The 109,988-nt window shown below is 71.8% G+C and carries 112 protein-coding genes (2 of these 112 cut by a window edge); 56 read left to right on the plus strand and 56 right to left on the minus strand.

The window, feature by feature from the left end; translation table 11 throughout:
* Together BLV39_RS22540 and BLV39_RS22545 are read right to left on the minus strand one after the other, a co-directional pair.
* Positions 1-70, minus strand: the 5' portion of a protein-coding gene (locus BLV39_RS22540; protein ID WP_090796183.1) for a TetR/AcrR family transcriptional regulator. The gene continues 527 nt to the left of window position 1, outside the view; 70 of the gene's 597 nt are visible here — the first part of the coding sequence; it begins with the start codon at positions 68-70; the stop codon falls past the left edge of the window.
* Positions 71-138: 68 nt separating this feature from the next.
* Entirely contained in the window at positions 139-765 is a 627-nt protein-coding gene (locus tag BLV39_RS22545) for an HhH-GDP family DNA glycosylase (RefSeq protein ID WP_090796186.1), read from the minus strand.
* Positions 766-898: 133 nt separating this feature from the next.
* Here BLV39_RS22545 and BLV39_RS22550 point away from each other — a divergent pair, with 133 nt between their 5' ends.
* Together BLV39_RS22550 and BLV39_RS22555 are read left to right on the plus strand one after the other, a co-directional pair.
* Positions 899-1,276: an SgcJ/EcaC family oxidoreductase gene (locus BLV39_RS22550; protein WP_176985017.1), complete on the plus strand. Its 378-nt coding sequence runs from the start codon at positions 899-901 to the stop codon at positions 1,274-1,276.
* Positions 1,273-2,214, plus strand: coding sequence for an RNA polymerase subunit sigma-70 (locus BLV39_RS22555; protein ID WP_090796193.1), 942 nt, complete (start codon positions 1,273-1,275; stop codon positions 2,212-2,214). Before BLV39_RS22550 ends, BLV39_RS22555 begins: the two co-directional genes overlap by 4 nt.
* 47 nt (positions 2,215-2,261) lie before the next feature.
* On the opposite strand, the gene BLV39_RS22560 is transcribed toward BLV39_RS22555, so the two are convergent.
* Positions 2,262-3,536, minus strand: a complete 1,275-nt coding sequence (locus BLV39_RS22560) for a cellulose binding domain-containing protein (RefSeq protein WP_090796197.1) — start codon at positions 3,534-3,536, stop codon at positions 2,262-2,264.
* 315 nt (positions 3,537-3,851) lie between these two features.
* On the opposite strand from BLV39_RS22560, the gene BLV39_RS22565 reads away from it, so the two are divergent.
* The gene (locus BLV39_RS22565) at positions 3,852-4,259 is read left to right on the plus strand and encodes a carboxymuconolactone decarboxylase family protein (protein WP_090796200.1); all 408 of its coding nucleotides are present in this window, start codon (positions 3,852-3,854) and stop codon (positions 4,257-4,259) included.
* On the opposite strand, the gene add is transcribed toward BLV39_RS22565, so the two are convergent.
* Positions 4,210-5,202 (minus strand): adenosine deaminase, encoded by a 993-nt coding sequence (gene add, locus BLV39_RS22570; RefSeq protein WP_090796203.1) that lies wholly within the window; start codon positions 5,200-5,202, stop codon positions 4,210-4,212. The genes BLV39_RS22565 and add overlap by 50 nt on opposite strands.
* A gap of 55 nt (positions 5,203-5,257) precedes the next feature.
* On the opposite strand from add, the gene BLV39_RS22575 reads away from it, so the two are divergent.
* Together BLV39_RS22575 and BLV39_RS22580 are read left to right on the plus strand one after the other, a co-directional pair.
* Positions 5,258-5,494: a FitA-like ribbon-helix-helix domain-containing protein gene (locus BLV39_RS22575; protein WP_090796206.1), complete on the plus strand. Its 237-nt coding sequence runs from the start codon at positions 5,258-5,260 to the stop codon at positions 5,492-5,494.
* Positions 5,491-5,910 (plus strand): type II toxin-antitoxin system VapC family toxin, encoded by a 420-nt coding sequence (locus BLV39_RS22580; protein ID WP_090796209.1) that lies wholly within the window; start codon positions 5,491-5,493, stop codon positions 5,908-5,910. The genes BLV39_RS22575 and BLV39_RS22580 overlap by 4 nt, the downstream gene beginning before the upstream one ends.
* A gap of 3 nt (positions 5,911-5,913) precedes the next feature.
* Here BLV39_RS22580 and BLV39_RS43105 read toward each other — a convergent pair whose 3' ends face one another.
* Entirely contained in the window at positions 5,914-6,054 is a 141-nt protein-coding gene (locus BLV39_RS43105) for a hypothetical protein (RefSeq protein ID WP_176984920.1), read from the minus strand.
* 100 nt (positions 6,055-6,154) lie between these two features.
* Here BLV39_RS43105 and BLV39_RS22585 point away from each other — a divergent pair, with 100 nt between their 5' ends.
* Complete coding sequence (locus BLV39_RS22585; protein WP_239083779.1) at positions 6,155-7,009, plus strand: aminoglycoside phosphotransferase family protein; 855 nt, start codon at positions 6,155-6,157, stop codon at positions 7,007-7,009.
* Here BLV39_RS22585 and BLV39_RS22590 read toward each other — a convergent pair.
* Together BLV39_RS22590 and BLV39_RS22595 are read right to left on the minus strand one after the other, a co-directional pair.
* Positions 6,986-7,444: a MarR family winged helix-turn-helix transcriptional regulator gene (locus tag BLV39_RS22590; protein ID WP_090796216.1), complete on the minus strand. Its 459-nt coding sequence runs from the start codon at positions 7,442-7,444 to the stop codon at positions 6,986-6,988. The genes BLV39_RS22585 and BLV39_RS22590 overlap by 24 nt on opposite strands.
* Positions 7,445-7,479: 35 nt before the next feature.
* Positions 7,480-8,691 (minus strand): PP2C family protein-serine/threonine phosphatase, encoded by a 1,212-nt coding sequence (locus tag BLV39_RS22595; protein ID WP_090796220.1) that lies wholly within the window; start codon positions 8,689-8,691, stop codon positions 7,480-7,482.
* A 62-nt stretch (positions 8,692-8,753) separates the two neighbouring features.
* Between BLV39_RS22595 and BLV39_RS22600 the strand changes: the two genes are divergently transcribed.
* The gene (locus tag BLV39_RS22600; protein WP_090796224.1) at positions 8,754-11,453 is read left to right on the plus strand and encodes a Tex family protein; all 2,700 of its coding nucleotides are present in this window, start codon (positions 8,754-8,756) and stop codon (positions 11,451-11,453) included.
* Positions 11,454-11,489: 36 nt separating this feature from the next.
* Here BLV39_RS22600 and BLV39_RS22605 read toward each other — a convergent pair whose 3' ends face one another.
* Together BLV39_RS22605 and BLV39_RS22610 are read right to left on the minus strand one after the other, a co-directional pair.
* Positions 11,490-12,869, minus strand: coding sequence for a serine/threonine-protein kinase (locus BLV39_RS22605; RefSeq protein ID WP_239083777.1), 1,380 nt, complete (start codon positions 12,867-12,869; stop codon positions 11,490-11,492).
* A gap of 67 nt (positions 12,870-12,936) precedes the next feature.
* Positions 12,937-13,206, minus strand: coding sequence for a DUF4235 domain-containing protein (locus BLV39_RS22610; protein ID WP_089247713.1), 270 nt, complete (start codon positions 13,204-13,206; stop codon positions 12,937-12,939).
* A gap of 201 nt (positions 13,207-13,407) precedes the next feature.
* Here BLV39_RS22610 and BLV39_RS22615 point away from each other — a divergent pair, with 201 nt between their 5' ends.
* A complete protein-coding gene (locus BLV39_RS22615; protein WP_090796232.1) occupies positions 13,408-15,009 on the plus strand; it encodes an MFS transporter in 1,602 nt (533 codons plus the stop codon).
* Between the two features lie 106 nt (positions 15,010-15,115).
* Here the strand turns inward: BLV39_RS22615 and BLV39_RS22620 are convergent, their stop codons facing one another.
* Entirely contained in the window at positions 15,116-16,264 is a 1,149-nt protein-coding gene (locus BLV39_RS22620) for a VOC family protein (protein ID WP_204082821.1), read from the minus strand.
* Between the two features lie 341 nt (positions 16,265-16,605).
* Between BLV39_RS22620 and BLV39_RS42440 the strand changes: the two genes are divergently transcribed.
* Complete coding sequence (locus BLV39_RS42440; protein WP_143049844.1) at positions 16,606-17,604, plus strand: hypothetical protein; 999 nt, start codon at positions 16,606-16,608, stop codon at positions 17,602-17,604.
* A 277-nt stretch (positions 17,605-17,881) separates the two neighbouring features.
* Here BLV39_RS42440 and BLV39_RS22625 read toward each other — a convergent pair whose 3' ends face one another.
* The 3 genes from BLV39_RS22625 to BLV39_RS22635 are packed head-to-tail and all read right to left on the minus strand — an operon-like array spanning position 17,882 to position 21,305.
* A complete protein-coding gene (locus BLV39_RS22625; protein ID WP_090796239.1) occupies positions 17,882-18,628 on the minus strand; it encodes a succinate dehydrogenase/fumarate reductase iron-sulfur subunit in 747 nt (248 codons plus the stop codon).
* Positions 18,625-20,565, minus strand: a complete 1,941-nt coding sequence (locus tag BLV39_RS22630; RefSeq protein WP_090796243.1) for a fumarate reductase/succinate dehydrogenase flavoprotein subunit — start codon at positions 20,563-20,565, stop codon at positions 18,625-18,627. Before BLV39_RS22630 ends, BLV39_RS22625 begins: the two co-directional genes overlap by 4 nt.
* Entirely contained in the window at positions 20,562-21,305 is a 744-nt protein-coding gene (locus BLV39_RS22635) for a succinate dehydrogenase cytochrome b subunit (protein ID WP_090796246.1), read from the minus strand. Before BLV39_RS22635 ends, BLV39_RS22630 begins: the two co-directional genes overlap by 4 nt.
* 72 nt (positions 21,306-21,377) lie before the next feature.
* Here BLV39_RS22635 and BLV39_RS22640 point away from each other — a divergent pair, with 72 nt between their 5' ends.
* From BLV39_RS22640 to BLV39_RS22650, 3 genes are read left to right on the plus strand one after another with little or no spacing between them, the layout of a single operon-like run.
* Positions 21,378-22,259 (plus strand): LysR family transcriptional regulator, encoded by an 882-nt coding sequence (locus BLV39_RS22640; protein ID WP_176985054.1) that lies wholly within the window; start codon positions 21,378-21,380, stop codon positions 22,257-22,259.
* A gap of 41 nt (positions 22,260-22,300) precedes the next feature.
* A complete protein-coding gene (locus BLV39_RS22645; protein WP_090796254.1) occupies positions 22,301-22,753 on the plus strand; it encodes a type II toxin-antitoxin system PemK/MazF family toxin in 453 nt (150 codons plus the stop codon).
* Positions 22,754-22,808: 55 nt separating this feature from the next.
* Positions 22,809-23,522, plus strand: coding sequence for a carbonic anhydrase (locus tag BLV39_RS22650; protein WP_239083775.1), 714 nt, complete (start codon positions 22,809-22,811; stop codon positions 23,520-23,522).
* Here the strand turns inward: BLV39_RS22650 and BLV39_RS22655 are convergent.
* Together BLV39_RS22655 and sigJ are read right to left on the minus strand one after the other, a co-directional pair.
* On the minus strand, positions 23,519-24,160 hold the full coding sequence (locus tag BLV39_RS22655) for a phosphotransferase (protein WP_090796262.1): 642 nt from the start codon (positions 24,158-24,160) through the stop codon (positions 23,519-23,521). The genes BLV39_RS22650 and BLV39_RS22655 overlap by 4 nt on opposite strands.
* Positions 24,160-25,041 (minus strand): RNA polymerase sigma factor SigJ, encoded by an 882-nt coding sequence (sigJ, locus tag BLV39_RS22660; protein WP_090796266.1) that lies wholly within the window; start codon positions 25,039-25,041, stop codon positions 24,160-24,162. The genes BLV39_RS22655 and sigJ overlap by 1 nt, the downstream gene beginning before the upstream one ends.
* 79 nt (positions 25,042-25,120) lie before the next feature.
* Between sigJ and BLV39_RS22665 the strand changes: the two genes are divergently transcribed.
* A complete protein-coding gene (locus BLV39_RS22665) occupies positions 25,121-25,909 on the plus strand; it encodes an SDR family oxidoreductase (protein ID WP_090796270.1) in 789 nt (262 codons plus the stop codon).
* 9 nt (positions 25,910-25,918) lie between these two features.
* A complete protein-coding gene (locus tag BLV39_RS22670) occupies positions 25,919-26,410 on the plus strand; it encodes a GNAT family N-acetyltransferase (protein WP_090796274.1) in 492 nt (163 codons plus the stop codon).
* Here BLV39_RS22670 and BLV39_RS22675 read toward each other — a convergent pair.
* From BLV39_RS22675 to BLV39_RS22685, 3 genes are all read right to left on the minus strand, one after another.
* Positions 26,407-26,892, minus strand: a complete 486-nt coding sequence (locus tag BLV39_RS22675; RefSeq protein WP_090796277.1) for a universal stress protein — start codon at positions 26,890-26,892, stop codon at positions 26,407-26,409. The genes BLV39_RS22670 and BLV39_RS22675 overlap by 4 nt on opposite strands.
* A gap of 78 nt (positions 26,893-26,970) precedes the next feature.
* Positions 26,971-30,891: an ATP-dependent RNA helicase HrpA gene (gene hrpA, locus BLV39_RS22680; RefSeq protein WP_090796281.1), complete on the minus strand. Its 3,921-nt coding sequence runs from the start codon at positions 30,889-30,891 to the stop codon at positions 26,971-26,973.
* 32 nt (positions 30,892-30,923) lie between these two features.
* Positions 30,924-32,096 carry a winged helix DNA-binding domain-containing protein gene (locus BLV39_RS22685; RefSeq protein WP_090796284.1) on the minus strand — a complete coding sequence of 391 codons (1,173 nt, stop codon included), beginning with the start codon at positions 32,094-32,096 and terminating at the stop codon, positions 30,924-30,926.
* An 88-nt stretch (positions 32,097-32,184) separates the two neighbouring features.
* Here BLV39_RS22685 and BLV39_RS22690 point away from each other — a divergent pair, with 88 nt between their 5' ends.
* The gene (locus BLV39_RS22690; RefSeq protein WP_239083774.1) at positions 32,185-34,458 is read left to right on the plus strand and encodes a HelD family protein; all 2,274 of its coding nucleotides are present in this window, start codon (positions 32,185-32,187) and stop codon (positions 34,456-34,458) included.
* Positions 34,459-34,499: 41 nt separating this feature from the next.
* Here BLV39_RS22690 and BLV39_RS22695 read toward each other — a convergent pair whose 3' ends face one another.
* From BLV39_RS22695 to BLV39_RS22710, 4 genes are read right to left on the minus strand one after another with little or no spacing between them, the layout of a single operon-like run.
* Positions 34,500-35,240, minus strand: coding sequence for an ABC transporter permease (locus BLV39_RS22695; protein WP_090796291.1), 741 nt, complete (start codon positions 35,238-35,240; stop codon positions 34,500-34,502).
* Between the two features lie 15 nt (positions 35,241-35,255).
* Positions 35,256-36,149 carry an ABC transporter ATP-binding protein gene (locus BLV39_RS22700; RefSeq protein WP_090796295.1) on the minus strand — a complete coding sequence of 298 codons (894 nt, stop codon included), beginning with the start codon at positions 36,147-36,149 and terminating at the stop codon, positions 35,256-35,258.
* Positions 36,146-36,463: a transcriptional regulator gene (locus tag BLV39_RS22705; RefSeq protein WP_090796298.1), complete on the minus strand. Its 318-nt coding sequence runs from the start codon at positions 36,461-36,463 to the stop codon at positions 36,146-36,148. The genes BLV39_RS22700 and BLV39_RS22705 overlap by 4 nt, the downstream gene beginning before the upstream one ends.
* Positions 36,460-37,113, minus strand: a complete 654-nt coding sequence (locus BLV39_RS22710; RefSeq protein ID WP_239083773.1) for a transporter — start codon at positions 37,111-37,113, stop codon at positions 36,460-36,462. Before BLV39_RS22710 ends, BLV39_RS22705 begins: the two co-directional genes overlap by 4 nt.
* 88 nt (positions 37,114-37,201) lie before the next feature.
* On the opposite strand from BLV39_RS22710, the gene BLV39_RS22715 reads away from it, so the two are divergent.
* The gene (locus BLV39_RS22715) at positions 37,202-38,230 is read left to right on the plus strand and encodes a DUF4331 family protein (protein WP_090796302.1); all 1,029 of its coding nucleotides are present in this window, start codon (positions 37,202-37,204) and stop codon (positions 38,228-38,230) included.
* A gap of 18 nt (positions 38,231-38,248) precedes the next feature.
* Entirely contained in the window at positions 38,249-39,064 is an 816-nt protein-coding gene (locus BLV39_RS22720; protein WP_090796307.1) for a DUF427 domain-containing protein, read from the plus strand.
* A gap of 16 nt (positions 39,065-39,080) precedes the next feature.
* Here the strand turns inward: BLV39_RS22720 and BLV39_RS43110 are convergent, their stop codons facing one another.
* Positions 39,081-39,245 (minus strand): hypothetical protein, encoded by a 165-nt coding sequence (locus BLV39_RS43110; RefSeq protein ID WP_176985018.1) that lies wholly within the window; start codon positions 39,243-39,245, stop codon positions 39,081-39,083.
* A gap of 32 nt (positions 39,246-39,277) precedes the next feature.
* On the opposite strand from BLV39_RS43110, the gene BLV39_RS22725 reads away from it, so the two are divergent.
* Positions 39,278-40,021 (plus strand): AfsR/SARP family transcriptional regulator, encoded by a 744-nt coding sequence (locus BLV39_RS22725; protein WP_090796311.1) that lies wholly within the window; start codon positions 39,278-39,280, stop codon positions 40,019-40,021.
* On the plus strand, positions 40,021-40,791 hold the full coding sequence (locus tag BLV39_RS22730) for a class I SAM-dependent methyltransferase (protein WP_090796315.1): 771 nt from the start codon (positions 40,021-40,023) through the stop codon (positions 40,789-40,791). The genes BLV39_RS22725 and BLV39_RS22730 overlap by 1 nt, the downstream gene beginning before the upstream one ends.
* A 33-nt stretch (positions 40,792-40,824) precedes the next feature.
* On the opposite strand, the gene BLV39_RS22735 is transcribed toward BLV39_RS22730, so the two are convergent.
* A complete protein-coding gene (locus tag BLV39_RS22735; RefSeq protein WP_090796319.1) occupies positions 40,825-41,568 on the minus strand; it encodes a GNAT family N-acetyltransferase in 744 nt (247 codons plus the stop codon).
* A 120-nt stretch (positions 41,569-41,688) separates the two neighbouring features.
* Here BLV39_RS22735 and BLV39_RS22740 point away from each other — a divergent pair, with 120 nt between their 5' ends.
* Positions 41,689-42,657, plus strand: a complete 969-nt coding sequence (locus tag BLV39_RS22740; RefSeq protein WP_143049845.1) for a hypothetical protein — start codon at positions 41,689-41,691, stop codon at positions 42,655-42,657.
* A gap of 202 nt (positions 42,658-42,859) precedes the next feature.
* Here the strand turns inward: BLV39_RS22740 and BLV39_RS22745 are convergent, their stop codons facing one another.
* From BLV39_RS22745 to trmB, 3 genes are read right to left on the minus strand one after another with little or no spacing between them, the layout of a single operon-like run.
* Positions 42,860-43,486 carry a hypothetical protein gene (locus BLV39_RS22745; RefSeq protein ID WP_176985019.1) on the minus strand — a complete coding sequence of 209 codons (627 nt, stop codon included), beginning with the start codon at positions 43,484-43,486 and terminating at the stop codon, positions 42,860-42,862.
* 58 nt (positions 43,487-43,544) lie between these two features.
* Entirely contained in the window at positions 43,545-46,061 is a 2,517-nt protein-coding gene (locus tag BLV39_RS22750) for a DEAD/DEAH box helicase (protein ID WP_090796333.1), read from the minus strand.
* Positions 46,058-46,690: a tRNA (guanosine(46)-N7)-methyltransferase TrmB gene (gene trmB / locus BLV39_RS22755; protein ID WP_239083772.1), complete on the minus strand. Its 633-nt coding sequence runs from the start codon at positions 46,688-46,690 to the stop codon at positions 46,058-46,060. The genes BLV39_RS22750 and trmB overlap by 4 nt, the downstream gene beginning before the upstream one ends.
* Before the next feature lie 127 nt (positions 46,691-46,817).
* Here trmB and BLV39_RS22760 point away from each other — a divergent pair, with 127 nt between their 5' ends.
* Together BLV39_RS22760 and BLV39_RS22765 are read left to right on the plus strand one after the other, a co-directional pair.
* Entirely contained in the window at positions 46,818-47,369 is a 552-nt protein-coding gene (locus tag BLV39_RS22760; RefSeq protein ID WP_176984921.1) for a hypothetical protein, read from the plus strand.
* A 4-nt stretch (positions 47,370-47,373) separates the two neighbouring features.
* Positions 47,374-47,973 (plus strand): class F sortase, encoded by a 600-nt coding sequence (locus BLV39_RS22765; protein WP_090796346.1) that lies wholly within the window; start codon positions 47,374-47,376, stop codon positions 47,971-47,973.
* On the opposite strand, the gene BLV39_RS22770 is transcribed toward BLV39_RS22765, so the two are convergent.
* Together BLV39_RS22770 and BLV39_RS22775 are read right to left on the minus strand one after the other, a co-directional pair.
* Positions 47,970-48,740, minus strand: a complete 771-nt coding sequence (locus BLV39_RS22770; protein WP_090796351.1) for an exodeoxyribonuclease III — start codon at positions 48,738-48,740, stop codon at positions 47,970-47,972. The two genes, BLV39_RS22765 and BLV39_RS22770, sit on opposite strands and share 4 nt — an antisense overlap.
* A 5-nt stretch (positions 48,741-48,745) precedes the next feature.
* Positions 48,746-49,663: a proteasome assembly chaperone family protein gene (locus tag BLV39_RS22775; RefSeq protein WP_090796354.1), complete on the minus strand. Its 918-nt coding sequence runs from the start codon at positions 49,661-49,663 to the stop codon at positions 48,746-48,748.
* 414 nt (positions 49,664-50,077) lie between these two features.
* On the opposite strand from BLV39_RS22775, the gene BLV39_RS22780 reads away from it, so the two are divergent.
* A complete protein-coding gene (locus tag BLV39_RS22780) occupies positions 50,078-51,157 on the plus strand; it encodes a hypothetical protein (protein WP_090796358.1) in 1,080 nt (359 codons plus the stop codon).
* Between the two features lies 1 nt (position 51,158).
* On the opposite strand, the gene BLV39_RS22785 is transcribed toward BLV39_RS22780, so the two are convergent.
* Complete coding sequence (locus tag BLV39_RS22785) at positions 51,159-52,016, minus strand: carbohydrate-binding protein (RefSeq protein WP_090796362.1); 858 nt, start codon at positions 52,014-52,016, stop codon at positions 51,159-51,161.
* 213 nt (positions 52,017-52,229) lie between these two features.
* Here BLV39_RS22785 and BLV39_RS22790 point away from each other — a divergent pair, with 213 nt between their 5' ends.
* On the plus strand, positions 52,230-52,955 hold the full coding sequence (locus tag BLV39_RS22790) for an EcsC family protein (protein ID WP_090796366.1): 726 nt from the start codon (positions 52,230-52,232) through the stop codon (positions 52,953-52,955).
* Here the strand turns inward: BLV39_RS22790 and BLV39_RS22795 are convergent.
* Both BLV39_RS22795 and BLV39_RS22800 read right to left on the minus strand, forming a co-directional pair.
* Complete coding sequence (locus BLV39_RS22795; RefSeq protein ID WP_090796370.1) at positions 52,952-53,620, minus strand: response regulator transcription factor; 669 nt, start codon at positions 53,618-53,620, stop codon at positions 52,952-52,954. The genes BLV39_RS22790 and BLV39_RS22795 overlap by 4 nt on opposite strands.
* A complete protein-coding gene (locus tag BLV39_RS22800) occupies positions 53,617-54,831 on the minus strand; it encodes a sensor histidine kinase (protein WP_090796374.1) in 1,215 nt (404 codons plus the stop codon). Before BLV39_RS22800 ends, BLV39_RS22795 begins: the two co-directional genes overlap by 4 nt.
* 199 nt (positions 54,832-55,030) lie before the next feature.
* Between BLV39_RS22800 and BLV39_RS22805 the strand changes: the two genes are divergently transcribed.
* The 8 genes from BLV39_RS22805 (at position 55,031) to BLV39_RS22840 (ending at position 62,049) form a co-directional block, all read left to right on the plus strand.
* The gene (locus BLV39_RS22805) at positions 55,031-55,540 is read left to right on the plus strand and encodes a DUF1707 SHOCT-like domain-containing protein (RefSeq protein ID WP_090796380.1); all 510 of its coding nucleotides are present in this window, start codon (positions 55,031-55,033) and stop codon (positions 55,538-55,540) included.
* A 34-nt stretch (positions 55,541-55,574) separates the two neighbouring features.
* Positions 55,575-56,825: a PQQ-dependent sugar dehydrogenase gene (locus BLV39_RS43115; RefSeq protein WP_090796383.1), complete on the plus strand. Its 1,251-nt coding sequence runs from the start codon at positions 55,575-55,577 to the stop codon at positions 56,823-56,825.
* Between the two features lie 30 nt (positions 56,826-56,855).
* Complete coding sequence (locus tag BLV39_RS22815) at positions 56,856-57,131, plus strand: DUF6343 family protein (RefSeq protein ID WP_090796389.1); 276 nt, start codon at positions 56,856-56,858, stop codon at positions 57,129-57,131.
* Positions 57,132-57,195: 64 nt separating this feature from the next.
* Positions 57,196-57,783 (plus strand): winged helix-turn-helix domain-containing protein, encoded by a 588-nt coding sequence (locus BLV39_RS22820; RefSeq protein WP_090796393.1) that lies wholly within the window; start codon positions 57,196-57,198, stop codon positions 57,781-57,783.
* Positions 57,780-59,066, plus strand: coding sequence for an MFS transporter (locus BLV39_RS22825; protein ID WP_090796396.1), 1,287 nt, complete (start codon positions 57,780-57,782; stop codon positions 59,064-59,066). The genes BLV39_RS22820 and BLV39_RS22825 overlap by 4 nt, the downstream gene beginning before the upstream one ends.
* A 138-nt stretch (positions 59,067-59,204) precedes the next feature.
* Positions 59,205-60,161 carry a TIGR03885 family FMN-dependent LLM class oxidoreductase gene (locus BLV39_RS22830; RefSeq protein WP_090796400.1) on the plus strand — a complete coding sequence of 319 codons (957 nt, stop codon included), beginning with the start codon at positions 59,205-59,207 and terminating at the stop codon, positions 60,159-60,161.
* A 38-nt stretch (positions 60,162-60,199) separates the two neighbouring features.
* Positions 60,200-61,780, plus strand: a complete 1,581-nt coding sequence (locus BLV39_RS22835) for a Na+/H+ antiporter (RefSeq protein ID WP_090796404.1) — start codon at positions 60,200-60,202, stop codon at positions 61,778-61,780.
* Positions 61,780-62,049, plus strand: a complete 270-nt coding sequence (locus BLV39_RS22840) for a UBP-type zinc finger domain-containing protein (protein ID WP_373315372.1) — start codon at positions 61,780-61,782, stop codon at positions 62,047-62,049. Before BLV39_RS22835 ends, BLV39_RS22840 begins: the two co-directional genes overlap by 1 nt.
* Before the next feature lie 45 nt (positions 62,050-62,094).
* On the opposite strand, the gene BLV39_RS22845 is transcribed toward BLV39_RS22840, so the two are convergent.
* The gene (locus BLV39_RS22845) at positions 62,095-63,291 is read right to left on the minus strand and encodes a hypothetical protein (protein WP_090796408.1); all 1,197 of its coding nucleotides are present in this window, start codon (positions 63,289-63,291) and stop codon (positions 62,095-62,097) included.
* Positions 63,292-63,425: 134 nt separating this feature from the next.
* Between BLV39_RS22845 and BLV39_RS22850 the strand changes: the two genes are divergently transcribed.
* The gene (locus BLV39_RS22850) at positions 63,426-64,853 is read left to right on the plus strand and encodes an Nramp family divalent metal transporter (RefSeq protein WP_090796412.1); all 1,428 of its coding nucleotides are present in this window, start codon (positions 63,426-63,428) and stop codon (positions 64,851-64,853) included.
* Positions 64,854-64,922: 69 nt separating this feature from the next.
* Entirely contained in the window at positions 64,923-65,480 is a 558-nt protein-coding gene (locus tag BLV39_RS22855) for a hypothetical protein (protein WP_090796417.1), read from the plus strand.
* Here the strand turns inward: BLV39_RS22855 and BLV39_RS22860 are convergent.
* Complete coding sequence (locus BLV39_RS22860) at positions 65,446-66,849, minus strand: DUF2252 domain-containing protein (protein WP_090796421.1); 1,404 nt, start codon at positions 66,847-66,849, stop codon at positions 65,446-65,448. The two genes, BLV39_RS22855 and BLV39_RS22860, sit on opposite strands and share 35 nt — an antisense overlap.
* A complete protein-coding gene (locus tag BLV39_RS22865; protein ID WP_090796424.1) occupies positions 66,846-67,451 on the minus strand; it encodes a hypothetical protein in 606 nt (201 codons plus the stop codon). Before BLV39_RS22865 ends, BLV39_RS22860 begins: the two co-directional genes overlap by 4 nt.
* Before the next feature lie 114 nt (positions 67,452-67,565).
* Between BLV39_RS22865 and BLV39_RS22870 the strand changes: the two genes are divergently transcribed.
* A complete protein-coding gene (locus BLV39_RS22870; protein ID WP_239083771.1) occupies positions 67,566-69,158 on the plus strand; it encodes an MFS transporter in 1,593 nt (530 codons plus the stop codon).
* Here the strand turns inward: BLV39_RS22870 and BLV39_RS22875 are convergent.
* Together BLV39_RS22875 and BLV39_RS22880 are read right to left on the minus strand one after the other, a co-directional pair.
* Positions 69,144-70,439 carry a hypothetical protein gene (locus BLV39_RS22875; RefSeq protein WP_090796433.1) on the minus strand — a complete coding sequence of 432 codons (1,296 nt, stop codon included), beginning with the start codon at positions 70,437-70,439 and terminating at the stop codon, positions 69,144-69,146. The genes BLV39_RS22870 and BLV39_RS22875 overlap by 15 nt on opposite strands.
* Complete coding sequence (locus BLV39_RS22880) at positions 70,436-71,164, minus strand: PP2C family protein-serine/threonine phosphatase (protein WP_090796440.1); 729 nt, start codon at positions 71,162-71,164, stop codon at positions 70,436-70,438. Before BLV39_RS22880 ends, BLV39_RS22875 begins: the two co-directional genes overlap by 4 nt.
* A 147-nt stretch (positions 71,165-71,311) precedes the next feature.
* On the opposite strand from BLV39_RS22880, the gene BLV39_RS22885 reads away from it, so the two are divergent.
* Positions 71,312-72,217 carry a zinc metalloprotease gene (locus BLV39_RS22885; RefSeq protein WP_204082820.1) on the plus strand — a complete coding sequence of 302 codons (906 nt, stop codon included), beginning with the start codon at positions 71,312-71,314 and terminating at the stop codon, positions 72,215-72,217.
* Positions 72,214-72,540: a hypothetical protein gene (locus BLV39_RS22890; RefSeq protein WP_090796443.1), complete on the plus strand. Its 327-nt coding sequence runs from the start codon at positions 72,214-72,216 to the stop codon at positions 72,538-72,540. The genes BLV39_RS22885 and BLV39_RS22890 overlap by 4 nt, the downstream gene beginning before the upstream one ends.
* Here the strand turns inward: BLV39_RS22890 and BLV39_RS22895 are convergent.
* The 4 genes from BLV39_RS22895 to BLV39_RS22910 form a co-directional block, all read right to left on the minus strand.
* The gene (locus BLV39_RS22895; RefSeq protein WP_090796447.1) at positions 72,537-73,475 is read right to left on the minus strand and encodes a TerC/Alx family metal homeostasis membrane protein; all 939 of its coding nucleotides are present in this window, start codon (positions 73,473-73,475) and stop codon (positions 72,537-72,539) included. The two genes, BLV39_RS22890 and BLV39_RS22895, sit on opposite strands and share 4 nt — an antisense overlap.
* A 48-nt stretch (positions 73,476-73,523) precedes the next feature.
* Positions 73,524-74,378 carry a DUF3459 domain-containing protein gene (locus BLV39_RS22900; protein WP_090796450.1) on the minus strand — a complete coding sequence of 285 codons (855 nt, stop codon included), beginning with the start codon at positions 74,376-74,378 and terminating at the stop codon, positions 73,524-73,526.
* A gap of 1 nt (position 74,379) precedes the next feature.
* Positions 74,380-76,494, minus strand: coding sequence for a glycogen debranching protein GlgX (gene glgX / locus BLV39_RS22905; protein ID WP_090796454.1), 2,115 nt, complete (start codon positions 76,492-76,494; stop codon positions 74,380-74,382).
* A 75-nt stretch (positions 76,495-76,569) separates the two neighbouring features.
* Positions 76,570-77,370, minus strand: a complete 801-nt coding sequence (locus tag BLV39_RS22910) for a SigB/SigF/SigG family RNA polymerase sigma factor (protein ID WP_090796458.1) — start codon at positions 77,368-77,370, stop codon at positions 76,570-76,572.
* Positions 77,371-77,556: 186 nt separating this feature from the next.
* Between BLV39_RS22910 and BLV39_RS22915 the strand changes: the two genes are divergently transcribed.
* The 11 genes from BLV39_RS22915 to sepF are packed head-to-tail and all read left to right on the plus strand — an operon-like array spanning position 77,557 to position 88,524.
* Positions 77,557-78,120: a nucleotidyltransferase family protein gene (locus BLV39_RS22915; RefSeq protein ID WP_090796462.1), complete on the plus strand. Its 564-nt coding sequence runs from the start codon at positions 77,557-77,559 to the stop codon at positions 78,118-78,120.
* On the plus strand, positions 78,117-78,989 hold the full coding sequence (uraD, locus tag BLV39_RS22920; protein WP_090796466.1) for a 2-oxo-4-hydroxy-4-carboxy-5-ureidoimidazoline decarboxylase: 873 nt from the start codon (positions 78,117-78,119) through the stop codon (positions 78,987-78,989). The genes BLV39_RS22915 and uraD overlap by 4 nt, the downstream gene beginning before the upstream one ends.
* Before the next feature lie 4 nt (positions 78,990-78,993).
* On the plus strand, positions 78,994-79,851 hold the full coding sequence (gene pucL / locus BLV39_RS22925; RefSeq protein WP_090796469.1) for a factor-independent urate hydroxylase: 858 nt from the start codon (positions 78,994-78,996) through the stop codon (positions 79,849-79,851).
* A 2-nt stretch (positions 79,852-79,853) separates the two neighbouring features.
* Entirely contained in the window at positions 79,854-80,711 is an 858-nt protein-coding gene (locus tag BLV39_RS22930; RefSeq protein ID WP_090797708.1) for an FAD binding domain-containing protein, read from the plus strand.
* A complete protein-coding gene (locus BLV39_RS22935; protein WP_090796473.1) occupies positions 80,708-81,175 on the plus strand; it encodes a (2Fe-2S)-binding protein in 468 nt (155 codons plus the stop codon). The genes BLV39_RS22930 and BLV39_RS22935 overlap by 4 nt, the downstream gene beginning before the upstream one ends.
* The gene (locus BLV39_RS22940; protein WP_090796477.1) at positions 81,172-82,524 is read left to right on the plus strand and encodes an 8-oxoguanine deaminase; all 1,353 of its coding nucleotides are present in this window, start codon (positions 81,172-81,174) and stop codon (positions 82,522-82,524) included. Before BLV39_RS22935 ends, BLV39_RS22940 begins: the two co-directional genes overlap by 4 nt.
* Positions 82,521-84,779: a xanthine dehydrogenase subunit D gene (gene pucD, locus BLV39_RS22945; protein WP_090796481.1), complete on the plus strand. Its 2,259-nt coding sequence runs from the start codon at positions 82,521-82,523 to the stop codon at positions 84,777-84,779. Before BLV39_RS22940 ends, pucD begins: the two co-directional genes overlap by 4 nt.
* A complete protein-coding gene (locus tag BLV39_RS22950) occupies positions 84,776-85,951 on the plus strand; it encodes a DUF6986 family protein (protein WP_090796485.1) in 1,176 nt (391 codons plus the stop codon). Before pucD ends, BLV39_RS22950 begins: the two co-directional genes overlap by 4 nt.
* Positions 85,939-87,261, plus strand: coding sequence for an allantoinase AllB (allB, locus tag BLV39_RS22955; RefSeq protein WP_090796487.1), 1,323 nt, complete (start codon positions 85,939-85,941; stop codon positions 87,259-87,261). The genes BLV39_RS22950 and allB overlap by 13 nt, the downstream gene beginning before the upstream one ends.
* Entirely contained in the window at positions 87,258-88,280 is a 1,023-nt protein-coding gene (gene alc / locus BLV39_RS22960) for an allantoicase (RefSeq protein WP_090796492.1), read from the plus strand. Before allB ends, alc begins: the two co-directional genes overlap by 4 nt.
* Positions 88,281-88,284: 4 nt before the next feature.
* Positions 88,285-88,524, plus strand: a complete 240-nt coding sequence (gene sepF / locus BLV39_RS22965) for a cell division protein SepF (RefSeq protein WP_090796495.1) — start codon at positions 88,285-88,287, stop codon at positions 88,522-88,524.
* Here sepF and BLV39_RS22970 read toward each other — a convergent pair.
* The 4 genes from BLV39_RS22970 to BLV39_RS22985 are packed head-to-tail and all read right to left on the minus strand — an operon-like array spanning position 88,493 to position 92,019.
* Complete coding sequence (locus tag BLV39_RS22970; protein WP_239084136.1) at positions 88,493-89,692, minus strand: ABC transporter permease; 1,200 nt, start codon at positions 89,690-89,692, stop codon at positions 88,493-88,495. The genes sepF and BLV39_RS22970 overlap by 32 nt on opposite strands.
* Positions 89,689-90,372 carry an ABC transporter ATP-binding protein gene (locus BLV39_RS22975; protein WP_090796499.1) on the minus strand — a complete coding sequence of 228 codons (684 nt, stop codon included), beginning with the start codon at positions 90,370-90,372 and terminating at the stop codon, positions 89,689-89,691. The genes BLV39_RS22970 and BLV39_RS22975 overlap by 4 nt, the downstream gene beginning before the upstream one ends.
* Positions 90,369-91,439, minus strand: coding sequence for a peptidoglycan-binding domain-containing protein (locus BLV39_RS22980; RefSeq protein WP_090796506.1), 1,071 nt, complete (start codon positions 91,437-91,439; stop codon positions 90,369-90,371). Before BLV39_RS22980 ends, BLV39_RS22975 begins: the two co-directional genes overlap by 4 nt.
* Positions 91,426-92,019 (minus strand): hypothetical protein, encoded by a 594-nt coding sequence (locus BLV39_RS22985; RefSeq protein WP_090796509.1) that lies wholly within the window; start codon positions 92,017-92,019, stop codon positions 91,426-91,428. Before BLV39_RS22985 ends, BLV39_RS22980 begins: the two co-directional genes overlap by 14 nt.
* 101 nt (positions 92,020-92,120) lie before the next feature.
* Between BLV39_RS22985 and BLV39_RS22990 the strand changes: the two genes are divergently transcribed.
* Genes BLV39_RS22990 through BLV39_RS23005 form a run of 4 tightly spaced genes read left to right on the plus strand, consistent with a single transcriptional unit; the run spans position 92,121 to position 96,663 of the window.
* Positions 92,121-92,807 carry a response regulator transcription factor gene (locus BLV39_RS22990; protein ID WP_204083055.1) on the plus strand — a complete coding sequence of 229 codons (687 nt, stop codon included), beginning with the start codon at positions 92,121-92,123 and terminating at the stop codon, positions 92,805-92,807.
* A complete protein-coding gene (locus BLV39_RS22995) occupies positions 92,797-94,599 on the plus strand; it encodes a sensor histidine kinase (RefSeq protein WP_239084135.1) in 1,803 nt (600 codons plus the stop codon). Before BLV39_RS22990 ends, BLV39_RS22995 begins: the two co-directional genes overlap by 11 nt.
* A 57-nt stretch (positions 94,600-94,656) precedes the next feature.
* On the plus strand, positions 94,657-96,012 hold the full coding sequence (locus tag BLV39_RS23000) for a glycoside hydrolase family 6 protein (RefSeq protein WP_090796516.1): 1,356 nt from the start codon (positions 94,657-94,659) through the stop codon (positions 96,010-96,012).
* Between the two features lie 60 nt (positions 96,013-96,072).
* Positions 96,073-96,663 carry a general stress protein gene (locus BLV39_RS23005; RefSeq protein WP_090796520.1) on the plus strand — a complete coding sequence of 197 codons (591 nt, stop codon included), beginning with the start codon at positions 96,073-96,075 and terminating at the stop codon, positions 96,661-96,663.
* A gap of 21 nt (positions 96,664-96,684) precedes the next feature.
* Here BLV39_RS23005 and BLV39_RS23010 read toward each other — a convergent pair whose 3' ends face one another.
* Positions 96,685-97,443, minus strand: a complete 759-nt coding sequence (locus tag BLV39_RS23010; protein WP_090796524.1) for a hypothetical protein — start codon at positions 97,441-97,443, stop codon at positions 96,685-96,687.
* A gap of 21 nt (positions 97,444-97,464) precedes the next feature.
* On the minus strand, positions 97,465-98,049 hold the full coding sequence (locus tag BLV39_RS23015) for a DUF1684 domain-containing protein (protein WP_090796529.1): 585 nt from the start codon (positions 98,047-98,049) through the stop codon (positions 97,465-97,467).
* A gap of 79 nt (positions 98,050-98,128) precedes the next feature.
* Here BLV39_RS23015 and BLV39_RS23020 point away from each other — a divergent pair, with 79 nt between their 5' ends.
* Positions 98,129-98,599 carry a MarR family winged helix-turn-helix transcriptional regulator gene (locus BLV39_RS23020; RefSeq protein WP_090796532.1) on the plus strand — a complete coding sequence of 157 codons (471 nt, stop codon included), beginning with the start codon at positions 98,129-98,131 and terminating at the stop codon, positions 98,597-98,599.
* Between the two features lie 26 nt (positions 98,600-98,625).
* Positions 98,626-99,615: a pirin family protein gene (locus BLV39_RS23025; protein ID WP_090796536.1), complete on the plus strand. Its 990-nt coding sequence runs from the start codon at positions 98,626-98,628 to the stop codon at positions 99,613-99,615.
* Positions 99,616-99,624: 9 nt separating this feature from the next.
* On the opposite strand, the gene BLV39_RS44835 is transcribed toward BLV39_RS23025, so the two are convergent.
* A complete protein-coding gene (locus BLV39_RS44835) occupies positions 99,625-99,753 on the minus strand; it encodes a hypothetical protein (RefSeq protein ID WP_275414364.1) in 129 nt (42 codons plus the stop codon).
* Positions 99,754-99,908: 155 nt separating this feature from the next.
* On the opposite strand from BLV39_RS44835, the gene BLV39_RS23030 reads away from it, so the two are divergent.
* Positions 99,909-101,486 (plus strand): phospholipase D family protein, encoded by a 1,578-nt coding sequence (locus tag BLV39_RS23030; protein ID WP_090796540.1) that lies wholly within the window; start codon positions 99,909-99,911, stop codon positions 101,484-101,486.
* 161 nt (positions 101,487-101,647) lie between these two features.
* Here BLV39_RS23030 and BLV39_RS23035 read toward each other — a convergent pair whose 3' ends face one another.
* The 3 genes from BLV39_RS23035 to BLV39_RS23045 are packed head-to-tail and all read right to left on the minus strand — an operon-like array spanning position 101,648 to position 104,376.
* Positions 101,648-102,781 (minus strand): methyltransferase domain-containing protein, encoded by a 1,134-nt coding sequence (locus BLV39_RS23035; RefSeq protein WP_090796544.1) that lies wholly within the window; start codon positions 102,779-102,781, stop codon positions 101,648-101,650.
* Complete coding sequence (locus BLV39_RS23040) at positions 102,778-103,977, minus strand: aminoglycoside phosphotransferase family protein (protein ID WP_090796548.1); 1,200 nt, start codon at positions 103,975-103,977, stop codon at positions 102,778-102,780. Before BLV39_RS23040 ends, BLV39_RS23035 begins: the two co-directional genes overlap by 4 nt.
* A gap of 42 nt (positions 103,978-104,019) precedes the next feature.
* Positions 104,020-104,376: a hypothetical protein gene (locus BLV39_RS23045; RefSeq protein WP_090796552.1), complete on the minus strand. Its 357-nt coding sequence runs from the start codon at positions 104,374-104,376 to the stop codon at positions 104,020-104,022.
* A 60-nt stretch (positions 104,377-104,436) separates the two neighbouring features.
* On the opposite strand from BLV39_RS23045, the gene BLV39_RS23050 reads away from it, so the two are divergent.
* A complete protein-coding gene (locus BLV39_RS23050) occupies positions 104,437-104,928 on the plus strand; it encodes a metallophosphoesterase family protein (protein WP_090796555.1) in 492 nt (163 codons plus the stop codon).
* Positions 104,929-104,931: 3 nt separating this feature from the next.
* Here BLV39_RS23050 and BLV39_RS23055 read toward each other — a convergent pair whose 3' ends face one another.
* The 5 genes from BLV39_RS23055 to BLV39_RS23075 form a co-directional block, all read right to left on the minus strand.
* Positions 104,932-105,945, minus strand: a complete 1,014-nt coding sequence (locus tag BLV39_RS23055) for a serine hydrolase (protein WP_090796559.1) — start codon at positions 105,943-105,945, stop codon at positions 104,932-104,934.
* Between the two features lie 66 nt (positions 105,946-106,011).
* A complete protein-coding gene (locus BLV39_RS23060) occupies positions 106,012-107,034 on the minus strand; it encodes a serine hydrolase (protein ID WP_090796562.1) in 1,023 nt (340 codons plus the stop codon).
* Positions 107,035-107,086: 52 nt separating this feature from the next.
* The gene (locus BLV39_RS23065) at positions 107,087-108,343 is read right to left on the minus strand and encodes a cation:proton antiporter (RefSeq protein ID WP_090796566.1); all 1,257 of its coding nucleotides are present in this window, start codon (positions 108,341-108,343) and stop codon (positions 107,087-107,089) included.
* Positions 108,340-109,008, minus strand: coding sequence for an HAD family hydrolase (locus tag BLV39_RS23070; RefSeq protein WP_090796569.1), 669 nt, complete (start codon positions 109,006-109,008; stop codon positions 108,340-108,342). Before BLV39_RS23070 ends, BLV39_RS23065 begins: the two co-directional genes overlap by 4 nt.
* 17 nt (positions 109,009-109,025) lie before the next feature.
* On the minus strand, positions 109,026-109,988 hold the final stretch of the coding sequence (locus BLV39_RS23075; RefSeq protein ID WP_090796572.1) for an ATP-binding SpoIIE family protein phosphatase. It continues 1,068 nt past the right edge of the window; the window shows 963 of its 2,031 coding nt (coding positions 1,069-2,031); its start codon lies off the right edge, out of view; the stop codon is at positions 109,026-109,028.

Consider the following 109,988-nt stretch of genomic DNA (forward strand, 5'->3'; position numbering starts at 1 on the left):
GCCAGAAGACCTCCAGCGCCCGGTCGAGAGCCGCCTCGCTGTCGAACGTGCGCGGCCGTCCGCCTGCCATGATCGCCTCCGTCCGGATTTATAGCCATTGCTAAAATACCCCGGATTCGGCGATCTGCCAGGGCGCCGTCAGGCGCTCACCAGCGTCTTGTCCCGCGAGCCACGCAGGACGGCGGCGGCGAGCTCCGGAAGGCGGTCCGGCGTGACCAGCCCGGCCAGCTTGGTCGGGCTGCTCGGCAGGCGGACGGCCTTCGCGGCTGCGGTGACCCGCTCGTCCAGGTACGGGCGGACGTCCGGCCAGACCGCCTGGACCTCACGCAGGTAGATGTCGGCGCCGGTCGGGCCGATCCCCGGGAACTCGGTCAGCGAGGCCCGCAACGCCGCCCGGTCGCCGCCCGCGTCGCGGTGCAGGCGGCGCAGGTCACCACCCCACCGGTCGAGGACGAGCTGGGCACCGCCGGCAAGCTGCCTGATGGCGGGGCCGCCGTAGCGGATGTAGTGGGCCCGGGCCAGGGTGTGCCACAGCGTGTGTTCGTCCGCGGCCAGCATCGCCCGGGGCGAGGTCAGGCCCGCCTTGAACAGCTCGCGGGCACCGGCCACCGCCACGTTCGCGGAGATCCGGGTGCTGAGCAGCTTCACCAGCACCAGCAGTTGATAGAGCGGCTGCGGCCGGTCGGCGAGGCGGATACCCGCCTGGTGCGCGTACGTCTCGCCGTACCGGTCCAGCAGCCGCTCCACGCGGTCGTTCTGGGTCATGCGCCCCTGGGTTTCCCAGGTGGGGCGATCTAACCCGGGTCCGCCCGCCGTGCAGGATTTTGTTCCGGAAGCGATGAGTCGCGGGCACCGGCGCGGTACATATCTCGACCGCACTTCGAGGAGGAAGATCGAGATGATGCACCCAGAGATTCGCGAGCTGCTCGACCGGGTCTACGCGGCGTGGGGCGACGCCGACGCGTTCGCCGCGCTCTACCGCCCGGACGCGACGGTCGTCATGCCCGGCGTGTTCCGGCAGGGCCGCGCGGCCGTGCGCGACTCGATGGCCGCCGCGTGGGCCGGCCCGCTGCGCGGCTCGCGCGCGGTCGACGAGCCGGTGGACGTCCGGGTGCTCGGCGACACCGCGGTGGTGGTCAGCCGGGCCGCGATCGTGCTCGCCGGCCAGGACTCACCAGCACCCGGCGCCGAGCGAATCGCGACCTGGGTTTTGACCCGGTCACCGGGCGAGGACTGGGCGGTGGCCGCGTACACGAACACCCCGGCGGCCGCGTGACCCTCTCCGTCGAGGCGCACCGGTCCGAGCTGCTCGCGCACTGCTACCGGATGCTCGGGTCGGTCGACGACGCCGAGGACGTGGTGCAGGAGACGATGCTGCGCGCCTGGCGCGCCCGGGACAGCTACGACCCCGGGCGCGCCTCACCGCGCACCTGGCTCTACCGGATCGCCACGAACGCGTGCCTGACCGCGCTGGCGGGCCGGGCCAGGCGACCATTGCCGTCCGGGCTCGGCGCGCCACCCAGCGACGACCCGGACGCGCCCCTGACGCCGTCCTTCGAGATCCCCTGGCTGCAGCCGTTCCCGGACGCCCGGCTGGCCGACGACCCGGCCGGCGTCGTGATCCGCCGGCGCAGCCTGCGGTTGGCGCTGGTCGCCGCGCTCCAACTGCTGCCTCCCAGACAGCGGGCGGTGCTGCTCCTCCGGGAAGTGCTGGAGTTCTCCGCGGCCGAGGTGGCGGACCTGCTGGACACGTCGGTGCCCGCGGTCAACAGCGCCCTGCAACGGGCGCGGGCGGCGCTGTCCGAGGTGGGGGAGAGCTCGGTGGCGGAGCCCGACGACAGCACCGTCCGCGACACGGTCGACCGCTACGTCCGGGCGTTCGAGATCGCCGACGTCGACGGCCTGGTCCGGCTGCTGACCGCCGACGCGGTCCTGGAGATGCCGCCGGTCCCGCTCTGGTACCGCGGCCGCGACGCCTACGGCGCGTTCCTCCGGCGGGTGTTCGCGATGCGCGGCGACTTCTGGCGGGTGGTCCGCCTGGAGGCCAACACCCAACCGGCCTTCGCCGCGTACGTCCGGACCGAAGCGGGCTTCGCCCTGCACACCCTGCAGGTCCTGACGGTGACGCCCGCCGGCCCGATCTCGCGCAACGTGGTCTTCCAGGACCCGGCCGTCTTCGCCGACTTCGCCCTGCCGCCCACCCTCGCCGCCTGACGGTGGCGGGCCCGGAGCCAGCCGGCTCCGGGCCCTTTTCGCACCCTCTAGGGGCTGGTGCAGGTGATGCCGCTGGGAGCGGTCGAGCCGTCGCCGGTGGCGGTGAAACCGAACGTGGTCGAGGCGTTCGGCCCGACCGTGCCGTTGTAGGGGGCGTTCCTGACCACGACCCGGCCGGTCGTGCCGGAGTTGGTGCCGTTCCAGAGGCTGCTGATGGCCTGGCCACTGGCCATGCTCAGGGAGACCGTCCAGCCGTTCAGCGCGGTGGCGGTGTTGTTGGTGACGGTCACCTCACCCTGGAAGCCGCCGGGCCAACCGTTGCCCGCGCGGTAGGTGGCGACGCAGGTGCCCGTACTGCCGGTCGGCGGCGGGGTGGTCGGAGGCGCGGTCGTGGGTGGCGCGGTCGTGGGTGGCGCGGTCGACTCGAACTGGCTGAAGAACCTCCAGATCTCGCCCGAGGTCCAGGTCCGCGAGTCGTTGGGACTCCCGGAACCGTCGACCGGGCTGGGCGTGTGGTCACCGTCGAACGCCGCCCATTGGACCGGGTAACCGGACCGGCATCCCGAGTAGGCGGTGGTGATGTGGCGAAGGCTGCCTCGGCTCGGCTCGGCCGGGCTCTGCCCGGTGCAGCCGTTGTTCCGGACGAACGTGTCGCGCAGTTGCCGGCCCTGGGAGATGTTCAGCACGCTGTCAAAGGTGCCGTGGATGCCGAAGTAGGCGACGGGCTGCGTACCCCCGTTGCACCCGCTGAGGTTCGCGCCGGACAGGACGGTCACCGCGCGGATGACGGTGGGGCGGGCGCAGGCGACCGCGTAGCTCATGGCGCCGCCGTAGCTCCAGCCGAGGGCGAAGCGCTGTGTCGTGTCGACGCAAAGGTCGTTCTCGATCTGCTGCGAGATGTCGTCGAAGAGGGTCAGGTCCCGACCGTTGCTGTTGGCCCAGCCGGCGTTCAGACCCTGAGGAGCCACGAAGATCGTGGTGTTGTTCGACAGCGGCGCCAGTCCGTAGTAGCCGGCCGAGGTCACGTTGTTGGCCGAGCCGTTCAACCAGTGAAAGGCGAAGACCAGCCGGTACGCGTGGTTCCTGTCGTACCCGTCGGGGATCCTCAGGTTGTAGCTGCGGCTCTGTCCACTGCTCGAGATGGTGCGTGTCCCGCTGGTCAGCGTGGGGGTCTTGCCGCAGCCCGCGGTCGCGGCGAACGTGTCGTTCGGCGCCGCCACCGCCGCGGTGCGGAAGTCGCCGCTCAGCACGGCGACGGCGGCGACCGCGAGGAGAGCCGCGGCGGCCGCGATGGAGGGGAGAAGGTGCCTGCGTTTCGGCATTGCGTGACTCCTTGGGCGTGTGTGCTGGTGGATCGCCAGCAACTCGCCCGCCCAGGAGCCTGGGGCGCGCCGATCGCCGAGGGCGTCCGGGCCGGGCATGCGGCTTGGCGACCGTCGGCCGGCGACAGGGTGCGGTCGCCTGGATCGACGGAGTGGCCCGGACTGTTCACCTACCGGTAAAACATCGGAAGAGCGTGCCCTTCGCTCCCGGTAAAAGATAGCAGATTATCGATAGCTGGTGACCGGGTCGGGCGCACGTGGGCGTCGACACGTTTCTTTGACCTAGAGCCCACTCCAGCTCCTAGCGTGGATCTCATGAACGATGCGAACACCACCCGGCAGGAACGGTTGGACCAGGGGATGCGGGTGCTCGAGGCGGTCAGCGGCGAGAACGGCGCGAAGGTCATCGAGTCCCTAGCCGAGATCGCGCCGGAGGTCGCGCACCAGGTGGTCGCCTGGGCGTACGGGGACATCTACGCCCGGCCCGAACTCGCCCCGCGCGACCGCCAACTCGTCACTCTCGGGATGCTCACTGCGCTCGGCGGCGCCGAGCCGCAACTCGAGGTGCACATCAACGCCGCGCTCAACGTCGGCCTGACGCCTCAGGAGATCGTCGAGACGTTCCTGCACTCGACGGTCTACTGCGGCTTCCCGAGGGCGCTCAACGCCGTGTTCACGGCCAAGAAGGTGTTCGCGGAGCGCGGGCTGCTGCCCCTGGCATGAGCCGGGCCTTCGTGCCCGGGTGGGCGAACGACGCGTCCACCGACGCCCGGGCCAGGTCGGCGAGGTCGGCGGACGTCCAGCCGAACGCCTCGGCCGCGGCGGCGAACTCGCCCCGCAGGGTGGTGTGGATCATCTCCGGGATGTCGGTGTTGAGCGTGACCGTCAGGCCTGCGGCGCGCAGTCGGGGCAGCGGATGCTCGGCGAACGACGGCACGAACCCCAGCGCGACGTTGGAGGTCGGGCAGACCTCGAGCGGGATGCCGCGCTCGCGCACCTCGGCGGTCAGGTCCGGGTCGTCGAGCACCCGGATGCCGTGGCCCAGGCGCTCGGTCAGGCCCACGTCGAGCGCCTCGCGGATGCTGGCCGGCCCGGCCGCCTCACCGGCGTGGTGCACGACGTGCAGGCCGGCCTCGCGGGCTTCGGCGAAGACGGCGGCGAACGGCGTGGCTGGGTGGTCCTCGTCACCGGCCAGCCCCACCGCGACCACGCGGTCGTGCTTGCGCGCCAGGTCGAGGGTGCGCCAGGCCCGCTCGACCGACCGGCGGCGCGAGGTGTCGAGGATGACGTTCCACTCGAGCCCGTGGCGCTCGCCGCCCTCGGCCAGCCCGTCGAGCACGGCGGCCAGGGGCATGCCGAGGTCACCGAGCCGCTCACCGTGCGCGGCGGCGGTGAACGACACCTCGACGTAGCTCACGCCCTGGGCGACCTGGTCAGCACAGAACTCGACGGCGACCCGGTGGAAGTCGGCGGGCCGCCGCAAGCACTCGCGAACGAGATGGTTTTGGTCGAAGAAGTCGGTGAACGACGTGAACCGGTGCGCCCCGCCACGCAGATGGTCGGGAAAGTCGATGCCGTTGTCCGTGGCGATCTCGGCCAGCGTCGACCAGCGCACCGCACTCTCCAGGTGCACGTGCAGGTGCGCGACGGGCGGCAACTCGGTCATGGGCTCGACCATACGGGTGCATGCATATTGCTGTCACTGCCATTAAAATGCAGGCATGACTGTCGCTATCACGATCCGCAACGTTCCGGACGAGGTCCGCGACGAGCTCGCCGCCCGTGCGGGACGGTCCGGCCGGTCGCTTCAGGAGTATCTACTACGTGAGCTGGTCGAACTCGCCGTGCGACCGACTGCCGAAGACGTGATCACAAGGGCCAGAGCGCGTTCGCGGCAAGCCGGCACCCGCCTGGACCCCGACACGATCATCGCCGCGCGTGAGGCCGATCGCAGATGACGACGCCGTCGCAAGGCCGGTTGGTCCTCGACGCCTCCGCCGCCGTCGCGCTGCTCGCCGATGGTGGACCGGCCGGTGAATGGGTCGCCGAAACGGTGACCGGCAGCCGACTCGCCGCGCCGGAACTCATGCCCTTCGAGGCTGCGAACATCTTGCGCCGTCACGCGCTGGCCGGGCTCCTCGACAACACGGCGGCAGCTCTTGCCCATGCCGATCTCGTCGACCTGCCGGTCGACCTCTTTTCTTACCGCGGGTTGGACGAGCGCGTCTGGGAGCTCCGCGCGAATCTCACCGTCTACGACGCGGCCTACGTCGCGTTGGCCGAGTTGCTGTCGGCGCCATTGGTCACGCTGGACGCCCGGATCGCGCGCGCCGCCGGGCCCAAGTGCCCGGTCGTCGCCTACGACCCGGGCTGACGGTCAGCGGCCCCGGCTGCGCAGCTTGTTGGCCAACTGCTGAAGCCGGCGCTGGTTTTCGGGCTTGTTGAGCTGGGTGCGGCCTTGTTGCACGAGCCGTTGCCCACGTGGGCTTCTGAGGAAGTCGCGAATCCGGTCTGCCATCGACGCCATGGTTCATTGTCCCCGATGCCCAGCTCTGTCGCACGTTTCGGCGCGGGCTAAACCGTTTGCACCTGCGCGCCGGCCGCAGGAGCATCGGGCGGTGATCATCGACGTCGCGCTGGTTCGTCGGCTCGTCGCGGAGCAGTTTCCGCAATGGGCCGGGCTGCCGGTGAGCCCGGTCGCGGTCGGCGGCAACGACAACCGCACCTTCCACCTCGGCGACGAGATGAGCGTGCGGCTGCCCAGTGCCGAGGGCTACGTGGCCAGCGTGGAGAAGGAACAGCGTTGGCTGCCGGTGCTCGCGCCGCACCTGCCCGTGCCGATCCCGGCTCCGCTCGCCCAGGGCCGCCCCGGCGCGGGCTATCCGTGGCCCTGGTCGGTCAACCAGTGGCTCGACGGCACGACCGCCGGCCCTGACACCGTCACCGACCAGACGGAGTTCGCTGTCGACCTCGCCGGTTTCCTGACCGCCCTCCAAGCCGTCGACACCGGCGGGGAGCCGGCCGCCGGACGGCACAGCTTCTGGCGCGGCGCCGGGCTCGCGCACTACGACGACGAGACCCGCAAGGCGATCGCGGCTCTGGACGGCCGGATCGACGCCGCCGCCGCGACCGTCGAGTGGGACGCGGCGTTGGATGCGCAGTGGCGAGCGAAGCCGGTCTGGTTCCACGGCGACGTCGCGGCGGGCAACATCCTGGTCCGCGACGGCCGGCTGGCCGCCGTCATCGACTTCGGCACCTGCGGGGTCGGCGATCCGGCCTGCGACCTGGTGATCGCCTGGACCTTCTTCGGCGGCCCCGCCCGCGAAGCCTTCCGAAAGGCGCTCAACGTCGACGACGCGACCTGGCAGCGCGGTCGCGGCTGGGCGCTGTGGAAGGCGCTGATCACGATCGAGCACCACCCGGACAGCGCACGGCAGATCGACCTAATCCTAGGCGCTACGCGGCTCCGCTGACTCGGCCTGCACCTGGGTCGACGCGTGGCCGAAGGCGAGCAATGCCACCAGCAGGTCGTGCTGCGCCCGGTGCGGCATCCGGTCGAGCACCGACCGCACCGCCTGGGCCCGCCGTTCGCGTAGCTCGCGGAGCACCGCCGCGCCGGCCGCCGTCAGCACCAGGCGGACCTCGCGCCGGTCGCGCTCGTCGGCCGCCCGGCGCAACAGGCCGACCGCTTCCAACCGGTCGCACAGGCGGCTGGCCGAGGACGGGACCACGTCGAGCAACTCGGCGAGGCGGTTGACGTTCGTGTCCGGGCGCACGTTGATGATCGAGAGGACCCGGACCTGGGTCGGAGAGACAGGCGACTCCTGACGCGTACGGGCCGCCTCCAGCACGCTGACCAGCGCCTCCGAAGCGGCCTCTATAGAACTGGCCAGGTTCGCGCGATCCATTGCGTCGCCTCTCGCCCAGTCGTGAAAACTGTGACTTACCCGGACGCCGCCTCCGCCATGCGCCTCGAACCGATTTGATCCACAGTGCCTTCCGTCCCGTCGACGGGATACTTGCGGTCCAGGCAGACCATCACCGCGTCGTCTTCGAGCTCGATGTCACCGTGGTACGCCCGAAGAGCCAGCATCACCGCGTTGACCGCCTGTGCCGGCGGGAAGAGCCGCGCCGACCGGATCGCCTTCACCAGCCGCTGTTCGCCGTAGGTCGGGCGGCCGCCCGGCGCCGCGTCGTGCACGCCGTCGCTGACCACGAACAACCGGTCCCCGGCGGCCAGGTCGAAGGTCTGCACCCCGTACCGCGTCTCCTCGAACATGCCCAACGGCAGTTGCTGGTCCAGCACCACGGGCGCCACGGTGGTCTCGCGGACCCGCCACGCCTTGGGCGAGCCCGTGTCGATCGCGCGCACGAGACCGGTGCCGCCGTCGTACTCCAGCAGCATCGCGTCGACCGGACGCGCGCCCCGATGCGCCGCGAAAACGGTGTCCGACGCGAGCTCCGCCTGCTCGACGAGCGTGCCGCCGGAGCGGCGGGCGTTGCGCATCGCGTTGACGGCCAACGAGGTCAACGCCGACGCCGCGAGCCCGGTGCCGTGACCGTTGACCACCGTGATGGTCAACCGGCCTCCGTTGACCGCCCAGTCGAAGTTGTCACCTGAGGTCCGGTACGCGGGTTCGAGCTGACCGGCGAGCACATACCCGTGATCACTCACACAGCGCCCCGGCAGCAGGTCCCACTGCATCTCCGCGGCCATGGACAGGCGCTGCCGGCGGCGGGTCAGCCGGTAGCGGTCGGTGTCCCGGTCGGCGGCGCGCAGCGCGACGGCGAGGTCGTCGGCCACCGCACAGCAGTGCCGCACCGTCCCGTCGGCCGGTGCGGTGGGAAAGTCGGCGACCAGGATGCCCAGCCGCTCACCCCAGACGGTCAACGGCACGTAGAGCCGTACACCCGGCGTCTCCGGCACGTCCTCGACGCAATGCTCCTGGCGTGCGTAGCAGCGCGCGGCGACGGTCTGCTCGGCCAGCAGGCCCTGGGTCGGGTCGTCCGGCCGCAGCACGGGCCAGAGCCCGGCGATCCGGTAGTCGGCCAGCAGCACGTCGGCGCGCAGGCCGCCGAGCTCCGACCGGACATGGTGGTCGACCACCTCGACCAGTGCGTCGGGCGCGACATTGCGCAGTCGCTCGGCCAACATGACGTACCTCCCTCGGTGTGGCTTCTACCCACTGGCCACGGGAAACGAACCGGTCCGGCAGAATGCCGGACGTGACCGACCAGATCCAGGCAGCAGCTCCGTCCGTCTCCGCCCGCATCGCCGAGGAGTTGGGGGTACGGGAGACGCAGGTCGTCTCCGCCGTCGATCTGCTCGACGGCGGCGCGACGGTGCCGTTCGTGGCCCGCTACCGCAAGGAGGCCACCGGCGGGCTCGACGACACCCAGTTGCGCACCCTCGAAGAGCGGCTGCGCTACCTCCGCGAGCTCGACGAACGCCGGGCGGCGATCCTCGAGTCGATCCGCTCGCAGGGCAAGCTGGACCCCGAGCTCGAGGCGCTGATCGTGGCGGCCGACTCGAAGGCCCGCCTGGAGGACATCTACCTGCCGTTCAAGCCCAAGCGCCGCACCAAGGCCCAGATCGCCCGCGAGGCCGGCCTGGAACCGCTGGCCGACCTGCTGTTCGGCGACCCGACGCAGGACCCGTCCGGCGCGGCGGCCGGTTACGTCGACGCGGAGAAGGGTGTCGCGGACGCGGCGGCCGCGCTGGACGGTGCCCGGTCGATCCTGGTCGAGCGGTTCGCTGAGGACGCCGACCTGATCGGCGGGCTGCGTGAGCAGGTCTGGGAGCGCGGCCGGATGCGGGGCAAGGTCAAGGCCGGCAAGGAGGAGGCGGGCGCGAAGTTCAGCGACTACTTCGACTTCGCCGAGCCGCTGACCTCACTGCCGTCGCACCGGATCCTCGCGCTGTTCCGCGGTGAGAAGGAGGAGATCCTCGACCTCATCCTGGAGCCCTCCGCGGAGGAGGCCGACGCGGTCGCGGCCGGCACACTGGCCAGCGGCCCGGTGTTCTACGAGCAGCGGATCGCGGCCCACTTCGCGATCGCGGACCAGGGCCGCGCGGCCGACCGCTGGCTGCTCGACACGGTCCGCTGGGCCTGGCGCACCCGGATCGTCGTACACCTGGACATGTCCCTGCGGATGCGGCTGTTCCAGGCGGCGGAGGACGAAGCGGTCCGCGTGTTCGCGGCCAACCTGCGCGACCTGCTGCTCGCCGCTCCGGCCGGCACCCGCGCCACGATGGGCCTCGACCCGGGCTTCCGCACCGGTGTGAAGGTCGCGGTGGTCTCCGCGACGGGCAAGGTGCTGGCCACCGACACGATCTACCCGCACGTCCCGGCCAACAAGTGGGACGCCGCGCTGGCCTCGCTGGCGAAGCTGGCCAAGGAGCACGACGTCGACCTCGTCGCGATCGGCAACGGCACGGCGTCCCGGGAGACCGACAAGCTGGCCGCCGACCTGATCGCCAAGAACCCCGAGCTGAACCTGACCAAGGTGATGGTGTCCGAGGCGGGGGCTTCGGTCTATTCGGCATCCGCGTACGCCGCCTCGGAACTGCCCGGCATGGACGTCTCGCTGCGCGGGGCGGTGTCGATCGCCCGCCGGCTCCAGGACCCGCTGGCCGAGCTCGTGAAGATCGACCCGAAGTCGATCGGCGTCGGGCAGTACCAACACGACATCTCCGAGGTCAAGCTGTCCCGCTCCCTCGACGCGGTGGTCGAGGACTGTGTCAACGGCGTCGGCGTCGACGTCAACCTGGCGTCCGCCCCACTGCTCTCGCGGGTGTCCGGCATCGGCGAGTCGCTGGCCGCCAACATCGTCGCGCACCGCGAGGCCAACGGCCCGTTCGTCAACCGGTCGGCGCTCAAGGAGGTGCCTCGGCTCGGCCCGAAGGCCTTCGAGCAGTGCGCGGGCTTCCTGCGGATCGCCGGCGGCGACGACCCGCTGGACGGGTCGTCGGTGCACCCCGAGGCGTACCCGGTGGTCCGCCGGATCCTGTCCTCGGTCAACGTCGAGCTGCCCGCGCTGATCGGCAACGGCACCCTGCTGCGGGGGCTGAAGCCGGGCGACTTCGCCGACGCGGTGTTCGGCGTGCCGACCATCACCGACATCCTGGGTGAGCTGGAGAAGCCGGGCCGCGACCCGCGCCCGGCGTTCAAGACCGCGACGTTCGCCGAGGGCGTCGAGAAGATCGGCGACCTGGTAGCCGGCATGGTGCTCGAGGGCGTCGTGACCAACGTGGCGGCGTTCGGCGCGTTCGTCGACGTCGGCGTGCACCAGGACGGGCTCGTGCACGTGTCGGCGATGTCACGGACGTTCGTCAACGACCCGCGCGAGGTCGTCAAGCCCGGCGACGTGGTCAAGGTCAAGGTGCTCGACGTCGACGTGCCGCGCAAGCGGATCTCGCTGACGCTGCGGCTGGACGAGGAGAACGCGCCTGGTGCGCCGCGCGGCGGCGGCCGGGACAGCGGCGGCGGACGCCAGCCCGGGCAGCAGCGCCAGGGTGGCGGCGGGCGTCAGGGCGGCGGTGACCGCCCGGGCGCCGGTCAGAGCGGCGGCGGCCGGCAGGGCGGCGGCGACCGGAAGGGTGCTGGCCAGGGCGGCAGCAGCGGTCAGGGCGGCAGTGGTCAGGGCGGCAGCGGTCAGGGTGCCGGCGGCCGGCAAGGCGGCGGTGGCCAGGGCACCGGCGGTCGTGAGGGCTCGGGCGGTCAGGGCTCTGGCGGTGGTCGTCAGGGCGGCGGCGGGCGTCAGGGTTCCGGTGGCCAGGGCGGCAGCGGTCGACAGGGTTCCGGCGGCGGTCGCCAGGGCGGCGGCAGCGGCGGCCGGCAGGGTGGCGGCAGTCGGTCGTCCGCGCCGGTCAACAGCGCCATGGAAGACGCGCTGCGCAAGGCCGGCCTGCTCTAAGCCGCAGTCACAGGCCCGGCGATCGACTCGCCGGGCCTAGCGGTCGACGTCGGAGCCGAACGGGATCAGCAGCCGGACAAGCTGGCGGCGGGTCAACTCGTCGACGTGCTCCTTGTTGCGGTCGCGCAGCACCTCGGAGCGCAGGTCGCGGGCCTCGTCGGCGATGTCGTCCTCGTCGCCGAACGTGATCGCCCGCTCGAGGTCGTCGGCGCGTCGCAGGATCCGTTGAACGGCCTTGTCGTCTATCTTGCCGGCGTCGGCCGCGTCCTTCAGCGCCGTCTTGAACGCGGCCAGTGCGTCGTCGGGATCGGTCGGTGCGGGCGGCTCGGTCGTCGGCGCGACCACGTCGTCGCTCGCCCGCTGTTGCGGGCTCGCACCGGCCTGCGCCACCGACCCGCCGGGCGTGCCGTCGCCGCCGGGGTTGGCCAGGATCGCCACCACGATGGCCACCACGACCAGGGCCGCGGCGGCACCCCCGATGGCCACCGCGCGCATCGGGTTGCGGGCCGGCCCCTCCGCACGAGCGGGCTCGTGGTCGGCGGCCCGGCCACGGATCAGGCTCGTCGGCGCCGCCACGACCGCGCGGCCCGGCGTCGCCGGTCGCGCCTCGACCGCGTGTGCGGTCGGCGCCGACGCGGCGAGCTCACCCAGCACGCGGGCGAGGTCGGCGGCGGACGGGCGCTCGGTGGGATCGGCGGCCAGGCTCGCCGTGCCGGCCCGGGTCAGCGCCGCCGGCACTCCGGGCAGCACCGGGAAGCGGGCTACCCCGCCGGACGACTCGGGACGCCGGCCGACCAGCGTCTCGGCGAGCAGGACCCCAAGGCTGTAGACGTCGCCGGCGGCGGTCGGGGCGGCGCCGGCCAGCCGCTCGGGCGAGCAGTAGCCGACCGTGCCGTATCGCTCGCCGTCGTCTGAGCTGCCGGCCAGGCCGGCGATGCCGAAGTCGAGGATCTTCACCCCGCCCTGGGTGAGCATCACGTTGCCGGGCTTGATGTCGCAGTGCACCACGCGGGCCGCGTGCGCTGCGGCCAGACCGGCGGCCACCTGGGCGGCGATCGCCGCGGCGGCGGGCCACGGCAACGGGCCGGCCTCCAACCGCTCGGCCAGGTCGTGGCCCTCGACGAGCTCCATCACCAGGTAGGGCGCCAGGCCGCCACTGGGCAGGGCCGCCTCGCCGTAGTCGTACACACGGGTGATGTGGGGGTGGGTGAGACCGGCGGCCGCGCGCGCCTCGCGGTGGGTGGCGAGCCGGATCGTGGTGTCGCTGCCGACCGACGGATCGAGCACCTTGACCGCGACGGGGCGGCCGAGCACGGTGTCGTCGGCCCGCCAGACCTCGGCCATGCCGCCCACGCCGATCCGCCCGACCAGCAGGAACCGGTCGTGTAGGCGAAGGCCGGGCGCGAGCGTCGACATGGCTGGTTCATCGTACGTATCGCGTACGACGGGTGCCCTGAGCATGCGCACTCATGGCACAGAACCGTTACGTCGGCCAGCGCCCGGTCAGTCGCTTGACGCCCGTCGCGCCGCCCCGGTCGACGGCCGCCTTGACCAGGGCGAAGATCGCCCCTTGGAGCGCCGCGGCCGCGAGCACCTCGCCCCAGCCACGTTCCTCGTCGGTCGCGTTGGGCGCGTCGTCGTCACCCGAGACCCGCTTCCAGACCTGCTTGAACACCAGCCCGGCCAGGCCGCCCGCCGCGATGCCGAGCAACACACCTACCGGCTTGTACGCCACTTTGCCCACAATGCCCATCGCCTTTCTTCTCCTCGGGGGGTGTCGAGGGATTGTGGGTCGGCAATGCCCGGCGGGCAGGAGCGGCAAACTCCGGGCGTGAGAGCCAGGACACTTCGATAAGTCGGCGTTGTAGCTGGTCGTGACGGAATCACGTCATAACGTGGATGACGACGCACCCATAAGAGTGATTTTTCCGGTCATTGCGGCCGAGGAAGCCATATGACGTCACAAACTGCTAAGGCACAGCGGTACGACGCAGACCGCGAGTTCGAGCACAAGCACCGCTGGACCATCCTGGTGATCGTTTCGATCGCGCAGCTCATGGTCGTACTCGACGCCACGATCGTCAATATCGCCCTCCCCGCGGCGCAGGACGCGCTGGGGTTCGCCGACGCCGACCGGCAGTGGGTGGTGACCGCCTACGCCCTGGCGTTCGGTTCGCTGCTGCTGCTCGGCGGAAAGCTCGGCGACCTGTTCGGGCGAAAACGAATGTTCATGATCGGCCTGGTCGGTTTCGCGGTCGCATCCGCGGCCGGCGGCGCGTCAACCGACTTCATGGTGCTGGTGATCTCACGGGCCGCACAGGGCGCGTTCGGCGCACTGCTCGCACCGGCGGCGCTGTCCACCATCACCAACTCGTTCTCGTCACCGGCCGAACGGGGCCGGGCGTTCGGCGTGTACGGCGCGGTGGCCGGCGGCGGCGGCGCGGTCGGGCTGCTGCTCGGCGGTGTGCTGACCGAGTACGCCTCGTGGCGCTGGTGCTTCTTCGTGAACCTGGTCTTCGCGGGCATCGCCTGGGTCGGCGGCCAGTACTACCTGCGCAACGAGACCTCGGCGACCAAACCGAAGATCGACTGGCTGGGCACCGTCTGCGCGGTGGTGGGCCTGTTCCTGCTGGTGTACGGCTTCTCCCGAGCGGCCTCAGACGGCTGGGGCGACATCATCACGGTCATCAGCCTGGTCGTGTCGGCCCTCCTGCTGGTGTCGTTTGTCCAACTGGAGCGCCGGGTGCGGCAACCGTTGCTGCCCCTGCGCATCGTGAAGGACCGCAGCCGCGGCGGCGCGTACCTGTCGGTCGGGCTCGCGGCGATCGCGATCTTCGGGGTGTTCCTGTTCCTGACGTTCTACCTGCAGCTCACCAAGGGCTACAGCCCGGTGCTGACAGGCGTCGCCTTCCTACCGATGATCGCGTTCGTGCTGATCGGCTCGACGCTGGCCAACGTGAAGCTGATGCCGATCCTGGGTGCGCGCATGCTGATCACGATCGGGATGGCGCTCTCCGCGGTCGGCATGGCCTACCTGTACTTCATCGACTCCACGTCGAACTACTGGGTGCACATCCTGCCGTCGCTGCCGGTCCTGGGATTCGGCTTCGGCCTGATCTTCGCCCCGGCGATCAACACGGCCACGGAACGCGTGAACCGCGAGGACGCGGGCGTGGCGTCGGCCCTGGTCAACACCACGCAGCAGGTCGGCGGCTCGATCGGCACGGCCCTGCTGAGCAGCATCGCAGCCAGCGTGACCACCACGTACGCGGCCACCCACGTCGGAGCGGCCGCGGCGGCCGAGGCACCGGTGGCGGGCTACAAGATCGCGTTCCTGGTGTCGGCGGGCATCTTCGCCGTCGGCGCGGTGCTGATCTTCTTCCTGATCCAGCCCCACGCACCACAACCGTCGGGCGCCCCGCCGGACGACGACGGCGGGACCGACGCCGGCTTGGGCGGGCAGCCGTCATCGGCCGGCACGACCGCCCAAGCGGCGGCGCAGGGGGCCGTCGCTCCCACCGGCCGGGACGCCGACCCCGCACCCGGCAAAGCTTGACCGGCTTCGGTCCGCACTCGGGAGGCCATCAGCTCACCTCGCATGGCGAGATCGCGGGGGCGTGCAGCGGGAAACCGCCAAGCGTGGAGCTCAGCCGAACGCGGGCTCACGCCCCGCTGACGATCACCAGTTCGTTGCCTTCGGGGTCGGCGATCCGCCGGCGATCCTCCGACTCGTCAAGGAGCCGGCCACCGGCTGCGAGGGCCGTGGCGAGGCGCGCCCGTGCGAGGTCCGACGGCACAGCGAGCTCGACGTGGATGCGGTTGCGCTGCCGGCGCCGGTCCGTGTCCGAAGCGTCGAGCTCTTGGAACACCAGCACCGGGTTCAGCCGCCGCGGATCGTGGATGTCGGTGACCCCGGCGCGCCGGTCGGGGGTGTATCCGAGTGCGGCGACCCAGAACGCGCGGACCGCGGCGACGTCAGCGGCGTCGAGGAAGAGCTGAACGAAGCGCGGCAGCCCCGGATCAGCGGTGGCTCCGAGTGCGCGGGCAGCGCGCTGGAGATTGGCGGCGAGGTCGGTGAAGTCGAGGTCGAGGCCGTGGGCGTCGTCCTCCGCCTGGTCCTTGCCGCTGTCGATGATCACGAGCCCGGGGCGCAGGTCGACCAGCAGCGGGAAGCGAGTGTCGTCGGCCAGCGTCGCCGCTGCGGCGGCCAGGTCACGCTGCTGCGCCGGTGAGGTGACGCGGTAGCACGCCATCGCGCTGAACACCGCCTGCCAGTCGGCGGTCCCGACCCGCTCGGTGAGCGCATCGCCCGGCACCAGGTCGACCTCGTTGCCGTCGGGGTCGGTGTGACAGGCCCCGTACGGTCCCGACGGCTCACCAGGACGCGCCTGCTCGACCGCCGCGGCCGGCCGCACCACGTCGAGGTGGATGCGGTTTCGCAACGGCCGTGGCTCGGTCGACTGCTGGATCCGTATCGCGGGGTCGCGCCGCAACGGATCCGCCAGACCGCCGTCCTCCCCAGGCGCGTAGTCGAGCACTGGCCGCCAGAACCCCATCACCGCGGACGGGTTCGCGGATTCGAACACGACGCTCAGGTGTTGCAACACGGCAGGGTTCGCGGCCAGCCCGAGCTCCCGCGCGGCCGCCGAAACGGCCTCGGCGTGCTCGTCGGAGTCGAGGCGCACCCGGACGCCGGTCGCGCGCAGGTCGACCACGATCTCGGCCGACAGCTCCACGACGCGCCCGGCCAGCGCAGCCCCCTCGATCAGCGAAGGCGCGTCGAACCACGCCGTAGCGACGCCATCGACCACCCGCCAATCCGCTCCGATCTCTGTCCTGCCCGACACCGTAGAGCCCATTTCGGAAGATCCCTTCCGGATAGTGAACAAGTCGCGGCGGGGGCGGTGATGGACGCCGTCGGCGGTGCCCCACGGAGCGGTGGTGCCAGTATCGCTGGTCGGGTTGACCTGGTGGCGCGCTCTTGCCGCACGGTGCGCTGGTGAACTCCAATGTCAAGGAGATGCGCGCTGACCGATGCATGCCGGCGTGGTCGATGTCAACGGCAGGCCCGGGCTGCCGTGCCGCACCGCCTTTGCCACCTGCGCACGTCACGGGTGATCGTCTGGCCAGAGGCGACAGAAGGGATCTGGAGATGACCATCACGTGGCGCGAGTGGACGGAGCGTCTTTCGGGCGGCGATGACGAGGATCTGGGGGCCGTTCTCACGAACGTTCGTCCTGGCCGCCTGCACAAAACGAGGGTGGCCTGGGCCAACAACCCCGAGACGAGGGCCTTCTGCGACCTTGGCCTTCATCTGCTCTACACGGAGCAGATCGAGGGCAAGCGCCGCGGCGACGACGGCTGGAAGCTGTTCAACTCTCTCAGCGGCCAACGTCTTCAGACGCACGCGTGGGACGTGATGGAGGACGCGACGCAGGCCGAGCGCCTGAGCGTCGATCGCTTCGGCGCGACCTGGATGAACGCGCAGGCGTACACCGAAGATCTGCTGGCCTATCTTTACCGCCCGACGCCTTACGTGCGCAGGATCCTCGACATGCGCAACACCATGGCGGCGATGACGACCACGATGACGCTGGGAAGCGTGTTGCGCGCAGCCGCCGCGGCGGAGTTGGAGGAGACGACGAACGATCCGATCATCGCGCTGCAGACGCTGGTGGAAACGGCTCGCCCGTCGGACCCCCACGTCCGAAAGCTGCATCAGCGGGAGGAGGAGCAGGCTCTTGCGCTGTGGGCCGAACTCTACGAGGAACACTTCCCGGCGTACGGACTTCAGCTGCGTCCGGACGTCGAGTGGATCGACGTTGCCCGGCTCTTCTCAACCGTGCTCGAAGGCGCGCTCGTGGGCCCGCATACGGGTTCGGGGCCGGGTCACGCATCCGACGAACGGTTTCGACGGCGCCCACCGCGGAGGTCTCCGTCTCCAGCGCCCGCATCACCTCAGCGTGTTGGTTGCCCTCGCGGAACATCGCCTCGTGGTGCCGGTCATGCTCTTGCCGCAGTCGCAGCAGCTCGGACAGGACGTGGCGCACGACTGCCGCTGTGGCGCCGGCCAGCGCACCCATGGCGCTCAGGCCGATGGCCAACGCGGTGCTATCCGGATAGACGACCACCGCGGCCGCTACAGGCATAACCCAAGCCGCTGTGAGCGAGGTTCTGTCCATCGGCACCCCTAAGGCAGCCATCTCACCGAACTGATTGGTGAAAGGCTGACGCGGCGCGCCGAGTCGGATCGATGACCGCCGCCGCCGGCCATGCCGCCGCAGCACCGCGATCGATCAGAGGTCGCGATCGCCCGGGACGACCGTCGCGAACGGCCCTTGACATCGACCGGCGCCACGAGGTGCTGCTGCAGTGAACAAGGGTCCCTTGTTATGCGGAAAGCGATAACAAGGGACCCTTCCTTCGCCTTAGCGGCCGCGGATCGCGGAGCCCAGGACGTCGTGGTTCATGGCGCCGATGACCGTCAGGGGGATGCCCTTCGGGCAGACGGCGGTGCATTCGCCGGTGTTCGTGCAGCCGCCGAAGTCGGCCTCGTCGTGTGCGTGCAGCATCGCTGCCGCGCGCGACGCGCGTTCCGGCTGGCCCTGGGGCAGGGCGCCGAGGTGGGCGACCTTCGCGGCGGTGAACAGCATCGCCGAGCCGTTCGGGCAGGCCGCTACGCAGGCGCCGCAGCCGATGCAGGCGGCCGCTTCGAACGCGGCGTCGGCGTCCGGCTTCGGGACCGGGGTGGCGTGCGCGTCGGGGGCGCTGCCCGTCGGTGCCGAGATGTAGCCGCCCGCCTGGATGATTCTGTCGAACGCGCCGCGGTCGACCACCAGGTCCTTGACCACCGGGAAGGCCCGCGCCCGCCACGGCTCGACGTCGATCGTGTCGCCGTCCTTGAAGTGTCGCATGTGGAGCTGGCAGGCCGTGGTCAGCTTCTGCGGGCCATGGGCCACGCCGTTGATGACCATGCCGCAGGCGCCGCAGATGCCTTCGCGACAGTCGTGGTCGAACGCCACGGGCTCCTCGCCCGTGGCGGTGAGCTGCTCGTTGAGCACGTCGAGCACCTCGAGGAAGGACATGTCCGTCGAGATGTCGTCGATCTTGTAGGTCACCATCTTGCCGCGGGCTTCGCGGTCCGACTGGCGCCAGATGCGCAGGGTCAGTTTCACGAGTAGCTCCGCTGGCTGGGTGTCTCGTACTCGAAGGTCAGGTGTTCCTTGTGCAGCACCGGCGGGGAGGCGAACTCCCAGGCGGCCACGTACGAGAACTCGTCGTCCGCGCGCAGCGCCTCGCCGTCCGGGGTCTGCGACTCGGCCCGGAAGTGGCCGCCGCAGGACTCGCTGCGGTGCAGCGCGTCGATGCACATCAGTTCGGCTAGCTCGAAGAAGTCGGCCACCCGGCCGGCCCGCTCCAGCGACTGGTTGAGCTCCGCGCCGGTGCCGGGCACCTTGACCCGGGTCCAGAACTCGTCACGCAGGGAACGGATCAGCTCGATCGCCTTGCGGAGACCGGCGTCCGTGCGCTCCATGCCGCAGTACTCCCACATGATCTTGCCCAGCTCGCGGTGGAACGAGTCCACCGACCGGTCGCCGTCGATCGAGAGCAGCTTCTGCACCCGGTCGCTCACCGCGCTCCGTGCCGAGACCACGTCCGGGTGCTTCGGCGTGAGCTTCTGGAACGGGCCGTCGGCGAGGTACGCGCCGATCGTGTTGGGCAGCACGAAGTAGCCGTCGGCCAGCCCCTGCATCAGCGCGGACGCGCCGAGCCGGTTCGCGCCGTGGTCGGAGAAGTTGGCCTCGCCGATCACGAACAGGCCCGGGATCGTGGAGCTCAGGTCGTAGTCGACCCACAGCCCGCCCATCGTGTAGTGCACGGCGGGATAGATCCGCATCGGCGTCACGTACGGGTCATCGCCGGTGATCCGCTCGTACATCTCGAAGAGGTTGCCGTAACGCTCCTCGATGGTTGGGCGACCCAGCCGCGTGAGCGCGTCGGCGAAGTCCAGGTAGACGCCGCGCCCGCCCGGTCCGACACCGCGCCCGTCGTCGCACACCGCCTTGGTCGCCCGGGACGCGATGTCGCGCGGCACCAGGTTCCCGTACGCCGGGTAGCGCCGCTCCAGGAAGTAGTCCCGCTCGTCCTCGGGGATGTCCGCCGGCACCCGCGTGTCACCCGCGGCGGACGGCACCCACACCCGGCCGTCGTTGCGCAGCGACTCGCTCATCAGCGTCAGCTTCGACTGGTGGTCGCCGGAGACCGGGATGCAGGTCGGGTGGATCTGGGTGAACGCCGGGTTGGCGAACAGCGCACCGCGCCGGTGCGCCCGCCAGCTCGCCGTGACGTTGCAGCCCTTGGCGTTGGTCGACAGGTGGAACACGTTGCCGTAGCCGCCGCCGGCCAGCACCACCGCGTCGGCCAGGTCGACGGTGACGGCGCCGGTCTCCAGGTCGCGCACCACGATGCCGCGCGCCCGGCCGTCGACCACGATCAGGTCGAGCATCTCGTGCCGGGTGTGCATGGCGACCGTGCCGGCACTGACCTGACGCTCCAGCGCCTGGTACGCGCCGAGCAGCAACTGCTGACCCGTCTGGCCGCGGGCGTAGAACGTGCGTGACACCTGGGCGCCGCCGAACGAGCGGGTGTCGAGCAGGCCGCCGTACTCGCGGGCGAACGGCACACCCTGCGCCACGCACTGGTCGATGATCTCGACGGAGACCTCGGCCAGGCGGTAGACGTTGGACTCGCGCGACCGGAAGTCGCCGCCCTTGATGGTGTCGTGGAAGAGTCGCTCGACCGAGTCGCCGTCGTTGCGGTAGTTCTTGGCCGCGTTGATGCCGCCCTGCGCCGCGATCGAATGGGCCCGGCGCGGGCTGTCCTGGTAGCAGTAGCAGCGCACCCGGTAGCCGAGCTCGCCGAGCGTCGCGGCGGCCGAACCGCCGGCCAGGCCGCTGCCCACCACGATCACGTCGAGCCGGCGCCGGTTGGCCGGGTTGACCAGACGGCCGGTGGAGCGGCGCTTGGTCCACCGCTCCGCGAGCGGCCCGTCCGGCGCCTTGGTGTCGGCGATCGGGTCGCCGTCGACGAAGAACTCACCTGGGTACGTCATGCGGGTCCCACCCATCCGACGAGCACGGCGAACGGCACCACGAGGAAGCCGACGCAGAGGAGGATCGCGAAGCCGAGCGCGGCCACCCGGGCCCACCGCTCGCCGTTCGCGGTGCGCTGGCCGAGAGTGCGCAGCGCGCTGAACAGCCCGTGCCGGACATGGAAGCCGACGGCGACCACGGCGAGCACGTAGAACAGGGTCACCGGCCAGCGGCTCGGCGCGAAACCGGCCACCACGTTGGCGTACGGCGTCGCCGGGTTGCCGACGGGGTTGACCGTGCCGACGGTGAGGTCGAGCAGGTGCCAGACCAGGAACAGCAGGATGATCACGCCGCCCCAGCGCATCGTCCGGGCCGCGTAGCTGCCCTGCACCTTGGGTCGGTGCGCGTAGCCGATCGGGCGGGCCCGCTTGGCGCGCAGGGCCAGAGTCGCCGCCGCCCAGACGTGCCCGACCAACGCGAGGGTCAGCACGCCCCGTTGGATCCACAGGAACCATTCGTGCGGCAGGGCGGGCGCGCCGATGTCGCGCAGCCAGTGCGCGTAGTGGTCGAACGACTCGGCGCCGAAGAAGATCTTCAGGTTGCCGGCCATGTGTAGGACGAGGAAGGTCAGGAACAGGAGGCCGGTTACCGCCATGACCACTTTGATGCCTACCGTCGACCGGTAGGCCGCGTTCCGCCGAGGCGCGGAGGATTCCTTCGCTGCCACAGCCGCGCGGTCGCGCGTACCCGATGCCACCATGCTCTGGACGCTAGGTTGAGCTGTTCTGATGCGTCCAATGCATGGCGATAGCAGTGCTGATAGCGGTAAGCTATCAGCATGCGTCTGGAGCAGCTACGGTCCTTCGTGGCGGTAGCGGAACTACGACATTTCACCCAGGCGGCCATTGCGGTCGGTGTGGCCCAGCCCTCACTCAGTAAGCAGATTCACAGCCTCGAAGCCGAGCTCGGGGCACCGCTGTTCACCCGTCTGCCGTCGGAGGTCGAGCTGACCCCGGCCGGCGAGACGCTGCTGCCCCTGGCGCAGCGGATCCTCGCCGACGCGGAGACCGCGCACCGCGAGGTCCGCAACCTGGTCGGCCTCACCCGCGGTCGGGTCCGGCTGGGCGCGACGCCGAGCCTGTGCACCTCGCTGGCGCCGCGGGTGCTGCGCCGCTTCCACACCGCCCACCCCGAGATCGAGCTGCGGGTGGCCGAGGGTGGCTCGCAGGAGCTGGTCAACGCGCTCTCCCACGGCGAGCTCGACCTGGCCCTGGTGGTGCTGCCGGAGACCGGCATCGACCCGGCGTTGGACGCCGCGCCGATCCTGGACGAGGACCTCGTCGTGACGGCCGCGGCGGGCACGCCGCTGCCCGAGCCGATGCTCATCGAGGACCTGCGTGACCGGCCGTTGGTGATGTTCCGGCCCGGCTACACGCTGCGCGACGACGTGTTGGAGGCGTGCCGGCGGGCCGGTTTCGAGCCCACCTTCGCGGTCGAGGGCGGCGAGCTCGACGCGGTGCTGCAGTTCGTCGAGGCCGGCCTCGGCCTGGCCGTCGTGCCGGAGATGGTGCTGGCCAACCGCCCAGGCCTGTGGGCCGTCCCGCTGGCGCCGCCGTTACGCCGGACCATCGCGGTCGCCCAACGCCGCGGGGTGACGTTGACCCATGCCGCGTCGGCGTTGCGGGACGTCCTGCTGGCCGAGGTCGGCCGCTAACATCTGCCAACGTGAAACCTTGGCGCGATGTAGCGGCCCGCATGCTCGGACGTCCCACCCCGGCGCGGGTGGTGCCCACCGCTTCGGTCAGTCAGCGACGCATGCCGGCGCCGCTGCGGCGGAGCTCGGACCGGATGCTCGAATACTCGCCCGAGCTGGACGGCCGCGCCGATCCCGGCGAGGTGGTCTGGACCTGGGTGCCCTTCGAGGAGGACCCGCGGCAGGGCAAGGACCGTCCGGTGGTCGTGGTCGGCCGCCGCGGCCGCACGATGCTCGGCCTGATGCTCTCCAGCAACGATCGGCGCGACGGCGAACGCACCTGGCTCGCCCTCGGCGCCGGTTCGTGGGATCGCGATTCCCGGCCGAGCTGGGTGCGCCTCGACCGCGTGCTGACCGTCGACGAGCGCGGCATCCGGCGCGAGGGGTCCATCCTGGACCGTTCGAAGTTCGACCGGATCGCCACCCGCCTGCGCAGCGACTACGGCTGGCGTTAACCGTTCTGGCGTGTCGGCGACAGTTTCGATGCGCCGGCCCGGGTTACGGTCGGGCGTGACTGAATCCACGCATGCACATGTCCTGAGTCGTCGTGGCGTGCTGACCGGCGTCGGGGTGGCCGGTGTCGCCGCCGGTCTGGCCGTCGCGTCCGGACTGCCGGCCGCCGCTTCCGCCACCCACCCGACCAGCCCGGCCGCCGCCCTGGCCAGCCTCCTTGCCGGCAACGCCCGCTTCCGTGCCGGCCGCTCGCGCCACCCGCACCAGGGCGTCGCCGACGTGCGGCGGCTCGCCGCCGGCCAGGACCCGTTCGCGATCGTGCTCGGCTGCGCCGACTCGCGCGTGTCGCCGGAGGTGCTGTTCGACCAGGGCCTGGGCGACATCTTCGACAACCGGGTCGCCGGCAACATCGTCGACGACGTCGTGACCGGCAGCATCGAGTACGCGGTGGCCGAGTTCGCGCCGCCGGTGCTGGTCGTGCTGGGCCACGAGCGTTGCGGCGCGGTCGCCGCCACGGTCGAGACCATCGAGAGCGGCGGCACGCCGCCCGGCTCCATCGGCGCGCTCGTCGAGGCCCTGCGGCCCGCGATCGAGCCGGTCCTCCACCAGCCCGGCGACACCGTCGAGAACGGGGTCCGGGCCAACGTCCGCTACCAGGTGGCCCGGCTGCTGGCCGGCAGCGCGATCGTCCGCGACGCGGTCGCCGCCCGCACGCTGCGCGTGGTGGGCGCCCGCTACGACCTCGACAGCGCCGCGGTCACGCTGCTCTAGGCGACGAGCGCCGCGGCCTGGTCGAGCTGGGCCAGCTCCGCGCTGCTCATCGTCGGGTTCGCGCGGCGCTGGTCCACCACCCAGGCCAGCGCCGCGGCCGACGGGCGCGGCAGGTGGGCGCGGAGCTCGGCGAAGCCCGCCTTGGCGACGGTCGCCAGCGCCGGCTCGTGGGTCCAGAGCGTCACCTGCGCCATGATCAGCAGCGTCATCGCCACGTCGCGGTCGGGCGGCCCCTCGGCCGCGTTCGCCCAGTCGAACAGCACCGGGCCGCGCGGGGTCAGCATCACGTTGTCCGGGTGCAGGTCGAGGTGCAGGATCCGGTCGTCCGTGCCGTTCGCCGTGCGTGCGGGCAGCGCGTGCAGTCGCCGGTGCAGGTCGGCGAGGATGGCGGCGGCATCCGATGGGCCGGCCGTGCCGTCGACCGCGGCGGCGAGCAGGGTCCGGCCTTCGAGGCGCTCCATGACCAGGTCGGCGCCCTCGGCGTCGTACACGATCGGCACCGGATAGCCGGCTGCCGCGAGGTGCGTCATCAGCTCGGCCTCCGGCGCGGCGGCGCGGCCGTGCCGGGAGCGGCGCAGGACCCGGTCGGGGCCGAGCGCGTACACGTCGCAGTCCCGTCCTGACGCGATCAACTCCATCAGCCCACCCAAGCCGCGAGGTCGAGGCCGCGCAAGCGGTGCGGGTCACCCAGGACGTGGATCTCGGTGATCCGGCCCTCGCGGACCACGAACGACATGATCGAGACGACCTCGCCGCGCGGCGCGATGACCGCGCCCGGGATGCCGTTGATCAGCGCGGGCTTGACGAACGGGGCGAGCTGGCGCGCGGTGCGGGCCTGGCCGGCCACCGCGACGCCGCCCCGGATGATCGCGGAGAAGGTGGGCCGGGACGTGCCGCCGTCGGCCCGCAGCACCACCTCCGGGTCGAGCACCGCGACCAGGGCCTCGAAGTCGCCGGCCCGCGAGGCGGCGAAGAACGCGTCGACCACCGCGCGCTGGCGGACCAGGTCGGTGTCCGGCGCCGGCGCCGCGTCCTGGACCCGGCGCCGCGCGCGGCTGGCGAGCTGCCGAGTGGCCGCGGGGGAGCGGTCGACGATCAGCGCGATCTCGTCGAAGGCCACGGCGAACATGTCGTGCAGTACGAAGGCCAGCCGCTCGGCCGGGTTCAGCGTGTCGAGCACGACCAGCAGGGCGAGCCCGACGGCGTCGGCGAGCAGCGCCTCGTCCTCCGGGTCGACCCCGTCGGCCGGGCTCACCACCGGGTCGGGCACGTGCGTGTCGAGCGAGAGCTCCGGCCGGGTGCTGCGGGACCGCAGCAGGTTGAGGCAGATCCGGCCGACGACGGTGGTCAGCCAGCCTCCGAGGTTGGTCACCTCGGCGGCATCGGTGCGGGCCAGCCGCAGCCAGGCCTCCTGCACCGCGTCGTCGGCCTCGTTGAACGAACCGAGCATCCGGTACGCGACCGCCCGCAGGTGGCCGCGGTGCTCCTCGAAATTCCGTGCCAACTCGGTTTCGTCCACCGGTCACATCCTCTCGCCACCCCGTGTCATACCTGTAGAAGAGCGAAGCTACAAATGCTCACACAGCGGGAGGAAAGTCGTGAAAACTCCGATTCTGGTCACCGGCGGTACGGGCACGCTCGGGCAGTTCGTCGTCGCCCGGCTGCGTGCGAAGGGCGCCGAGGTGCGGGTGCTCACCCGGCACCCGAAGCCGGCCGCGGACGGGGTCACCTATGTGGCCGGTGACCTGGAAACCGGCGCGGGAGCCACGGCCGCCGTCGAGGGCGTGCACACCGTCGTGCACTGCGCCGGCAGCCAGAAGGGCGACGACGTCAAGGCGCGTCACCTCATGAACGCGGCGGCGAAGGCCGGCGTCCGGCATGTGGTCTACATCTCCGTCGTCGGCGCCGACCGCACCCCCGTGACGAGCGGCGTCGACCGCGCGATGTTCGGCTACGTCGCGGCGAAGCGCGCGGCCGAGGAGATCGTGGCGAGCTCCGGCGTTCCCTACACGACGGTGCGCGCGACCCAGTTCCACGAGCTCGCGTTCCAGGCCGTGGCGGCGATGGCGAAGCTGCCGGTGGTGTTCGCGCCGGGCGGCACGAAGATGCAGCCGGTCGCCGCCGACGAGGTGGCGGAGCGGCTGGTCGAGCTCGCGCTCGGTGAGCCGCAGGGTCTCGTGGCGGACATCGGCGGTCCGCGGATCTACCCCTTCGCCGACCTGGCCCGCTCGTACCTGCGTGCGACCGGTCGCCGCCGACCCATCCTGGCGGTGCCAGCGCCCGGCGGTGCGGCCCGCGCCTTCCGCGCGGGAGCCAACCTGACGCCGGAGCACGCGGTCGGGCACGTGACGTGGGAGGAGTTCCTCACGCAACGGCTCGCGGTCTAGCGTGGACGCGTGCGCATCGAGGTCGCCGGGACGGCGGACGGACTCGCCGTGTGGCCGGTGTACGACGCGGTCTTCGGCGACCACGACTCGTACGAGAGCTGGCGCGACACCGTCTGGGACCGCCACCGGATGCGCGCCGGCTTCCGGCTCGCCCGGGCGTACGACGAGGATCTGGTCGGTTTCGCCTACGGCTACACGGGCGAGCACGGCCAGTGGTGGACCGACAACGCCCGGGCGGCCCTGCCGTCCGAGGTGGCAGACGAGCGGCTGGGCGGGCACTTCGAGCTCGTCAGCCTCGGGGTGCTGCCCGCCGCGCGGGGGAGCGGCACCGGCCGCGCCCTGCTGCGGGCCCTGCTCGACGGCATCGGCCACGATCGACTGCTGCTGATGGCCACCGCCGACGACACCGACCCGGCCCGCCGCCTCTACGCCGCCGAGGGCTGGGCGGTCATCGGTCCGGGCATCGGCGACGGCACGGTCATCATGGGCAAGCGCGGCTAGGCGAGCTCGCGGCCCAGTTCGCGCACGAGCGCGTCGACCGGTTGCCGCTGGGCCAGGGCCGGCGGGGGCACCACGACGACCGGGCAGCGGGCGTGCCGGACGCTGTAACGGGTGACCGGGCCACTGCCGAGCAGGTGTGACCCGCGTCGGTCGCCGCCGACCACCAGCAGGTCCGCGTCCTCGTCGGCGTGCTCGACCAGGCTCTGGCCGGTCAGGCCCTCCAGGACCACCGGCTCGACCCGGACATCGCCCGGTGGGCCGCCCATGGCGGCCTCGAACGCGTGCGGGATCAGCAACTCGGCCTCGGCGAGATGCACCCGGCGTTCGAACGTCGCGGTGGTGTCGCGCCAGAGCGGGCGGAACAACCACACCCGCACCGCGTGCACGGTGCCGCCGCGCGCGCGAGCCATGTTCACCGCGTAGCGCAGTGCCTGCAGGCCGGCCAGCGACGGGCTGACACCGACCACGATCCTCGATCGCATCGGCCAATAATGGACCGCGGGGACGCCCGCGTCGATGGTCTTGCCACGATCCTGACGCCGGCGGGTGAAATTTTGACGTCAGGACGCTTCGGCGGCGTCCATCGCCTTGTAGATGCGTTGCTCCGACACCGGGTACGGCGTGCCGAGCGCCTGCGCGAACACGTTGACCCGCAGTTCCTCGATCATCCAGCGGATCTCGGCGACCGCCTCGGCGCGCCGGCGGCTCGGTGACAACGCGGCCAGCATGGCGTCGTACTCCTTCTGGACCTGGGCGATCCGGGCCTGGCCGTTGCGGTCGCGGGCGACGTCCTGGCCCAGCCGGTCCAGCCGCCGTTCCACCGCCGACAGGTAGCGAGGGAGGTCGCCGAGGTGGGTCCAGCCGGTGGCGGTCACGAAGCCGGGGTAGATCAGCCGGGAGATCTGCGCCTTCACGTCGGTCAGCGTCGCCAACGCGTCGAGCGCCGACATCCGGCCGATCCGCTGGTCGACCGCGTGCTGGGCGGCCAGGGCGCGTTCGACCCGGCTGACGACCGCGGCCACCGTGTCGACCAGGTCGGCCCGGACCGCGTCGCGCAGCGCCGTGAATCCGGCGGGATCCCAGGCCGGACCGCCGGCCTGGTCGACCAGGCGGTCCACGGCCGCGCCGGCACAGTCGCGCAGGAGGTCGGCGACGTTGCGGTGCGGGTTGCGCGACAGCGCCAGCTTCTGCTGGTTGGTCAGCCGGCCCTGCAGGAACGTCGCCGGGTTGGGCAGGCTCAACAACAACAACCGGCGGGTGCCGGCGATCATCGCGGCCGCCTGCTCCCCGGCGCTGTCGAAGACCTCGACGCCGACGGTCGTGCCCTCGTCGACCAGCGCCGGGTACGCGGTGACCCGGAAGCCGGCCCGGTCCTGCTCCAGGGTGCGCGGGAGCGGGCCGAAGTCCCACGCGGTCAGCCCGGTGCGGGCGATGCCGGGCGCGGCGGCGGTGACGGTCGCCCGCACCTCGGCCTTGAGCTTGGCCTGCAACGCCGCCAGGTCCTTGCCCCGGGCCACCTCACGGTCGCCGTCGACCACCCGGTAGGTCAGCCGCAGGTGGTCGGGCACCCGGGACAGGTCCCAGGCGTCGTGCGGCACCGTCACGCCGGTCATCCGGCGCAGCTCCCGGGTCACCGCCTCGATCAGCGACAGCCCGGGTGCGGGCGTGATCCGGGTCAGCACCGCGCGGGCGAAGTCGGGCGCGGGCACGAAGTTGGTGCGGATCGCCTTCGGCAGTGAGCGGAGCAGCGCGACCACCAGGTCTTCGCGGAGCCCGGGCACCTGCCAGTCGAAGTCCTCCGGCGCCACCTGGCCGAGCATCGGCAGCGGCACGTCGACCGTGACACCGTCCGATGTGGTCCCGGGGGCGAACTCGTACGACAGCGGCAGCGGTGCCGACTCCGACCGCCACACGTCGGGATAGGCGTCGGGGCTGACATCGCCGCGGCCGGCGTTGACCAGGAACTCGCGGGTGAACGTCAGCAGGCGGGGATCGGTGTGCCGGGTCTTCTTCCACCACGTGTCGAAATGCCGCCCGGACACGACGTCGGCGGGAATCCGCTGGTCGTAGAACGAATAGAGGGTGTCCTCGTCGACCAGGATGTCGCGCCGGCGCACCCGGTCCTCGAGCGCGGCCACGGTCTCCAGCAGCGCGGCGTTGTCGCGGAAGAAGTGGTGGGTGGTCTGCCAGTCACCCTCGACGAGGGCGTTGCGGATGAACAGCTCACGGGACAGGACCGGGTCGATCCGGCCGTACGAGACCCGCCGCCCGACCACGATCGGCACGCCGTAGAGGGTGACCCGCTCGACCGCGACCACCGAGGCCTGTTTCTTCTCCCAGTGGGGCTCGCTGTAGCTGCGCTTGACGAGATGGCCGGCCAGCGGCTCGACCCACTCGGGCTCGATCCGGGCGTTGACCCGGGCCCAAAGCCGTGACGTCTCGACGAGCTCGGCGGACATCACGAACCGCGGCGGCTTCTTGGCCAGGGACGAGCCGGGGAAGATGGCGAAGCGCGCGTTGCGGGCACCCAGGTATTCGCGTTTCTCGCCCTCGCGCAGGCCGATCTGAGAGAGCAGCCCGGCCAGCAGCGACTGGTGCAGCCGGGCCGGGTCCGTCGACGTCGACGGCACCAGACCGAGCGACTTGGTCACCTGGCGGAGCTGGGAGTTGATGTCCTGCCACTCGCGTACGCGAAGGTAGTTGAGGTATTCGGAACGGCAGAGCCGGCGGAACGCGCTGGAGGACAGCTCCTGCTGCTTCTCCCTCACGTATCTCCACAGGTTGAGGTAGGTGACGAAGTCCGAGTCCGGGTCGGTGAACCGGGCGTGCAGTTGGTCGGCGTGCGTGCGGTGCTCGACCGGGCGCTCGCGCGGGTCCTGGATGGACAGTGCGGCCGTGACCACGCTCACCTCGTCGAGGCAGCCGTTGCGGTCGGCCTCCAGGACCATCCGGCCGAGGCGCGGGTCGACCGGGAGCTGCGCCAGGCGGCGGCCGGCCTCCGTCAGCCGCTTCGTCTCGTCGAGCGCGCCCAACTCCTGGAGCAGCGCGACGCCGTCGGTGATGTTGCGCCGGTCCGGCGGGTCGATGAACGGGAACTTCGCGATGTCGCCGAGGCCGATCGCGGTCATCTGGAGAATGACCGAGGCGAGGTTGGTACGCAGGATCTCCGGCTCGGTGTATTCCGGCCGGGACAGGAAGTCCTGCTCGTCGTAGAGCCGGATGCAGATGCCCGGCGAGGTGCGGCCGCTGCGGCCCTTGCGCTGGTTGGCCGACGCCTGGGAGACCCGCTCGATCGGCAGCCGCTGCACCTTGAGCCGGTGGCTGTAGCGCGATATCCGGGCGGTGCCCGGGTCCACGACGTACTTGACGCCGGGCACGGTCAGCGAGGTCTCGGCGACGTTGGTGGCCAGCACCACCCGGCGACCGGTGTGTGGCTGGAAGACCCGGTGCTGCTCGGCGGAGGACAGCCGGGCGTACAGCGGAAGGATCTCCAGATGTGGCACGTCGAGCCGGCCCAGCGCGTCGGCGGCGTCGCGGATCTCCCGCTCTCCGCTGAGGAACACCAGGATGTCGCCGGGACCCTCGGCCGCTAGCTCGGTGACCGCGTCGCCGATCGCCGTGATCGGATCACGGACGAGCGCGCCGGCGACCTCGTCCTCGTCCTCCTCGTCGACCTCTTCCTCCAGCACCAGCGGCCGGTAGCGCAGCTCGACCGGATAGGTCCGGCCGGAAACCTCGACCACGGGAGCCGGCTCACCGGAAGGCTGGCGGAAATGCTGGGCGAACCGCTCTGTCTCGATGGTCGCCGAGGTGATGACGACCTTGAGGTCCGGCCGGCGGGGCAGGAGCTGCGCCAGGTAGCCGAGGATGAAGTCGATGTTGAGGCTGCGCTCGTGGGCCTCGTCGATCACCAGCGTGTCGTACCGCAGGAGGTCGCGGTCGTTCTGTAGCTCCGCCAGCAGGATGCCGTCGGTCATCAGCTTGATCAGGGTGTCGTCGCCGCCCCGGTCGGTGAACCGCACCTTGTAGCCGACGGTGCTGCCCAGCGGCGTGCCCAGCTCCTCGGCGATCCGGTCTGCGACGGTGCGGGCGGCCAGCCGGCGGGGCTGCGTGTGCCCGATCTGTCCGCGTACGCCGCGGCCCAGCTCAAGACAGATCTTGGGGATCTGGGTGGTCTTGCCGGACCCGGTCTCGCCGGCGACGATCACCACCTGGTGGTCGCGGATCGCGGCGGCGATGTCGTCGCGCCGCTCGCTGACGGGCAGCTCGGCCGGATAGCGGATCACCGGGACAGCGGCGTGCCGGGCCGCGACCTGGGCCTCGGCCGCGTCCATCTCGGTCTCGATGGCGGCGACGGCGGTGGCCTTCTTGGCGGCGTCGCGGATTTTGCGGGTGCCTTCCAACCGCCGGCCCAGCCGGTGCGCGTCGCGCAGGGTCAGGGTCGACAGGCGGGTCTGCGGCGACGGGTTGGGCGCGTTCATCTCGCGCCCAAGGATAGGCGGGCGGGTCCGGATCAGCTCGCGGTTATCCGGACAACGTGATCTTTGGCGGCCGGCTCGATGAACCGGGCCAGTGCCTCACCCTCGGCCTCGACCTCGGCCGCCGCGACCTTGGTCAGTTTGTCGAACGCGGTCACCGTGAGCGTCACCACGCCGCGCTTGGTCTCGGCCGACCAGACACCCGCCACCAGACCGTCGACCAGCAGCGTCGGCAGCCAGCGCAGGTTCCGCTTGAGATAGACCCGTTCCTTGTACGCGTCCGGCAGGATCCGCGCCCGGCGGTTGGCGGCGAACGCCAGCAGCGCGTTGTCGAAGGCCGGCAGGAAGCGCGGCGGTGCGGCGGTGTCGTCCGCGGGCCGGGGCGCGTCCGGCAGGTCGTAGAGCACCCGCCGGCCGCCGGCGTCCTCGCCGAGGGTGTCCAGGTCGAGCCGGCCGATCGCGGCCTTGACCGGCCCGGCCGGCGAGCCCAGCCAGTACGCGATGTCGTCGGCGCCGGCCGGCCCGAACGCGCCCAGGTGCCGGGTGACCGCCGTCTCCCACGCCTTTTCGCTGGTCAAGCCGCGTGGAGTGGGTGGACCGGCCCGGTAGGCGGCGGGCGTCTTGGCGCCCCAGGAGTCGTCGGCCGGCACTTTGACGAACGCCGGCTGCGCCCGAAACGGCCGCCACTTGTATTCCTGCTGTGCGGTCACCGCCTTGGCCGGCAGCGCATCGGGGTGCTCCTGCACCCACTGGTCCGCGAAGGCGGTCAACTCGTCGCCGGTCCGGGTCTGCTGGGCGTACGCGATGGTGTCTTTGAGCATGTCGTCGGCCCGCTCCGGGGTCTCGACGCCGCGCAGCAGCCAGCCACCGACCCCGGTCTCCGCCGCGATCCGCGCCCAGACCGGGTGCTCCGCCGCGCTGACCAGGTGCAGGGTGCGACGCATGAGGATGCCGGTGACCACGTCACCCTTGTCCAGCACCGCCCAGAGATCGGCGGCGACGAAGTCAGCCAGCCGGCTCCACAGCCCGACCGGCGGCGAGGACCACTGCTGAGCCTGGAGGGCACAGATCTGTTCGATAGCCGACACCAGGGGTTTGCCGCTGTGCTTCGCGCCACCCGGGCCCTTGTGCCTGTCCAGGAGGCCCTGACGGGCGAGCAGCGCACGGTTCAGCCCGGCAGCGGTCGCGGTATCTTGGGGAGTTCGCATGGTTCCCGGTTCGCTTCCGGAAGGAACGTCGTTGTCTGAGCGCGTTGATCCTAGTCGCGTCCTCGATCCCACAGACTCACCTGCCGAGATGGAAGCTGAACAGAAACACGTGACGGGGCTTTACGACCGGCTCGACGGGATGCGGTCGCTGGCCGAGACGCGCCTGTCCGGAGCGCTCGAAGCGACCGGCGGCACCCCGCAGGCCCGATCACAGCGCGAGTCGTCGGTCGGCATGTACACCGAGCAGCTCGCCCAGCTCTCCGCCGTGGAGAGCGGGCTGTGCTTCGGCCGCCTCGACCCCGAGACCGGCGCGCCGCTCTACATCGGCCGGATCGGCATCTTCGACGAGGAGGGCGACTACGAGCCGCTGCTGCTCGACTGGCGCGCGCCCGCCTCCCGGCCGTTCTATCTGGCCACCGCCGCCGACCCGCTGGGCATCCGGCGGCGCCGGCACATCCGCTCCAAGGGGCGCACGGTCGTGGCGCTCGACGACGAGGTGCTGGACCTGTCGGCCGCGGCCGGCTCGGGCACGCGGGACGGGCTGGCCGGCGAGGCGGCCCTGCTCTCCGCCGTCGACGCCAGCCGCACCGGCCGGATGCGCGACATCGTCGAGACCATCCAGGCCGAACAGGACCGGATCATCCGGGCCGACCTCAGCGGGGTGCTGGTCGTCCAGGGCGGCCCGGGCACCGGCAAGACCGCGGTGGCGCTGCACCGCGCGGCGTACCTGCTCTACACCCACCGGCGCGAGCTCTCGACCCGGGCCGTTCTGGTGCTCGGCCCCAACCCGACGTTCCTGCGCTACATCTCGCACGTGCTGCCGTCGCTGGCCGAGACCGGCGTGTTGCTGTGGACGCTCGGCGACCTCTTCCCGGGCGTGACCGCGCGCGGCGAGGAGCCGGAGCGGGTGGCCGCGATCAAGGGCCGCCTGGGCATGGTCGACGTGCTCGCGGCCGCGATCGCCGACCGCCAGGAGCTGCCCACCGAGCCGATCGTCGTCGAGCTCGAACGGGAGCCGTTGACCATCGACTCCGCGCTGGTCGCCACCGCGCGGGACCGCGCCCGGCGCTCGGGGCGGGTGCACAACCAGGCCCGCGACGTCTTCCAGGAGGGGTTGATCGACGGGCTGGTCGAGCAGGCCGCCGCGATCATCGGCACCGACCCGTACGCCGACGACCCGCTCGGCGGGGACGACGCGCCCGGCGACCCGCAGCTCATGGGTGCCGCCGACCTGGCCGACATCCGCGCCGAGTTGGCCGCCGACCCCGGTGTGCGGGCGGCACTGGACACCCTCTGGCCCCGGCTGACCCCGCAGCGACTGCTGCGCGACCTGTTCTCGTCGGCGGAGCGGTTGACGGCCGCCCGTGGCGACTCGCTCACCCTGGCCGAGGCCGCAGCACTGGTCCGGCCGGCCGGCTCACCGTGGACGCCCGCCGACGCGCCGCTGTTGGACGAGGCCGCTCAGCAGCTCGGCCCGCTGCCCGAGCTCGAGGCCGCGGCGAAGACCATGGCCGAGCGGGTACGCCGCTCCGAGCTCTCCTACGCGGAGGGCGCGCTGGAGATCGCCCGAGGCTCGGCGTCGATCGACGTGGAGGACGAGGACGACCCCGAGTTGCTGCTGGTGACCGACCTGCTGGACGCGTCCCGGCTGGCCGAGCGGCAGGAGGACGGCGAATACCTCAGCGCCGCCGAGCGGGCCGCCCGCGACCGGAAGTGGGCGTTCGGGCACGTCATCGTCGACGAGGCGCAGGAGCTTTCGCCGATGGCCTGGCGGGTGTTGATGCGCCGCTCGCCGAGCCGGTCGATGACCGTGGTCGGCGACATCGCGCAGACCGGCGACCCGGCCGGTGCGTCGTCCTGGTCCGAGGTGTTCGACCCGTACGTCACCGACCGCTGGAAGCTGGCCGAGCTGAGCGTCAACTACCGCACCCCGGCCGAGGTGATGTCGCTGGCCGGCGAGGTGCTGGCCCGGATCGACCCGGCGGCCAAGCCGCCGCGCTCGGTGCGGTCCACCGGCCAGCAGCCGCTGCAGGGCTCGCTCGACGATCTGGCGACGGTGCTGGCCGGCGAGGCCGAGGCGCTCGGCGGCGGCCGGCTCGCGGTGATCGCGCCGGCGGGCCGGGTCTCCGCGCTGGCCGACGAGGTGCGGGCCGCGCTGCCATCGCTCGCTGTCGCGGTGGGTGACGAGCCCGACCTGGAGAGCCCGGTGGCTGTGCTCAGCGCCCGCCAGTCCAAGGGTCTGGAGTTCGACGCCGTGGTGGTGGCGGACCCGGACGGGATCGAGGCGGAGTCGCCGCGCGGGGTCAACGACCTCTACGTGGCGTTGACCCGCGCGACGCAACGGCTGACCGTGCTCAAGTGAACTGACCGGGGGCCCCGTGACCCCCGGTCAGCTCCCTCTTCTCAGCGGAACCGGCGACCTTCGTCGCGGCGGTAGGCCCAGACCGCGACGGCGCCGGCCGCCACCGTCCAGACCGCGAACGCGAACAGTGAGGTGGCGTGCGGCGAGTAGTCGCCGACCGCCGCCCACATCAGCTCGACCGCACCGCGGGTGGGCAGGTACGGCGCGATCGTCTGGATGAAGCCGGGCGCCTGGTCGGGTGCGGACATCAGGCCGCCCCCGAAGGCCAGCGGGAAGAAGATCACCTGGCAGACCACCAGGGCGGCCTTGAGGGGCAGCCCGTAGCCGATGGCGAGGCCCATCAGCGTGAACGGCAGCGCGCCGACGAACACGGTGGCGATCCCCAGCAGGAAGCCCATCGTAGTGGTGGTCGCCTCGGTGAACAGCGCGCCGATCAGCACGACGGGCACCAACGAGACCAGTGACATCGCCATGCCGGCGAGGATGCGCCCGGCGAACCGGGGTCCGGCGCCGGCGGCCAGCGTCCGCATGTAGCCGTCCCAGGGCTGGGACCGGTCGTCGGCGACGCCGACGCCGTAGGTGAACAGGCTGCTCACCATGATGGAGAAGGTGACCATCGAGGCGGTGGCGTAGGTGGCCGCCACCGGGTCGTCGCCGGCGAACGGCACGACGAAGAAGAGCATCGAGGCGGCCGGGAAGAACGCCGAACCGATCAGGGCGATCGGGATCCGGATGGTCTCGAGGAGCTGATATCTGGCGTGTACGAGGCTGAGCGTCGTCAAGGGGTGCTCCCGTTCTCAGGCGGCGAGGGCGACGGCGTCGGAGGAGCTGTCGGTGATGGCGAGGAAGGCCTCTTCGAGCGAGGTCGGTGCGACCTCCAGGTCCCGGAAGTCCACCGTGGACACGACCAGCGCGCGGACCAGCGCGTCGGAGTCCGGAGTCAACAGGTGGGTGCGTCCTTCGCGCTGCTCGATCGCGACGACGCCCGGCAGGGTCGGCGGCTCGCCGTCGTGCGCGAAGCTGACCCGGCGGACGCCGACCATGCCGCGCACGGCGGCGACCGTGTCGTCGGCGAGCACGCGGCCCCGGCCGAGCACCACGACCCGGTCGGCGAGTGCCTCGATCTCCTCCAGGTAGTGGCTGGAGAGCAGCACCGTGCCACCGTCGGCGTGGTAGGCCTTGATGGCGTCCCACAGGCCGCGCCGGGACTGCACGTCGAGGCCGGTGGTCGGCTCGTCGAGCACGACCACCTGCGGCCGGCCGACGAACGCGAGCGCGATGGCCAGCCGGCGCTTCTGGCCGCCGGAGAGCCCGCCGGTCTGCCGCTTGACCAGGTCGCTCAGGCCGAACTGGTCCAGCAGTTCCGCGCGGGGGACCGGGTCGGGGTAGTGGGCGCCGACGAACTCGACGACCTCGCCGACCCGCAGGGTGGCCGGCAGCCCGGTCTCCTGGGGCGTCACCCCGAGCGTCCGCCGGGTACGCGGGTCGCGCGGGTCGCCGCCGCAGAGCGTGACTCGGCCTTCGTCCGGGCGGCGTACCCCGGTCAGCAGGTTGGCCAGCGTGGTCTTCCCGGCGCCGTTGGGGCCGAGCAGGCCGACCAGCTCGCCCTGCGTGACCTGGAGGGAGACGCGGTCCAGGGCGGTGACGTCGCCGTACCGCCGGCTGACCTCGATCGCCTCGGCGAGGATCATGTTCGCTCCTTGATGTCCGGGGGTTGCAGCAGGGCGCGTACCGATGCGGTGTATTCCTCGAAGGCCATCCGGCCGCGGTGGGTCAGCGCGACGAGGGTGACCGGGGTGCGGCCACGGTGGGTCTTGGTGATCTCGATGTAGTCGGCGTCCTCGAGCTTGCGCAGGTGCACCGAGAGGTTGCCGGCCGTCATGCCGAGGATCTCCTGCAGGCGCGGAAAGGCGATCTGGTCGCCCGCGCCCAATGTGGACAGTGCTGCCACCACCCGCAACCGGGCCTGGGCATGAATGACCGGGTCCAGAGGCCTATCAGTCATGCCGGTCGACCTCGGCGGTGCCAGCGGCTCGCCACCAGACCGAAGACGATCATGCCGCCGCCGGCCGCGAGGCACATGATCAGCGACTGCCAGCCCGGGCCGGCCAGGACGCCCGCGACGTTGACCACCGAGATCCAGGCGCCGAGCAGGAAGAGTTGGCGGTTGAGCCAGATCGCCCCGCCGGCCAGGTGCAGCGCGCCGGTGAGCCCGACCATGACGGCCGCCCAGACCAATCTCTGCAGGTCCGCCGGTAGCTGGTCGCTGATCCGGATCAGGATCACCGTCATGCTCGTGAAGGCGACCATCCAGGCCCAGCCGTAGTAGGCGCCGCGTTTCGCCGACTCGCCGGCGAGGTGGCCGTAGGCCCGCGCCCCGGTCACGCCGGAGATCACGCCGGCCGCCACCACCAGGGCGACCAGCACCGCGGTCGGCAGCCACTCCGGCAGGTTGACGAAGACCCGGCCGTCGGGGCCGAACCTCAGGAAGATCAGCCCGAAGCCGACCAGCCAGGCGAAACCCCAGGGCCAGAACCACCAGCGGTCGTCGACGTAGATCTGGCGGAGCGCGGACGCGCGCTGCTCCTCGATCATCCGGAGCGCCTCGGCGGGGTCACCGGGCGGTTGGTCGTTGTCGACAAAGCTCTCACTCACGTAAAGAACTTTAAAACACAAAGTCGAGCTTGGGAAGAGGCCCCGCGAGTAGCGTCGAAAGCTCCGCGGTCTATCGGGGGAGGACGCGATGTCCCACCATCTCGACACGCCACTGGCGCGCCAGAGTGGTCAGCTCTTCATCGACGATCTTTATGTCTTCGGCGGTGACGGGTGCACGGTGCTGATGATGGACGTCAACTCCAACATCACCGAACCCAACGTCACACCCGGTTTCCACGCGGAGGCGCGCTACGAGTTCCGGGTGCACTTCGACGGCGCCGACACCGAGGAGCTGACCTACCGGGTGGCGTTCGACCCGGCCGGTTCCGACGGGCGGCAGGCGTACGAGGTGTGGGAGCTGAGCGGCACCGAGGCCCGTGGTGAGGACGGGACCGGTGTCCGTGTCGCGGCCGGCCATACCGGCGACCCCATCGACGGCGGCAACGTCCGGGTCTTCGCCGGCCGGATCAACGACCCGTTCTACATCGACCTCGACGAGCTGTTCGTCATCAACGCGGCCGTCAAGGACGGCACGAAGGTCGACCTGTCGAAATGGCGCTCCGGCAAACCGAAGAACACCTTCGGCGGTACGCAGGTCTACACGATCGTCATCGAGATCTCGCACGACCACCCGCGGCTGCGGCCAGGTGCGGAGATCGGGGTCTGGTGCACGACGAAGCTGGCCACCGACGCCGGCGGCTGGCGCCAGGTCAACCGGTTCGGCCTGCCGATGATGTGGCCGATCTTCTGGCCGGACGACACCGACTTCTCGAACCCCGCCAACGAGCGGCACCCGTCGCAGGACTTCAACCAGGACGGCAAGTACATCGCCGAGAAGATCGCCGCGGTCGTGTCCGCCAACGGTGGGAACTCGGCCGACCCCGACGGCTACGGCCAGCTCGTCGCGCGCCGGATCTTCCCGGAGGTCATGCCGTACACCGTCGGCACGCCGGCCAGCTTCGGTTTCACCGGCATCAACGGCCGCACGCTGGCCGACAACGCGCCCGAGGTGATGTTCTCGCTGGTCCTGGACTCGGCGACGAGCTCCGGCCTGGACCCGTCGGTGGCTGCTTCGATGCGGCAGGACACCTTCCCGTGGGTGGTGCCGGCGTCCTGACTGCGCCAAGGTGGTGACATGAGTACCCGGATGCGTGACGCCATGGCGCAGCGCTTCAAGGAGCTGCGCCACGAACCGACCGAGAAGCGGGTCCGTGTCGCCCTCGGCGGCGAGACCATTGTGGACACCACCGACGCGGTGCTGGTCTGGGAGCCCCGGCGGATCGTCCCGACGTACGCGGTGCCGGTGGCCGACCTGCGGGCGTCGACCACCGCGGGCGACGAGGTGATGCCCGGCGGCCCGGGGTTCCTGCACCCCGGGATCCCGTTCTCGGTGCACTCCACCGCGGGCCAGCCGCTGAGCATCTCGGGCGGCGGCCAGAGCCGGCCGGACGCCGGGTTCCGGCCCGCCGACCCCGAGCTGAGCGACTACGTCGTGCTCGACTTCGACGCGTTCGACTGGTTCGAGGAGGACGAGCGGATCCACGCGCACCCGCGCGACCCGTACCACCGCGTGGACGCCCGGGCCAGCTCCCGGCGGATCCGGATCGAGGACGGCGGCACGCTGCTGGCCGAGACCAGCCGGGCGGTGCTGGTGTTCGAGACCAACCTGCCGGTGCGGTTCTACCTGCCCCGGGAGGACGTGGTCGCCGCGCTGACGGCGAGCGACCAGGTCTCGTACTGCCCGTACAAGGGCGAGGCCTCGTACTGGTCGACGGACTCCCGGTCCAATGTGGTCTGGTCCTACCAGGCGCCCCTGCCCGACGCGATGCCGATCGCCGGCCTGGTCGCGTTCTACGACGACCTGCTCGACGTCACCGTCGACGGCAAGCTCCGCGACCGCCCCGGCGGTGCGGTGGTGCGCTCGCTGCGTGACGAGTTCGGCGTCAGCTAAGGGCGGGCTATTCGGGCTATTCGGGCACGAGCTCGATCCAGCCGCGGATGTCGTCGGCGGTCTCGGTCTCCGCGAGAGCGGGGTGCTCGCTGGCGACATGGGCCAGGACGAGCACGATCACGGCGTCGTCGGAGTCACCGCGGGCGACGAAGCCACACTCACATCGAACCTGGCGCGTCATCACTGCCCATTCTTCCGCGCGGGAGGTGCCGCTTGCAGCCCTCGGTCCGGATCCAACTGTGCGGGCCGTTCCTGGTCGAGGTCGACGGCCGGCGGTTGACGCTGCCCGGGCGGCAGAGCCGGCTGCTCTTCGCGTACCTGGTGCTGCACCGCCCCGGTCCGGTGCCCCGCGATCGCCTGATCGACGAGTTGTGGGGCGGATCGCCGCCGCCGGCGGCCGGGTCCGCGCTGAACGCGCTCGTCTCCCGGGTACGCGCGACGACCGGCCCGGCGATGGTGCGCGGCCGCTCGGAGCTGTCGGTGGAGCTCCCGGCGTCGGCGGTGGTCGACGTCGAGACGGCGCTGTCGTCGGCACACCGGGCCGAGTCGGCGGTCGTGGCAGGGGACTGGCTGCGGGCCTGGCCGGCGGCGCTGACGGCGCGGTTCGTCGCGGGCCGCCCGTTCCTCCCGGAGGCGACCGCGCCGTGGGCGGAGTCGTGGCGGACCCGGCTCGGAGACGTGCACGCGCGGGCGCTGGAGTGCTACGCCACCGCCTGCCTGTCGATCGGCGGCGCCGAGTTGCCGGGCGCCGAGCGGGCGGCCCGCGACCTGGTGGAGGCGGCGCCGCTGCGGGAGACGGGACACCTGTTGCTGATGCGGTCGCTGGCCGCGCGGGGGAACGTGGCTGAGGCGCTGGTCGCGTACGAGCTCCTGAGGGTGCGGCTGCGTGACGAGCTCGGTGTGGACCCGTGCGCCGCGGTCCGCTCGGCCCATGCCGACCTGCTCAGGTCGCGCTGATGGGATCGGCGGCGGAGCAGGGACCGCTGTGGGGCGCGGCGGTCGACGACTGGATGGAGGTCTGCGAACCCTGGACAGTGCCGCTGTACGCGGCGACCCTGGCCGCGCTCGCCCCGCTGGCCGGCCGGCGGGTGCTCGACGCGGGCTGCGGGAGCGGGCAGGCGCTGATGCTGGCGGCCGACGCCGGCGCGCGGGTGACCGGTCTCGACGCGGCCGAGCCGATGGTGGCGCGAGCCCGCACCCGGTTGCCGGAGGCCGATCTGCGGGTCGGCGAGATCCAGGACCTGCCGTTCGGCCCGGCATCCTTCGACGTGGCGATGTCGTTCAACACGCTCCAGTACGCGGCCTCGCCGGCAGCGGCGGTGGACTCGCTGGCCCGCGTGGTCGCGCCGGGCGGCCGGGTGGCCGTCGGAATGTGGGGCGACCCGGCGCGCTGCGACACCGAGACGGTCTTCGCGCAGCTCCGGTCGTTGCTGCCGCCGCGCGCGGAAGGGCCGTCCATCTCGACGCCGGGTGCCATCGAGGACCTGCTGGAAGGTGCCGCCCTGACCATCACGGCCGGCGCCGAGGTGCGGTGCCCGTTCACGTTCCCCGACCTGGCCACCGGCTGGCGCGGCCAGTCGGCGGTCGGCCCGTTCCGCACCGCGATCGCCACGATCGGCCCTGACGCGGCCCGGGCGGCGTACGCGGCGGCGCTCGAACCGTTCCGCCAACCGGACGGCTCGTACCGGCAGGAGAACGTCTTCCGCTACGTGATCGCGGCGCGGTGATCCAGCCGTTCGGCCCGGGTCACGATCTCCGCGTCAGGCCGCCGGCAGGTGCAGGGTGAGCACCCGGATGACCGGTTGGAAGCCGGCCGCGTCGTAGAGGCGGCGGGCCGGGTTGTCGTCCACAACGGACAGATCCAGGGTGGGCAGGCCGGCAGCGCGGGTGCCGTGCAGCGCGTGTGTCAGCAGCGCGCGACCGAACCCGCGACCCTGCGCCTTCGGTCCGACGGCGATGTTGAGCATCCACGCGCAGGGGTAGTCGAGCCACGGCACCGGGCCGGCGCACAGCACGTGGCCGGCGCTGCGCCCGTCTGGGCCGACGAGCCGGGCCGACGCCGCTGCCAGCGGTGGCACGGGATCGTCGCGCTCGAACATGCCGCGCACGGCCTTGGTGTCGTTCTCGGTCCAGCCGCCGTCGGGGTGGCCCGAGGAGTAGGCCGCCGCGGCCGCTGCCGCGAGATCGTCGTCCCAGCCGGCCTCCGCCAGCGTCCAACCGTCCGGCAGCACGACCGGTTCCGGCAGGTCGCGCAGGTCGTGCCTCAGGTCGATCGCGGACCGTTCCAGGGCGATCCCGTCGGCGACCAGTGCGGCGGCGAGGGCGTCGTCGGGCGTCTCCAGCCGGAACCCGGCCAGGTCGCGCCGGGCCTGCGCGGCCACCCGGGCCACCGGCACGCCAGGCACGGGGCGCACCTCGGCGGCGACGCGTTCGCCGTCGTCGTCCCGTGACCGGAACCGGGCCAACACGGTGCCGTCGTCGGCGCGCAGCTCTTCGTCGGGCATGTGCGGACCCTACGGTCGCGGCGCGCTGCCCCGCCACCCGATTCAGTCCTGCAGACGGGCCATCATGACGCACCTCCTACGAGTCAGGTGTTTCCTACGCGTCGATGGTCTACTGCACCCGTGACAGATCTGTTGGGTAGCTTCGACTCGCTGTCGAGCCCGATCGAACGGTTGCCGACCAGGAGCGATTTGGTCCGCGTACAGTTTCGTGAGCCGCTTACGGACGATGACTACGCGCGGCTGGCGGAGTGGTTGAAGGCCAACCCCGACGTGACGCTGCGGGCGTACGGAACCAGCGGCTCACCGCTCGAGAACCTCGACTTCCTGCGGTGGTTTCCCGGCCTGACCCGTCTTTCGATCGATCTGCCCGGGCTCACCGACCTGCGTCCGTTGGAGCAGGTCGCTGAGAGCCTGACCTACCTGAACCTCGACTACACGGCCGCGCGCGTTGATCTGACCCACATCCCGGCCCGCAACCTGCGCGGACTTCGCCTGGTCAAGCACGAGCTCGGTCTGGGATCGCTGCTTGGGTCGAACCAGTCGCTCCGCAGCGTCGCCCTCTGGAACTACAGCGCCGCTGATCGCGTGGTGGCGCACCTTCCGGTGCGCTCTCTGGAGACGCTGGCGATCACGAACGGCTCGATCAAGGAGACGTCGGCGCTCGGTGAGCTCGAAGGTCTGCGGCTGCTGGTGCTGCGCGGTGTCCGGGGGTTCGGCAAGCTCGATTTTCTTTCCCGGCTCGAGAAGCTGGAGTGGCTATGGGTGGAAAGCCTGAAGTTCGAAGCCCTGCCGAGTCTCCGCGGTCACGAATCCCTGGTCAGGGTGGACCTGGACAGCGTGAGCACGTTGAACCCGGACATGATCGCCGCAGTGAGCGAGGCGCCGGCTCTGATCGAGGTCGTAGTGACCAGCGCGAAACTGAAGCCGCCTGATTTCGAGCCACTGGCTCGCCACGCCACGCTCGCGGCCGCCAGGATCGGACTCAGCTCCATCAGGAGATTCGAGGAAGCAGCGAGACTCCTGGCGAAGCGTGCACCAAGCACCTACTGGGACTTCGCCAAGTCGAGAGCCCTCGACCTAGCCATCTAGGAGACGCCGGCCGGCCAACGCGGAACGCGAGCGCGCCCGATGGCGTTCGGGTTGTGGCGGGAGATGGCCGTGACGGGCCGGTGTGGCTATGCGGCGCGGAAGCACCAGACGAGTTATGGCAGTCGTTTGCAGCGACCGATCCGCGCCATCCCGGTCCCGCCGGCGCGGAGGCGCCAAAGCGCCCCCGGCCGGCGACGCCCGCTTACGCCGCGACCGACCAGGTCGTGCGGAAGGCGGCCGCTTCGCCGGCCAGCCACTGCTCGACCTGCGTCGTCTTCACCGATGGGTCGGGCCGGTGGGCGATGCCGCGGCGGAGGTCGACCAGGGTTGCGGTTGCGTGGGGGAGGACCTGGTCCATGTGGCGGCTCATCAGGTGCAGGGTGGCCATCACTGTTTCGGGGCTGGGGGGCTGCTCGTCCATGTGTAGGCGCACGGCTTCGGCCTGGCCGTCTGCGTGGCGTAGGCCGAAGTGGGGGTTGATCTTTACCGGTAGGTCTCCGAGCATGGCGATCGCGTCTCGGGTCTGGGCTAGGTCGGTGTCCTTGTCGAGGGTGCCCAGGTAGGTCAGGGCTCCCGGTAGGAGGGCCTCGTAGAGGGGCTTCCAGCGGGGCTTGACCTCGTTGACGACCGCGTGGAGGTAGCGGCCGGCTCCGTGGAAGGCGATGTCGGACTTGAGGGCCTTGATGAGCTGGCCGTGGGGGTTGAAGCCGGAGCGGGACTCGCGCTGTTTGCGGAGGCCGCCGACGAACGTGGCCTTGGCGGGGCCGGTGCGGTCGACGTAGCGGGCGAACGCGAGAAGAGTGGCGTACGGGACGGCGGGTGAGGTCACGGGTGCCCTCCAGGCCTCAAGATCTCCGCTGGTCAGCGGCGATTTTCGTACACCTATTCTAATCGAAAGAGGCCGCTGTGCCCACCCGGGTTACGGTCACCGCGGCTACTCCCGCACTGTCTGAAGCGGCCAAATCGACCGTGGCCTCGATGGCCCAGTCGTGGTCTTCCTCGGGGTCGTCGAAGATCTGCCGAACGTCCCAGCGGTCGGGTTTCTCATCGATCAGCAACAGGGACGGACCACGCGCATCCGGCCCGACGCCAATATCGGCATATTCGTCGAAGTAAGGCTCCAAAGCCGCAGCCCACTCCGACGCCGTGAAGCCGTCCGCACCGTCGAGCTCCCCAAGAGACTCCCAATCCCGCAGCGCGGCCAGCTCCACCCGGCGGAACAGTGCGTTGCGGACCAGCACCCGGAACGCCCGGCGGTTGCGGGTGACGGCCGGCGGCGGCCGCTCGATGTCGGCTACCTCCTCGTCGACCGACTGCGGGTCGCGCAGGCGCTCCCACTCGTCGAGCAAACTCGAGTCGACCTGGCGAACCAGCTCGCCCAGCCACTCGATCAGATCCGACAACTCCTCGGTCCGCGAGTCCTCGGGCACGGTCCGGCGCAGCGCGTGATAGGCATCGGCCAGGTAGCGCAGGACCAACCCTTCAGACCGCGACAGCCCGTAGAACGACACGTACTCGCCGAAGGTCATGGCCCGTTCGTACATGTCGCGGACCACCGACTTCGGCGCCAGCTCGTAGTCGGAGACCCACGGATGACCACGTGCATACATGTTGTACGCGTCTTCCAACAGCTCAGCCAGCGGCCGCGGGTGGGTGACCTCCTCCAGGAGTTCCATCCGCTCCTCGTACTCGATCCCCTCGGACTTCATCGCCGCCACGGCCTCGCCGCGCGCCTTGAACCGCTGGGCGGACAGCACCTGCCGTGGGTCGTCCAGTGTGGACTCGATGACCGAGAGCGCGTCCAGGAAGTACTCGGGCGACTCGCGGTCCAGCAGCTCGATCGCGGCCAGCGCGAACGGCGACAGCGGCTGGTTCAGCGCGAAGTCGGCCTGCAGGTCGACGGTCAGTCGCACGGTCCGGCCCGACGCGTCCGGCGGCGAGACCCGCTCCACCACGCCACCGGCCAGCAGCGCGCGGTAGATGGCGATCGCCCGCTTGATGTGCTTGCGCTGGGCGGCCGGCTCCTCGTGGTTGTCGGTCAGCAGGTGCCGCATCGCCTGGAACGGGTCGCCGGGACGGCCGATCACATTGAGCAGCATCGCGTGCGAGACGTGGAACGACGACTGGAGCGGCTCCGGCTCGGCGTCGATCAGCCGGTCGAACGTCGCGCGGCCCCAGCCGATCGAGCCCTCCGGCGGCTTCTTCTTCACGACCTTCCGACGCTTCTTGGCGTCGTCGCCCGCCTTCGCCAGCGCCCGCTCGTTGTCGATCACGTGCTCCGGCGCCTGCACCACCACGGTGCCGATGGTGTCGAACCCGGCCCGGCCGGCCCGGCCGGCGATCTGGTGGAACTCGCGGGCCTTGAGTAGCCGCACGCGTACGCCGTCGTATTTGGACAGTCCGGTGAACAGGACCGTCCGGATGGGCACGTTGATGCCGACACCGAGCGTGTCGGTGCCACAGATGACTTTCATCAGGCCGGCCTGGGCCAGCGTCTCGACGAGGCGCCGATAGCGGGGCAGCATGCCGGCATGGTGCACGCCGATCCCGTGGCGCACCAACCGGGACAATGTGCGTCCGAAGCCGGCCGAGAACCGGAAGTTGCCGATCGCCGCGGCGATCTGGTCCTTCTCGGCCCGGGTGGCCACGTTCACCGACATCAGCGCCTGGGCCCGCTCCAGCGCGGCGACCTGCGTGAAGTGCACGACGTACACGGGTGCCTGCCGGGTGTCCAGCAGTTCCTGCAGCGTCTCGTGCATCGGCGTGACGGCGTACGTGTACATCAGCGGCACCGGCCGGTCGACCGACTTGACCACCGCCGTCGGGCGCCCGGTGCGTCGGGTCAGGTCCGTCTCGAACCGCGACACGTCACCGAGCGTCGCCGACATCAGCAGGAACTGCGTGTGCGGAAGCTCGATCAGCGGCACCTGCCAGGCCCAGCCCCGGTCCGGTTCCGCGTAGAAGTGAAACTCGTCCATCACGACCTGACCGACGTCGGCGTACGTGCCGTCGCGCAGCGCGATGTTGGCCAGGATCTCCGCCGTGCAGCAGATGATCGGCGCGGTCTCGTTGACGGCCGCGTCGCCGGTCAGCATGCCGACGTTCTGCGCACCGAAGATCCGGCAGAGGTCGAAGAACTTCTCGGAGACGAGCGCCTTGATCGGCGCGGTGTAGAAGGTGCGCCGCCCGTAAGCCAGCGCCGCGAAGTGCGCACCGGTCGCGACCAGGCTCTTTCCCGAGCCCGTCGGCGTGTTGAGGATGACGTTGGCGTCCGAGACGAGCTCGATCAACGCCTCTTCCTGGTGCGGATAGAGGGTCAGGCCGCGCTCGCTCGCCCAACCCACGAACGCGTCGAAGAGCGAGTCGGGCGTGTGGTCGGCCGGGATCCGGTCGGCGAGGTTCACGCGGCGCGCCTGCGGAAGACCAGGTCGAACACGTCGCGCCCCTGCCGGGCCGCGCGCCGTTCGAAATGCGTGACCGCGCGGTACGCGGGCCGGGGCGCGTATCCGTCGGCGGTGTTCACCAGTCCGGGGTCGGCCGACAGGGTTGACAGCATCGACGCAGCGTACGGCGCCCAGTCGGTCGCGCAATGCAGCACACCCGTGCCGGGCAGCAGCCGGGAGCGCAGCAGCGCCACGTGCGCCGGCTGGATGATGCGGCGCTTGTGGTGTTTGAGCTTCGGCCACGGATCGGGAAAGAAGACGTGCACCGCGGCGAGGCGGTCCGGGGGCAGCGCGTGCGTCACCAGGTCGATGGCGTCGCCGCGGGCGATCCGCAGGTTGCGCAGCCCGCGCGTCTCGATGTGGCTGAGCAGCGAGGCGATGCCCGGGACGTGCACCTCCACCGCCAGGTAGTCCCGGTCGGGGTCGGCCTCGGCCATCGCCGCTGTCGCGTCACCCATCCCGGAGCCGATCTCCACGACCAGCGGCGCGGAACGGCCGAACAACGCCGAGGCTACGAGGGGTTCGCCAGAGACAAAAGACCCGTACAACGGCCAGAGCCGTTCGAGGGCATCGTGATGCCGGTCACCCATCCGCCCTCCACGGTTATGGAAGGTGCGGATATGCGACACAGCGATAGCACTCACCGACCGATTTTGACAGGTGTCGCGCGGGCGCTCCAAATGCGACAATCGACGCACGGGCGGCAGGGAGGTCACGATGTCCGGTCGTCGAGCGCTAGCCACAGCCGCGGTTGCGGCCCTGATCGTCGTCATGACCGGCGCGCCGGCGTTCGCCGCGCCCGCGCCGACACCTACTCCAGCGGTGGCCGACGTCCCGGACGGCCTGTTCCTCGAGCTCACGCCGAGCACGGTCGAGGCCGGCTACATCGTGGGCATCCGGGCGAGTTGCACCAAGGCCGACGACGAGCCGCCGGAAGACAACGACACCGCGACCGTCGAGTCGACCGCCTTCGACGACGTCGTGGTCGAGCCGCAGTTCGGCCACCTGACCGGCGCGGTGACCATCCCGGCCGACACCCGGGCCAGGGCGTACCGGGTCGTGCTCGACTGCCCGGGCTTCCTAGCCGGCAGCGCCGAGGCCACGCTCAACGTGCTCAACGACAGCCAGCCCAGCCGTGGCCCGGCGACCGGTTTCGGTGGCACGGCGGGCGACGACAACAGCACGCTGGTGCTGACCGGCGGCATGACCGCGCTGGCCGCCGGCCTCGTGCTGGCCGTGGTCACCCTGCGCCGGCGGCGCACCGCCTAAACACATGGCCAAGCTGTCCGGACCGCTCGCGGTGGTGTTGATCGCCGTCGGGGCCATCGCGACCTTCTCCGCTGTCGTGCAGAAAGGCGCGTTCGGGCCCGACGACGTGCCGCCGCCAGGCGCGTTCCCGGTGCTGGAGCCGAGCCGGCCGGTCGAGCTGCGCATTCCGTCGTTGAAGCTCGACGCGCCGGTGCACGACGTGGGTCTGGCCGACGACGGCTCCATCGAGGTGCCCGCGCTGGAGAAGCACAACCAGGCGGGCTGGTTCGAGAACAGCCCGACGCCGGGACAATATGGCCCGGCGGTGCTGGTCGGGCACGCCGACACCCGCGACGGGCCGTCGATCTTCCACGACCTGTCCAAGGTCAAGCCGGGCGCGCGCATCGAGGTCGAGCGGCGCGACGACTCGGTGGCGATCTTCGAGGTCAACTCGGTGGAGAAGTTCAAGAAGTCCGACCAGCCGATCGACCGGATCTACGGCGACTTCACCCGCCCGGCGCTACGCCTGATCACCTGTGGCGGCGAGTTCAAGGGCGGCAGCATCGGCTACGTCGACAACATCATCGTCTTCGCCTCACTGGTGGAAGCGAAGAACGAGGACTAGAAGTCGACGATGATCGGCGCGTGGTCCGAAGGGCCCTTGCCCTTGCGGGCCTCGCGGTCGACCACGGCCGAGGAGACCCGGTCGGCCACCGTCGGGGTCGCGTACACGAGGTCGATCCGCATGCCTTTGTTCTGGTGGAACATCCCGGCCCGGTAGTCCCAGTAGGTGAAGGGGAACGGGCCCTTCATCGGGGTGGGCACCACGTCACGCAGGCCGGTGTCGAGCAGCGCCGACAGTGCCGCCCGCTCCGGTGCCGTCACGTGGGTCGAGTTGACGAAGACCGCCGGGTCCCAGACGTCGGCGTCGGTCGGGGCCACGTTGAAGTCGCCGCAGACCGCCAGGTCGGTGTGGCCGGCCAGGTCGGCGGCGACCGCGTCACGCAGCGCCGCCAGCCAGGTCAGCTTGTACTCGTAGTGCGGATCGTCCGGAGTGCGGCCGTTCGGCACGTAGATCGACCAGATGCGTACGCCGCCGCACGTCGCCGAGATCGCCCGGGTCTCCGGGTCCGGGAACCCGGGCTCACCGGGGAAACCGCGCACGACGTCGTCGATGCCGACCCGGGACAAAAGAGCGACCCCGTTCCAGCGACCGTCGACGTGCGTGGCGGCGGTGTAACCCAGCTCACCGACCTGTTCGGCGGGGAACAGCTCGGTGGTCGACTTCACCTCCTGGAGACAGACCACGTCGGGCTTCTTCTCGTCGAGCCAGGCCAGCAGCCGGGGCTCGCGAGCCTTGACCGAGTTGACGTTCCAGGTGGCGATGCGCATCTGTCCTAGGCTCCCGGGTTGTCGCCCGGGCGGGGCTGGGAGGCCAGGAAGCGCTCCAGCTCGGCTCCGAGCTCGTCAGCGGTGGGCAGGGGACCGGTCTGCGGGCCGAGCATGTTGGTGGCCCGGCCCCGGTTGAAGGCGTCGTACTGCTCTTCCAGCGCCTGGACCACGCCCGCCGCGTCGTTGGTCTCCTCCACCTGGCGGTCGATGTCGACCCGGACCGCGTCGGCCGCCGTGCGCAGGCCCTCGGTGGGCAGCAGGAGGCCGGTGGTGCGGGAGACAGAGGAGAGCAGCACTTCCGCCGCTGCCGGGTATTCGGCCTGCGAGACGTAGTGCGGCACGTGTGCGGCGAAGCCGATCGCGTCGCGCCCGGACTGCCCGAGTCGGAACTCCAGCAGGTGGCCGGCGCTGCCCGGCACCTGTACGCGCTGGAGCCAGGGCTCGTAGCCGCTGATCAGGTCGCGCCGGGTGGCGTGCGCGGTGACGCCGGCCGGGCGGGTGTGCGGCACGGCCATCGGGATCGAGTTGAGCCCGATGGTCACGCCGACCCGGAACCGGTCGATCAGGCTCATCACGGCCTTGGTGAACCGTTCCCAGTGCAGATCGGGCTCGTGGCCACCAAGCATGAGATAAGCAGTGCCGGCGTCATCGCGGAGCATGCGGAGCTCGAGCACCGGATCGGCGTACTCCTCCCAGTGGTCCTCCATGAAGACCATCGGGGGGCGCCGGGACCGGTAGTCGAGCAGCTGGTCGACGTCGAAGGTCGCGACGACGCGGCTTTCGCTCGTGGCCAGGAGATGTTCGCGGGCGAGCCGGGTGGCGTTGCCGGCGTCGACGAAGCCGGACAGCGTCTGGATCAGCACCGGCTCGCCCATGTCGGGCAGGTCGCCGGAAAGCTCGTAGAGCGCGTGCGGATCGAGCACCGCGGTCCTACCTCCCTGAGTTGTGGTGGGTTACCGGTATGGGCAACCACGCGTCCATCTTCCTGCATTCCACCGGCGGCTGACGTAAGGCGGGCCTGACCCCCGGTTTGTCGGCCATTTCTATACGCAGAGTAGTCAACTGACCCCTCAGCGAAGGGTCCCGGGGATACCCAGGGAGGGTGTCCGCCGGCCGTTCGGAGGACCTGGCCGATGGTCACCGTACGTAGAGTCAAAATAGGGCGGAACCTCCGACCAGTGCTGGTATTTGGCTATTTTCCGAAGTGCCGGTTACGCGAGGCTATGTGCATACCGTGAGCGCCCGATATCGACTGACCGATTAGGTATTCGGCTTTTGTGGCAACTGCCACTAAATAACAGTGGGTAATCGGCTCTCGGCCTGCCTAGCCTCGTCCAATGCGTGACGACCACACCCTCGAGCCCGAGAACGGCGCCGCTACCCCCGCGGACCGTTCCCCCGAAACCACCTCGACCGAACGGCCGACCGGGGCCCGCCGCCTTCAGGAGCGACTGGTCTTCCGGACCTCGCAGATGAGCAACACGACCCGGAACCGGTTGAACCGGACGGCCGACTCGATCAAGGCCAACCCGTACGCCGAGCGTGCCGCCGGCATGTGGACCGCTTCTCGCGACCGCATGACCGCCATGCCCGCGTACGACAAGATGCGCAGTGTCCTCGGCGAGCGCGGCCCCGCGCGGATCGCGATTGCCGGCGGCATGCTGGCCGCGGTCGGCGTGGCCACTGCCGGCGGCGTGGCCGCTGCCACCCAGAACCACACCGACGACACCAGGAGCACCACCGCCGCGGTGGCCGCGGTTGAGTCGGCCAAGAAGGCCGAGATCAGCCAGTTCCCGACCGCGCCTCCCACCTCGGGTGGGCACGGCGAGGAGCGTGGCCATGGTGGTGGCGGCAGCAAGGGCGCCGACAAGCCGACCCCGTCGGTCGAGCGTCCGAAGGCCGAGCACAAGGCCGAGAAGCGGGCTGAGCAGAAGGCGGCCAAGAAGGCCGACTCCGCCAAGTCCGTGCGGCCGGTGCAGCCGAAGCCGGTCATGGGCCTGAGCCAGACCCAGATGAACAACGCTCTGCAGATCGTCAAGGCCGCCGAGAAGCGTGGCATGGGCGAGCGGGGCGCGGTCATCGCGGTCGCGACGGCCATGCAGGAGAGCCAGCTGCTCAACCTGGCCAGCACCGCGGTGCCGGAGTCAGAGAACTACCACCACGAGGGCAGCGGCTCCGACCACGACTCGGTCGGTCTGTTCCAGCAGCGTTCGACGTCCGGCTGGGGCGCGGTCAAGGACCTGATGACCCCGTCGTACTCGGCGGGTGCCTTCCTCGACGCGCTCGAGCAGGTGCCGAACTGGAAGAACATGCCGCTGTCGGCCGCGGCGCAGACCGTGCAGGTCTCGGCGTTCCCGGACGCCTACGCCCAGCACGAGTACCGCGCCACCGCCGTGGTGGACGCGCTGATGCAGTAAGTCAGCTTGTGGTGGTGAGGGCGATCCGGTCGAAGTCCGGCGCCCATCCATCCGAGTTGGAAAGTTCGACGGTGTTCGGTCCGGCTGCCAGTGGCAGCCGGACCGTCATCGTTTTCACCGTGTCCCAACTACCCGTCGACGGGAAGTCGAAACGACCGACGGACTGGCCGTTGACCTCGATCGAGGCCCGCCGGCTGTCGTCGGCCACGTAGTAGATGACCAGGTCGTACTGCCCGGCCCGCGGCGCGTTCACGCCGCTGAAGGTCAGCTCGCCGCGGCGGTAGCCGACCCCGGTGACCACCCGGCCGCCGGAGGCGGAGTCGACCTGCCGCGTCCTGGCCCAGCCGTCGAGATCGGCGGCCTCGGCCTCGAGCACCTGGGTCGTCGGCCGGCCGACGACCTCCTGCCGGGTCGGCTCCTTGGTCGACTTGGCCGGTGACGTCGGTGCGTGCGCCGGCGGCCGGACCGCGCCCCGGCTGGCCGGTGGTTTGGTCGGCCGGACGGTCGGCACCTCGCTCGGCGTGACGTCGGGCCCGGCCGAAGCCGTCGGCGCTGGCAGCACGAGCTGGTTGGGCGGATCGGGCTGGTCCATGGCCGAGATCAGCAGGGGTACGCCGGCCGCCACCGCGATCGTGGTGAGCGAGGCCACGACGGCGAGCATCGCGCGCCGGCCCGGTCGGCGAATGCCGGAGAACGGTGTCCCACCGTCGTCGCCGATCACGGATCCACTCCGCGGTTGCGCCGTCACCGCCGGAATCACCTGGGTGACCTGGTTGTCGTCAGCGTCGGCGGACAGCTCCGCCGGTGGCAGCCAGCCGCCGATCCGCAGCTCGCCGGGTTCCTCGCCGGCCGTGGACATGCGCGCCCTCACGGTTCTTGATCACGGTCAGTCAGGCCGGCACGCTACCGCACTTCGCCCCGGTCGGTGAAGCACGGAACGGGTATCCGACTCCACCGCCCGGTCGAGCCTGGGCGTGACGGTGGTGCGGTTGGGGTACAAAGAGTGCCTTCCCGAATCCCCCCGGAGGACGCAGTGACCCACCCAGAGACGGGTGCCGACACCCCGCCCCCCATGCCGACGTCGGCAGCGGAGCCCGCTCCCGACGTCGACGCCGCCACCGCGCCACCGGCCGGCCTGTGGGAGAGGATGAAGGCCGATCCGCAGTACGCGCCGGAGCACCTCGCGTTGGAGGCGGTGCGCCGGCTCGGCCCCGAGGCGCACCAGTGGCAGGAGCGCACGCGCGCGCAGCGGCCCGGCATCCCGCCGGACGCGCTGGCCGACCTCGCCGTCCGGCGGTTCGTCAACCTGGCCCGGCTCTCCGGCGCCGTCTCGGGCGCGACCGGCATCGCGGGCGCCGTGCTCGACGTCGGCGTGCTCGCCTGGAACCAGGCCCGGATGGTGCTGCACGTGGCGGCGGCCTACGGCGTCGACCCGCGCGAACCCGAGCGGGCCACCGACCTGCTGGTGCTGCAGAAGGTCCACAAGGTCGCCGAGACGGCCCGGTTGGCCCTGGGCGTCGCGGCCGGCCGGGAGCGGGCGGGCACGCTGCTGCGCGGCAGCGGCGCACCCATGCACCGGGTGCTGGCCAAGCTCGGCGTCAAGCTGGCCCAGATGGCCGGCATCCGGGCAGCCAAGCGGATCTTCGCGAAGATCGTGCCGGGCGCGGCGATCATCCTCGGCACGTGGGCCAACTCCTCGGCCACCACCGACCTGGCCCAACGGACCCGCGAGCTCTACCGCCCGCGCGCCGCGTACTGGTCGACCCCGCCGCAGCTACCTGGACCGCGCCAGCCCTAGTCCGTCCATGATGGCCGGACGAGGCCGGCTTCGTATGCGTAGACGACCAACTGCGCGCGGTCGCGGGCGGACAGTTTGACCATCGCCCGGCTGACGTGGGTCTTCGCGGTGGCCGGGCTGACCACCAGGTGCGCCGCGATCTCGTCGTTGGACAGGCCCGCACCGACCAGCGCGACCACCTCGCGCTCCCGGTCGGTGAGCTGGTTCGGTGGCGGCAGCGGCGGCACCGCCCGGCGGTCCCGCGATGCGAACTCGGCGATCAGCCGCCGGGTGACGCCAGGGGAGAGCAGTGCGTCGCCGGCCGCCACCGCGCGCACGCCGCGGATCAGCTCGACCGGCTCGGTGTCCTTGACCAGGAAGCCGGAGGCGCCGACCCGGAGCGCCTCGAACAGGTACTCGTCGAGCTCGAACGTGGTCAGGATGACGATCCGGGTGGCCGACAGCGCCGGGTCGGTGGTGATCCGCCGGGTGGCCTCCAACCCGTCGACGCCGGGCATCCGGATGTCCATCAGCACCACGTCGGGCCGGCTGGTCGCCGCCGCCCGCACCGCCGCCAGGCCGTCGCCGGCCTCGGCGACCACGGTGATGTCGGCCTCCGCGTCGAGCAGGGCACGGAAGCCGGCGCGTACGAGCGCCTGGTCGTCGGCCAGCAGCACGCTGATCATCGGTCGGATTGTCCACTGTCAGGCAGGACCGCCTCGACCCGCCAACCGCTGCCGCCGGGGTCCGGGCCGGCGGTGAGCGTGCCGCCCAGGGCGATCGCCCTGGCCCGCATCCCGGCGATCCCGTTGCCGCCCTCACCCGCCGGACCGGGCGGCGGACCGTCGTCGGAGACGCTCACCGTGACCTGGCCCGGCTCGTACGCCACCGACACTGTCGCCGACGCCGCCGGTCCGGCATGCCGGCGCACGTTGGTCAGCGCCTCCTGCACGATCCGGAACGCGGCCCGGTCGACCTCGGCCGGCAGCGGCCGGGCCGCCCCGGTCACGGTCGTCTCGACCGGGAAGCCCGCGCCCGAGGTCAGCTCGTCCAGCCGGTCCAGTCCCGGTGCCGGTGTCCGCGGCGCCGCCTCCTCGGCCGGCCGCAGGGCGGCCAGCACCGAGCGGACCTCGCGCAGCGCTTCCGCGCTCGCCGACTTGATCACTGTGAGCGCCTCCCGGGCCTGTTCGGGCCGCTGGTCGATCAGGTGGAGCCCGACCCCGGCCTGCACGTTGATCAGGGACAGGTGGTGGCCGAGCACGTCGTGCAGCTCGCGGGCGATCCGCAGCCGCTCCTCGCTGGCCTGCCGCCGCTCCTGTTCTTCCTGTATCCGCCGCTGTTCGGCGCGCATCCGGGCGAGCGCGGCGCGCTGGGCGCGGTGTCCCCGGCTGAACTCGCCGGCCGCGAGCACCGCGACGAGCCAGGCACCGGCCACCACGGCGTGCCGGGGCGTCACGGCCGATGAGTCCAGCACGTCGAGGGCACCGAGGAACCACCAGCCGCAGGCGATGTACGCGGTCACGGCAGTGGCCGACAGCACCAGCGCCGGCACCCGGCGGCCCTGCGCGACGGCGGCGAAGTAGGCGGCCGTGGCGGCCAGGAAGAACGGGCCGTAAGGGTGGCCGGAGAACGCGTACCCCAGGGTGGCGGTGAGCACGACCGCGAGCACCGGCAACGGTGCTTGGCGCCGCCAGGCCAGCGCGACCGAGGCGACGAGCAGCAGCGCCGCCCGGGGATAGCCGAGCTCGGCGTGCACCTCGCGCGCCGCCGCCTGGGCGCCGATCACCTGCACCAGGGACACCAGCGTGGCCAGGCCGGTGCCGTGCCGCCCATACCGTCGCTCGCTCCCGGGCCGTGCCCAGGGCGCGCGAGGCCAGGCGTCCTGCGGCGCGTGCATGGCACCGACGCTAGGGCACACCGCACACCCGGGTCATCCGCCGGGAGACCGGCCCGGCATACCGCGTGGGGAGTATGGACGCCACATGCGCCACACCCGTCTACTCCCTGCGTAGTAGCGGAATAGACGTCACAGGCCGCAGGCAATCGGTCGCGGAAAGGAGCAGTCTTGTAGAAGGTCGACATGAGCGGAGGGAGCCATGACCACGCCAACAGGCCCGCGGCTTCGAGCCTCGGACGCCGAACGCGAACAGATCGCGACCATCCTGCGTGCCGCCATGACCGAGGGGCGGCTCAACCTCGACGAGGGCGAGAAGCGGCTGGCCGCGGCGTACGCAGCGACGTACCGCGACGAACTCGGCCCGCTGACCGCGGACCTGCCCGACGGTGGCCGCGCGGCCCTCGCGCGCTCGCCCGAGGCGCAGGACCAGGCGAAGGCCGAGATGCGGATGTTCGTGCGCCGCCGGGCGGGCATCCTGACCGCCATCGGGGTGCTCTTCGCCGCGCTGTGGATCGCCAACGGTGCGCTGTTCTTCCCGATCTTCCCGTTGATCGTCCTGCTGTTCTTCCTGCACTGGGCCAGTTGGGGGAGGCGCGCGTACTACTCGCGCTCCAACCGTGGCGACTGGTACTCGCGGGGCGACGTGCAGGGTCGCGGCGACTGGCGGGGGCGACGCGACTGGTACGGGCACGGTCGCTACGGCCATTGATGGAGCTCTGGGTCCGGCCGGGTAGGTTGCACCTATGCGCCCGGCCGGACCTCTAGCCCTGCTGGCACTACTGGCCACTCTGGTGGCCGGCTGCGCCAAAGATCCGGCGCCGCCCGAGGTCGCGCCGACCGGCAACGTGTCGCCAGGCACGGGCCTGGCCCCGGTGCCGATCGCCGGCACCGACCACACGGTCAACCTGCCCAAGGGCTGGACCGCGGCCGTGTACGCGCGCGTGCCCAAGGCCCGCTTCCTGCTCGCCCTGCCGGACGGCGCCGTGCTCGTCTCCCGGCCCGACGCGGGCCAGGTGATGCGCGTCCCGGCCGGCGGAGGCGAACCGGCCACCTTCCTGTCCGGCCTCGACCGCCCGCACGACATGGTGCTCGCCACCGTCGGCGGGCGGCAGTGGATCTACGTGGCCGCGGTCGACCGGGTGGTCCGCTATCCCTACACGGCCGGCGCCGCCACGGCCGGTGCCGCCGAGGTGGTGGTCGACGGGCTGCCTGACGAGAGCCTGCCGGAGCTCGGCGGCAAGTACGGGCACGTGCTCAAGAACATCGCGTTGGACGGCGACACCCTCTACGTCTCGATCGCGTCGACCTGCAACGCGTGCGCCTCCGACACTGTCAGCGACCCGATCCGCGGCTCGGTCTACCGCTGGGACGCCGCCGGCCACAACTCCGGGAAAGCGTTGGTGGCAAAGGGGTTGCGCAACGCCGAGGGGTTGGCGATCGCGCCGGGCACGCACGACCTCTGGGTCGTGGTCAACAACCGCGACAACATCATCGACCCGGCGACGGGCAGCAAGGACACCGCGTACGTCGACAACCACCCGCCCGAGGAGTTCATCAGGGTCAAGCAGGGTGGCTTCTACGGCTGGCCGTTCTGCAACCCGGATCCGTCTGGCGGGCTGCGCAACATGCCGTTCCAGCGCGACTACGAGCTCAACCGGGACGGCGCGGCGGCCGACTGCGAGGCCGCGACCCCGGTCGACGTGGGCATCCAGGCACACTCGGCGCCGCTCGGCCTGACCTTCGTGCCGGACCTGGGCGCGGTGATCGCCTTGCACGGCTCCTGGAACCGCAGCAAGCCGACCGGCTACAAGGTCATCAACTTCCCGTGGGTCGACGGCCGCCCCGGCGACCAGCACGACCTGGCCACCGGCTTCCTCGGTGCCGAGTCGCCGTGGGCCAGGCCGGTCGACGTCGCCCTCCTCGCCGACGGTTCGCTGCTGGTCAGCGACGACTTCGGCGGCAACGTGTTCCGCTTTACCCCGCCGCCGGGTTAGCCGGGTCGGGGGGACGGGTAGGCGTCCCGTATGACCGGAAACCGTCCCGGAGGTCAGCCGCGCGGGGCGCGGGGCACCGTCGGGCATCCGTACTCCGCGTTGAACCTGCGTCTGGCCCTCGCTGTCTTCGGTCTGGTCGTCTTCGCCGTGCTGACCTGGCTCGCGGCCCGGGCCGACCTGCTGGTGCTGTCCGTGCTCTGCGGCGTGGTCGTGCTGACCGCGGCCGTCGACCTGATCATCATCCAGCGCCGCCGCCGGGCGCGCCACCGGGCGGAGCCGGGGGTGCACCACTCGCTCTTCGAGTAAGAGACGCCCGCGATCACAGAATTTTGTTTGCAGAATTATCTCTGTGATTGGTACGGTCCGTCGCATGGCGGATCGCATCATCACCGAGGTCGATGAGCTGAAGGCGGTTACGCACCCGCTGCGGGTGCGGATGTTGGGTGCGTTGCGGGCCGACGGGCCGGCCACGGCGACCGAGCTGGCCCGGCGCTTCGACACCGACACCGGCACCACCAGCTATCACCTGCGCAAGCTGGCCCGGCACGGGTTCGTCGAAGAGGCCGAGCAGCGCGACGGCCGCGAGCGGCGCTGGCAGGCCAGCCACCCGACCACCTCGTGGGACACCGCTGAGCTGGCGAAGACCGCCGAGGGTCGCGCCGCGGTGTCGCTCATGCGCCGGCACCAGCTCGCCGCGCTCCAACGTGGGGTCTCGGCCTACGAGGTGGCGGAGGCCGACCTGCCGCCGGAGTGGGTGGCCGCCGCCGGGATGAGCGACCTGCGGGCCAGGCTGTCGGCGCGGTCCCTGCTCGAGCTGGAGCGGGAGATCCTCGAGCTGATCGACGCGCACGTCGCGGCCGACGCCGACGACCCGGACGCCAGGCCGGTGCTGCTGCACTTCGGCGGCTTCCCGCGGATCGACCCGCCGGGCTGGTCCGACGTGGCGGACGAGTCATGACCGGCCGCGGTGCCGAGCGGCGCTACGCGCTGCTGGTCTTCCTGTTCTGGCTGCCCACCGGGCTCTACCTGGCGACCAAGGTCCTGCTGATGCTGGAGCGCGGCATGAGCGTCGCCGCCATCGGCACGGTCGTGCTGATCTTCTCGCTGACGACGGCGGCGCTCGAGCTGCCGACGGGCGGGCTCGCCGACGTGATCGGGCGGCGCACGGTGCTGGCCGCCTCGGCCGTGGCCAGCTTCGCCGGCCTGGCCCTGCTCGCGGTCGCCGACGTTTTCTGGCTGTTCGCCGCCTCGGCCGTGCTGCGCGGCATCGCGCGGGCGCTGTCCAGCGGACCCGACGAGGCCTGGTTCGTCGACACGATGCACGCGGCCGAGGGGCCGGACGCGTCGCTGACCCGCGGCCTGGCCCGGGGCGAAGCCTCGTCGTCGGTCGGGCTCGGCATCGGCACCCTCGTCGGAGGCGCGCTGCCACTGGCGGTCGGCGCGGTCTTCTGGCTGCCCGCGCTGGCCGTCCCGGTGGCGATCGCCGCCCTGGTCGAGCTGCTCCGGCTGCTGGTCACGGTGTTCGGCATGCCGGAGCCGCCGCGGCCGCGGACCTCGTTCGGTGCCGTGTTGCGCGGGGTGCCGGCGACCGTCGCCGCCGGGCTCCGGCTCGGCCTGCGCGACGGGGTGCTGGCCCGGCTGCTGCTGGCCGCCGCGGGGGTCGGGGTGGCGCTGTCCGCGATCGAGCTGCTCACCCCGGGCTGGCTGGCCGGGCTGGTCGGCGACCCGGAGCGGGGCGCGTCCACCTACGCGGTGGTCGCGGCGGCCGGGTTCGGCGCGAACGCGGTGGGCAGCCTGCTCGGCCCGTGGGCGCAGCGCCGCCTCGGCTCGGCGGTGCGGGCCGGTGTCGCGGGCATCGCACTCGGCGCGGCGGCCCTGGTCGGGGTCGCGCTCGCCGGGCCGGCCCTGCACGAGGCGACGATCGGCGTGCCGGTCGTCGCGGCGGCCTACCTGCTGCTGTTCGTCGGGCTCGGCGTGACCGCGGCACCGCAGGCCGCGCTGCTGCACGCCCGGGTGGCCTCCACCGAACGCGCGACAGTGATCTCGGTGCAGTCGCTGGCCTTGCAGGCCGCGGGAGCGGTCGGGTCCGTCTGCTTCGGCGCGCTCGCCACCGCCCGGGGTGCGGCCTTCGCGTTCGGCGCGGCGGGGGTAGCGCTTGCCGCCGCCGCCCTCGTGGTGGCCCGGATCCGCGTCACCGACCCCGCACCAACTCCGCTCCGCGAGCCGACGCCCGCGTTGTAGGTCCCCCGAACCCATCATCGGCGCGGCCACTGCGGCCTGACCGCGCCTTGGCCACCTTGGCCGCGCTCGCCCTGACCGCGCGACGCCGAGGGACCGGGCTCGTGTAGCAAGGCGTGCCAGCGGGTAGTTATCGACCGCATGACGGTCTATGGCTGGCACGCCTCGCACGAGCAGGTCCATCCCCGCGCACTTCTCGACGCCGCGGTAGCGGCCCAGGAGGCCGGGTTCGGCGCCGCGATGTCCTCCGACCACTTCTCGCCCTGGAGCGCCCGCCAAGGGGAGTCCGGCTTCGCCTGGTCGTGGCTGGGTGCCGCGTTGCAGGCCACCGACCTCCAGTTCGGGGTGGTCAACGCGCCGGGTCAGCGTTACCACCCGGCGATCGTCGCGCAGGCGATCGGGACGTTGGCGGCGATGTACCCGGGGCGGTTCTGGGCCGCGCTCGGCACCGGCGAGGCCAGCAACGAGCACATCACCGGTGGTGGCTGGCCGCGCAAGGACCTGCGGGCCGCCCGGCTGCGGGAGTGCGTCGACGTGATCCGGGCCCTGCTGGCCGGCGAGGAGGTCAGCCACGACGGGCTGGTCACCGTCGACCGGGCGCGGCTGTGGACCCGGCCGACGGAACCGCCGGCTCTCGTCGGCGCCGCGGTCAGCGTCGAGACCGCGGAATGGTGTGCCGAGTGGGCCGACGGGTTGATCACCGTCAACGCGCCGCACGAGCACCTGCGCCGGATGGTCGCCGCCTACCGCGACGCCGGCGGGCGTGGGCCGGTCTGCCTTCAGGCGCACCTGAGCTGGGCCGGCAGTGACGAGGAGGCGGAGGCGATCGCGTACGAGCAGTGGCGGTCCAACGTCTTCCCGCCGCCGGTCTGCTGGGACCTCGAGCTCACCGACCACTTCGACGCCGTCTCGAAGGACGTGCCCAGGGAACGGGTGGCCAAGACCGTGGACATCTCCGCCGACCTCGGCTGGCACGCGGCCCGGCTGCGCTCGTACGCGGAGATCGGTTTTGACCGGATCTATCTGCATCACGTGGGTCAGGAGCAAGCCGCCTTCATCGACGCGTTCGGTGCGAAGGTCCTGCCGCAACTGGACTGACTGGTCGCGGCCCACCGCACCCACATAGCATTCCGCGCATGGAAGGCCTGAACGAGATCGTCATCCTGCTGGCGGTCGCCGTCTTCGGTGCGGCGCTCGCCCGCAAGATCGGGTTTCTCTCACCGATCGTCCTGATGATTCTCGGCCTCGCACTGTCGTTCCTGCCCGGCTTCCCGACCTTCCACCTCGAGCCCGAGTTCGTGCTGATCGGCGTCCTGCCACCACTGCTCTACGTGGCCGCGCTGCAGACCTCGGTGCCGGCGTTCCGATTCAACCTGCGGCCGATCCTGCTGCTCGGCATCGGGCTCGTGGTGTTCACCGCGCTGGCGGTCGGCTTCGTGGTGCACCTGATCCTGCCGCAGGCGCCGTTCGCGATCTGCGTGGCGCTCGGCGCGGTGGTGGCCCCGCCGGACGCGGTCTCGGCGACCGCCATCGCGCGGCGGATCGGCCTGCCCCGCCGGGTCGTGACGATCCTCGAGGGCGAGAGCCTGATCAACGACGCCACCGCGCTGGTGCTGCTCCGGGTCGCCACCGCCGCCGCGACCGGTGGCGCGGTCGGCTTCGGCGCGGTCGGCGAGCAGATCCTGATCTCGGCGGGCGGCGGCATCGCGATCGGCATCGCCGGCGCGGTGATCTTCGGCTTTCTGCACAAGCGGATCAAGGACCCGCTGCTCGACAACGCGCTCTCGCTGCTCACCCCGTGGGCCGTCGTGCTGCCGTCCGAGGCCATCCACGCCTCCGGCGTCGTCGCGGTGGTGGTCACCGGCCTCGCGCTCGGCCACCGCATGCCGACCCTGATGGCGGCCGGCTCGCGGCTGCAGATGGACGCGTTCTGGCGGCTGGTCCGCTTCCTGCTCGAAGGCCTGGTCTTCCTGCTGGTCGGCCTCCAGTTGCGCACCGTCATCGACGACATCAGCACACCCTGGGGCACCGTGATCGGCGCGACGTTCGCGGTCATCGGGACGCTGATCCTGACCCGCTACATCTGGGTGCTGCCCGGCGGCTGGATCCCCCGGATGTCGGCCCGGGTACGCGGCCGCGAGGGCAGTTTCACCTGGCAGCACCCGGTGATCATCGGCTGGGCCGGCATGCGCGGCGTGGTCACGCTGGCCGCCGCCCTGGCGTTGCCCAGCGTCGGCACCGGCGAGGGCGAGGCCCTCTATCCGCGCGACGTGTTCATCTTCATCGCGTTCGCGGTGATCCTCTTCACGCTGCTGGTCTTCGGCCTGACCCTGCCGACCTTCTCGCGCAAGCTCGGGCTGCCGCCGGAGGACCCGACGAAGGACTTCCTGGCCGAGGCCGCGGTGCAGCAGGCCGCCGCCCGGGCCGCCAAGGAGCGGCTGGAGGCCAGCTCCGAAGGCGCGCCCCAGTCGGTGGTCACCCGGTTGCGGCAACAGGTGGTCGACCGCACCAACACCGCGTGGGAACGCCTGGGCGGGGACGGGCGGGAGACCCCGTCAGCGGCGTACGGTCGACTTCGGCAAGAGATGATCGACGCCGAGCGCGAGGTGTTCCGGACGGCCCGTGACGAGGGCCGCATCCCGGAAGAGGTGCTCAACCGCGCCTACCGCGACCTGGATCTCGAGGAATCTCTGCTCACTCGCCGCGAAGAGGACTAATGGGGGCACGAATGACCTGCGACGACATCACGCTGGCCGAATCACCGGAGCCGCAGACCACCGAGGGCTGTCAGGACTGCCTGGCCGCGGGCGAGCACGACTGGGTGCACCTGCGCCTCTGCGAGTCCTGCGGCCACATCGGCTGCTGCGACTCCTCGCCGAACCGGCACGCCACGGCCCACTTCAAGGAAACCGGCCACCCGGTCATCAAGTCCTTCCAGCCCGGCGAAAACTGGAAATGGTGCTTCGTCCACGAAACGCTTGGCTGACGAGTGAGAAGGGGTGTCGCATCGCGACACCCCTTCGGATTTTCACTAGCCGGCCTCGCCCGGGTCGGTGGGGAGATCGGGTAGGTCGTCGAACCATGGGTCGTACCAGGTCGGGCCGTCGGTCGGGACCGGTGGCAGGGTCGGCGGGACCGTCGGCACCGGCGGGATCGTCGGGATCGGCGGGTTGGTCGGAATCGGTGGGACGGTCGGAACCGGCGGGTTCGTAGGCACCGGTGGGACGGTCGGAGGCGGCGTCCAGGCGGGTTCGCCGTAGGTCTGTGGCCGGGCGTAGTAGAGGTTGCCGTCCTCGGCCACGAACGCGATGTCGTGGGTGCCGCGGACGAACGTGCCGCCCTCGACCGAGGCGCCGCCCGAGGCCTCGAAGCGGGCCGTGCCGCTCGCCTTGTGGCTGGTCGCGTCCTTCATGAAGTCGTCGCCGGTCCGGCCCGGGTCCGTGGTGAAGACCCAGAGCCGCTCGTGGTCCTGCACCATCATCCGGGTGCGGTCGTCGGAGATGCTCGCCGCCGAGATGTTGTCGACGTCGCGGCCGAAACGGCCGATCCGGGTCAGCCGCGCCTCGCCCGAGGTCCCGGACGGCAGGTCCACGCGGTAGACCGGCGTGCCGCTGGTCTTCGCGAACACGTAGAAGTGCCCGTCCAGCCAGAGCAACGCCTCCGAGTTGTACGTGCTGCAGCCCGGCTTCGTGTTGTCCGGGAACCGCAGGGTGTACGAGGCGACCACCTCCAACGGCCCGGAACCGCCCGGTGCCGGCTCGGCCACCCGCAGCAGCCGCTGCTGGTCCTTGCAGTTGTTGGCGCCCAACTGACCGATCCACAGCGCACCGGCGTCGTCGACGGTCAGGTCCTCCCAGTCCTCGTTCTTCGCGCCCGTGACCGGGTACGACGGGAACAACTCGTCGCCGCGCACCGCCTCCGGCATCCCGCCCGCCGAGATCCGCATGCCCCAGATCGCGTCGCGCGGCTTGCCGGGCTTGCTGGACCCGCCGTCGCGGAGCCAGTAGTACATGCCCGGGTAGGTCTTGCTCGCGATCAGCCCGGACGCCTCCGAGGCGGGCAGCTTCACGCCGAGCGGCGGCATCCGGCCCGGGAAGATCGGCGCGTCCCTGACCTTCTCCGGTGCGGGGTCGGCGCTCGCGTCGGTGCCGCCGACGGTGACGGCGTACCAGCCCGCCAGCGAGGCCGCCGCGAGCGCGACGACGCTCCACAGTGATCGTCTGCGCACCTGGGCCTCCTCGTTAAGCGAGCCGGTCTCTCCTATTCGTAACATAAAGGACAGTCCGGACGATGAGGACTCTACGGGTTTGATGCCTGTCAATATGGGGAAGGAGGGCCGGCACTCTGCCCCGGGAGGCTTCCATGACCCAGACCGCCGCCGATCGTTTCCGCAGCCGTCACGTACGACACGAGGTCAAGGTCCGTGATCTGCCCGAAGCTCCACGATCACACTGGCGGATCATCGGGCCGGGGGTGATCGCCGCAGGCGTCGGGCTGGCCTCCGGCGAGTTCATCCTGTTCCCGTACATCGCCTCGCAGGTCGGTCTGGTCTTCCTGTGGGCGGCCGCGGTCGGCCTGATCACCCAGTGGTTCCTCAACATGGAGATCGAGCGCTACACGCTGGCGACCGGCGAGACCGCGTTGACCGGCTTCTCGCGTACCTGGCGGCACTGGGGTCTGGTGTTCGCGATCCTGACCTACTTCGCCAACCTCTGGCCCGGCTGGGCGACGAGCTCCGCGACGATGCTGACCTACATCTTCGGCGGTGAGCCGCGCTGGATCGCGATCGGCATGCTCGCCGTGATCGGCGTGACGCTGACCCTGGCGCCGGTGATCTACACCGTCCTGGAGCGGGTCGAGTTCCTCAAGGTCGGCCTGGTCATCCTCTTCATCGTGATCGCGGTGATCTTCGCGGTCACCAGCGACGCCTGGTCGTCGCTCGGGCACGACGTGGTCCGCCCCGAGTTCCCGACCGAGCTCGGCTTCGCGCTGATGCTCTCCGCGCTGGTCTTCGCCGGCGCCGGCGGCGGCCAGAACCTCGTGCAGAGCAACTGGATCCGGGACAAGGGCTTCGGCATGGGCGCGTACGTGCCGCGTCTGGTCAGCCCGATCACCGGCAAGGAGGAGGCCGCGCCCGACTCGACCGGCTTCGTCTTCGAGGACAACGACGCCAACCTGGCCCGCTGGAAGCAGTGGTGGAAGCTGGCCAACAAGGAGCAGCTCTACACCTTCGTGCTGATCACCATCGTGACCATCACGCTGATGTCGCTGCTGTCGTACTCGACCGTCTTCGGCGTGCCCGGGCTGGCCAACGGCGTCGGCTTCCTGGAGGTCGAGGGGGAGCGGCTCAAGGAGCTCGTCGGCGAGTGGTTCGGCGTCCTGTTCTGGGCCATCGGCGCGATCTCCCTGTTCGCCGCGGCGATGGGCATCGTCGACTACACCAGCCGGCTGGCCGCGGACGTGCTCAAGGTCAGCTACCTGCGCCGCGTCTCCGAGAGCCGGATCTACTTCGCGCTGGTCTGGGGCCTGGTCCTGATCGGCGTCCTGGTCCTGGTCGGCGGCTTCGACCAGCCACTGGTCCTGCTGGTCATCTCCGCCTGCGTCGGCGGCCTGATGATGTTCCTCTACTCAGGACTGCTCCTGCTGGTCAACCGCAAGTTCCTGCCGGAACGCGTGCGCCCGCGCGGCATCCGCGTCATCGCCCTGATCTGGGGCGTCCTGCTCTTCGGCGTCTTCTCCGTGCTGACCATCAAGGAACAGGGAGCCAAGCTGCTCGACTGGCTGGGGTGAAATCCCTACGGGAGGCCAGGGGGAGTTTCCCGATGTCGTCTAGGGCGGCGAGCTTGGAAGTCTTCGGTCATGACCACCACGACCAGGCTCACCGCCCTCGCGGCGCCGTTGCTCATGCTGATCTACGGGATCAACCGGTACGTCGACGGGCTCGACGGCGACCGCGGCAACGGGATCGCGTGGGACATCGGCCACACCGCGTTCTTCTTCGCGTTCGTGCTGTTCGCCGTGCTCGCGGTCAGCCTCCACCGGATCGTGCCGGTGCCCGAGCGCTGGCAGCGCCACCTGCGCGACGGCGCGTTGGTCGCCGCGCTGATCGGTGCCGCCTCGTTCCTGTGGGTGACGCTCACCGACCTGGTGCCGGCGATCCCGACCGGGCTGCCCGAGTGGGCCATGGCGGCCCTGCCGGCGCTGTTCCAGGTCGGCATGCTGACGCTGTTGGGTCAGCTCGTGGCAGCCCGCCGGGTGCCGATCTGGACCCCGCTGGTCATGCTGTTCGGCTTCATGCTGATCGTCGTCAACCTCGACCTGCTGCCGTTCGCCTCCGTCGTGATCCTCGCCGGACTGTCGCCGCTAGCCCGCAAGGAACCGGTCAGTTCGGGCTCACCCCGACCAGTTGGTCCTTGACATGGTCGCGGAAGGCTACGTAGTCCAGTTCGTTCTGGTCCGCGTAGTCCTCCGCGTACTCCACGATCGCCTTGTCGAAGCGGTCGGAGCCGCCCAGGTAGGCGCCGATCGCGACCGGGTCGCCCGACCGGGCGTGTGCCCGGGCCAGCGTCCAGCCGCACATGCGGGCGTACAGCGCCAGGCCCTCGGGGCGCATCCGCTCGATCGGCGCGGAGAACTTCCAGTCGCGTAGCTGGCGGACGTAGAAGTCCCGGGTCGCGCCGTCCGGGGCCTTGACCCGGGTCCAGCCCAGGAAGATGTCGCTGAGGGCCTGCATCAGGTGCTGGCCCGCGACCACCCGCTCACCCTGGTTGCGGAACCGGCTCGCACCGGCGTACCGCGCGAGCACCGACTTCTGTGCCTCCTTGGCCTGGAGGAACAGCGGCTCTCCGTCGCTGGTCTCCAGCAGCACGATCCAGGCCCGGGTGCCGACGCTGCCGACGCCGACGACCTTGCGGGCCACCTGCACCAGCTCGAACTCGCCCAGCAGGTGCCGGCGGTCGGTCGGCAGGCTGCGCTGGTACGACTGGACCACGCTACCGAGCAGCTCGTAGACGATGTCGACCTCGAGCCCGCTGAACACCTCTTCGATCGGGACGATGGTCGGCGGCTGGCTGATGATCCGCCGGCGCCCGTCGACCACTGTGGTCAGCTTCGTCAGCGCCTGCCGGCTGTCCTTGCCCCGCGCCTTGGCCAACACCGAGGTCGCCTCGCTGTACGCCTTCGGCCGGATCTGCTCGCGGAACCGCCCGATGGTCGACTCGACGTCGAGGTGCGCGTACCAGACCGCCAGGACACCCTGTTCGGCGAAGGTCCGGATGTTCTTCCGGTACGCCTCGACCCCGGACCGGACGATCTCCTTGCGGGCCTTGCGCTTGAAGCCGTTGTCCCGCGCCGCTACCGCGAGGCTGGCCGCCAGGCGCTTGACGTCCCACTCGAACGGGCCCGGCAGCGTCTCGTCGAAGTCGTTGCAGTCGAAGACCAGCCGCCGCTCGGGTGACGCGAACGCCCCGAAGTTCGACAGGTGGGCGTCACCGCAGAGCTGCACCTCCAGGTCTGAGCGCGGTGCCTCGGCGAGGTCCGCGGCCATCGGCAGCGCGGCGCCGCGGAAGTAGGTGAACGGCGAGACCGCCATCCGCGCGTGCCGGACCGGGACGAGCTCCGGTACGCGCGACTCGGCCTGGCCCATCAGCAGCGCGATCGGATCACGGCCGGCCTCGACCCCGGTCGCGGCGTGCGCGTCGAGCGGCACCTCGTTGCGGACCGCACGGCCGGCGGCGATCCGTTCGGCTCGCCCAGGGTGGGCGTGACCGTTGCCGGCGGCGCTCACGGCTCCTCGATCCACGGCGTGTGCAGGTCGAAGTACCTGGTCTTGTGGACCTGGAGTTTCGCCAACTCGGCGGCTTCCTCGGCCAGCTTCGGCGGGAGCGGCTTGCGCTCACCCGCGCGGGCGGCCGGTTCGTCGGTGAAGTAGACGGCCATCGTGTACTCGCCGTCGCCGTACGAGCAGGCGGTGGTGCCGAGCACGTCGGGCCGGAACTGGGCCCACTCCTCCGAGTCACCGAGCAGCAGCGTCAGCGCGCGGTCGCGGTCGCTGCCCTGGCCCTGGAGGATCTGCACGAACCCGGCCTGGTTCGGGTCGCCGGGCCGTTCGGCGACGGCGTCGTCGGCGTCGTGGAACTGGACCTCGCCGTCGAACAGCTTCGACGTGCGCTGCCACCACTGGTCCTGCTCGGGCCGTTCGCTGTTGCGCTGGGCCGAGTGGATGTCGGTGAAGCAGGCGAGGCCGATGAACTCGCCGTCGTCGGTCACCCCGCCCGTCGAGTTGATCCACCCCTCCGCGCCGGGCGACAGGTCCCGGATCCACTGGTCCATAGCGGCTTTCAGCTGCCCTGGGTCGCGCACGTGACCCTGGATGATCTGGACGAACATCACGAGCCTCCTTGCCGGGACGAGGGGGACACTCACCTTCAAACCTACGACGAGTCGGGGCGCAAAACGGCAAATCGACCGTATGGGGTAAATGTCACGATTAGTATGACGGCGGTGACGTCCGCGCCCCGTGTCCGGACCGGCGAACGCGACACGCCGTCCGCGCCGGCCCAGGCCGGGCTGGTGCTGACCGCGCTGATCCTGGTGGCCTCGGTGGCCAACCTGAACCTCTCGGTGGCCAACGTCGCGCTGCCCGACATCGGCCGGGCGTTCGACTCCTCGCAGACCCGGCTGGACCTGATCGCGATCGGCTACTCGCTCGGGCTCGCCGTGTCGGTGCTCTATCTCGGCGCGCTCGGCGATCGGCACGGCCGCAAGCTGATGCTGCTGATCGGCGTCGCGCTGGCCATGCCGATCAGCGTGCTGGCCGCCTGGTCGCCCTCGGACATCGTGCTGATCGTGGCCCGGATCCTCGGCGGGGTGTCCGCGGGCATGGCCTACCCGACCACCCTCGCACTGATCACCGCGCTGTGGTCCGGCCCGGCGCGGACGAAGGCGATCGCCCTCTGGTCCGGCGTGGGCGGCGCGGTCGCGGCGCTGGGTCCGACCATCGCCGGCGCGGTCCTGGAGGCCTTCTGGTGGGGCTCCGTCTTCCTGGTCACCCTGCCGCTCGCCGCGGTCGCACTGGTGCTGGCCGCCGTGCTGGTGCCTGGCCACGTCAACGAGGGCGGCGGGCGGGTCGACAACCTCGGCGGCGTGCTGTCCATCCTGCTGGTCGGCGCGCTGGTGCTCTCGATCAACGACGCCGCGGTGCCGGGGGCCGGGCCGCGGGCGATCATCCTGGGCGTGATCGCGGTGGTCGCGGCCGTACTTTTCGTGCGCCGCCAGCGCAGGGCGGCCAACCCGCTCTACGACCTGACGTACGCCGGGCGGCGGCTGTTCTGGGTCGCGGCCTGCGCCGGCATCATCGTGTTCGGCTCGCTGATGGGCGCGATGTTCGTGGGCCAGCAGTTCCTGCAGAACGTGCTCGGCTACTCGACGCTCAAGGCCGGCCTGTCGATCCTGCCGGCCGCCGCGCTGATGGTGCTGGTCGCGCCCCGCTCGGCGGTGCTCGTCCGGCGCCGCGGCTCCCGGATCACCCTGCTGCTCGGCTACGTGTTCTGCCTGCTCGGCTTCGTCGCGATGCTGCTGCTCTGGAAGGAGGACATCGCGTTCTGGCGGGTGGCGCTGGCGTACGGGCTGATCGGCATCGGCGTCGGGCTGGCCGGGACGCCCGCGTCGCACGCGCTGACGAGCTCGGTGCCGGTGCGCCGGGCCGGCATGGCCTCCGGCACCGCCGACCTCCAGCGCGACCTCGGCGGGGCGGTGCTCCAGTCGGTGTTCGGCGCGCTGCTCACCATCGGCTACGGTGCGGCGTTCGCCCGCGAGCTGGCCGGCGCGCCGGCGTCCTACCAGCCGGCGATCGACGAGACCCAGACCGAGCTGGAGAACTCCTTCGCCAGCGCCGTCGACACCGCACAGCGCTATCCGCAGTACGCGGAGCAGATCATCGGCGCCGCTCGGGAGGCGTTCCTGGACGGCGACCAGTGGACCTACGCCGCCGGCATCGGCGCGATCGCGTTCGGGGCGCTGCTGGTGTTCTTCGCGTTCCCCAAGCACGAACAGGAGCAGGAACTGCTCCGCGAGTACGCGTCAGCCGACCGCTAGCGGCTGCGGCGCGGCGCCCGCCGGCCGGCGCCGGACGACCAGCAGCGCCGCGGTCGCGAGGCCGACGAGCCACATCGGCGCGTACGTGACGGCCAACTGGACGCGGCTGGGTTGGCCGACCTCGTCGTTGACCAGCACGCTGGACTGGGTGATGAGGCTGATCAACGGCGGCAGGGTCAGCACCAGGGTGACCAGCCCGCACAGTGCGCCGGCCGCGGACGTGCGGGCCAGCGCGGCGGCGAGAGTGAAAGCGGCGAACGGCATACCGAACATGGCCAGGGCGGTGCCGTCGGACTGCGTCGTGGCCAGCACCAGCGTGAGCAGCGAGACCACCACGAGCCCGGCGGCGTCCCAGGGCACCGCCGGGAGGCGCCGGGCCAGCAGGACGCCGGCGATGGCGGCGACGACGCCGAGCAGCGGAATGAAGTCGTGCGTCCACGCGATGCCCAGGTTGCGCCCGCTGGCCGTGAACAGGGCGCCCGTGGCGCCGGCGCAGACCAGCGCGAAGCGGGCCGCGTCGGTCCCGGCGGCCCGGCCGCTCCATCCGACGAGCCACCAGGTCATACCGAGCCAGACGGCGAGCGTGCCCACCAGCACGAGGACGGCCACCGCCGCCGGGGACTGGGCGACGGCGCGGTCGGCGTACTGCATGTGGAAGACCGCACCGACGACGGCGCCGACCAGCGCGATCCGGCTGACCGCGACGAGACCCGGCGTCCGGGCTTCCTCGGCCGGCCGGACCAGGATCGCGGCGGCCGTGGCGAGCACCAGGGCGAGGACGTCGGCCCAGCCCAACTGGCGCAGCTCCGGCAGTCTCGGGAGCAGGTCCGGTGCGATCGCGAGGTTCACCAGCAGACCGGCGGTCAACGCGGCGATCGGCCAAGGATCTCCGTCGGCCGGGGAAGCGGGCAACACCGCCACGGCGACGGCGCCGAGCACGATGCCGCCGACCAGGGCCGCGAGTGGACGGACGAGCGGGTGCAGCTCACCGAAGGCGGAGTCCGCGTCCAGCGGCGCGTACGCGGCGAGCAGGCCCGCCACGAGCAGCCCCGCCGCCACCACCGGCCAGCCACGGGCGCGGCCCCGGACCTGCGCGCCCGCGGCGACGCCGACGAGGAGCAGGACGATCGAGCCGGTGGCGGAGACGATCCTCGCCACGCCCTTGGTGTCGGCCCCGACCGGGAAGCTTTCGAGGCCGTAGACCAGCGTCTCGCCGACCGGTCCGAAGACGACGATGCCGACCGCGAGGGCGGCCAGCGTCACCAGTACCCGTCTGATCATGGCGTTTCCTCCAGGTCGGCGACGATCACCGTGATGTTGTCGGGGCCGCCGGCGCGCCGGGCCAGGTCGATCAGGCGGGCCGCGCAGGCCGCGCGCTCCGGGTGGGTACGCAGCACGTCCGAGATCGTGTCCTCGCGCACCACATTGGACAGGCCGTCGCTGCACAACAGCCAGCGGTCGCCGGGAAGCGGCGTGAGCGTGGTGAAGGCCGGCTGGACCGGGTCGCCCTGGAGCGCCTGGGTGACCACCGCGCGGCGCGGGTGCACGTGCGCCTCGTCCGGGGTGATCACGCCCTCGTCGACCAGCATCTGCACGAACGTGTCGTCCTTGGTCATCTGCTGGGTGCGGCCGTCGCGGTGCAGGTAGGCCCGCGAGTCGCCGACGTGGGCCAGCGCCACGGCGCTGTTGTCGGGCGCGAACAGCAGCGCGGTCAGCGTCGTACCCATGCCGTCGCGGGTCGGGTCCTCGGCCACCGCGGCCCGGATGCGGTCGCCAGCGGCGTCGATCACCTCGCGCATCGCGTCGACGAGCTCGGCCGGCGGACGGTCGGCGTCGGCCGCCACGATCGCCTCGATCGTGATGGCGCTCGCGAGGTCACCGGCGGCCATCCCGCCCATCCCGTCGGCGACGGCGAGCAACCGGGCACCCGCGTGCATCGCGTCCTGGTTGGCTCGCCGGACCAGGCCGCGGTCGGTGAGTGCGACGGACCGCAGCAGAAGCGTCATGGCAGGCAGGATGCCAGGATGTGCGCCGGTTGTCTCTAGTAGATCACCTTCTCGGCCATCCGGTTCGCACCGTCCGGCCATCCGGATGTACCGCGAAGAGTCCAAGATCAGATAGTGCGCGACCGGAAAGGCCGGGAGAATGGCGCGATGACTGACATAGGGCGGCTCGCGCCCGGCGCGGCGCGCGACTGGTGCGGCACGATGCCGGTGCACCGCCGGCTGTTGGACAGCGACCCGGGTTACGCCCGCGCCCGCGAAGAGATCGAGACCTTCACGTTCGGCGCCGCCCGCGAGGAGCCGCCGCCGCTGGGACTGGTGACCATCCCGACGATCGTGCACGTGGTCTGGTCCCAGGCCGCGCAGAACATCGGCGACGACCAGGTGGCGACCCAGATGGAGGCGCTCAACCGCGACTTCCGCAAGCGCAACGTCGACCTCGTGCTGCTGCCGTCGGTGTGGGCCCCGATGGCGGCCGACGCCGACATCGAGTTCGTGCTGGCCGACGTGACCCGCACCCGCACCGACGTGGGTTCGTTCGACACCGACGACAGCGTCAAGTCGGCGCGCAGCGGCGGCGTCGACCCGGTGTCCACCGACACCCATCTCAACCTGTGGGTCTGCCAGCTCGGCGGTGGCCTGCTCGGCTATGCCCAGTTCCCGGGCGGCCCGCCGGAGACCGACGGCGTCGTGGTCACCCACACGGCGTTCGGCTCGTCCGGCACCGCGACCGCGCCGTTCGACCTGGGCCGCACCTTGACCCACGAGGTCGGCCACTGGCTCAACCTGCGACACATCTGGGGCGACGACGGCGACGGCTGCGGCGGCGACGACTTCGTGGCCGACACGCCCAACCAGGCCGGCCCCAACTACGGGCGACCGACGTACCCGAAGGTGTCCTGCAACAACGCGCCGCACGGCGACATGTTCGTCAACTACATGGACTACACCGACGACGCGGCCATGGTCATGTTCACGCTGGGCCAGGCGGCCCGGATGGCGGCCGCCCTGCGCGGCCCGCGCTCGGGCCTGCTGGCGGCGGCGGCCACGTCGTGACGGCACCGCCCGCGGCCCTCTTCCGGCGGTGGGTGCACGTGCGGGAGGAGGACGCCGCCGGCGTACGCGTCTTCCGCCCCGCCGACCGCCCGCTCCCGCCGGCCCGCGGGCGTGAGGGCATCGAGTTCCGCTCCGACGGCACGTTCGCCGACCTGCGACCCGGCCCGACCGACGCGCCCGTGGCGTCGGTCGGCCGGTGGAGCCTGCCGGCCCCGGCCCGGATCGCCCTGACCTACCCGCCGGGCGCCCGGTCCGCCGGCGCACCCACGGGCTACGAGATCGTCGAGGTCACCGCGGACCTCCTGCGCCTACGCCCGATCTAGGCGCGGCGGTTGCGCACGGCGCTGGCCACGACCGCGATCGCCAGGACGCCGATGATCGCGGTCAGGGACGGGCCGACGCCGATCTCCGGTGCGGCGACGTGTGAGCCGCGCAGTGCCTCGAAGACGAGCTTCACGCCGATGAAGCCGAGGATCACCGCGAGCGCGACCGGGAGGTAGACGACGCGCTCCAGCAGGCCGCCGACCACGTAGTAGAGCTGGCGCAGGCCGAGCATCGCGAACGCGTTGGCGGTGACGATCACGTACGCGCTCTGCGTCAGGCCGAACGCCGCCGGCAGCGAGTCCAGCGCGAACACCAGGTTGGCCAGGCCGATCGCGGCGATCACCAGCGGGATCGGGGTGAGCACCCGGCGCGCGTCGACCATGGTGGTGAACCGCCGGCCCGCGTACACGTCGGTGGCCGGGATCAGCCGGGACAGCAGCGTGATGCCGGGCGGCTTCTCCTCCTCGCCGCCCTTGTCGCGCAGCGAGCCGAGCAGCTTCACGGCCGTGTAGACCAGAAACGCGCCGAACAGGTAGAACAGCCAGTTGAAGGCGTGCACCGCGGCGCTGCCGGCGGCGATGAACACGATGCGCAGGGCGAGCGAGATCAGGATGCCGACGGTCAGCACCTCTTCGACCGCTCCCGGCGGCACCGCGAACCGGCCGATGATCAGCATGAAGACGAACAGGTTGTCGGCGCTGAGGCTGTATTCCGTCACGTAGGTGGCCACGAACTGCTCGGCCGTCTCCCGGCCCAGCCAGAACGCGATGACGACGGCGGCGACCAGCGCCAGGCCGACGTAGAGGCCGATCCAGCGCGCGGCACCGGCCGGCGTGATCGCGTCCTTGCGGCGGGACACGGCGAGCAGGTCGACCGCGAGCAGAGCGACCAGGATGACCGTGGTCAGCACCCAGCCCAGCACCGACACACCCACCACGCGCCTCCCCAGGCCGCCGCACCCAAACCCGAAGGAGAATAGTCCTCAGGGTTGGTCGAAGCGGCAGCAGGCGATCACGGCCGCCGACTCCGGAGGCAGGTCGACGCTGGTGTAGGTGATGCTCACGCCCGGGGTGGTGGTGAACAACACCGACTTGGGCACGCCGTGCAGGCCGACCCGGGCCGGCGCCATGCCGATGTTGGCCGCCACCACGAGCGCACCGCGCCGCATGGTGATCACCTCGGCGCCGCGGCGGATCGGCCTGGTCGGTTCGGGTCGGGCGGCGGCCAGGTCGGGGTGGGCCCGGCGCAGGGCCGTGAGCTCGCGCAGCGTCGCCGCCGGCAGGTCGTCGGACCGCGACAGCAGCGGGGTCAGCGGCGCCGTCAGCAGCAGCGTCGCCGCCACGTCGCGCAGCCCGGTCAGCGTGGCCACGGCGCCCGGCGGCGGCGGTGCGAGCGGCAGCACGGGATCGGGGTCCTCGGTCCGCCACAGCCACGCGCTGACGCCGTCGAGGGTGCCGAGCACCCCGCCCTCGGCCGGCACGAGGAACCGGTTGGACTCGGCCAGCGTCAGTGGTCGGCCGAGGTGGTCGGAGAGCGCGCCGACCGCGGCCGCGAACTCGCCCAGTGGCACGGGCGCCGGCGGGCCGTCCAGGCGCACGCCGTCGAGGGCGAAGCCGGCCAGCCACTGCACGACGTGGTCGACCACGGCCGGGCCGAGGATGCGATCGCTGGCCAGCCGCAGCGTGACGCCGAGCCCGCGCGCCCGGGCGGCCACGACGAACCGACGCAGCAGGTCGTCGTCCTCCGGCGGCTCGATCTCGACGGTGTCGACACCGAGGTCGGCCAGCGCGGTCACGGCGGACAGGTCGTCCAGCGCGTAGACGACCCGGCCGGACACCTCACACTTCCCGGTCGAAGACGAGCAGGCTGCGCTCCGCGACGGTGGTCCGGGCGCCGGCGGCGACGGTCAAGGGCGGGTCCTGGGTCTCAGCGGCGGTCCAGGCCGAGGTGTCGAAGACGACCTGCCACTTCTCGCCGTACTCGGCCGGCGGGAGGGCGAACGGGAGCGGCTCGTGGTGGCCGTTGAAGCAGAGCAGGAACGAGTCGTCGACCTGGCGCTGCCCGTACCGGCCGCGCTCCTTGATGCCCTCGCCGTTGACGAACAGGGTGAGCGCGTTGACCTCGCTGTCCCAGTCCGCCATCGGGGTGCCGTCGAGGGCGAACCAGGCCATGTCGGCGACCGGCGTGGTCACGTCCCGGACAGCGACCGGCGCGCCGGTGAAGAACCGGCGGCGGCGGAAGATCCGGTGCCGGGCGCGGAAGGCGGCCAGCCGGCGGACGAAGGCCAACAGGGCGTCGTCCACCTCGACCCAGTCGACCCAGGTGAGCTCGTTGTCCTGGCAGTAGCCGTTGTTGTTGCCGCGCTGCGTGCGCCCGAGCTCGTCGCCGTGGCCGAGCATGGGCACGCCCTGGGAGAGGAACAGGGTGGCGAGGAAGTTGCGGCGCTGCCGGGCCCGAAGGGCCAGCACAGCAGCGTCTGACGTCGGGCCCTCCACGCCGCAGTTCCACGACCGGTTGTCGGACGAGCCGTCGTTGTCGTCCTCACCGTTGGCCGCGTTGTGCTTGCCGTTGTACGACACCAGGTCGCCGAGCGTGAAACCGTCGTGGCAGGTGACGAAGTTGATGCTGGCCACCGGCCGGCGCCCGTCGTCCTGGTAGAGGTCGGCCGAGCCGCTGATCCGGGTGGCGAACTCGGCGAGGGTGTCCGGTTCGCCGCGCCAGAAGTCGCGGACGGTGTCCCGGAACTTGCCGTTCCACTCCGTCCACAGTGGCGGGAAGTTGCCGACCTGGTAGCCGCCCGGCCCGACGTCCCACGGCTCGGCGATCAGCTTGACCGTGCTGACCACCGGGTCCTGCTGCACCACCTCGAAGAACGTCGAGAGCCGGTCGACCTCGTAGAACTCCCGGGCCAGGGTGGCCGCCAGGTCGAACCGGAACCCGTCGACGTGCATCTCCTGGACCCAGTACCGCAGCGAGTCCATGATCAACTGCAACGAGATCGGGCTGCGCACGTTGAGCGAGTTGCCGGTGCCGCTGTAGTCCACGTAGTACCGGGGGTCCTCGTCGGACAGCCGGTAGTAGCCGAGGTTGTCCAGCCCCTTGAAGCACAGCGTCGGCCCGAGGTGGTTGCCCTCGCCGGTGTGGTTGTAGACGACGTCCAGGATCACCTCGATGCCGGCCGCGTGCAGCGCCCGCACCATGCCCCGGAACTCCTGCACCTGCTGGCCGTGCCGGCCCATCGCCGAGTAGCCGTGGTACGGCGCGAAGTAGCCGATGGTGTTGTAGCCCCAGTAGTTGCGCAGTCCCCGGTCGGTGAGGTGCTGGTCGTGCACGAACTGCTGCACGGGCATGAGCTCGACCGCGGTGACCCCGAGCGTGGTCAGGTGCTCGATCGAGGCCGGGTGGGCCAGCCCCGCGTACGTGCCGCGCAGCTCGTCAGGAACACCGGGGTGCTGGGCGGTCAGGCCCTTGACGTGCGCCTCGTAGATCACGGTGTCGTGGTACGGCGTCCGCGGCGGGCGGTCGTTGCCCCAGTCGAAATAGGGGTTCACCACGACGGCCTTGGGCAGGTACGGCGCCGAGTCGGTGGTCGACATCGCGTCCGGGTCGGCCAGGTCGTGCCCGTAGACCGCCGGGTGCCAGTGGATGTCGCCGTCGACGGCCTTCGCGTACGGGTCGAGCAGCAGCTTGTGCGGGTTGCAACGCAGCCCCTTGGCGGGGTCCCAGGGCCCGTAGACCCGGAAGCCGTAGCGCTGGCCCGGCTGGACGCCGGTCAGGAACACGTGCCAGACGTACGCGTCGACCTCGGTCAGGTCGATCCGCTGCTCGTCGCCCGCGGCGTCTAACAGGCACAGCTCGACCGCCTCGGCGACCGCCGAGTACACCGCGAAGTTCGTGCCGACCCCGTCGTACGTAGCACCGAGCGGGTAGCGCCGGCCGGGCCATACCAGCATTACCGCAGACTAGCGGCTTTTGGTCCATTTTGAACCAAAATCAGGCTGGTACGGCCCGGGGTGCGATCAGGACGGTCAGACGGTCTCGCCGAAGTGGCCGCGGAGCTTGGCCAGGGCGCGGGTGAGCAGGCGGGAGACGTGCATCTGGGAGACGCCGATCTGGTCCGCGATCTGCGACTGCGTCAGGTTTCCGTAGAAGCGCAGCGTCAGGATCTTCTGCTCGCGCTCGTCGAGGGTGGCCAGCGCGGGCCCGAGCGCGACGCGCAGCTCGGCCAGCTCGAACGAGGTGTCCTCGGAGCCGAGCAGGTCGCCGAGCTCCGTCCCGCGGTCGCTGTCGCCGGTCGGGGTGGACAGCGAGACCGCGTTGTAGGCCCGGGCGCCTTCGAGGCCTTCCAGGACCTCTTCCTCGGTGACCTTGAGGTGGGCGGCGATGTCGGCGACCGTCGGGGAGCGGCCCAGGGTCTGGAGCAGGGTGCTGTTGGCCTCGGAGATGGCGAGGCGGAGCTCCTGGAGCCGGCGGGGGACTCGGATGTCCCAGGTGCGGTCGCGGAAGTGGCGCTTGAGCTCGCCGATGATGGTCGGGATGGCGTAGCCGGCGAAGTCGACGCCGCGCGAGGGGTCGAACTTGTCGACTGCCTTGATGAGGCCGATCGCGGCGGTCTGGAGCAGGTCGTCGGTGGGCTCGCCCCGGCCGCTGTAGCGGTGGGCGAGGTGGTTGGCCAGCGGGAGCCACGCCTCGATGGTGCGGTCGCGCAACGACGAGCGCGACGGGTGGTCGGCCGGCAGGGCGGCCAGGGCGGCGAGCAACTCGGTCGCGCTGTCGTTGAGCGTGCCGGTACGGGTTGCGCCGACCTTTTCCGCGGTCTGCACGGTCATTGGGGGGACCTCCGTTATGTGCAGTGCTGATGTTTGCTGTGGAGCACGTACTAACCGTTCGGCACTCACCGTAGCCCGACCGGCCAGCGAAAAGCTAGCCGAAAGGCCGATGTATATAGCGCGCGAAAGGGGCATATCGGGGTGTAACGTCCAAGCTTTTCGCTCTAACGGCTAGGGTTCCGGGGCATGACTGCCGGGCTAGTTCTCGCCGCCGGAGCCGGCCGGCGCTACGGCGGACCTAAGGCGCTCGTCCACCGCGACGGCGCCCTGCTGGTCGAGCACGCCGTAATAACCGCGCGCGCGGGCGGGCTCGATCCCGTCTACGTCGTGGTCGGCGCGGCCGCCGAACGGGTGCGCGCCGAGGCCGACCTCGGCGACGCCGTGCTCGTCGACAACCCCGACTGGGAGACCGGCATGGGCTCGTCACTGCGCGTCGGCCTGACCGCCCTCGCCGCCACTGGCGCCACCGCCGCCGCCGTGCTGCTGGTGGACATGCCCGGCATCACGCCGGAAGCCGTGGCCCGGGTCACCGCCGCCGCCGGCCCGGGCACGCTGGCCATGGGTGGCTACGCCGACCGGCGCGGCCACCCGGTCGTGCTGGGTCGCGACCACTGGGCCGGGGTCGTCGACACCGCCACCGGCGACGCGGGCGCCCGCGCCTACCTGCGCGCCCACGACACCGAGGTCACGGTCGTGCCCTGCGGCGACGTCGCCGACGACACCGACCTGGATACGCCGGACAACCCTTGATCGGGGGCGCTCCCTGGAGTAGTCATGCGGTATCAACTTTTAAGGGGGACGTCATCGCCGACGTCGACCGGTTCAACCGACTCACGCCCGCCGAGGCCGAGCGTGAGTTGTTCGCCTGCTGTGCCGTGCCTGGCTGGGCGGAGGCGGTCGCGGCCGGTCGCCCGTACCCCGATCGCGCCGCGCTGCTGGCCTCCGCCGACGCCGGGCTGCGCCGGCTAACCTGGTCCGACGTCTCGCTGGCGATCTCCGCGCATCCGCGGATCGGCGAGCGGCCCGCCGGCGGCCACCGGGAGTCCACCTGGTCGCGGCAGGAGCAGTCCGGGGTGGCCGCCGACGCCGACACCCGCACCGCGCTCAAGCGGGCCAACCTCGACTACGAACGCCGGTTCGACCACGTCTTCCTGATCTTCGCGACGGGCAAGTCGCAGGCCGAGATCCTCGACGCGGTCCGGCACCGGCTCGACAACGACGACGAGACTGAGCACCGCGTGGTCCAGGAGGAGCTTCGCAAGATCGCGTTGCTGCGGCTGGAACGGCTGGTCACCGACGCGACGGCGCCGCTGTCCACCCACGTGCTCGACCTCGGCCGGGGCAAGCCTGCCGCGGGCGTCGCGGTCAAGCTCGAGCGGGGCGCCGAGACCCTGGCCAAGGGGCGCACCGACGACGACGGCCGCCTGCGGGACTGGGTGCCGGCGGAGGGCTGGGCGGCCGGCGACTACCGGCTGGTCTTCGACGTCGCCGGCTACCTCGACGACCCGACGTTCTTCCCCGAGGTCGTCATCGGCTTCCGGGTCAGCGAGCCCGGAGCGCACCACCACGTGCCGTTGCTGCTCAACCGGCACGGCTACACGACCTACCGGGGGAGCTGAGCCGATGGCGATCACCCTGGGCGACAACCGGTACGGCAAGGCCGAGGTCCGCCTCGTCCGGGTGGTCCGCGACGGCCCCCGGCACGACCTGCGGGACCTGACCGTCAGCGTCGCGCTGGCCGGCGACCTGGCCGCCGCGCACCGCGGCGACAACAGCGGCGTGCTGCCCACCGACACACAGAAGAACACGGTGTACGCGTTCGCGAAGCGCTACGGCGTCGACGAGCCGGAGGCGTTCGGCCTGCTGCTCGCCCGGCACTTCGTCGACACCCAGCCGGGCATCCATTGGGCCCGGGTCGACCTCGTCGAGCACCCGTGGTCGCGGCTCGGCCCGCACTCGTTCTCGCGCGACGGCGGCCCGACCCGGCAGGCCAGCGTCACCGTGACCGGCGAGGCGTCCCACGTGGTCAGCGGGCTGGCCGGGCTGGTCCTGCTGAACACCACCGACTCCGAGTTCCACGGTTACGTCCGCGACGGCTACACCACGTTGCCGGAGACCACCGACCGCGTCCTGGCCACCGAGGTCGCCGCCCGATGGCGCTGGGCCTCGATCGGCGACGGTCCGCCGTGGGGTGCCTCGTTCCAGGGGGTACGCGACGCGCTGGTGGCCGCGTTCGTGGACACCTACAGCTACTCGCTGCAGCAGACCCTCTACGCGATGGGCAGCCGGGCGCTCGAGCAGCGAGAAGAGCTCGCCGAGATCCGGCTGACGCTGCCGAACAAGCACCATTTCCTGGTCGACCTGGCGCCGTTCGGGCTGGGCAACGACAACGAGGTGTACGTCGCCACCGACCGTCCGTACGGGCTGATCGAAGGCACCGTGTCGCGCGACGACGCGCCGCCGGCGCCGGAAGCGTGGTGATCATGGAGTTCCTGCGACCGTCCGACTGGGACGAGGCCCTGGCGGCCAAGGCGGCGCACCCCGACGCGATGCCGATCGCCGGCGGCACCGACGTGATGGTCGACCTCAACTTCGACCGGTCCCGCCCGACCGCGCTGCTCGACCTGACCCGGGTGACCGCGCTGACCGACTGGGGCACCGACGGCGACCTGCTGCGGGTCGGCGCCGGCGTCACGTACCGGCGGCTGATCGACGAGCTGGCCGGGCGGGTGCCGGGTTTGGCGCTGGCGTCCCGGACGGTCGGTTCGCCGCAGATCCGCAACCGGGCCACGGTCGGCGGCAACCTGGGCTCCGCCTCGCCGGCCGGCGACGCGCACCCGGCGCTGCTGGCGGCCGGCGCGCTGGTCGAGCTCGCGTCCACGCGGGGCACCCGGCGGGTGCCGGTCACCGAGTTCTTCGTCGGTCCCAAGCGGTCGGTGAAGACGCCCGACGAGCTGATCGCCGCCTTCCTGGTGCCGGCGCGGCCCGGCGTCGAGCAGTTCGCCAAGGTCGGCACCCGCAACGCGATGGTGATCGCGGTCTGCTCGTTCGCACTCGCGCTCGACCCGCAGACCCGCGCGGTCGGCACCGGGATCGGCTCGGCCGGCCCGACCCCGCTGCGGGCCACCGAGGCGGCCGAGTTCCTCGCCGCCGAGCTGCCGTGGGAGACCCGCGGCGCGGTGCCGGCGGCGGTGAGGGCGCGGTTCGGCGAGCTGGTCGGCGCGGCCGCGCGGCCGATCGACGACGTGCGCGGCAGCGCGGACTACCGGCGGCACGCGCTGGCCGTGCTGGCCCGCCGGACGCTGGCCTGGGCCTGGACCGATCTGGGAGGTGCGGCATGAGGGTCACCTGCGTGGTCAACGGCGAGACCCGCCAGGCCGACGACGTCTGGCCGGGCGAGAGCCTGCTCTACGTGCTGCGCGAGCGGCTCGGCCTGCCTGGCGCGAAGAACGCCTGCGAACAGGGCGAGTGCGGCTCGTGCACGGTCTACCTCGACGGGCTGCCGGTGTGCGCCTGCCTCGTCGCGGCCGGCCAGGCCGACGGCCGCACGATCACCACCGTCGAGGGCCTCGCGCCCGGCACCGGCGAGGAGCAGCTCGACCGGGTCCAGCGGGCGTTCCTCGCCACCGGCGCCGTCCAGTGCGGCTTCTGCACCCCCGGTCTGATCGTGGCGGTGCACGACCTGTTGGCCCGCGATCCCGCGCCGACCGACCCGGACATCCGCGAGGCGCTGGCCGGCAACCTCTGCCGGTGCACCGGCTACGAGAAGATCATGGAAGCCGTCCGGCTGGCGGCGACGTCATGATCCTCATCGAGAACTGCGCGATCGCCACGGTCGACGCCGCCGGCACCGAGTACTCCGACGGGCACGTGGTGATCGGCGACGACGGCCGGATCGCCGCGGTCGGTGAGGGGCACGCCGGCCGGTTCGAGTCGATCCGCCGGGTCGACGGCACCGGGTGCCTGCTCACCCCCGGCCTGGTCAACACGCACCACCACCTCTACCAGTGGGCGACCCGCGGGCTGGCTCCCGACGGCACGCTGTTCGAGTGGCTGACCACGCTCTACCCGATCTGGGCCGGGATCGACGAGGAGACCGTCTCGGCGACCACCGCGGCCGGCCTCGGCTGGCTGGCCCTGTCCGGCTGCACGACCAGCACCGACCACCACTACGTCTACCCGGGCGGCGCCGGTGACCTGATGGCCGCCCAGGTGGCCGCGGCGCAGGAGGTCGGCCTGCGGTTCCACCCGACCCGGGGCTCGATGGACCTCGGCCGCTCGGCCGGCGGGCTGCCACCCGACGAGGTGGTGGAGAAGACCGACGAGGCGCTGGCCGCGACGGAAGAGGCGATCACCCGCTACCACGACCCCGCGCCGGACTCGATGCTGCGGATCGCGGTCGCGCCCTGCTCGCCGTTCTCGGTCACCGGCCGGCTGATGGAGGAGGCGGCGGCGCTGGCGCGGCGGCACGGCGTGCGGCTGCACACCCACCTGGCCGAGACCGCCGACGAGACCGACTTCTGCCGCGAGCAGTTCGGCTGCACCCCGGTGGAATACGCCGAACGGCTCGGCTGGCTCGGCGACGACGTCTGGCTGGCGCACGCGGTGCATCTCGACGACCCCGCGATCGCCAAGCTGGCCGCGACCGGCACCGCCGTCGCGCACTGCCCGAGCTCCAACGCCCGGCTCGGCGCCGGCATGGCCCGGGTGCGCGAGCTGCTCGACGCCGGCGTGCCGGTCGGGCTCGGCGTCGACGGCGCGGCCTCGCAGGAGGCCAACCAGCTCGGCGCCGAGTTGCGCCAGGCGCTCTACACGGCCCGGCTGCGCGGCGGGCCGACCGGGCTGACCGCCCGCGAGGCGTTGCGGCTGGGCACGATGGGCGGCGCGCGCTGCCTCGGCCGGGAGGGCGAGCTCGGCTCCATCGAGCAGGGCAAGCTGGCGGACCTCGCGCTGTGGCGGCTCGACGACCTCGGGCACGCCGGCATCGACGACCCGGTCACCGCGCTGGTCTTCGGCCCACCGGCCACGTTGGAGCTGCTCACCGTCGGCGGGCGGACCATCGTGGAGTACGGGGAGCTGCGTACCGCCGACGACCGTGACCTGACCCGGCGCACCCGCCGCGCCCACCGTGCGCTGATGCGGAGGGCCCGATGAGCACACTCACGCGCGAGCCGACCACCGTCGCGGGCGGCGTCGGCACCTCGGCCCCCCGCCCCGACGGCGTCCTCAAGGTGTCCGGCGAGTTCGCCTACTCGTCCGACCTGTGGGCCGACGAGATGCTGTGGGGCGCGACGGTCCGCTCGCCGCACCCGAGCGCCGAGATCCGCGCCGTCGACATCACCGGGGCGCTGGCCGTGCCCGGCGTCTACGCCGTGCTGACCGCCGCCGACGTGCCCGGCGCCAAGCGCTATGGGCTCGAGATCGTCGACCAGCCGGTGCTCGCCGTCGACGAGGTCCGCTACGAGGGCGAGCCGGTGGCGCTCGTGGCCGCCGACCACCCGGAGACCGCCCGCCGGGCCGCCGCCCGGATCAAGGTGGAATACGCGGTACGCGCCCCGGTCACCGACCCCGAGGAGGCGCTGTCCCGCGGCGACCTGGTCCGGCACGTGCCGGTGCACCGGTTCGCCTCGGCCGGCGGCGACGCGCTGACCGCCGACGTGGTGGTCACCGGCACGTACGAGGTCGGCATGCAGGACCAGGCGTTCCTCGGTCCCGAGTCCGGGCTCGCGGTGCCGGCCGAGGACGGCGGCATCGACCTGTTCGTCGCCACCCAGTGGCTGCACGTCGACCAGAAGCAGGTGGCCGCATGTCTCGCACTTGCGCCGGAGCAGGTGCGGCTGCGGCTGGCCGGCGTCGGCGGTGCCTTCGGCGCCCGCGAGGACCTGTCGATGCAGGTGCACGCCAGCCTGCTCGCGCTGCACACCGGCAAGCCGGTCAAGATGGTGTACGGCCGGGAGGAGTCGTTCTTCGGCCACGTGCACCGGCATCCGGCGCGGCTGGAGTACGAGCACGGCGCCGACCGGACCGGCAAGCTGGTCTACGTCAAGGCGCGGATCGTGCTCGACGGCGGCGCGTACACCTCGTCGACCCCCGCCGTCGTGGCCAACGCGGCCACCCTCGGCGTCGGGCCCTACGACGTGCCGACGGTCGTGGTCGACGCGTACGGCGTCTACACGAACAACCCGCCCTGCGGCGCGATGCGCGGCTTCGGTGCGGTGCAGGCATGCTTCGCGTACGAGTCGCAGATGGACAAGCTGGCCGCCGCCATCGGTGTCGACCCGGTGGAGGTCCGCCGCCGCAACGCGATGACGACCGGCTCGGTGATGCCGACCGGCCAGATCGTGTCCGGCCCGGCGCCGGTGGAAGAGCTGCTCTCGCTCGTGCGCGACCGGCCGTTGCCGCCCGAGGCCACCGGTGACCCGCGCGAGCGGCCCGGCGGGGTCGCCAACACCACCCGCGGCGAGGGCGTGGTGCGCGGCGTCGGCTATGCGATCGGCATCAAGAACGTCTGCTTCTCCGAGGGCTTCGACGACTTCTCGACCGCCCGGGTGCGGCTGTCCGTGCTCGGCGGCGAGCCCGCGGTGCTCGTGCACACCGCCGCCGCCGAGGTCGGCCAGGGACTGGTCACCGTGCAGGCGCAGATCGCCCGCACGGAGCTCGGCGTCAGCCAGGTCACCGTGGCCACCGCCGACACCTCGGTGGGCAGCGCCGGCTCGTCGTCCGCGTCCCGCCAGACGTACATGACCGGTGGCGCGGTCCGGGCGGCCTGCCAGGCGGTGCGCGCCACGGTGCTGGAGCGCACCGGTCGCGCCGATGCTCTGTCGCTCGTCGACGGCAAGGTCGTGGCGTCCGACGGGTCGGTGGTGGCGTCGCTGGTCGAGCTGCTCGGCGAAGGGGACGTCGAGGAGACCGTGGAGTGGCGGCACAAGCCGACCATGCCGCTCGACCCGGTCACGGGCCAGGGCGACGCGCACGTGCAGTACGCGTTCGCCGCCCACCGCGCGGTCGTCGACGTCGACACCGAGCTCGGCCTGGTCCGGGTGGTCGAGATCGCCACCGCGCAGGACGTCGGCAAGGCGGTCAACCCGCAGGCGGTCGTCGGCCAGATCCAGGGCGGCACGGCCCAGGGGCTCGGGCTCGCGGTGATGGAGGAGATCCAGGTGGTCGACGGGGTGATCCGGAACCCGTCCTTCACCGACTACCTGATCCCGACCATCCTCGACATGCCGCCGATGGAGGTCGACGTGCTGGAACGCGGTGACCCGGACGCGCCCTACGGCCTACGCGGGGTGGGCGAGCCACCGACCATCTCCTCGACGCCCGCGGTGGTGGCGGCCATCCGCGCGGCCACCGGGCTGGCCCTGACCCGTGTGCCGGTGCGCCCGGACCACATCGCGCTGGCCCCATGACGCTTCCGGAGTCGGTCTACCGGGACCTCGACGCGCAGCTCGCCCCCGTCGACGCGGTGCTGCGGGCGAGACCGCGGGCCGCGGTGACCGGGCGGCAGCCGGTGCACACGGTCTACGTACCCGCTGACAAGTTCGGGCCCTCCGTGGTCTCGGCGTGGGGCTCCGCGGCGCTCGCCGCCCTGGACGCGTCCTCCGCGCTGCCGTTCCCCGAGGAGCTGCGCGACCGGGTGGTGGCCAAGCTGGCCCGCGAGCCGGTCGAGGACCTGCGGATCGACTTCGAGGACGGCTACGGCGACCGCGGTGACGACGTCGAGGACGCCGCGGCGGCCGCCGCCGGTGCCGCGCTGCTGTCGCTGTCCCCAGCACCGCCGTTCGTCGGCCTGCGGATCAAGTCGCTGGAGGAAGGCACCCGCCGGCGCGGCGTACGCACGCTGGACCTGTTCCTGTCCGCCGTGGACGGTGCCCTGCCGCCCGGCTTCGTGGTGACCGTGCCGAAGGTGAGCGCGCCGGCCCAGGTGGCGGCGATGGCCCGGCTCTGCGCCCAACTCGAGCTGGCCCACGGCCTGCCGGCGCGCTCGCTGCTGTTCGAGGCCCAGGTCGAGACCCCACTGGCGGTGCTCGGCCCGGACGGCACCGCGACGGTGTCCCGATTGGCGGCGGCGGCCCAGGGTCGGTTGGTCGGCCTGCACTACGGCACCTACGACTACAGCGCGGCGCTCGGCGTCGCGGCGGCCGAGCAGAGCCTCGCCCATCCGGTCGCCGATCACGCCAAGGCGGTCATGCAGGTGGCGGTGGCAGGCACCGGCGTGCGGCTGTCCGACGGGTCGTGCAACATCCTGCCGGTCGGCCCCGGCATCCAGGCGGCCTGGCAGCTCCACCACCGGTTGGTGCTGCGCTCCCTGGCCCGCGGCTTCTACCAGGGCTGGGACCTGCACCCCGCGCAGCTACCGACCCGGTTCGCGGCCACCTACGCGTTCTTCCGGGGTGGCTCGGCCCCCGCGGTCGAGCGGCTCGGCGCCTATCTCGAACGCCGATCCTCTGGGATCCTGGACGAGCCGGCGACGGCCCGGGCCCTGGCCGGTTTCCTGTTGCGCGGCCTGGACTGTGGCGCCCTGGACCCGCCCGAGGTGCCGTTCACCCGTCCGGACCTGGAGGCGCTGTGGGCTTCGTGATCCGCTCGACCCGGGTGGTGCTGCCCGACGGCTCGGTCGACCCGGCCGGTGTCGAGATGCGCGACGGGCGGATAGCCGCGGTGCTGCCCGGCCGGCCCCGCGCGGACATCGACCTCGGCGACCTGGTGCTGATGCCCGGCCTGGTCGACACCCACGTGCACGTCAACGAGCCGGGCCGCACCGAGTGGGAGGGCTTCGGCTCCGCGACCCGGGCCGCGCTGGCCGGCGGGGTGACCACGATCATCGACATGCCGCTCAACTCGCTGCCGCCGACCGTGTCGGCCGAGGCGCTGGCGGCGAAGCAGGCGGCGGCCGCCGGCCAGTGCCACGTCGACGTGGGCTTCTGGGGTGGCGCGATCCCGGGCAACGCCGGCGACCTGGCCGCCCTGCACGCGGCCGGGGTGTTCGGCTTCAAGGCGTTCCTGGCCGACTCCGGCGTGCCCGAGTTCCCGCCGGTGACCTCGGCCGAGCTACGCGCCGCGATGGCCGCCGTGGACGCGCTGTTCCTGGTGCACGCCGAGGACCCGGACCGGCTGGGGGTGTCCCCGGCGTCGCGGGTCTATGCGGACTTCGAGAGTTCGCGCCCCGGCGCGGCCGAGTGCTCGGCGGTCGGCGCGGCGCTGGACGCCGCCGAGGCGACCGGCTCGCGGGTGCACATCCTGCATGTCTCCGACGCCGACGCCGCCACCGTGGTCGAGGCCGGCCGGGCCCGCGGCGTGCGGGTGACCGCGGAGACCTGCCCGCACTACCTCACCCTGGACGCGGCCGAGGTGCCCGACGGCGCGACCGAGTTCAAGTGCTGCCCGCCGATCCGCGGCGCGGCCAACCGCGACCGGCTCTGGGCCGCGCTCGCGGCGGGCGGGCTCGACATCGTGGTCTCGGACCACTCACCGTCGACGCCGGCCCTCAAGCACCCCGAGACCGGCGACTTCGCGGCGGCCTGGGGCGGCATCGCGTCCCTCCAGCTCGGCCTGCCGCTGGTCTGGACCAGCGCCGCCGCCCGCGGTCACGATCTCGCGGACGTGGTGCGGTGGATGTCCAGCGGCCCCGCCGACCTGGTCGGCCTGCACCACAAGGGACGGATCGCGCCCGGCGCCGACGCCGACCTGGTGGCCTTCGACCCGGACGCCACCTTCACCGTGCGGCCGGACGGGCTGCACCACAAGCATCCGGTCACCCCGTACGCCGGCCGGCGGTTGACCGGTGTGGTCCGCCGGGTCTGGCTCGGCGGCACCAAGGTGACGCCCGGCGACCCGCCGCGCGGCCGGCTGCTGACCCGCTCCGCCGACCTGCTGGAGCCGGCCCGATGACCGCGTGGCTGGCCCTTCCCGACCTGGCGTCCCGGCGCCTCGGCGGTGGTGTGGTCGGCACCAACGATGAGCTGTTCGCCGCCGCCGACAACCTGGTCACGCCGGAGCCGCCGGGGTTCACCCCGCGCACGTTCGGCCCCAAGGGCCAGGTGTACGACGGTTGGGAGACCCGCCGCCGCCGCTCGCCCGGTGAGGACTGGGCGATCGTCCGGCTGGGCGTGCCGGGCCGGGTGCGCGGGGTCGTGGTCGACACCTCGCACTTCACCGGCAACTTCCCGCCCGAGGCATCGGTCTTCGGCTGCCGGCTGGGCGGCCATCCCTCGCTGGACGACCTGAATGCGGCCGACTGGGCGCCGCTGCTGTCCCGTTCGCCGCTGGCCGGTGACACGGCCAACCCGTTCGACGTCTCGGTCGACCAGCTCGTGACCCACGTCAAGCTGGTGATCCACCCCGACGGGGGAGTGGCCCGGCTGCGCGTGCACGGCGAGGTCGTGCCGGACCCGGTCCGCTTCCCGGACGGCTGGCTCGACCTGGCCGCGGTCGACAACGGCGGCCGGGTGGTCGGGTGCAGCGACCTGTTCTACGGTGCGCCCAGCCAGCTCATCGAGCCCGGGCTGGCGCGCACGATGGGCGAGGGCTGGGAGACCCGGCGGCGCCGCGACTCCGGCAACGACTGGGTCGTCGTGCGGCTCGCGGCGCCCGGCCGGATCCGCCTCGCGGAGCTGGACACCTCACACTTCAAGGGCAACGCACCCGGTGCGGCCGCGCTGCGCGGCGTCGACGAGCGCAAGGCCGACCCGGCCGACGAGAGCGCCTGGCGCGACCTCCTGCCGCACACCCCGCTGCGTCCGGACACCCGGCACCGCTTCGAGGTCCGCACCGATCCGGTCACCCACGTGCGCCTCGACATCCATCCCGACGGCGGCATGGCCCGGCTGCGGCTGCACGGCCACCTCGACGACGGAGTGCTCGACACGCTGCGCGCGGCGTGGCAGCCGCGGGCCGGTGGAGGAAACTGAGGCAATGCTCAAAACCGTCCGGCCGCGCAGCTACAGCGACGTCATCCACGTCGGACACCTCTTCTGCCACGACGTGACCGTGGTGATGGACCTGACCGACCTGGGCGACGGCGACCCCACACCCCTGGTCGACTTCGCCGCGGGCCTGATCGTCGCCCGCGACGGTGCCATGGAGAAGCTCGCACCCAAGGTCTTCATGCTCACCCCCCGCGTCAGCTTGTCGCCAGCGCCTCGGTCGGAGTGAGGCGGGCGGCGCGGACCGCTGGATAGACCCCGGCCGCCACGCCGACCAGCAGGGCGGCGCCGATGCCGACCGCCACCGAGGCCACCGGGACCACCGCCGGCCAGCCCTGGTAGCCGGCGTACCCGACGGTCGCGAGCACGCCCAGCACCGTGCCCGCGGCCCCGCCCGAGAGCGAGAGCAGCACGGACTCGGTGAGGAACTGCGCCCTGATCTGCCCTCGGTTGGCGCCGAGGGCCCGCCGCAGGCCGATCTCCCGGCGCCGTTCCAGCACCGAGATGAGCATGGTGTTCGCCACGCCGACCCCGCCCACCAGCAGGGCCACCCCGGCCAGGCCGAGGAAGAGCCCCGCGAAGGCCGTCTCGGTGGCCTGCTTGGCGGCCAGCGCGTCGGACGGGCGGCTGACCTGGACCAGGCCGGGTAGCTGCGGGTCGAGGGTGGCGGGCAGCACGCCGCGTACGTCGTTCAGCGCCTCCTCGCGGGCCCGCACGTAGACGACGGTCGGGTGGCCGTCGAAGCCCAGGACGCCGCGGGCCGGCTCCCAGCCGACCAGCGCCGACCGTTCGAGGTCGGGAGCGAGCGGCATCGGGTCCAGCACCCCGACCACCGAGAACCAGTGGTCGTCGATGCTGACCTGCGGCAGCGGCTGGCCCGGGACGAGGGCGACGCCGAGCCGGCTCGCCGCGACATAGCCGAGCACCACCGTCGGGAACTGCTCGTCGGCACCGAGGAAGCGGCCGGAGCGGACCCGGCCGTTGACGGTCTCGAGCAGGTCGCCGCGCGCGGCCAGCACGGTGAGCCCGGACGTGTCGTGCGGGTCGACCAGGTCGCTGCGGCGCACCACGGCGTGCGTGTTGGCCACGGCGCTGGTCGCCAGCACCGGACCGATCCGCTCGACCATGGCCACGGAGTTCTCGGGCAGGAGCACCGGCGGCTTCTGGTCCGGCACCGGCTGCACGCGCAGCAGGTTGGTGCCCAGCGCCGAGAGCTGGTCGGCGAGGTCCCGCTGGCTGGAGGCCGGGATGCCGGCGACGACGACCATCGTGGCGATGCCGATCGAGATGCCGAGCGCGGACAGGACGGCCCGCATCCGGCGGGCGGTGATGCCGAGCAGGCCGAGCCGCAGCACGTCGACCGGTGCGAGCCGGATCGGCTCCGGCGGCCGGTTCACCGGACGCTCCCGGTGTCGACCACGATCCGGCCGTCGCGGATCTCCACCCGGCGGGGCAGCCGAGCGGCGATCTCCCGATCGTGGGTGATGACGGCGATCGTCGTGCCCTCGGCGTGCAGGCCGCTCAGCAGGGCCAGCACCGCCTCACCGGTGGCGGTGTCCAACGCACCCGTCGGCTCGTCGGCAAGCACCAGCGCCGGGTCGTTGACCAGGGCCCGGGCGATCGCCACCCGTTGGCGCTCACCGCCGGAGAGCTGGTGCGGCAGGTGGTCCACCCGGTGCGCCAGCCCGACCCGGCCCAACGCCTCGACCGCCATCGCGCGCCTCCGGCGCCGGGGCACGCCCGCGTAGAGCAGCCCGGTGGCGACGTTCTCGACGGCGTCGACCCCGGAGTTGAGGTGGAACTGCTGGAAGACGAAGCCGAGCCAGCGGCCCCGCAGCGCGGACAGGCGGCGGTCCGGGAGGCTGGTGACGTCGTGGCCCGCGACGCGTACCCGGCCGCTGGTGGGCAGGTCGAGAGTGCCCATGATGTGCAGCAGCGTCGACTTGCCGGACCCGGACGGCCCGACGATGGCGACGAGCTCTCCGGCGTGGATGGTCAGCGACACCTCGTCGAGCGCGGTGACGCCGCCCGGGTAGCGCTTGCTGACCCCTTCCACGCTCAGCACCGGTGCGCTCACGAGGCCGTCACGACCTCGAGGCCCTCGGCGACCCCGGCGCCGCTGATCTCGACCAGGCCGCGGGCGAACATGCCGGTCTCCACGGCGACCAGCGCGCCGCCCGGAAGCTGGAGGGCGTGGCCGCCCTCGCGGAGCGCGACGAGCGCGTCCACCGGGACGGCGAGCACCCCCTTGTGCGTGGTCGAGGTGAACTCGACCCGCACCTCGGCGGCGTCCAGCGCCGCCACGTCCTTCGCCTTGTCGGGCGCGACCAGGATGTCCACCGTCGGCGGGGCGCCCTCGCCGGTGCCACCGTCGCTGCCGCCGCCCTTGACGGTGCGCGAGACGGAGGCGACCCGAGCCTTGATCTCCTTGCCGTCGGGCAGCACGACGCGCACCGCGGCGCCCACCTTGACGGTGTTGGCCTCCCCGGCGCCGACCGGCACGGTGACCAGCTTCGTTCGTTCGGTGACGGCCAGCAGCTCGGCCGCGACCTCGTCGCCCGGCAGCGCCTGCACGGTGCTCACCCGGACGGGTCCGGGCAGCACGACGGCCTGACCGACGCCGATCTTGCCCGTGGGTTCCAGCCCGAGCGACTCCTGCCACTTCTTGATCGCGGAGAGCAGCTTCGTGCCCACCACCACCTTGCCGTCCTTCGCCGGCTTGACCCCGGTCTCGTAGCCGAGCGCCGCGAGGTTGTCCGCGACGACCCGGACGTCACTGCCGGTCAGCCCGGCCTTGTCGATCGTGCGGAACAGCGGCGTGCCGCCGAACAGGACCGGGACGGGCCGGTCGTCGACCCAGTAGAGCGGCTTGCCCCGGCCGACCGTGTCGCCGACCCTGGGCAGCCGGGTGACGATGCCCGTGCCCGCGCCCTTGACGACCCGCTCCGGGCCGAAGCCGAGCGTGCCGCGCAGCGTCTGGGTGTCCGAGAGGTCGGTGCGGGTCACCTTGATCGTGGCGAGGGCCGGCGGGGGGGCGCCGGCCTCCGCGCCTTTGGCTCCACCGCGCAGGACCAGCACCGCACCGGCTGCGACCCCGAGCGCGACCACGACCACGGCGACGATCGCGGCTTTACTTCTTGCCACCGAAGATCTCCATCGTGCAGCTCTTCTCCGCCTTCGCCATCTCGTCCTCGTCGAGGCCCGGGCCGGCGGTGTTCACGTCGTCGTCGTACGTCCAGCCGGAGCCGTCGGGCAGCGAGTGGATGTTCGCTCCACGCTTGCGCAGGCACTGCACGTAGTCGTTCCACTGGCTCACGTAGTTCGGGTTCTTGTCCCGGTCGAGCTCCGGCGGCTGGAGCGGCAGCTTGTTCTCGCAGGCCACGTACGCCGCCTTCGGCTCGCCGCTCTGGTCGAGCGAGAGCCCGCCGCCGTCACCGACCGCACCGGCCGACCGGCCTTCGTTCTTCTTCACCCCGTGCTCGAACAGGCAGACGTTGTACGCCTGCCACAGAGCGTTCTCCTCCTCGTCCGTCGAGTCGAGACGAAGCTGCGGTCGGCCGCCGTCCGTCGCGGCGTCGCTGGCGGAGACCTTGACGTCCGGCGTGGTCAACGTGGCGACCTCGGTGCCGTTGTCCGCGCCTGGTGCCCCACCGCATCCGGTGAGTGCCGCGGCGAGCAGGACGGCGGCCGCCAGCAGGGCGGTTCGCGGGGTGGATTTCGTCATGCGGCGACCGTCCCGAACGACTGTCAGAAACCTGTGAGGAACCGATGGCCATCCTGTAGTCGCAGTTCAGCGGCGGGGTCAACCGACGTAGAGTCGCCGCCGTGCGCGCTCATGTCGTGGTGGCCGAGGACGACGAGAAGCAGGCCGAGCTCGCCCGCCGCTACCTGGAGCGGGACGGGCACACGGTCGTCGTGGTCCCCGACGGCCGCGCCGCGCTGGAGCAGATCCGCCGGCATCCGCCCGCCCTGGTCGTCCTCGACGTGATGATGCCGGGGGTCGACGGCCTGGACGTGTGCCGCATCCTCCGGCAGGAGTCCGACGTGCCGGTGCTGATGCTGACGGCCCGGTCGACCGAGGACGACCTGCTGCTCGGCCTGGACCTGGGCGCCGACGACTACATGACCAAGCCGTACAGCCCGCGGGAGCTGGTCGCGCGCGTGCGGACCCTGCTGCGGCGCGGCCAGCGGACCGCCGCGGACCCGGTGCACCGGGTGGGCGGCCTGGGCGTGGACCCGGTGCGCCACGAGGTGACCTGCGACGGCCGGACCGTCGACTGCACGCCCGGTGAGTTCGCACTGCTCGAGGCGATGGCCGCGCAGCCCGGCCGGGTGTTCACCCGGGACCAGTTGCTCACCCGGCTGCACGGTTTCGACCGCTACATCACCAACCGCACGGTCGACGTACACGTGATGAACCTCCGCAAGAAGATCGAGCCCAACCCGCGCAAACCGAGCCGCCTGGTCACCGTGTACGGCGTCGGCTACAAGCTGGTCGACCGTGCCCCGTGAGGTCCCGCTGCGCCGCAGCCTGCTGTTGCGCCTGCTGGCGCTGGCCGTCCTGGTGGCGCTCGCGTCCATCGCGGCGACCGCGTGGCTGGCGGTGCGCACGACCACCGGCGCGATCCGGCAGGAGCAGGGCCAGACGATCGCCGACGACGCGCGGATCTACGACACCCTGCTCGGCTACGCGGCGACGCACCCGGACTGGACCGGTGTCCAGGACACCCTGCGGCCGCTCGCCCGGCGGGTCGGCCGGCGGGTCGCGCTGACCACCGGGTCCGGCACGCCGATCGCGGACTCGGCGCCGTCGGCGGGTCAACTGCCCGCGAAACCGTCGGCGACGATCGACGCGCTCTCCGTGGACGCCACCCTGAGCCCGGAGTCGGGCGGCGCCGACCGGATCGACCCGCGCGCGGTCGGGCCGTACCTGCTGCCGCCCGACGAACGCGCCGCGCTGCGCGCCAGGGCCGACGTGGCGGTCACGTGCCTGCGGGGTCGCGGGAAGATCGAGGCGTCGGTGGTCGACACACCCAGTGGGCGCCCCCGGATCGAGACCGAAGGCCCGAACCAGCCCGACGACATCATCTGCCTGGACGCGCGCGCGGACCTGGCCGCTCCGACGGCCACCGAGACCAAGGCGCTCGGCCAGCTCAACGCCCTGGTGAACACCTGCCTGGCCCGGCGCCAGGTGCCCGCGGTGCGGGTCGCGCAGGACCAGACCTGGACCTGGCGGGACTCGGCCGCGGTCGCCAGCCCGGGCTTGTCGCGGAAGGAGCAGGAGGACAACCGGGCGGTCAACGCGTGCATCGGCGGCAGCCGGCGGGAACAACTCCTCCCGTTCGTGGCCCCGGCCGCGACGCTCTTCGTCGCCGACCCGGGCGGCCGCCCGTCGGCCAAGTTCGACCTGTCCCCGGCCAACCGGGCCCGGATCGTGCTCGTCGCGGGACTCGTGCTGTTGGTGACCGTCGTCGTCACCGTGCTCGCCGGCATCCGGCTCACCCGCCCGCTGCACGCGTTGACCGCCGCGGCGCAGCGGATGCGCGACGGTGACGGCGCCGCCCGGGTGCGGGTGACCGGCCGCGACGAGATCGCCCGGCTGGCCGAGGCCTTCAACGACATGGCGGAACGGCGAACGCGCCTGGAGCAGCTACGCCGGGCGATGGTCGGCGACGTCGCGCACGAGATGCGTACCCCGGTCAGCAACATCCGGGGCTGGCTGGAGGCCGCCGAGGACGGGGTCGTGGTGGCCGACCGGCGCCTGCTCGGCTCGCTGCTGGAGGAGGCCATCCTGCTCCAACACGTGATCGACGACCTCCAGGACCTGGCCCAGGCCGACGCGGGGGCGCTGCGGCTGCACGCCGAGCACGTCTACCTCGCCGACCTGCTGGCCCAGGTCGCCGCGACCCACCCGGGCGTCCTGCTGCGGGTCGACGGTGACCCGGAGTTGTTCGCCGACCCGGTGCGGCTCCGGCAGATCGTCGGGAACCTGGTCGCCAACGCGGTGCGGCACACGCCCCCGGGCGGGTCCGTGACGGTGAGCGCCCAGGTGGCCGGCTCCGAGGTGGTCATCGCCGTCGCCGACACCGGCACCGGGATCAGCGCCGAGGACCTGCCCCGGGTGTTCGAGCGGTTCTGGCGGGCGGAGAAGTCCCGGAGCCGGCGCAGCGGGGGCAGCGGCCTCGGCCTCGCCATCGTCCGCAAGCTCGTCGAGGCGCACGGCGGGACGGTCACCGCCACGAGCGTCGTCGGGCAGGGCTCGACCTTCACGGTCCGGTTGCCCGGGCAGGGTCCTGTGTCGTAACCTGCTGGGAGCGCTTCCACTGACGGTCCTCTATTGCCTATGCCAAGGAGAACCGCCATGCACCGCAGATCCGTCGTCGGCGCGGCATTCGCCGGCGCGGCGGCCGTCGCTGTCGCCCTGACCGCGCTGGTCGCGCCAGGCCGCGCCGTCGCGGCCGACTCCGCCTTCTATGTCGACCCGGACACCAATGCCGCGCAATGGGTCGCGGCGAACTCCTCCGACAGCCGGGCGGCGGTGATCCGGTCCCGCATCGCCGAGGTGCCGCAGGCCCGGTGGTTCACCACGACCAACACCAGCACCGTGCGCGCGCAGGTCAGCGCCTACGTCGGCGCCGCCGCCGCGGCCGGCAAGATTCCGATCATGGTGGTGTACGACATCCCCAACCGGGACTGCGGCGGAGCCAGTTCCGGCGGTGCGCCGTCGCACGCGGCCTACCGGGCGTGGGTCGACGAGGTCGCCGCCGGGCTCGCGGGCCGGCCGGCCACGATCGTTCTCGAGCCCGACGTGCTGCCGCTGATGACCAACTGCCAGAACTCCTCGCAGCAGGCCGAGACCCGGGCCTCCATGGCGTACGCGGGCAAGAAGCTCAAGGCCGGCTCGTCGCAGGCCAAGGTCTACTTCGACGTCGGGCACTCGGCCTGGCTGTCGGCCTCCGAGGCCGCGTCCCGCGCCGTCGCCGCGGACATCGTCAACAGCGCCGACGGCATCTCGGTCAACGTGTCCAACTACCGGGCCAACAGCGAGGCCGTGCCGTACGCGAAGGCGGTCCTGGCGGCGATCGGCTCGTCGGCGCTCAAGGCCGTCGTCGACACCAGCCGCAACGGCAACGGGCCGGCCGGCTCCGAGTGGTGCGACCCGTCCGGGCGCGCGATCGGCGTGCCGAGCACGACCCAGACCAACGACTCCGCCATCGCCGCCTTCCTCTGGGTCAAGCTGCCCGGCGAGGCCGACGGCTGCATCGCCACGGCGGGCCAGTTCGTGCCGCAGCGGGCGTACGACCTGGCGATCGCGGCCGGGCCGTGGAACCCGCCGACGACAACGCCGCCCACGACGGTGCCGCCGACGACCACGCCGCCCACCACCACGCCTCCTTCCTCCGGGAGTTGCACGGTCCGGCAGCGGTTCAACATCTGGACGGGTGGGTTCACGGTCGAGCTGACGATCACCAACGGCGGCGCGGCCGTGAGCGGCTGGACGCTCAGCACGACCCTGAGCGGCGACGCCCGGCTGACCCAGGGCTGGAGCGCCACCTGGACCCAGTCCGGCAGCGCACTCACCGCCCGGCCGCTGTCCTGGAACACCAACCTGCCGGCCGGCGGGTCGGTCACGATCGGTTTCCAGGGCACCTACACCGGGACGTTCGTACAGCCCACCCAGTGGCGGTTCGGTGATCGGGTCTGTTCGGTCATTTGACGGACGGCGACGGTTATCCGGTCGAAGATCGGGGAAGTGGTACGCGACCGAGGAGGAACCATGACCCAACCTTCGACCCCGCCCGGGCCTGGCGGCGTACCAGTGGCACCCGCCGGCTCCGGCGCTCCGGTGCCCGGCCGTGGTCTCGGTGGCGGTCTCTTCGGTGGTGCCCCGGTCGCCGACCAGGGCCCGAGCCGGCCGACGGTGACCGTCGCGACCTTCACGGACTACGCGGCGGCGCAGCGGGCCGTCGACTACCTCTCCGACAACCAGTTCCCGGTGGAGACCACGGCCATCGTCGGGAGCGGGCTGCGCCTGGTGGAAAACGTGCTGGGCCGGCTGACCACGGGCCGGGCCGCGCTCGCCGGCGCCGGCAGCGGTGCCTGGTTCGGCCTGTTCATCGGTCTGCTGTTCGGCATCTTCACGGACGCCAACTGGTTCGCCGTCGTGTTCTCCGCGCTGGCGATCGGTGCCTTCTGGGGCGCGCTGTTCGGTGCCATCGGCCACGGCGTGACCCGCGGCCAGCGCGACTTCACCTCGCGTAGCTCGCTCCAGGCCACCGAGTACGCGGTGATGGTCGACGCCGAGCACTCCGAAGCGGCCCGCCAGCTCCTGACCCGGATGAACTGGCAGGCCAGCGGCGCCAGCTAGGTTTTGGGGCGCCGTCCTTGCTCAAGGGCGGCGCCCTATGGCCCACCACTCGCGGCGCGGCCGGGGTAGCGCCGGCAGCGGAGTGCTGCCGTCGAACGCCGCCTCGGTGCCGTCCGCGACCAGCTCCACCAGGTCCGCGCCGTAGGCACCCGGCTGGCGGATCTTGAGCACCAGGCAGAACGGGTCGCTGTCCCCATACTTGCGCTGCAACTCCCGGTGATGCCCGGCGAGGTAGCGAGCCGCCGCCAGGTTGCTCAGCGCGGTCTGCCCGACGAGCAGGAAGACCGGGTGCGCGGTGGGCAGGGCGCGAGCGAGCAGCACGTGCGCCTCCTCGTGGGGCAGGCGGTCGTAGCGCTGCGTGCCGACGAAGATCGGCACGGTCTCGTCGGCCTCCTCGAAGGTCGTCACCCGGACGCCCGGCATGAGCGCCGCGAGGTGTGCGCTGGTCCGGGGGTTGCTCTCCGGGCCGCCGATGCAGAACTCGGTGACCTTGCCCAGCTCCTTGGGCGCCTCCGCCGCCGGCACGAGATCGGCCCGCGCACCGCACTCCTTGACGATCGCGCCGAGCTCGACGATGGCACCCATGTCGTTGCGGTGCACACTGGACACCTTCGGCGAGGACCAGTGCCGGCCGGCGATCAGGAGACTCGGCGCGCCCGCCCGCAGCCCGAAGAACCCGCGCATCCGGGCCAACCGCCGATAGGACACGGCCCGCTGCACCATCCAGGCCGCGACAGCAGCGAGCGCGCTCGCCACCAGATTGATCGCCAGGTCAGTCACGGCGACACATTAGACGGTCTCTCACTTGTAGTTCAGTTCCCCGGCTTCGATCGGTGGCGCCAGGCGGTTCTCCTCGGGTGCGAGGGGGCAGGCCCAGCGGTCGTCGTACGCGCATGACGGGTTGTAGGCGTAGTTGAAGTCCAGCCGGACCCGGTCGGGGCCGAGCAGGGTCACCCCGCGGCCGAAGGTGCCCTTGACCGTGTCCGTCAGGTAGCGGCCGGCGCCGTAGGTGCGCGGGCCGGCCGTGCCGTCGCGGAACGGCAGGAACAGGCCGCCGCCGTACGCCTCGATCCAGAACAGCGTCAGCGGCCCCCACGGGGTGTCCGCGATGCCTACCCGCCGGTACGTCACGACCCCGTCCGGGCCGCCCGTGTCGATGGTCAGGCCTCCGGTCGCCGGGCGGACCGGTGCCTCCGCGATCGCGTCCGGGTTGGCCGGGAAGTGGGGCAGACCCCGGAACGTCGGCCGCTCGTCCGGCGGGATCGGTGACTGCGGGTGCTCGGCGAACAGCGCGTCGCGCCCCGCCCGGAAGCCCGCCAGGTCGACGTCGGAGAGGTAGAGGCGAGCCACCCGTTCGCGCCAATCCGCCAGGTCAAGGTCATCCACATCACCCACGTTAGCCGGGAACAACACGGCCGGGGCGGAAGTTGTTCAGATTTGAAAGAACAGGTACCTTGGAGGTGTGATGAGAGACGAGAAGTTGAGCCCGGAGGAGTTGGCCGCCTGGCGTGCGGTCGTCGAGTCCAGCCAGCGGCTGCTCATCACCATCGAGGACGACCTGCGGAAGGCGAGCGAGTTGACGCTCGCCGACTACAACGTGTTGGTGCAGCTCGCCGAGGCGCCCGGGCGGCGACTTCGGATGGGTGACCTCGCCACCAAGCTGATCTTCGCGCCGAGCCGGCTCACCTACCAGATCGGCACGATGGAGAAGCGCGGACTGGTCACCCGCGAGCCCTGCCCGGACGACCGGCGCGGCAGCGAGGCCGTGCTCACCGAGGCCGGGTTGGCGGCGCTGCGCGCTGCCGCACCCGGGCATCTCGGCTCCGTCCGGAGGCATTTCATCGAGGACCTCGACGCCGCCGACCTCGCCGCGCTCACCAAGATCTTCACCCGCATCGACGAGCGGCTGAGCGCCGCCCGCACCGAGTCCCGCTAGGAACCGAGCCCGCTAGGAGTAGTCCGATGCCAGCCATCACCGTCGACGACGTTCTCGTCCTGCCCCGCCTGCCCCGCCTCGACCCTGCCACCACCACGATCCGCCCGGTCCGGTCGCTGACCACCGCGCCGAGCGGCTTCGAGGGTGAGGGCTTCCCGGTGCGCCGCGCGTTCGCGGGCGTGTCGCTGACCGACCTCGACCCGTTCATCCACCTCGACCAGATGGGCGAGGTCGACTACGCGCCGGGCGAGCCGAAGGGCACCCCCTGGCACCCGCACCGTGGCTTCGAGACCGTCACGTACATCATCGACGGGATCTTCGACCACCAGGACTCCAACGGCGGTGGCGGCACCATCACCAACGGCGACACGCAGTGGATGACAGCGGGCAGCGGCCTGCTGCACATCGAGGCGCCGCCGGAGCACCTGGTGATGAGCGGCGGCCTGTTCCACGGCCTCCAGCTCTGGGTCAACCTGCCGCGGGCCAACAAGATGGACCCGCCGCGCTACCAGGACATCCGCGGCAAGGAGTCGGGTCTGCTGACCACGCCGGACGGTGGCGCGCTGATCCGGGTCATCGCCGGTGAGATCGCCGGCCAGTCCGGCCCGGGCACCACCTTCACGCCGATCACCATCGCGCACCTGACGATCCAGCCCGGCGCCGAGGTCGACCTGCCCTGGAACCCGGACTTCAACGCCCTGGTCTACGTCCTGGGCGGCAAGGGCACGGTCGGCGTCGACAAGCGCCCGATGCACACGGGCCAGCTCGCCGTCCACGGCGCGGGCGACGCGCTGCGGATCACCGCCGACCTCCAGCAGGACGCGCACACGCCGGCCCTGGACCTCTACATCATGGGCGGCCAGCCGATCCGTGAGCCGGTCGCGCACTACGGCCCGTTCGTGATGAACACGCGCGCGGAACTGGCCAAGGCCTTCGAGGACTACCAGGCCGGTCGCCTGGGCGTCATCCCCGCGTCGCGCGTGCCGCACTCGTCCGGCGAGGGCGACCGCCCGTAAAGCAGAGTCCTAGGCGGTCACCACGAAGATGGCGATCACGCCCAGGATGACCATTATCAGGATGGCGAGGAGGAGCCCCTGTTCGGAGTTGGACTCCCGCGTACGGCTTTCCGACTCCGGGATGATCTCACTGCTCATCGGGGCCTCCCTACATGCCGTCCTTCGACAATGACGGTAGGCGCGCCGTTACGGAGAGAAATCACGGTTTCGCGCCACGGGTGGCGGTTCTGTGTCAACGTGTCGGCCCGCCCGGGCAGGTGTGACGGCCTCGCGTTCTGGGAAATGCCCCATGGATGCGGATAGAGGACTGGTTTCTCACCCGGGCGGAGCGCGGCAATCCCGCCTCAGACCTACCCACGTGGAGCGAAGGCAATCACTGCGAGCCGCTGGTGCACGGCGCCAGCTACTTCGCCGATCTCGTCCGCACTGTCGACGGGCTGGTCAAGGGTGATCACCTGCTGTTCACGGACTGGCGGGGTGACCCGGACGAGCGGCTCCTGCCCGACGGCCCGACCGTCGCCGAGCTCTTCTCCCGTGCGGCCGAGCGGGGCGTGGTCGTCAAAGGGCTGGTGTGGCGCTCGCATCTGGACAAGCTCCAGTACAGCGAAGAGGAGAACCGGCACCTCGGCGAGCTCGTCGGGGCGGCGGGCGGCGAGGTGCTGCTCGACCAGCGGGTCCGCCGAGGCGGCTCGCACCACCAGAAGATGGTGGTGCTCCGCCGTCCCGGGGACCCGGCCGGCGACGTCGCGTACGCCGGTGGAATCGACCTCTGCCACAGCCGCCGCGACGACGGCACGCACCTCGGTGACCCACAACCGGTGACCATGGCCGGCGCGTACGGGAAGCGCCCGCCCTGGCACGACGTCCAGCTCAAGCTCCGCGGCCCGGTCGTCGACGTGCTGGACCAGGTGTTCCGCGAGCGCTGGCAGGACCCGATGCCGTTGGACATCGAGAACCCGCTGGCCTACCTCGGCGACCGGCTAAGGCACGCCGACCTGACCGCGGACCCCCTGCCGGAGCGCCCGCCGGCCGCGCCCCGGGTCGGTCCGCACGCCGTGCAGGTGTTGCGCACCTACCCGGCGGTCCGGCCCCGCTACCCGTTCGCCCCGGACGGCGAGCGCACCGTGGCCCGTGGCTACCTGAAGGCGGTCCGCCGCGCCCGCCGGCTGATCTATCTGGAGGACCAGTACCTCTGGTCGACCGAGGTGGCGACGCTCTTCGCGGAAGCCCTCAAGGCGAACCCCGAGCTGCACCTGGTCGCCGTGGTGCCGCGCCATCCCGACATCGACGGCCGGCTGGCCCTGCCGCCCAACCAGGTCGGCCGCGAGCTCGCGCTGCGGCTCTGCCGGGAGGCGGCCCACGACCGGGTGCACGTCTTCGACGTGGAGAACCACAAAGGCACTCCCGTGTACGTGCACGCGAAGGTCTGCGTCATCGACGACGTCTGGGCGAGCGTGGGCTCCGACAACTTCAACCGTCGCTCGTGGACCCACGACAGCGAGCTCTCCTGCGCCGTGCTCGACGAGACCCGCGACCCGCGCGCGCCGCAGGACCCGGGCGGTCTCGGTGACGGCGCCCGGGTCTACGCCCGCGATCTGCGGCTGCGCCTGATGGGCGAGCACCTGGACCGCACGGACACCGACGACCTGGTCGACCCGGCCGTGGCGGTCGCGGCGATGACCGAGTCAGCCGAGGCGTTGGACGCGTGGCACCGTGGCGGTCGCACCGGCCCGCGCCCACCGGGTCGCCTGCGCGCGCACGCACCGGAACGGCTGCCGCGCCTGACCCGTCTGTGGGCCCTGCCGCTCTACCGCCTGCTCTACGACCCCGACGGCCGCCCCCTCAAGCACCGCCTGCGCGGCACGTTCTAAGGCCGCGTCCTGTCGCTCATCGCGGCCTGCGACGGGCCCAGCCGCCGTCTGGCGGCGTCCCGGGATCACCCAGATACAACACCGGTATCCGGGCAATCCCGAGCCACCACCAGACGACACCTGGACTCCGTCTCGGCTCACGATGAGCGACAGGACGCGGCCTACAGCGACCAGTCCCGGGGCACGTAGATCGGGGCCTCCGGGTCGCCGGCCAGGACCATCGCCGCCCGCCACTGTTGGATGGCCGGCATGCCCTCGTCGACCCAGCGGTCGATGAGGATGCCCGCGTCGGTGGCGTAGTCCTCCGCGTGTGGCCCGGCCGCCACGATCGCGCCGTCGGCCCGGATCGCCGCGCCGCCCGTCCGGGTCTCGTCGAGCAGCACGCAGCCCGTGCCGCCGTCGAACTGGGCGCCGGTGGTCCGGCGGTCCCAGGCTCCGATCGCGAACCACAGGTCGTGGTAGCGCAGGCCGTTCAGCGCTGTGCGCCAGCGGGCCGGCAGCCGCAGCGTCGGCACGATCTCCGCCGGGCCGCGCACCGGCGCCGGGTGTGCCCACGGGTAGCGCGCGCCGAGCGGGCCGGCCGCCGCCATGAAGCCGGCGCCGCAGACGCCGTCCGCCCAGATGTCGGCCCGCGCCGGCCAGCCGGGCGCCGCCCGGCCGTCGGCCGGCTGGCTCCAGACCCGCAGCACCGGGTTGTTTCCGGCGTGCGTGACCGGCGCGACCATCAGCCCGCCCGGCACGAGCTGCGCCAGCCAGTGCGGTGACACCCCGGTGACGCCGACGGTGACCATGACCCGGTCGTACGGCGCACCGGCCGGTTCGCCGAGGTAGCCGTCGCCGACCCGGACCCGCGCGCCGGTGACGCCCGCCGCGGCCAGTGCGGCCGCCGCCCGCGCGGCCACGTCGGGCTGGACGTCGACACTGGTCACGTCCGCGCCGACGGCCGACATCAGCGCCGCGTTGTAGCCGGTGCCCGCGCCGATCTCCAGGACCCGCATGCCGGCGGTGACGCCGAGCTCCTCGATCATCAGGGCCATCAGGGACGGCTGGCTGGACGAGCTGACCGGGCGTCCGTTGTCGAGTTTGGTCACCAGCGCGTCGTTGCGGTAGGCGCCGGCGAGGAAGTCCTCGTCGCCCGGCCGCAGCAGACCCGCGTCACTGTCGTGAAAGCCCTCGGCGAGGAACACTTCGCGGGGCACGGTCGCGAACGCCAGGGCCAGGTCGTCGCGGGTGAGCCCACCGTCGTCGCGCAGCACGTCGACCAGACGGGCGCGCAGCGCGGGGGCGTCGGTCATGCACCTACGGTAGGCCGCGCAGCGGCTCGCAGACACCGGGGCACGTCGGCGACATGGTACGGATGTTCGGCCGGCTCGATTTTCGCCAGGAAATGGGCGTACACCGCGGCTGAACGCACCTCGGCGACCGGGCCCAGCACCGCGATCGCCGTCTCGGGGTCGCAACCCGGAACGGCCGACCGCCAGCGCGCCGCCCAGGCCGCTCGCAGGCCGGCGGCCGCGTCGTCGCCGACGCGCTCGCTCAGCCGGAGGATGTCGAACACCGGGCTGCCGACGAACGAGTCGCCCCAGTCGATCACCACGGGGTCGCCGGCCCCGGCCACGCGGGTGTTGCCGGGGTGCAGGTCGCCGTGCACCAGCGTGTCCGGCAGGCCACAGGCCCGAGCGGCGGCGAGCCGCTCGACGAGGTCGGGGAGCACCTCGTCGACGGCGGGCCGGTGCGGTGCCAGGGTCGACCGGATCCACTCCGCCAGCCGGGCGTCCCGCCGGTCGGGCAGGCCGGCCGCGACGAGCATGTCGACATCGGACAGCGCGGCGAGTTGGATCTCGTGCGCGGTCACGCCGATCCGGTGGCGGCCGGCGAGGTCGGCCTCGTACCAGTCGTCGCCCGGCACGTGGTCCAGCAGGAGCCGGCCGTCGCCTCCCTCGGCGAGCAGGTCCGGCGCCCGGCCCGGCGCGACGTCCGCCAACCAGCGCAGTGCCGCGGCCTCGTGCAGGAAGAACGGCGGCACCTGTTTGAGCCAGGCCCGCCGCCCACCGTCGGCGTCGAGCCGCCAGATCGCCGACAGGTTCCAGGTGCGGTGCTGGTGTGCGGTGACGCCCGCCCAGCCCCGCTCGGTCAGCCGTGCTGTCGCCCAGGCGATGCTCCGCGCCGGGCCGCCGGGCTCGGCGTAGGGCGCGCGGTGGGGCTGCGGGTCGGTCACCGCAGCGGGGTCGACGCCGGCCTCGGCCAGGGGCACCGCCCCGGCCGGGGCGGCCGCGCACTCGGCCAGGTAGGTGACGGTGCCGCCGGGCATCGCCGGCCGGTCGGCACTGAGCAGCCGCAGGATCGTGACGTCGAGGCCGAAGTGCACCCGGGCGCCGTCGACGACGTCGGCCGACTCCTGCCACCAGGGCACCGGCACCGGGTACGGCGGCAGCACACCGAGCGGCGTGCCGTGGGCGTCGACGAGCACCAGGCGGGCGAGGCGGGTCACGGCCGGGACGCTAGCCGCCTCCGGTGCCGCACGCGACCGGGTTTAGGGCCTCGCCATCCGGGGGCCGATCGGCACGACCTGGTTGAGGACGGGCTCGCCGGGCGCCGGCTCGACCGGGTCCGTGAGCCCGAGCAGCTCCTGGCGGGCGTTGAGCAACACCATGATCAGCTCGTCGAGGCGGGCCGGGGTGAGTCCGTAGCGTCCGATCGGATGGGCCGACAGCACGGTCGGCGGTGTGCCCGCGTCGATCGCCTGTCCGATGGTCAGCACGACCTGGTCGGGCGCGCCGCCGGCATGGTCGAGCTGGGCGAGGAACTGGTTGGCCAGCTCGACCCGGGGCATTCCGTCGGCCACCCAGTGCACGGGCGCCTCGGGCCGGGCGTACTCATTGGTGCTCACCTATTGACCATGACACAGGTAAAGCCCTACCGCACTGCGGCGAGCGATAGCGTACGAAGGATGCTGGTCGTCATCATGTCCGACACCCACCTGCCCAAGCGGGCCAAGGACCTCCCTGCTCCACTGTGGATGATCGTGGACGAGGCCGATGTCGTGGTGCATGCCGGCGACTGGGTCGACGTCGACCTGCTGGACCGGCTGGAAGCGCGGTCCCGCCGGCTCGTGGCGGTCTACGGCAACAACGACGGCCCGGCGTTGCGGGACCGGCTGCCCGAGGTGGCCCGGGCCGACCTCGACGGCGTGCGGCTGGCGGTCGTGCACGAGACCGGCGCCGCGACGGGCCGGGAAGCGCGCTGCGCCGCGCGCTTCCCGGACACCGACGTGCTGGTCTTCGGCCATTCCCACATCCCGTGGGACACCGTGGCGCCGACCGGTCTGCGGCTGCTCAACCCCGGCTCACCCACCGACCGGCGCCGGCAGCCGCACCACACCTTCATGACCGCCGAGATCAGCGACGGAAGGTTGACCGCGGCGAGCCTGCACCGGCTCTAGGTCCTAGCCGCCGTTGGACGGCTGGTAGCGCGGCGCCCGGGCGATCCGTGCGACAGCCTCGCCGGTGAGGGTGTCGACCGTGTCGATGAACGAACGGCCCATCTTCGAACGGGCCTGGACGGCCGGGTGGGTGGCGCCGAAGTCCTCGGCGCCGGACTGGCCGTCGGCGAACAGGGCGTATGTCACCACCGGCGCACCCGCCCGGTCGAAGATGATGCCGGCCTCGTGCCGGGCGTTGTCGAACCAGCCGGCCTTGGTGGCGACCCGCAGCCGCTCGTCGGACGACATCACGCGGCGGATGCCGTCGGTGAACGCGATCGGTGCCCGCAGCCGCGAGAGGATCGCGGCCGTCGAGGCGGGGGAGAGCAGCGTGCCGGCGACGAGCTGGCGCAGCAGGTCGTGCGTCTCGCGCGGGGTGGAAACCCCGAGGAAGAACCGGTTGGGGTTGGCCACCGGCTGGACCTGGGTGTGCGGGAAGCCCTTGGCGACCAGGATCTCGTTGATCTCCAGGGCCGGGGCGACCAGGCCGCAGAGCCGGACCGCGGTGTCGTCGGAGACGGTCAGCAGCGCGGCGAGCACGTGGCCGAGGGTGACGGAGCTCGGGTACGCGCCGTCCAGGCTGAAGATGCCGTCGCCGCCGGGGACCACGATCGCGGCCGTCACGTCGACGCGCTGGTCGAGGGTGAGCAGGCCGCGGTCGACCTTGTCGAGCACCGCGACCGCCACCGCGATCTTGTTGACGCTGTAGGCCTCGAGCACCGTGTCGCTCTCGTCGTTGACCGCGACCTCGCTCGACCCGGCCACCGTGACGTAGGCCTGCCAGTTGCCACCGGCGGCCGTGCTCTCCTTCTGGTAGACCCGGCCGATCTTGCGTGCGGCCTTCAACGGCGTCGGCTCGGCGCCGGACGCGGCGGCCGGCGGGGCCGCCGAAGCGACGGCCGGGGCGCCGAAGACAGCCCCGGCCGTGGCCAGCGTGCCGAGCCCGAGTGCGGTGCGACGGTTGAGTGACGAACCCATGCGAAAACCCTCCCCGTTGGACAGACCGCTCGATCCAACCATGAAAAGGCTTCACTCGCCGCCCCGCTAACCTCCGTTGGACGGCTCGTGCAGGTCGAAGTCTTCGATGCGGACAGCCGGGTCGCCGGGCAGGGTGTTGACCGCGTCGAGGAACGCGCGTCCCATCCGTGCCCGGGCCCGGACGGCCGGGTGGGTGGCGCCGAAGTTGCCGGCACTGCCCTGCCCGTTCGCGAAGATGGAGTAGGTCAGCACCGGCCGGCCCGCCTTGCTGAAGATGATGCCGGCCTCGTGCCGGCCGTCTCCGAACCAGCCGGCCTTGGTCGCGATCCGGCCACGCTCCAATGACGACATCTCCCGGCGGATCCCGTCGGTGAACGCGATTGGCGAGCGCAGCCGCGACAGCATCACCCTGGTCGACGCGGCGGAGAGCAGCTTGCCCGCGACCAGCTTGCGCAGCAGCGTGTGCATCTCCCGAGGGGTGGTGCGACCCAGGTAGAACTGGTTCGGGTTGCCCACCGGCTGCACCTGCGTGCGGGTGAAGCCCTTCTTGCGCAGGATCTGGTTGATCTCCGCCGCCGGCGCGACCAGGCCGCAGAGACGGGATGCCGTGTCGTCGGAGACGGTCAGCAGCGCGGCGAGGACGTGGCCGAGGGTGACCGAGCTCGGGTACGCGCCGTCGAGGCGGAAGATGCCGTCGCCGCCGGCGGCCACGATGCCCGAGGTCACGTTGACCCGCTGGGTGAGCGAGAGCAGCTTGCGGTCGACCTTGTCGAGCACCGCGATCGCCACGGCGAGCTTGTTGACGCTGTACGCCTCGACCACGGTGTCGACCTGGTCGGCGACCGCGACGACCTCACGCGTGGAGGCCACCGTGACCAGGGCGTGCCAGTTGCCTTTCGCGACCGCGATCTCCCGCTGGTAGACCTGGCCCACCTTGGCCGCCGCCTCCTGTGGCGTCGACTCGACGACCGGCGCGCCGTCGATCGCGTCCGGGTCCGCTGCCGCGGGCGACTGCAGGCCCAGGACCGCTCCTGCGGTCGCCATGGTGCCCAACCCGATCGCGGTGCGCCGGTTGAACGCTGTAATCATGCCAAAACCCCCGTATCGACATTTGTGGGCATTACAGCATGAAATCGGGTGACTACGCTCCGGAAGCGTCAGTCGTTCGCTCGCCCGCGCGATCGAGCAATGCCATCACCGGCGTCGCCGCGATCCCGTGCACCACCACCGAAACCACGACCGCCAGCCCGGCCGTGGCCCAGATCAACGGCTCGCCAGGGAAGTCGGCGTGCGAGGTGGCGTACGCGAGGTAGTAGAACGAGCCGATGCCGCGGATGCCGAACGCCGCGATCACCCAGTGCTCGGCGGGCCGCCCGGGCGCACCGCGCAGCGAAAGCCAGCCGGCCAGCGGCCGGACCACGAAGACCAGGGCCAGCGCGACCAGTGCGGCCTGCCAGGTCAGCGGGGCCAGCAGCCCGGACACCACCGCGCCGCCGAAGAGCAGGAGCAGCAGGACGGTCAGCAGCCGCTCGACCTGCTCGGCGAAGTCGTGCAGCACCTGGTGGTACTCGCTCGAGCGCTCCGCCGACCGGATCGCGCGGGCGGCGACGAACACCGCCAGGAACCCGTACCCGCCGGCCACCTCGACCACGCCGTACGCGAGAAAGGTCGCGGCCAGGGCCAGGAAGCCCTCCGAGTGCCGGGCCAGCCGGAGCGTCTCGGAACGGGCCCGGAAGAACAGCTTGCCCAGCAGCTTGCCGATCAACAGCCCGCCGGCCACCCCGACGAGTCCTTTGTAGAGGACGTCCACGCTCAGCCACTCGGCCAGCCAGCCGCTGGGCGAGGTGCCGTGCTGCACGATCAGGATGGCCGCGTACACGAAGGGAAACGCCAGCCCGTCGTTGAGTCCGGCCTCCGAGGTGAGCGCGAAGCGCACCTCGTCCTCGGAGTCCTCCTCGTCGGTCGGCTCGCCGACCTGGACGTCGGCGGCGAGCACGGGATCGGTCGGCGCGAGGGCGGCGCCGAGGAGCAGCGCGGTGGCCGGCACGAGCCCGGCCCACCACCAGCCGAGCAGCGCGACCGCGAAGATGGTCAAGGGCATCGCGATGGCCAGCAGTCGCCAGGTGGACGACCAGCGTCGCCAGCCGAGCGGGCGGTCGATCTTCAGCCCGGCGCCCATCAACGCCACGATCACGCCGATCTCGGTCAGGTGGGTGGTCAGCACCGGATGGCGGAGCGGGTCGGGCACGGGCAACACGGGCAGTGCGAAGACGATCATGCCGAGCAGGAGGAACGCGATCGGCATCGACAGTGGACGGCGCTCCAGCGCCCGGGGGAGCACGCCGGCCAGCAACGCACCGACACCGAGGATCGCGAACGCGGCGTCGGCGGCGCTCACGCCTTGGTCAGCGGCGAGTCGTCGAGGTGGGCGAGCAGGTCGGCGGGATCCTCGTACACGGCGACCGCGCCGGCGCCCGCGAGCTCGGCCCGGGACGTGCCACCGCAGGTGAGCGCCACGCACGGCACACCGAGCTTGGCGCAGGCGGCGACGTCCCAGATGGAGTCGCCGACGTACACGGCCTGGGCGACCGACAGGCCCACCACGCGCAGCGCGGCCTCGATGATGTCGGGCTCGGGCTTGGTCCGTAGCGCGTCATCCGACGAGGTCGCGCCGTCGATCACGTCGTCGACGGCCAGCGCGCGCCGCATCGCGGTCAGCTCCTCGGGTGTCGCGGAGGACGCGATCGCCACCCGTTGCCCGCGCTCGTGGCAGGCGCGCAGCAGGTCGGCCGCGCCGGGCAGCGGTCGTAGCTGGGACAGGTACGGCGCGTACCGCTCGGTGTGCACCGCCCGGACCAACTCGTCCCGGGACCGGTCGCGCTCCACGCCGAGCAGATGGTCGAGCAGGCGGTCGGAGCCCATCCCGACGGCGCGGTGGATCTGCGCTATCGGCACGTCGTGCCCGCCGGCGCGAAAGCCCTCCCACCACGTGACCGCGTGCAGATAGGTGCTGTCGACCAGGGTGCCGTCAACGTCAAAAAGGACGCCTACCGGTGGGCTCATTGCAGCCCGTTACCCCGTCAGGCAGCGTTCGATGCACGGATTCCGATCTCGAACCAGACGGTCGAACCACGCACCGCCGGGTCGGTGCCCCACGCGTCGCTCAGCTCCTCGATCAGCCCGAGCCCGCGACCGCGGCTGCTCAGCGTCTCCGCGTGGGCGCGGGTGACCGCGCCGCGGGTGCCGGTGTCGGAGACCGCCACCAGCAGGCGTTCGGCGCTCAGGTCGACCTGCACCCGCGCGGCCGTGCCGGCGTGCAGCAGCGCGTTGGTGGCCAGTTCGCTGGCGCACAGCACCGCGGCGCCGATCACCTGCTCGGGCACGTTCCAGGCGGCGAGCTGGGCCGACATCCAATGCCGGACCCGGCCCGGCGCGGTCGGCTCGGCCGGGATCTCCATGCCCGCCGAGCGGCTGGGTGCGGTCGCGTGCTCGACCGCGAGCACGGCGACGTCGTCGTCGGTGGTCCCGCCGACGGCGGCACAGGCGACGGCGCACAGGCTGCGCGGGTCGCCACCGTTGGCGGCGCCGACGGTGGCCGCCACCTTCTCCAGCCCGGCCCCCAGGTCGAGGCCCCGCCGTTCGACCACGCCGTCGCTGAACAGCAGCAGCGTGCTGCCGGGCTCCAGCCGGGCCGCCGCCGACCGGCGCGCGCCGCCGAGTCCGAGCGGCGTGCCGACCGGCACGTCGAGGTAGTCGGCGCCGCCGCCGGCATGCCGGATCAGCGGCGGCGGATGCCCGGCGGTGGCGACGGTCAGGAGCCCGTCCCGTTCGATCACCGCGTACGCCACCGTCACGAACAGCTCGTCGGTGCGCGCCTCCTCGCCCAGGCTGGCGACCAGCCGGTCGAGGCCGGTGAGCACGCTGGTCGGCTCCGGATCGGTGAGGGCCAGCGCGCGCAAGGCCGCCCGCACCTGGCCCATCAGCGCGGCCGCCCGCACGTCGTGCCCGGCCACGTCGCCGAGCACCACCGCGAGCCGGCCGCC

The organism is Asanoa ishikariensis, from assembly GCF_900107455.1.
GTDB classification, from domain to species: Bacteria; Actinomycetota; Actinomycetes; order Mycobacteriales; family Micromonosporaceae; genus Asanoa; species Asanoa ishikariensis.

Excerpts from the sequence above, each read along its gene's own strand:
- BLV39_RS22545 (WP_090796186.1), bottom strand. The coding sequence starts at position 765 with ATGACCCAGAACGACCGCGTGGAGCGGCTGCTGGACCGGTACGGCGAG.
- BLV39_RS22550 (WP_176985017.1), top strand. The coding sequence starts at position 899 with ATGATGCACCCAGAGATTCGCGAGCTGCTCGACCGGGTCTACGCGGCG.
- BLV39_RS22560 (WP_090796197.1), bottom strand. The coding sequence starts at position 3,536 with ATGCCGAAACGCAGGCACCTTCTCCCCTCCATCGCGGCCGCCGCGGCT.
- BLV39_RS22565 (WP_090796200.1), top strand. The coding sequence starts at position 3,852 with ATGAACGATGCGAACACCACCCGGCAGGAACGGTTGGACCAGGGGATG.
- add (WP_090796203.1), bottom strand. The coding sequence starts at position 5,202 with ATGACCGAGTTGCCGCCCGTCGCGCACCTGCACGTGCACCTGGAGAGT.
- BLV39_RS22575 (WP_090796206.1), top strand. The coding sequence starts at position 5,258 with ATGACTGTCGCTATCACGATCCGCAACGTTCCGGACGAGGTCCGCGAC.
- BLV39_RS22580 (WP_090796209.1), top strand. The coding sequence starts at position 5,491 with ATGACGACGCCGTCGCAAGGCCGGTTGGTCCTCGACGCCTCCGCCGCC.
- BLV39_RS43105 (WP_176984920.1), bottom strand. The coding sequence starts at position 6,054 with ATGGCAGACCGGATTCGCGACTTCCTCAGAAGCCCACGTGGGCAACGG.
- BLV39_RS22590 (WP_090796216.1), bottom strand. The coding sequence starts at position 7,444 with ATGGATCGCGCGAACCTGGCCAGTTCTATAGAGGCCGCTTCGGAGGCG.
- BLV39_RS22595 (WP_090796220.1), bottom strand. The coding sequence starts at position 8,691 with ATGTTGGCCGAGCGACTGCGCAATGTCGCGCCCGACGCACTGGTCGAG.
- BLV39_RS22600 (WP_090796224.1), top strand. The coding sequence starts at position 8,754 with ATGCCGGACGTGACCGACCAGATCCAGGCAGCAGCTCCGTCCGTCTCC.
- BLV39_RS22605 (WP_239083777.1), bottom strand. The coding sequence starts at position 12,869 with ATGTCGACGCTCGCGCCCGGCCTTCGCCTACACGACCGGTTCCTGCTG.
- BLV39_RS22610 (WP_089247713.1), bottom strand. The coding sequence starts at position 13,206 with ATGGGCATTGTGGGCAAAGTGGCGTACAAGCCGGTAGGTGTGTTGCTC.
- BLV39_RS22615 (WP_090796232.1), top strand. The coding sequence starts at position 13,408 with ATGACGTCACAAACTGCTAAGGCACAGCGGTACGACGCAGACCGCGAG.
- BLV39_RS42440 (WP_143049844.1), top strand. The coding sequence starts at position 16,606 with ATGACCATCACGTGGCGCGAGTGGACGGAGCGTCTTTCGGGCGGCGAT.
- BLV39_RS22630 (WP_090796243.1), bottom strand. The coding sequence starts at position 20,565 with ATGACGTACCCAGGTGAGTTCTTCGTCGACGGCGACCCGATCGCCGAC.
- BLV39_RS22635 (WP_090796246.1), bottom strand. The coding sequence starts at position 21,305 with ATGGTGGCATCGGGTACGCGCGACCGCGCGGCTGTGGCAGCGAAGGAA.
- BLV39_RS22645 (WP_090796254.1), top strand. The coding sequence starts at position 22,301 with ATGCTCGGACGTCCCACCCCGGCGCGGGTGGTGCCCACCGCTTCGGTC.
- BLV39_RS22655 (WP_090796262.1), bottom strand. The coding sequence starts at position 24,160 with ATGGAGTTGATCGCGTCAGGACGGGACTGCGACGTGTACGCGCTCGGC.
- BLV39_RS22675 (WP_090796277.1), bottom strand. The coding sequence starts at position 26,892 with ATGCGATCGAGGATCGTGGTCGGTGTCAGCCCGTCGCTGGCCGGCCTG.
- hrpA (WP_090796281.1), bottom strand. The coding sequence starts at position 30,891 with ATGAACGCGCCCAACCCGTCGCCGCAGACCCGCCTGTCGACCCTGACC.
- BLV39_RS22685 (WP_090796284.1), bottom strand. The coding sequence starts at position 32,096 with ATGCGAACTCCCCAAGATACCGCGACCGCTGCCGGGCTGAACCGTGCG.
- BLV39_RS22690 (WP_239083774.1), top strand. The coding sequence starts at position 32,185 with ATGGAAGCTGAACAGAAACACGTGACGGGGCTTTACGACCGGCTCGAC.
- BLV39_RS22700 (WP_090796295.1), bottom strand. The coding sequence starts at position 36,149 with ATGATCCTCGCCGAGGCGATCGAGGTCAGCCGGCGGTACGGCGACGTC.
- BLV39_RS22705 (WP_090796298.1), bottom strand. The coding sequence starts at position 36,463 with ATGACTGATAGGCCTCTGGACCCGGTCATTCATGCCCAGGCCCGGTTG.
- BLV39_RS22715 (WP_090796302.1), top strand. The coding sequence starts at position 37,202 with ATGTCCCACCATCTCGACACGCCACTGGCGCGCCAGAGTGGTCAGCTC.
- BLV39_RS22720 (WP_090796307.1), top strand. The coding sequence starts at position 38,249 with ATGAGTACCCGGATGCGTGACGCCATGGCGCAGCGCTTCAAGGAGCTG.
- BLV39_RS43110 (WP_176985018.1), bottom strand. The coding sequence starts at position 39,245 with ATGACGCGCCAGGTTCGATGTGAGTGTGGCTTCGTCGCCCGCGGTGAC.
- BLV39_RS22730 (WP_090796315.1), top strand. The coding sequence starts at position 40,021 with ATGGGATCGGCGGCGGAGCAGGGACCGCTGTGGGGCGCGGCGGTCGAC.
- BLV39_RS22735 (WP_090796319.1), bottom strand. The coding sequence starts at position 41,568 with ATGCCCGACGAAGAGCTGCGCGCCGACGACGGCACCGTGTTGGCCCGG.
- trmB (WP_239083772.1), bottom strand. The coding sequence starts at position 46,690 with ATGGGTGACCGGCATCACGATGCCCTCGAACGGCTCTGGCCGTTGTAC.
- BLV39_RS22760 (WP_176984921.1), top strand. The coding sequence starts at position 46,818 with ATGTCCGGTCGTCGAGCGCTAGCCACAGCCGCGGTTGCGGCCCTGATC.
- BLV39_RS22765 (WP_090796346.1), top strand. The coding sequence starts at position 47,374 with ATGGCCAAGCTGTCCGGACCGCTCGCGGTGGTGTTGATCGCCGTCGGG.
- BLV39_RS22770 (WP_090796351.1), bottom strand. The coding sequence starts at position 48,740 with ATGCGCATCGCCACCTGGAACGTCAACTCGGTCAAGGCTCGCGAGCCC.
- BLV39_RS22780 (WP_090796358.1), top strand. The coding sequence starts at position 50,078 with ATGCGTGACGACCACACCCTCGAGCCCGAGAACGGCGCCGCTACCCCC.
- BLV39_RS22785 (WP_090796362.1), bottom strand. The coding sequence starts at position 52,016 with ATGTCCACGGCCGGCGAGGAACCCGGCGAGCTGCGGATCGGCGGCTGG.
- BLV39_RS22790 (WP_090796366.1), top strand. The coding sequence starts at position 52,230 with ATGCCGACGTCGGCAGCGGAGCCCGCTCCCGACGTCGACGCCGCCACC.
- BLV39_RS22795 (WP_090796370.1), bottom strand. The coding sequence starts at position 53,620 with ATGATCAGCGTGCTGCTGGCCGACGACCAGGCGCTCGTACGCGCCGGC.
- BLV39_RS22800 (WP_090796374.1), bottom strand. The coding sequence starts at position 54,831 with ATGCACGCGCCGCAGGACGCCTGGCCTCGCGCGCCCTGGGCACGGCCC.
- BLV39_RS22805 (WP_090796380.1), top strand. The coding sequence starts at position 55,031 with ATGACCACGCCAACAGGCCCGCGGCTTCGAGCCTCGGACGCCGAACGC.
- BLV39_RS43115 (WP_090796383.1), top strand. The coding sequence starts at position 55,575 with ATGCGCCCGGCCGGACCTCTAGCCCTGCTGGCACTACTGGCCACTCTG.
- BLV39_RS22815 (WP_090796389.1), top strand. The coding sequence starts at position 56,856 with ATGACCGGAAACCGTCCCGGAGGTCAGCCGCGCGGGGCGCGGGGCACC.
- BLV39_RS22820 (WP_090796393.1), top strand. The coding sequence starts at position 57,196 with ATGGCGGATCGCATCATCACCGAGGTCGATGAGCTGAAGGCGGTTACG.
- BLV39_RS22825 (WP_090796396.1), top strand. The coding sequence starts at position 57,780 with ATGACCGGCCGCGGTGCCGAGCGGCGCTACGCGCTGCTGGTCTTCCTG.
- BLV39_RS22830 (WP_090796400.1), top strand. The coding sequence starts at position 59,205 with ATGACGGTCTATGGCTGGCACGCCTCGCACGAGCAGGTCCATCCCCGC.
- BLV39_RS22835 (WP_090796404.1), top strand. The coding sequence starts at position 60,200 with ATGGAAGGCCTGAACGAGATCGTCATCCTGCTGGCGGTCGCCGTCTTC.
- BLV39_RS22840 (WP_373315372.1), top strand. The coding sequence starts at position 61,780 with ATGGGGGCACGAATGACCTGCGACGACATCACGCTGGCCGAATCACCG.
- BLV39_RS22850 (WP_090796412.1), top strand. The coding sequence starts at position 63,426 with ATGACCCAGACCGCCGCCGATCGTTTCCGCAGCCGTCACGTACGACAC.
- BLV39_RS22855 (WP_090796417.1), top strand. The coding sequence starts at position 64,923 with ATGACCACCACGACCAGGCTCACCGCCCTCGCGGCGCCGTTGCTCATG.
- BLV39_RS22865 (WP_090796424.1), bottom strand. The coding sequence starts at position 67,451 with ATGTTCGTCCAGATCATCCAGGGTCACGTGCGCGACCCAGGGCAGCTG.
- BLV39_RS22875 (WP_090796433.1), bottom strand. The coding sequence starts at position 70,439 with ATGATCAGACGGGTACTGGTGACGCTGGCCGCCCTCGCGGTCGGCATC.
- BLV39_RS22880 (WP_090796440.1), bottom strand. The coding sequence starts at position 71,164 with ATGACGCTTCTGCTGCGGTCCGTCGCACTCACCGACCGCGGCCTGGTC.
- BLV39_RS22885 (WP_204082820.1), top strand. The coding sequence starts at position 71,312 with ATGACTGACATAGGGCGGCTCGCGCCCGGCGCGGCGCGCGACTGGTGC.
- glgX (WP_090796454.1), bottom strand. The coding sequence starts at position 76,494 with ATGCTGGTATGGCCCGGCCGGCGCTACCCGCTCGGTGCTACGTACGAC.
- BLV39_RS22910 (WP_090796458.1), bottom strand. The coding sequence starts at position 77,370 with ATGACCGTGCAGACCGCGGAAAAGGTCGGCGCAACCCGTACCGGCACG.
- BLV39_RS22915 (WP_090796462.1), top strand. The coding sequence starts at position 77,557 with ATGACTGCCGGGCTAGTTCTCGCCGCCGGAGCCGGCCGGCGCTACGGC.
- pucL (WP_090796469.1), top strand. The coding sequence starts at position 78,994 with ATGGCGATCACCCTGGGCGACAACCGGTACGGCAAGGCCGAGGTCCGC.
- BLV39_RS22930 (WP_090797708.1), top strand. The coding sequence starts at position 79,854 with ATGGAGTTCCTGCGACCGTCCGACTGGGACGAGGCCCTGGCGGCCAAG.
- BLV39_RS22935 (WP_090796473.1), top strand. The coding sequence starts at position 80,708 with ATGAGGGTCACCTGCGTGGTCAACGGCGAGACCCGCCAGGCCGACGAC.
- BLV39_RS22940 (WP_090796477.1), top strand. The coding sequence starts at position 81,172 with ATGATCCTCATCGAGAACTGCGCGATCGCCACGGTCGACGCCGCCGGC.
- pucD (WP_090796481.1), top strand. The coding sequence starts at position 82,521 with ATGAGCACACTCACGCGCGAGCCGACCACCGTCGCGGGCGGCGTCGGC.
- BLV39_RS22950 (WP_090796485.1), top strand. The coding sequence starts at position 84,776 with ATGACGCTTCCGGAGTCGGTCTACCGGGACCTCGACGCGCAGCTCGCC.
- alc (WP_090796492.1), top strand. The coding sequence starts at position 87,258 with ATGACCGCGTGGCTGGCCCTTCCCGACCTGGCGTCCCGGCGCCTCGGC.
- sepF (WP_090796495.1), top strand. The coding sequence starts at position 88,285 with ATGCTCAAAACCGTCCGGCCGCGCAGCTACAGCGACGTCATCCACGTC.
- BLV39_RS22985 (WP_090796509.1), bottom strand. The coding sequence starts at position 92,019 with ATGACGAAATCCACCCCGCGAACCGCCCTGCTGGCGGCCGCCGTCCTG.
- BLV39_RS23000 (WP_090796516.1), top strand. The coding sequence starts at position 94,657 with ATGCACCGCAGATCCGTCGTCGGCGCGGCATTCGCCGGCGCGGCGGCC.
- BLV39_RS23005 (WP_090796520.1), top strand. The coding sequence starts at position 96,073 with ATGACCCAACCTTCGACCCCGCCCGGGCCTGGCGGCGTACCAGTGGCA.
- BLV39_RS23020 (WP_090796532.1), top strand. The coding sequence starts at position 98,129 with ATGAGAGACGAGAAGTTGAGCCCGGAGGAGTTGGCCGCCTGGCGTGCG.
- BLV39_RS23025 (WP_090796536.1), top strand. The coding sequence starts at position 98,626 with ATGCCAGCCATCACCGTCGACGACGTTCTCGTCCTGCCCCGCCTGCCC.
- BLV39_RS44835 (WP_275414364.1), bottom strand. The coding sequence starts at position 99,753 with ATGAGCAGTGAGATCATCCCGGAGTCGGAAAGCCGTACGCGGGAGTCC.
- BLV39_RS23030 (WP_090796540.1), top strand. The coding sequence starts at position 99,909 with ATGCGGATAGAGGACTGGTTTCTCACCCGGGCGGAGCGCGGCAATCCC.
- BLV39_RS23035 (WP_090796544.1), bottom strand. The coding sequence starts at position 102,781 with ATGACCGACGCCCCCGCGCTGCGCGCCCGTCTGGTCGACGTGCTGCGC.
- BLV39_RS23050 (WP_090796555.1), top strand. The coding sequence starts at position 104,437 with ATGCTGGTCGTCATCATGTCCGACACCCACCTGCCCAAGCGGGCCAAG.
- BLV39_RS23055 (WP_090796559.1), bottom strand. The coding sequence starts at position 105,945 with ATGGGTTCGTCACTCAACCGTCGCACCGCACTCGGGCTCGGCACGCTG.
- BLV39_RS23060 (WP_090796562.1), bottom strand. The coding sequence starts at position 107,034 with ATGATTACAGCGTTCAACCGGCGCACCGCGATCGGGTTGGGCACCATG.
- BLV39_RS23070 (WP_090796569.1), bottom strand. The coding sequence starts at position 109,008 with ATGAGCCCACCGGTAGGCGTCCTTTTTGACGTTGACGGCACCCTGGTC.